The sequence below is a fragment of the Nocardia sp. CA-084685 genome (genome assembly GCF_050955785.1).
Lineage (GTDB): Bacteria > Actinomycetota > Actinomycetes > Mycobacteriales > Mycobacteriaceae > Nocardia.
Genome location: NZ_CP192094.1, coordinates 4,991,922 through 5,107,264, shown reverse-complemented (window position 1 = coordinate 5,107,264; position 115,343 = coordinate 4,991,922). Strand labels below are relative to the sequence as shown.

The following is a 115,343-nucleotide window of genomic DNA, read 5'->3' as shown; positions in this document are numbered from 1 at the left end:
GCCTTGGCGGTCGCGTTGGACCAGGCCGAGCCGGGGGAGACGGTGCTCGTGATCTCCGCGGCCGATGGTTGCGACGCCCTCGTGCTTCGCGCCACTGAGCGCATACTGCAGGCACGACAGCCGATTCCGCTCGCAACGCAACTCGAGCAGGGTGCACCGGTGCCCTACACGACCTACCTGAACTGGCGTGGCCTCCTCGACCGGGAACCGCCGCGTCGCCCGGAACCCGATCGGGTGGCCGCGCCGCCGTCGGCCCGTGCCGCCCGCTGGAAGTTCGCGTTCACCGGCAGTATCTGCGGTTCCTGTGGGCTAATGCATCTGCCGCCGGGCCGAATCTGTAAGCGCTGCGCCGCGATCGACGCCATGACCGAGGTGTCCATGGCTCATCGCGAGGGCACGGTCACGACTTTCACCGTCGACCGGCTCGCCTACTCACCCGCCCCGCCCGTCGTGGAGGCAGTCGTCGACTTCGACGACGGTGGGCGCTACGCACTCGAGGTCGCCGACAGTACAGCGGACCGGCTGGCCGTCGGCTCCCGCGTGCGCACCACCTTCCGCCGCCTGCACAGCGCCGAGGGTGTGCACAACTACTTCTGGAAGGCGCAACTGCTATGAGCAGCAACGGAATCCGCGACAAAGTCGCCATCGTCGCCATGGGCTGCACCCGGTTCGGCGAGCGCTGGGAAAGCTCCGCCGACGACCTACTGGTCGAGGCCATGGCGGACTGTTTCGACGGCAACCCGACACTCGACCGCGCCGATATCGACGCCTATTGGCTCGGCACACTTGGTACCGGGCAGAGCGGCCTGACTGCCAGCAAGCCGCTCGGCCTGCAAAACACACCGGTCACCCGGGTGGAGAACTATTGCGCAAGCGGCTCCGAAGCCTTCCGCAACGCCTGCTACGCCGTCGCGTCGGGCGCCTACGACCGCGTCGTCGCCATCGGTGTGGAAAAGCTCAAGGACTCGGGCTTCTCCGGTCTGCTGCGCGGCGACCCGCCCAGCGATGGCACGGCCTCGGAGCTGTCCTTGACCGCACCGGCCGCCTTCTCGCTGCTGGATCCGGCATATTGCGGCAAGTACGGCGTGGATCCCGCCCTCATGCGAGAGGCGATGACGCACGTTGCCTGGAAGAATCACCACAACGGCGCGCTGAACCCCAAGGCGCAGTTTCGATCCGAGGTCGCGAAGCAGAAGATCGCCGGTGCCCCGCTGGTTGCGGGACGCCTTGGCATCTTCGACTGCTCCGGTGTCTCCGACGGTGCGGCCTGCGCGGTGATCGTCCGAGCCGAGGACGCCCTGAACTACACCGACACACCCCTGTATGTAAAAGGGCTCTCGCTCATTGCCGGACCGGGCCGCGGGGCGGTTGATCCGGACTACGATTTCACGACCTTTCCCGAGGTGGTGGCCAGCGCGAAGGATGCTTACACCCAGGCCGGAATCATCGACCCCCGATCCGAGATCTCCTTCGCCGAGGTCCACGACTGCTTCACGCCCACCGAGCTCGTCCTCATGGAGGATCTCGGCTTCGCCGATCGCGGACAGGCATGGAAAGACAGTGTGGCAGGAGATTTCGACCTGAATGGCCGCCTGCCGGTCAATCCGGATGGCGGCCTCAAATCCTTCGGCCACCCGGTCGGTGCCAGTGGCCTGCGCATGCTTTACGAATGCTGGCTGCAATTCCGCGGCGAGGCAGGTGAACGTCAGATCGCGAATCCGCGGATGGCCCTGACCCACAACCTCGGCGGCCGTCCGGGCGCTTGCGTCTCCTTTGTCTCCGTTGTCGGCACTGAGCTGGGCTGAAGCGGCAACCGAAACCTCCACACCGGCCGGGTTCCGCTGCGTGGGGCTTGACCAAAGTCTATTTCCTAATTTACATTAAATTCGAAAAGGAGGTGCGACGTTGATCTCGTACCAGGTGGTCGACGACATCGCCTACGTCAGGCTGGATCGACCCGAAGCGCGCAATGCCCTCGACAAGGCGGCGGGGGAGGCGCTGCTCGAGGCGGCGACCAGGATCTCCAATGACAACGGGCTACGGGCGGTATTGATCACCGGGAACGGTCCGGTGTTCAGCGTCGGCGGTGACATCGGCGCGTTCTCCGACGGAGCCGCGGACCTGCCGGACACACTCACCGGGATGGCGCTGCTCATGCACGAGGCGATCCGGTTGCTGGCTCGGGTGAGCGTGCCGATCGTCACGGCCGTGCACGGCGCGTGCGCGGGTGGGGCGCTGGGGTTCCTGTATCCGGCCGATATCACGATCGCCGCCATCGGGACGAAGTTCGCCACCGGTTTCGGGCGTATCGGTATTACCGCTGACTCCGGAAACACCTGGTATCTGCCGAAATTCATCGGTATCCGGCGGGCGAGTGAAATGCTGTTCGAAGACCGGGTCATCGACGCCGATACCGCGGTCGACTGGGGTCTGATCAATCGTGTCGTCCCCGCTGACCAGCTCGCGGCCGAAGCCGAGGCGACGGTACGCAGGCTCGCCGCGGGCGCCACCCGCGGCTACGGCGAGATGCGCAGGCTGCTGCACAACTCCTGGAACACCACCCTCGACCACGCGCTGTCGGAGGAGACGGCGGCCCTGCGTCGCATCGCCCACACGGCCGATGCGACCGGCGCCATCGGGAGCTTCCTCGCCAAACAACAGCCGACCTTCACCGGAAAGTGAGATAGACCGTTGTCTGCCTTCATCATCGATACCGACGAGCGGGCGCTGTTGCGCGAAAGTGTCGCCAAACTGGCCGCCAAGTACGGTCAGGAGTACTTTCTGGAGCGTTCCCGCTCAGGAGCCAAGGTCGACGAGCTGTGGCGCGATCTCGGTCAGGCGGGCCTGCTCGGTGTGCATCTGCCCGAGGAGTACGGCGGCGGTGGCGCGGGGCTGTCGGAAATGCTCATCGTCATTGAAGAGCTTGCCGCGCAAGGCTTTCCGCTGCTACTCGCAGTCGTCTCGCCCGCGATCTGTGGTTCGATCCTGGCCGGGCACGGCTCGGAGCGGATGAAGTCCGAATGGCTGCCGGGCCTGGCCGACGGCAGCCGCAAAATGGCCTTCGGCCTGACCGAACCCGACGCCGGTTCCAACAGCCACAACGTCAGCACCACTACGCGCCGCGACGGCGACGGCTGGGTGATCTCCGGCGGCAAGTACTTCATCTCGGCCATCGACGAGTGTGAAGCGATCCTGTTGATCACGCGTGACCCGGAGTTCGTGGGGGCCTCGCGGTCGCCGCTGTCGATGTTCGTCGTGCCCACCGACACACCCGGTCTGACGCTGCAGCCGCTGCCGACCGCGGTGGTTTCGCCCGATCACCAGTTCACCGTGTTCTTCGACGAAGTCCGCGTCGGTCCCGAGGCGTTGATCGGTGAAGCGGGCAATGGGCTGCGCCAGGTGTTCGCCGGACTGAATCCGGAGCGCATTCTCGCCTCTGGCATCAGCACCGGCATCGGCCGCTACGCGGTCTCCAAGGCGGTGTCCTATGCCCAGGACCGCAAGGTGTGGTCGGTGCCGATCGGTGCGCACCAAGGAATTTCGCATCCACTCGCCGAGGCGCACATCGCCGTCGAACTCGCTCGCATGGCGGCGTATCGCGCGGCCGAACTGTTCGATGCCGGTAAGCCCGCAGCCGAAGCCGCCAATATCGCCAAATTCGCCGCGGCCGACGCCTCGCTGAAGGCGCTGGATCAAGCCATCCAGACCCACGGTGGCAACGGCCTGTCCCTCGAATACGGTCTGGCCGAACTCTGGTTCTCCGCGCGCCTGCTCAAGACCGCGCCGGTGAGCCGGGAAATGGTCCTCAACTTCGTCGCGCAGACCAGCCTGAAGCTGCCCGCGTCGTACTGAAATGAACTCTGGAAAGTCAAGGGAGACAACACCAATGCCCGGAGTAACCGATCGTGTCATCGTCGTCACCGGAGCCGGTGGCGGCCTCGGCCGTGAATACGCGCTGCTGCTGGCCAAGGAGGGCGCCCAGGTCGTGGTGAACGACCTCGGCGGTGCTCGGGACGGCTCCGGCTCCGGCACTTCGATGGCCGATGCCGTGGTCCAGGAGATCCGCGACGCGGGCGGTACTGCGGTGGCCAACTACGACAACATCAGCACCGAGGAAGGCGCGGCCAATCTGATCAAGACTGCCGTCGACGAATTCGGCACCGCGCACGGCGTCATCCACAACGCGGGCATCCTGCGGGACGGTTCCTTCGCGAAGATGACCGCCGACAATTGGGAATCGGTGCAGAAGGTACACCTGTGGGGCGGTTACTACGTCACCCGCGCCGCCTGGCCGTATTTCCGCGAGCAGAACCACGGCCGCATCGTCGTCGCTGCGTCCACCAGCGGACTCTTCGGCAACTTCGGCCAGGCCAACTACGGCGCCGCGAAACTCGGTCTCGTCGGTCTGATCAACACCCTCGCGATCGAGGGCGGCCGCAACAACATCCTCGCCAATGCCATCGCGCCGCTGGCCGCCACCCGCATGACCGAGGACATCGCGCCCAAGGAGATGCTCGACAAGCTGCCTCCCGCCCACGTCGCCGGCGTCGTCGGCTACCTGATGAGCGACGAATGCACCGACACCGCAACGGTTATCGTCGCCGGCGGCGGCCAGGTGTACCGGGTGCAGCAGTTCCAGAACAAGGGCGCCGTCTTCGCCACCCCGCCGAGCATCGACGAGGTCGCGGCGCAGTGGAGCCAGATCACCGATATGTCGGGTGCGGAGCCCGGCGCCAACCCGCTCGGCTGAATCGAGGACTGAATATGACCGAAAACAATTGGGACGCACTGGTAATAGGTGCGGGTGCGGGCGGATTGCTCGCAGCCGCACGCTTATCGCACCTGGGCTACAAGACACTTGTCGTCGAGCGACTGGACAAGGTCGGCGGCCGGGCCTCCACCGATGACGTCGATGGCTTTAAAGTGAACAACGGCGCCATCGTCATCGAACTCGGCGGCATCACCGAGGAGACCTTCGACGAGGTCGGCGCGAAATTCGACGTCCGCAAGCCGGAGCCGCCCATCCTGTACCGCATCGGCGGCAAGGATGTCGACGTCACCGGCGGCGGCTGGGGCTTCCTGCTCTCCAAGCTCACCCGCCAAGGCGCGAAACTGGTCCAGGGACTCGGTGCGGCCCGCAACGACGGCGGCATGCCCGAGGATGAGTTGTCCACCGCCGAGTGGGTGGCAAAGTACACGAAAAACGAGTCGGTACACGGCATCTTCCGCAATATGTGCGGTTCGGTGTTCGCGGTCGGCTCCGAGGAACTGCCCGCGCGGGTATTCCTCACCTATTTCACCCGCAAGAGCGCGTTCAAGAAGTTCGGGTACTGCCCCGAGGGCACCATCGGCGTGTGGAAGGCGCTCGCCGAGGTGGTCGAGAGCAACGGCGGGGCGGTCTGGCTCGACAGCGAGGTGACCTCGCTGACGCTGACCGACGGCCGGATCACCGGAGCGGTCATCGCACGTGGTGACGAAACAGTCGAAGTGACAGCGCGTTTCACCGTCAGCGACGTCGGGCCGTTCGCCACCCTGGATCTGGTCGGCCGGGAGAATCTGCCCGCCGACTATGTCACGCAGGTCGACAAGGCCAACCGGCCATGTGCCATGATCTCGGTGAACTTCGCGAGTCAGCGCCCGCTGGTGAAGGCCCCCGGCATGACCAGCTTCGCCACGACTCGCCGGCTCTGCTACGTCGCCAACTTCACCGACATCTGCCCGGAGATGGCTCCGGATGGCTGGCATCTCTACCAGGGAACCGCGGTGCCCAAGCCGGCCGTCGGCGATTTCGACGAGGAAGCCGAAACCCAGTTGCTGCTGGAGGATTTGCGCGATCAGGTCCCCGGCTTCGACGAGGCGCGCATCCTGTCGATCAACGTCACTCGCGAGGGCTGGCCGCCCCAGCGTGCGGTCGCCGGCTATGACCTGCCGCACGTCACACCGATTCCGAATCTGTGGAATGTGGGTGACGCGGTGAAGGAGTACGGCAACGGCGGAACTACCGCGTGCGCGGAAACCGCCAAGATCGTCGTGGACAAGATCCGCGATCAGTTCCCCGTGACGGTGTAACCGTCCACTCGACGTACTCACCGCTATGGGCGGTGCGTACCGGGGTTGCCGCGGTCGGGTGAGGCCAACCGCATCCGACCGCGACGCAACAGATTGGGCCGCGGGCAGCGTAATTCGCATGCCCGCGGCCCAATGTCTGTCCTGCCACCGATTTCGTGGCGTTCGAATTCTTCGGCAAGGTCGAGATCGACACCGCTCGGTCGATATCGGCCCCCTGATTTTCAGCCGATTGGGACCGATGCCTGGTTCAGAACGGTACCCAAATCCCAGAAGTCGCGGTGGGTGGTGATATGTCCGTTCGTGTCGTAGGTGCAGACAGCGATACCAGGGACGCTGAAGTGGGCGCCGGTCGCGTTGACGAGCTCGCCCGATCGTAGACGTAGTGGGCCGGCGCAGGTTCCACTCCAGGCCCATTCGGAGTAGAGACGCCCGTCCGCCGCGAAGGTATCACCGAAGACGATGCTCGAGTCCGGCGCGAACTCGAGCATGTATCGGTGGAACTTGCCGATCCCCCTGTGTCCTTCGTACATCGCACCCATAGCAACATCGGTGTATGTCCCGTCGGGGGCGAAGAACTGCAGAAGCCTCTCGGGATCCGCGGTCCAGGCGCGCGAATAGGCATCGGCGAAGCTCGGCTCTGTGGGATGAGGATTTGTCATGGCTGTCTCCCTAGTGCGGTGAAAAATTGGTCGAGTTCATGCCTGTGCCGCGTTTGAAGTGATAGCTGGCGAGGGCGAAGCCGATTCGCGGTTGGCACGCATGAGCAGATTGCCGCCACAGTGCCCGCGACCATCTGCACAAACGTCAGAATGGGGATTCGGCCTTCCATCCGAAGGAGATGGATGGTGATCAGGGCAACCAGCGGGATCGTGAATGCGATTCCGAACTGGGCGACTACAAGGCCGATCATTCGCAACGTGCCGCCGTCGGAGTAGAAGTCGACCACGTGTCGAGTGCTGTGACGGCCCTGGCGGCAATGGGAGCACGCCGGCGACGAGCCAACCGAGCAGGGTGGCGAGGAGACCAGTCCGGCAAACGAGCACGCGTTGAGGATGCGTTGTTTCGCATCGGTGGGCATAAGGGCTCCTGACGGATGCGGGTTGGGCCTCGAGACGGGCTCGCGAATGGAGCGCTGCACCCTTGTTCAAGTTATTGAATCAAAGATAGATTCAACTGATAGAGCCGTCAACCCTGCTCGGGACAGCTTCGATAGCGAGGTCTACGCCGTTCGATTTTCAGTCGGTCCGAATGTGGTACGAGCCATCACAGCGCCGCTGCGATGGCCTTCCCGACATCAAGATCGTGGCTCGGCCTCGATTGCCGAAAGTATTGGCGTCACGTCCTCATCTTGGACCAACCGCATCAGTCCGAGCTCGGCGCAGCGAGCCGCAGTCCGGGACAACAGCTGCTTGGCCGAGTTGTGCTGGCCCGACGCCCAGAGGCACCTGGCGAGCAGGATTTCGGCCGTGACCAACGCGCGCTGCCTTCCTCGTCCGGCAAGCGACTCGACCAGAGATCTGGCCTCGGTGATGGGCGGCGGTCCGTCATCAGGCGCAGCCAAGGCGCGCCGGATTGCGTTGCTGCGAACAATGTCACGCGTGAGCTCCGCCGTTCCGGAGAGTTCCCCGTCGATTGTGGGCGATGCGGTCGCGAATTCCGGAACTTCCCCGATCCCGAGGCGGATTCGTTCACCCGCGATACTCGCGGTCAACCGCGGGAACGATAGGTCATGCGCCAGCCGCGAACCGGCGTCGAGTCGTGCTTCGGCCTCTGCCGGGTTGTGCTGCGCGGCTTTCGCTTTCGCTCCGGTGACATAGATGGCGATCATGAAGTCCACGGTTCCCCCGGTCGGTGCGGGCTCGAATGCCTCATCGAGCAGCCTTTCGGCTTCGTCGAGTTCATCGCGCTCGTACACCAGCTCGGCGAGCAGGGCTCCGGCCAGCCGGGCAGCCACACCAGGAGTCGAACGTCCTCGCATCGCGACCTGGTGCGCCTTACGCAGGTAGTACTCCGCGGCGGTGATGTCCAACTGCTCGTGCGCCGCGATGCCACTGAGGCAGTACGCGTAGGTTTCGGTGAACGGTCCCTTCGCATTCTCCAGATATCCCGCGGCGCGTTCGCGACAGGCCCTGGCTGCCGCGTAGTCGGAGCGGGCAAGTGCGAGGAACGACGCAGCGACCGCGGCGCCGGCTGGATACCAGGGCTCGAACGCTTCGGGATGCGTCAGGGCGGGAGTAATCAGTTCCGTGACCCCCTCGGTGCGATCGGCGAGCACCGCGGCGACCGCCTCGACCATTCGGCAATGCGCACGCAGGCTCGCCGCGGCGGCCGCGTCGTAGCCCGGAGTGTCCACCATGGCGTAGATGTGATCCAAGGCGGCGCGCGCGGCTGCCTTTTTGCGCAAAGTGACGTTGGCGAGCGCGATCAGAAGCTGGAGACGTGGCCGGGCGGCCGCGGCCGCGCTGGGAACCGTGTCGGTGAGCGCGAGCAGACGTGCCATCTGCCCCTGCTCCAGCAGCGCGATGCCGGCATTCTCCACCAGCTCCGCTGCCCACTGGTCGTCTCCGGCGGCCATGGCATGTGTCACGGCATCGGTGACCATGTCATGTTGGGCGAACCAGCGTGCGGCAGCCCTGTGCAAGACCGGGACGCGTTGGGGCTGCTCGCGTTCCAGGCGTTGCCGCAGAAAGTCCGCGTACAGGCGGTAGTACCGGTACCACTTGCCGTCCTCGTCGAGGCGGCGCAGGAACAGATTGCGTTCCTCGATGTCTTCGAGCAACGCCTGGCCACGGTCACCGCCCGTCAACGCGTTCGCGAGATCGGCACATACGCGCCGAGGGAACGAGGTGGCCATCATGAACTTCACCAGCGCTGGGTCGAGCGCGTCGAGGACGTTCTCGGTGAGGAACTCGCCGATGGCACGATGCCGACCGGACAGCTCGGCGACCAACGCGGCAGGATCCGCACCGTGACGCAACGACAGCGCTGCCAGTTGCAGACCCGCCACCCAGCCCTCGGCGGCGGCCGAAATGCGCGCCGCGTTCTCGGAATCAATATCGACGCCGTCGTATCGCGACAGCAGTGCGTACGTCTCGTCGTCGTTGAAACGCAATGTGGTGGAGTCGATTTCGACGAGCTCACCCCGGACGCGAAGAGTGCCGAGCGGAAGCCCGGACTTGGTGCGACTCGTGATGATCCACTGCAGGTGGTGGCAGCCTTTGTCGAGCAGAAACCGCATCGCGGAGCGCGTCGTGTCGCCGGTAACCTGATGCCAGTCCTCGATGACAATGGCTATCTGCTGTTTGCGCTCGTGGATTTCGTTGATCAACGAGCTGAGCACGAACCGTTCCGCGCCGGTACCTGCCTCTTCGAGAACGAGCCCGAGTTCGGCCCCTAACCCTGGCTCGGCCCGGCTCAGCGCCTGCAGTAGATGCGAGCAGAAGATCACGGGATTGTCATCGTCGATGTCGGCCGCCAACCACCCGACCCGGACACCGTCATGATGTAGCCGCTCGGCCAATTGGGTTGCGACGCTGCTCTTTCCGAAACCGGCCGGTGCGTGTATGAGCGTGAGCCGCTTCCGGGCGGGTAGCTCGGACAGTTCGATCAGGCGTGGTCGACGCACCAAGGTGTCGGGTGGGTACGGCGGCCGGAACCGGGTCGCGGGTGTCGGAAGCGAGGTGCTGCGGTGATTCCGATGTGCCATCGGATCAGACATTGTGGTGGCGATCGGAGGTTTCACCGAGTTGCCAACTCCCGCAGCGAGGCCCATGTCATCGACGGGTAGTCCGAGGCGCCGCTGGAGTGCTCGGAGGGTTTCGCCGAACTCGCGTGCCCCGGTCGGCCTGTCCTGTGGCCGGGTTGCCATTGCTGCGGAGATCAGGACGGCCGCCTCGTGCGGGATTTCGGGCACCGACGGTGGACCTTCTCGCCCGATCCGGACGAACTGTGCCACGACGTCCTCGCCTTCGAGCCGTTCGAAGGCGGCGTGGCCGCTGAGGGCCGTGAACAGTGTGGCGCCCAGGCCATAGATGTCGGATTGCGCCGTGGATGTCCGTCCGGACAACACCTCGGGCGCGGTGAAAGCCGGAGAGCCGGTCACTACACCGGTGTCGGTCTCGAATCCGCCGCTGACATGGGCGATGCCGAAGTCACATAGCTGCGGTTCCCCGTAGTCGGTGACGAGAACATTCCCGGGCTTGACGTCGCGGTGCAGGATACCGTTGTGATGCGCTGTCTCCAGCGCGCCCGCCAGTTTGACACCCAGCTGGAGTCCGTCGGTGAGGGAGAGCGGTCCGCAAGTCCTGAGAATCTCGGCCAGTGATCCGCGCGAGTGGTACGGCATAACGAGATACGGCCGACCGGTCACGGTGACGTCGGCATGGAGCACCGTGACGATATTGGGATGCCCGGACAACTTGCCGAGGGTGCGCTGTTCGCGCAGGAATCTGTCGAGGTCGTCGGGACCGTGGCCGGTCGTGAGCACCTTGACGGCTACCTGTCGTTCCAAGGCCCGTTCGAGGCAGCGGTACACCGTGCCGAAGCCGCCGCGGCCGATCAACTCGGCGCCTTCGAACCCTTCTGCGTCCAGTTCCACTTCGATTCCGGCCGCTGAGCGCCGCTGGGTGCTCGCCGGTTCGTCGACGGTACTCATGAATCGTCCTTGACACGGTCTCCGTTCGTGGATCAAGGATACGGCCGTGGGCAACCGGGTGGCACTCGCCCGCGCGAGGGGCGCCGGCTTCTGTCCACTTGTTGACGGGTGCTGATAATCTAATTTAATCTCAATTAAAGTCGTGTCGAGCGGGAAGGTGAGCGAGTTGTCCCAGGAGAACCTCGTCGTGGTCGGAGCGTCCCTCGCCGGGTTGCGGGCGGTGGAAGCTGCCCGCAAAGCGGGTTTCGATGGCGGCGTCACGCTCATCGGTGCCGAAGAACATTTGCCGTATGATCGGCCGCCGCTGTCGAAGGCGTATCTGGATCAACTGCCCGAAGGCGAGGGGCCCGCGTCGACCATTTTCCGGACCGAAGAAGTCCTGCGTAACGAACTCGGTGTCGAACTCGTACTCGGCACGCCGGCAACAGGTTTGGACACCGAGAGCAAACGCGTCCTGGTCGGCGACCGTGCCGTCGCATACGACGCGCTCGTGATCGCGACCGGTGCCGACGCGCGCACGCTGCCCGGGGCGAAGGGCTTGAGCGGTGTTCACACGCTGCGGACCCTCGATGACGCGATCGCGATCCGACGGGCCCTGGATGCCGGCGCGCGCACCGTGGTCGTGGGCGCTGGTTTCATCGGTTCGGAGGTGGCTGCGGGCGCACGCAAACGCGGACTGGACGTCACTATTCTCGAGGCGCTACCGACCCCGCTGGTCCGGGCGGTGGGCGAGCGTATGGGCGTGGCCTGTGCCGCGCTGCACGAGCGCAACGGCACCCCGTTGCGTTGCGGTGTCGGTGTGACTGGTCTGGAGGGAGATGGTCGCGTCGAGCGCGTACGGCTGAGCGACGGCACGGCGATCGAAGCCGACCTCGTGGTGGTGGGCATCGGCGCGATTCCGGTGACCGGTTGGCTCGAGGGTTCCGGGCTGCGTCTGGACAACGGCGTTGTGTGCGACGAGACGCTGTGGACCGGCGTCGACGGGGTGTACGCCGCGGGCGACGTCGCACGGTGGCGCAACCCGCTGTTCGACCGGCTGATGCGGCTCGAGCACTGGACGAGCGCCGCCGAACAGGGGGCATTCGCCGCCCGCAACGCGCTGGAGCCCGATGCCGCAAAGCCTTACCAGACGGTGCCGTATTTCTGGTCCGATTGGTACGACAGCCGGATCCAGTTCGTGGGTGTGCCGACCGCGGACGAGGTCCAGGTTGTAGATGGGGATCCGGACGCCGACGGGCGCTGGGTCGCGCTGTATCGCGAGGGCGATCGGCTCGCGGGAGCGCTCACCCTCAACGGCCAGAACGTCATCATGAAATACCGCGGCCTGCTCATGGAGAAGGCGAGCTGGGAGGAGGCCCTCACCTTCGCCGCCGCCCGCCGGACCAGCCCGGTTTCGAGTTCGTGACCCGCATAAGGTGCGCGTGGTCTGAACAGGCCTAGTGCCCTTGACAGGATAGGAGGTCCGTGGTATGTCCGGCGGACAGGCGGTGTCTCTCGTACGTCAGCAGCTGCTTCGCGTCGAGATACGGTTCAACTGCATGACGGGGGAGATGCGGCTCGAGTACGCGGCCACGACCGCGGAAGCTCGTCATTTCGCCGCTGCCATGATCCGGCGCGGCTATCGCGTGCTGGTCGACCGGAAGGTGCGCCGAGGGCTGCGGCCATTACCGTGCCGCGACCTCTGGCAGTAAGCCTGAGGCGGGAGCCCGACCGGATGTTCGACTTCGGCCGATCGCGTCGATCTGGGCTAGAATTTAATCTATCTTCCAATATAATGAGTTACGGTCGGCTGACCGCGACGGCGGAAACAATGTGCCGTCGCGGCGCGGTGCAACTCGAACCGTCGGACTCGCGGCCGACGACCTCCAACGAAGTGGGTAGGCAATGAAGGAAGCGCAACGGACTCGCCGGATCGAAGGTCGTGTGGTGGCCATCACCGGTGCGGCACGGGGAATCGGCCTGGCGACCGCGAAGGCGCTCCATCGCCGCGGCGCCAAGGTCGTGATCGGAGATATCGACGGCGACGCTGTCGCGCGGGCGGCGGCCGAGATCGGGCCGGACGTCGAGTCCGTGCGGGTCGACATCACAGACGAGCAGTCGTTCGTCGCATTTCTCGCCAAGGCGCAGGAGTGCTTCGGTCCGCTCGACATTTTGATCAACAACGCCGGCATCATGCCTATCGGCCCCTTCCTCGAGGAGTCGACGTCGCTGTCGAAGCGGGTGCTCGATATCAATGTGGCCGGACCCATGATCGGGATGCGCGCGGCGCTGCCCGGCATGATTTCGCGCGGCCGGGGGCACATCGTCAATGTGGCCTCCATGGCAGGCACCGCACCGATTCCCGGTGGTCTGAGTTACGGTGCCAGCAAGGCGGCGGTGATCTCGATGACGGAGACGGCGCGCGTGGAATTCGCGAAGTCCGGTGTGTCGTTCACCTGTGTCCTGCCGTCGTTTACCAATACCGAGTTGATCGCGGGCACGGCCGGAACGAAGTTCGTGCGCAATCTCGAGCCCGAAGAGGTTGCCGAGGGCATCGTCGGCGCGATCGCGGCGCGCAAGCCAGATGTCTACCTGCCGGGGATTCTCGGGCCGGTGGCACGGCTGCAGCCGGTATTCGGGCGCAGGATCCGCGATTTCATGAACCATATGCTCGACGCCGACAAGACCTTCCTGGCAGTCGACAAGTCGGCTCGCAGTGGCTACGACGCCCGGATCAACAGTGCCCCGAAGTCCACCTCGGCACGAGGGGTGCGCAGCTGAACCTATTGCGGTCGGTCAGTGGAAATAAGGGTGGTCCCCTATGGGGCCACCCTTTTTCGTACTCACCTGATCGCGTCACGCCGGCTGATCGTTCAGGTTGCTGTGTAAAGCGACAACGTGCCATGCAATCGCCGCATACGGTCATAGATTCTAAAGTGTATTAGATTCTGTGGCTGGGGTCTCAAGTCTACGGTTTCGCAGCAAGGGCATTCAATGACGAACGCCATCCGTCCGTTCCAGTCGATTGAGAACAGGTAGATGACGAAAAACTTTCTGAACCTCTTTGATGCCGCGTGGTTCTTCGTGGAAAGGAGTGATGCGCCTGCGCATTTCGGCCCACTGACCATCCTGTCACCGCCGGAGGGAGCGCCCTCGACGTACGTGCGAGATCTGGTCGCGCAGTGGCGGAAGAACGAGACCTTCGCGTCCCCCTTCAACTCCGTGCTGCGCAATAGACCGATCCCGTGCTGGGACAGCGTGCCGGACGAAGATATCGATCTCGACTACCACCTGCGCCACATCGCGCTGCCTTCCCCTGGCGGGGAACGCGAGCTGGGGGTACTCGTCTCACACCTGCACTCGCTGCCGCTGGACCGGCGCCGACCGCTGTGGGAGTGCAACGTGATCGAGGGGCTCGAGCGGGGCCGGTTCGCGATCTACCTCGAGTTCCACCACGGGCAACTCGATGGCGTCGCTGCCGCGCGCCTCATCGGGCGGGTCTTCACAAGCGATCCGGATGCCCAGGGCATGTTGCCGCCGTGGAGTGCGGGTATCCGCGGTAACGCACCCGCTAGGCAGCCCATCGCCACCGAAACCGCCGCGACGGCTGTATCGGCGTGGGGAAGGCTCGGAGCCGTCGGAAGATTATGTCGCGCAGTGGGTTCCACGGCAGTGGCCGTGCGGGCGCTGGCGGATATGGCCGTGGCTGTGCACAAGGATCGGACAGGCGATCTGACTCGGCCGTTCCAGTCCGCGACCACCCTCTTCAACCATCGGATCTGCAGCCAGCGCAGGTTCGCGACCCAGCATTACGAGCTGGCGCGTTTCAAACGGGTGGCAAAGGCAGGCAATGTCACCATCAATGATGTCTTCCTGACGGCGTTCGGCGGAGCGTTGCAGCGGTACCTGGGGGAATTGGACGCGGTGCCGGACGGTCCGATCGTCGGACAGATTCCGGTGAACCTGCGTGAATTGAACTCGGCGTCGATGGGCAATGCGCTGGGCTTCGTCTTCGCGCGGTTGCACACCGACATCGCCGACCCGGTCCTGCGATTGCGCGCAGTACGCCGAGCCACGCTGGCGGCCAAAGGTTTTCACCAGGCGCTGCCGCCGTCCGCGGTCATGCCGTTCACGATGCTGCTGTCGGGCCCGCAGATGGCGCTGCTGCTGCTCGGTCTCGGCGGGTTCGGTCGCCGCGCCGCGAATCTGGTCATTTCGAACGTGCCCGGCCCTGCCGAGCGGCTGTACTTCGACGGCGCGCCGGTAGAGGAGATATACGGCCCGTCGGTGCTGTTTCACGGGCAGGCGCTGAATGTGACCATGTCGAGTTACGCCGGGAAAGCTGTCATCAGTTCACGGCGTGCAGTAGATCGCTGCCGCATGTGCAGCGGCTGGCCGTGTATACGGGCGAGGCGCTGAAGGAGATCGAGCAGGGGCTCGGCATCGAACCTTCGCCCGGTTCGGTCGTATCGGACGAGATTTCCACCTAGCGGTCTCTTCGGGATGCCGAAACGAAAGCGGCCGGTGCGGGCGACGGGGAGTCGCTGGCACCGGCCGCTTCGGTATCTCGGACCTACCGTGTGAGGCCGCCGCGGGCAACGAGCTGCGCCGTAATGACGTTGCGCTGGATCTCGTTCGTGCCCTCGCCCACGATCATCAGGGGCGCATCGCGGAAATACCGCTCGACGTCGTACTCGGTCGAATAGCCGTAGCCACCGTGGATCCGCACCGCGTTGAGCGCGATTTCCATGGCGATTTCGGAGGCGTAGTACTTGGCCATGCCCGCTTCCATATCGCAGCGCTCGCCCGCGTCGAATTTGTGTGCGGCGTGCAGGACCAGCTGTCGTGCGGCGGTGAGCTTGGTGGCCATCTCGGCCAGGTAGGTGCCGATGGCCTGGTGCTGCCAGATCGGGACGCCGAAGCTCTCACGCTGCTGGGCGTAGGCGAAAGCGTCGTCGAAAGCGGCCTGGGCGACGCCGAGGGCACGCGAGGCGACTTGGATGCGGCCCGTTTCCAGCCCCTTCATCATTTGACCGAAGCCCCTGCCCTCGACTCCGCCGAGCACGGCAGCGGCGGGCGCGCGGTAGCCGTCGAAGACGAGCTCACAGCTCTCGACGCCCTTGTAGCCGAGCTTGGGCAGATCGCGCGAAACCGTCAGGCCGGGCCCATGTTCGACGAGCAGGATGCTGATGCCGCGGTGACGGGGTTCGGCGGCCGGATCGGTCTTGCAGAGCAGTGCGATCAACTGCGACCTGCGAGCGTTGCTGATCCACGTCTTAGCGCCGTTGATCGTGTAGCCATCCGCGTCGCGTTTGGCGACGGTGGTCATGGCCTGCAGGTCGGAGCCACCGCCTGGCTCGGTGAGGGCCATGGTGGCCCGGATCTCGCCGGTGGCCATCTTCGGCAGGTATCGCTGCTTCTGTTCTTCGGTGCCGAAGGTGAGGATGAGCTTGGAGACGACCGTGTGGCCGCCCATTGCTCCGGCCAGGCTCATCCAACCGCGGGCCAGCTCCTCGGTGACACCGACGTAGCACGGCATCGAAACCGGTGCTTCGCCATAGGGTTCCGGGATGGCCAGGCCGTAGATGCCGAGCTGTTTCATCTGCTCGATCAGTTTTTCTGGGTACTCGTTGGCGTGTTCGAGGTCGCGAGCGACAGGTCGGACCTCGCGGTCGACCCATTCGCGCACCGTCGCCACTACCTGCTGTTCCTCGGCGGACAGCTCGCTCATGCCGCCGTCTCGCTACCGCTCGACGGCGTCACGAGCGAGTGCTCGGCTGTGCCTATTGTTCGCTCGCTACGCTCGCTCACCATTGACTCCTCGCTGGACTCCGACAACTATCAATATACTTTAACATAGATTAAAAACCATGAAAGGCGGTTGGCTGATGACAGCACGTCCACTGCGGAGGTCGGTCCTCTGCGTACCGGGTGGCGACGAACGCAAGATCCGCAAGGCTTTGGCGTCGGGCGCGGATCAGGTGGTTATCGATCTCGAGGATGCGGTGCCGCCCGCGGATAAGGATCGTGCGCGGGAAACGCTGGGTGCGATCGCCTGGAGTGATCGCGCTGGACTGCCTTCGATTGCGGTGCGGGTCAACGCACCTCGAAGCCGCTGGTGCCACCTGGATATCGACGCTGTCGTCCGGTCCGCGATCCCGGCGAGTTCTATCGTGCTGCCCAAGGTCGAGTCGCCGGGGGATCTCGAGTTCGTCGATCGCTTGCTCGACGGCATCGAGGCCGGTGTCGGCGGTGTCGATCGGCTCGGGGTGGAAGCGCTCATCGAAACCGCCGACGGGCTGAGCCGGATCGAACAGATCGCCTCCGCCTCATCGCGGCTGTCCGCGCTGATCACCGGGTACGCGGACCTCGCCGCATCGCTGGGCCGGGCCGCTGGCGGGGATCCCGCGCTATGGATCGCGGTGCAGGACAGAGTGATTGCCGCCGCGCGCACGAATCGCCTGGATGCAGTGGACGGCCCATATCTCGGCGTGGGACTCGATGACGGCTTCGGCGCGGCAGTGAGCCATGCGGTGCGAATCGGTTTCGACGCCAAGTGGGCTATTCATCCTCGGCAGCTGGACCCGATCAGACTTGCCTTCGAGCCGTCCAGCGAGCAGGTGCAATACGCGCGCCGTGTGGTGGACGCGCTGGCCGCTGCTCACGACGGGGGTCGCGGCGCAGTGGAACTCGATGGTCAGATGATCGACGAAGCGATCGCGGTGGCCGCACGCAGGACCCTGCAGAAGATCGGAGTGTCGCTGTGAACGCGGAAGGACCGCACTTCGAGGAGCTCCAGCCCGGTCAGGTGTTCGACGGCGCACCACCGGTCACGTTGTCGGAGGGACTCGCGGCCGTGCATCAGTCGATAGTCGGCGATCGCCTTCGTCTTTCGCTCGACTATGACCTGTCGGCGGCCGTGACCGGCGCGGCCGGTCTCGCGCACCCGGCACTGGTGTGGGACATAGCGATCGGCCAGTCCACGGTGGTCACCCATCACGTCAAGGCCAACCTGTTCTATCGCGGGCTGGTCTTTCGGCGGATGCCGCACATGGGGGAAACCCTGACCACCACGACGACGGTCGAAGGGCTGCGGCAGAATCGGCGCCGTCCCGATCGGGCACCGACGGGATTGGTCGCCTTGCGAATTCACACCGTCGATCAGCACGGCCGTGATGTCCTCGACTTCTGGCGCTGCGCCATGCTGCCCTTGCGCGAGGATCACGACACCGGGCATGCCGACGACCTGGACGGAATAGGAGCGGGTGCATATCGGAATTGGATTGCAGCAGTGCAGGATTGGGACACGAAGGCGTTGTCGTCGATGCCTGGCTCAGGCAGCCTGATTCCGGAAACCGGGCAGCAGGTGGCGGTGATCGGCGGCGACGTGGTCGATTCGGCTCCGCAGCTCGCCCGGATCAGCCTCAATATCGCCAGGGTGCACCACGACGAATACGCGGCCGGTGGTCGTCGGCTGGTATACGGCGGCCACACCATTGGAATCGCGTTGTCGCAGGCATCGCGCGCGTTCCCGAATCTGGCAACGGTGGTCGGTTGGCATGGGTGCGACCATGTCGGGCCAGTTCACGAAGGCGACACGTTGCGTAGCGTGATCACTGTCGAAGAGGTGACTCCGACCGGTCCCGGTGCTCACCTGGTACACCTTCGATCGGAGGTCTTCGCGGGCAACGGGATCGTCGATCACGAACGGCCGGTTCTAGATTGGCGTTACGTTGCCCTTTTCGCGTGATTTCTCCGTCAACTCGTTCAGCAGTCTGCGCAAGACCCACTCGAGCGCAGCGGGATCCTCGCCGGAGTCCAGCTCTTGGTATCCGGCGAGGAGGTAGAGGCCCCAGCGCGCATGATTCAGTGCTTCGTCCTCATCGTCGATGATCGCCCGCGCGGCCCGCAGCACCACCTCCAAGCGCTGGGCGTCGACCGCTTTCTGGACCGCGCCTACCTCGGGGTCGACCTTGCTCCAGACACGGATCGCGGCCTCGGCGCGATGAGGGAGATCGAGTGCGAACCGCAGTAGTGCTTGCAGCTGGTCGATCGGGTCTTTGCTTTGCTGTGCCAGCTCCACCAGTTGGGTCGTGCGTTCGGTGCGCCAGTGTTCGAGAAGCTGTGAGGTGAAGTCGTGCCAGTTCTCGAAGTAGTGATAGAAGGACCCGGTCGTCACGCGGAGCCGCTTGCACAACGGCGCCTGTTTCAGCGCGCTGTAACCCTGCTCGGACAGTAGCTCGAACGCGGTGTCGAAGTAGTCCTGCTTGATTGCCATGATCTCCGTCTCGGTGGGGCAGGTAGGTCGTCGACCGCTTCAGGCTGCAAGTTTCCCCCGAGGCTTGTGCATAAGTCGACTTATGCTTACGATACTCGCATCACTTGTGAGGCACACCACAAGGCTCACTCCGCCGACGGCCAGTCGAAACCCAATCTGAAGGTTCCGGTGAAGTGTCGAAACAGAAATTTAATCAAAGATATATTCTGAAAAATACAGGGGCGCTGCCCGTGGGAGAGGAACCGACATGGCCTTCAAGGACGCGGACGAGGTGCGTAAGTACATCGGCGGCATCTTCGAGTCGGCATTCGCTGATCCGGAGATCGGTCCGAAGCTGGCGGCCACAGGTGTCGTTCTCGGCTTCGAGTTCTCGGAACCGGACGCTTTCCTGGTCGTCGACGCACCTGCGGGTGCGGTCGAGTTGGGGCAGGAGTATTTCGGAAAATCGACCGCGACCATGCGGATGACGGCCGACACGGGCAACGCCTACTGGCAAGGAAAGGTCAATCTGCCGCTCGCGATGGCGAAGGGCAAGATCAAGATCGGGGGTCATGTCGCGAGCATGCTCAAACTGGCTCCACTGGCCAGCAAGCTCTACCCGGTCTACATCGACAGCCTCGAGCAGGACGGTCGCGCGGACCTTCTGGTCTAGCGGGCAGAGGGCAACAGATCTAGCGAAGAGGTACCGCACAATGTTTCCAGGCGTCCACGCCCTGTCCACCCCGGACAAACCCGCGGTGATCATGGCCGGTTCCGGCGAGACGATCACCTACCGCGAACTGGACGAGAATTCGGCACGGTTCGCTCGCGTGCTGCACGACCTCGGGCTGCGCAAGGGTGATGTCATCGCGCTGCTGTCGGACAACGCGCCCGAATGCTTCGAAATCTACTGGGCGGCCCTGCGTTCCGGCCTGTACGTGACCGCGATCAACTGGCATCTGACGCCGGCGGAGGCGGCCTACATCATCGACGACTCCGACGCGAGGGTGGTTATCGGTTCCGCGGGCGTCGGCGAACTCGCCACCGCGGTGCGGAATCTGGCGCCCCGGGTCGAATATTGGGTGGCATTCGGAGGCGAGGTCGAGGGGTATCGTTCCTACGCGGACTGTCTCGCCGACGCTGGGCCGTATCTCGGGGAGCAGCCGCGTGGCTCGGACATGCTGTACTCGTCCGGTACGACCGGACGTCCCAAGGGCATCAAGCCGCCAATGCTGCCGATCGAGGTCGACCAGCCGGGCGACCCGCTGACCATGGCAGTCGGAAAACTGTTCGGCGTCAACGAATCCGATGTCTACCTGTCGCCCGCTCCGGTCTACCACGCGGCACCGTTGCGTTGGTGTGGCGCCGTCCAGGCTTATGGCGGGACTGTGGTGATGATGGAGAAGTTCGGAGCCGAGGACATGCTCAGGGCCATCGAGCAGTACCGGGTGACGGTCACTCAGGTGGTTCCGACCATGTTCGTACGTTTGCTGCAGCTGCCCGCCGAGGTTCGGTACCGCTACGACCCCTCGAGTCTGCGCCTGGCCGTCCACGCCGCCGCGCCGTGCCCGCCGGATGTCAAGCGCGCGATTATCGAGTGGTTGGGGCCGATTCTGGTCGAGTACTACGGCTCCACCGAGGGCAATGGGCTAACCGTGATCACGAGTCCGGAGTGGGAGAAGAAGCCGGGATCAGTGGGACGCAGCGTTCTCGGACCCGCTCACATCTGTGACGAGAAAGGCCGGGTGCTGCCCCCCGGCGAGGTCGGCACGGTGTACTTCGAGCGCGAGACGCTGCCGTTCACCTACCACAAGGATCCCGAGAAGACCGCGGCCGCACAGCATCCGGAGCATCCGACGTGGACGGCGGTCGGCGACCTCGGGTACGTGGACGAGGATGGTTTCGTCTTCCTGACCGACCGGAAGTCGTTCGTCATCATCTCCGGTGGTGTGAACATCTATCCGCAAGAGGTGGAGAACGTTCTCACCCTGCATCCCGCGATCTTCGATGTGGCCGTGATCGGTGTCCCCGACGCGGAGATGGGCCAGCAGGTCAAGGCGGTCGTCCAAGTGCAGCCGGGTGTCGCGCGGACCGACGAAATAGCCACGGAAATCATCGATTACGCGCGCGAACGGGTGGCGCATTACAAGGCACCCAAGAGTGTGGATTTCGTCGACTCCTTGCCGCGCACCGCGACCGGGAAGCTCGTCAAGCGCGAGCTCGAGAAACTGTACAGCTCAGCGTCCGTGACCCAGAGCTGATGACGCTCAATCATCTTCCAAGGAGTGCTGATATGACAACAGCAATCGAATCAACTCCGCGGGCCCACGATCCGCTGAGCATCTCGCCCCTGTCGTTCTGGTCGAAGACGGCCGCCGAGCGCGACGAGACCTTCCGCGTGTTGCGCGCCGAACGGCCGGTCAGCTGGCACCCGCCGATCGAAGGAGCGCTGATGCCCCCGGAGAACGCGGGCGTGTGGGCGGTCACCAGCCATCGCTTGATCACCGAGGTCAGCAAGAAACCGGACATCTTCTGCTCCGGCCTCGGCGTCCAACTCGAGGAAGTGCCTGCGGACATCCTCGAGGCCGCGTCCTCGTTCCTGGCGCTGGACGCGCCACGGCACCCCGCGCTGCGCAAGCTGATCAGCTCGGCGTTCACCCCCAAGCAGGTGGCCAAGATCCACGATCAGATCAAGAACCAGGCCCGGGTCATCGTCGACGATATGCTCGCGGTCGGTGACGACGAGTTCGACTTCGTGCACCAGGTCTCCAAGCGGCTGCCCATGTGGACCATCTACGAGATGCTCGGCCTGCCCGCGTCGCAACGGGACGAGGCGGCGCATATGGCAGATGCCATGGTCGCCTGGGCGGACGAGGATGTCGCCGCCGGTCGCGCACCGGTCGAACTGCTCAACGATTCCCTCGTCGGACTGCTGATGATGGGAATGGAATTCGCGCAGGAGCGGCGCAAGAACCCGGCTTCGGACCTGATGACGAACCTTGTGCAGGCGGAGGTCGACGGCATCCGGTTGACCGATGACGAGATCGCCTCATTCTTCGTGCTGCTGTCGGTCGCGGGCAACGACACCACCCGGAACACGATCTCGCTCGGCATCAAGACGCTGCAGGATTTGCCGGAACAGAAGGCCCTGCTGCTGGAGGATTTCGACGGCCGAGTCGGTACGGCCACCGAGGAATTGGTGCGCTGGGTGACGCCGGTGATGACCTTCCGCCGGACTGCGACCCAGGACACGGTGCTCGGCGGGCAGGAGATCAAGAAGGGGGAGTGGGTCGCCACGATGTTCTCCTCCGGCAACCGGGACGAGTCCGTCTTTACCGATCCGCACGTTTTCGACATCACTCGCTCGCCGAATCCGCACGTCGGTTTCGGCGGTGGCGGCCCGCACTATTGCATGGGCAACTTCGTCGCGAAGATCCAACTGCGCGAGATCTTCGACCAGCTGTTGCACCGCGCGCCGAATCTTCAGGTAGGTGAACCGTCCTACCTGGTCGGCAATTTCGTCCACGCCGTCAAGCATCTTCCGGCGACGCTGCGATGAGCGCCGAACCGGTCACCGCGGCAGTCGAGCGGATGCGGCGCGGGTTCGCCTCGGGGCGGACCCGCGGCCTGGAGTGGCGCCTCGAGCAGTTGCGAAATTTGGTCAGGCTGCTCGATGAGCAGGAGGACGAGGTCGCGGCGGCGCTCGCCGAGGATCTCGGCCGGAGCAAGCAGGAGGCGTGGTTCGGTGATATCGCCTCCACTCGAGGCGAAGCCGTCTACGCGATCAAGCACCTGCGCGGCTGGATGAAAAAGCAGCGGCAGCCGTTGTCGGTGATCCAGTATCCGGGCTCGGCGTGGATCCAGTACGAACCGCTCGGGGTGGTTCTGATCATCGGGCCGTGGAACTATCCGGTCGTATTGACTCTGGGACCGCTGATCGCGGCGCTGGCCGCGGGCAACTGCGCGGTGATCAAGCCATCGGAGTTGGCCCCGGCGACCTCGGCGCTGTTGGCCGAGCTGGTACCGAAGTACTTCGACACGGACGCGGTCGCGGTCGTCGAGGGCGGCGCCGACGTGACCCAGGAACTGCTGGCCCAGGGATTCGACCACGCGATCTTCACCGGCGGCACCGAGGTCGGCAAGAAGATAATGGCCGCCGCGGCACCGACGCTCACCCCGGTCACATTGGAACTCGGTGGTAAGAGCCCGGTGATCGTCACCGCCGACGCTGATCTCGATGTTGTCGCACGCCGGTTGTCCTGGGTCAAATTCATGAACTCGGGGCAGACGTGTATCGCGCCGGATTATGTCCTCGCCGATCACCGGATTCGGGATCGGTTGGTGGACAAGATCGTCGAGCGGATCGGCGAGTTCGAGCGCGACGGTAGTGCCGACGGTCGGCGCATCGTCAATGAGCGACAGTTCGACCGCCTCGCCGGATACCTCGAGAAGACGCGGGGCACGGTGGCGGTCGGCGGACGGAGCACTCGTTCGTCGTTGTCGATCGAGCCGACCGTGGTCATCGATCCGGATCCGAAGGAGCCGCTGATGCAAGAGGAGATCTTCGGGCCCATCCTGCCGATTTTGTCCTACGAAAGTCTGGACGATGCCATTACTTTCGTGAATGGCCGGTCGAAACCGCTTGCCGCGTACTTCTTCAGCGGATCGGCGGCGGTGCAACAGCACCTCGTCGACGAAATCCCATCCGGTGGTGCGGTGATCAACCACATCGCGATGCATTACCTGGTACCGCAACTCCCCTTCGGCGGTGTCGGTGCGAGTGGTATGGGCGCATATCACGGTCGCTGGGGCTTCGAGGCGCTGAGCCACCGGAAAGCGGTGCTGAAGAAGACGTTCCGCCCAGATCTTCGGCTTATCTATCCGCCGTACACCGATTTCGCGATGAAGATCATGCGCAAGGTCTTCTAGCGCGGTCGGTGTGATGAAAGCTCCTTGCTGTCAGAACAACCCGATGGCAGCAAGGCAGAAGTTCTTGCTGTCGGCCACAGCAAGCGACGCACCCTGCGAACCATCGGCTTCGGCACCGGTTCGCAGGGTGCTTCGGTTATCGACCGGGGCAGACGTATCGGAGAAGATCAATGACTGACGAAGTTGCCGCCGCGACCGAACATTCCGGCCCGCTGGCGGGTGTCCGAGTGGTCGAGCTGGCCGGATTGGGGCCGGGTCCGTTCGCGACCATGATGCTGGCGGATCTCGGTGCCGATGTGGTCCGCATCGATCGGCCTGCGGCTGCCGGTGTGTTTCCCGGCAGGCCGGAGCAGGATCTGCTCAACCGTGGCAAGCGATCGGTGATCCTGGACCTCAAACAACCCGAAGCGGTCGAAGTCGTGCTGCAGTTGCTCGAGCGGGCGGACGTCGTCGTGGAAGGTTACCGGCCCGGAGTCGCCGAGCGCCTGGGGCTGGGACCGGACACCTGCTGGAAGCGGAATCCACGCCTGGTCTACGGACGTATGACCGGATGGGGCCAGACCGGTCCGCTCGCACAGAGCGCCGGGCACGATATCGACTACATCGCGGTGACCGGCGCCCTGCACGCCATCGGTGACGGCCAGGGCCCACCACAGGTTCCGCTCAATCTCGTCGGCGATTTCGGCGGCGGCGGAATGTATCTCGTCGTGGGCATTTTGGCCGCCCTACGGGTGGCGGAGCAGACCGGCCGAGGTCAAGTGGTGGATGCGGCGATCGTGGACGGCACCGCACATCTGCTGACCGGAATCCACGCCTTCCTCAACGCCGGAGCATGGAACGACCGGAGAAGCGCCAATATGCTCGACGGCGGCGCGCCGTTCTATACGACGTTCGAAACCTCCGACGGCCGTCACGTGGCGGTGGGCGCGATCGAAAGCAAGTTCTACTCCGAGTTGCTGGCGCGGCTGGGCATCGACGAAGACCCAGCGCGGCAACATGATCGCCGCGCGTGGCCGGCCATTCGGATCAAGATCGCCGCGGCTTTTGCGACGCGGACCATGGCGCAGTGGTGCGAGGTCTTCGAGGGATCCGACGCTTGTGTCGCTCCCGTCGTCAGCTTGCGCGAAGCTGCGGCACATCCGCATATCGAGGCGCGTGGCTCGATCGTCGATCACGGCGGTGCGCTGCAATCTGCTCCTGCGCCGCGGTTTTCAATGTCGCGGACCGCGCTGGGGAACCCACCGCCGTCGCCGGGCCAGCACACCCGGGCTGTCCTGACGGAGTGGGGAATCGCGGACGTGGACAACCTGATCGAGCGTGGCGTAGCAAGTTGAGCACACCTGAGGCGTGAGCGCGCCGATTACGCAGACCAGGCGGAGCATGGAAGCGTCTGCGAGACAGGTCATTCCGCACTTCCTCGGACGGAGTGATGTTGTCGAGCGGTCCATGGCCGCCGCGATCGGTCAAGGCAGCGTGACGCGCCGGGATTCGAGCCGAGATGGCCGATACAGTCGCCGGATGAACAGCCGATAAGGGCCCCGGACGTTGTGGTCCGGGGCCCTCAGCGTTGTTCACCTCGCGGAGCCGGAGCTAGCCGGTTGCTATCGGGTTCAGCGGGCAATCGCCCGTCCGATGAGTTCCTTCATGATCTCGGTGGTTCCGCCGTAGATGGTTTGGATCCGAGTATCGGTGTACGCCTTGGCGACCGGGTACTCGGTCATGTAGCCGTATCCGCCGTGTAGTTGCAGGCAGCGGTCGATTACACGCTTTTGGAGCTCACTGACGTACCATTTGCCCTTGGCGGCATCGATGGGGTCGAGTTCGCCCGCGTTGTAGGCCAGCACGGATTTGTCGGTGTATGCCTCGGCGAGGTCGACTTCTGTCTGCATTTCGGCCAGTTCGAAGCGGACATGTTGGAAGTCGGCGATCGGCTGACCGAAAGCCCGCCGCTGCTTGCAATATTCGATGGTTTGGTCGAGCATCGCCCGCGTGGTCGCCAGCGCTTTGGCCGTGACACCGAGTCGCTCGCGTGGCAGATGACTCATCAAGTACCGCAGGCCTTTTCCCTCCTCGCCGAGCAGATTCGCGCGTGGGATACGGGCATTCTCGAAGAACAGTTCTGCGGTGTCCTGACCGGGCAGCCCGATCTTTTCGAGTTTGCGTCCGCGTTCGAAGCCGGGAGTATCCCGTTCGACAACGAAGAGACTGAAACCACGCGAGCCCGCATCCGGATCGGTGCGGGCGGCGACCACCACCAGATCGGCCATGATGCCACTGGAGATGAACGTCTTCTGCCCGTTGATAACCCAGTCGTCACCGTCTCGGACCGCACTTGTACGAATTCCGCGCAGATCGCTACCCGCCCCGGGCTCGGTCATGGCGAGGGCGCCGATGATCTCGCCCGCGGCGAAGCCCGGCAGCCAGCGCCGCTTCTGTTCGTCGTCGGTGAGATCGAGCAGGTAGTGCAGGACAAGGTCGTCCTGCAAGCTGATCGTCAGGTTGAACGACAGCGCGTTGACGCGTGACACTTCCTCGCAGACGACCATCCGATACCGATAGTCGTGTACGCCCGAACCGCCGTACTCCTCGGCGATTTCGAGTCCGTACAGGCCAGCGGCCGCGGCTTTCTTGTAGACCTCGCGGTCGATCCAGTGGTCCTCGTCCCATTTATCCTTATTGGGTGCGACCTCCCGTTCGAGGAAAGCGCGAACCGTCTCGCGGTATGCCTCGTGGTCGGCCTCGTATAGACCCCGGCGCATATCAGAGCCTTTCGATGATGGTGACGTTGGCCTGACCGCCGCCCTCGCACATGGTCTGCAGGCCGTAGCGGCCGCCGGTGCGCTCGAGTTCGTGCAGCAGCGAGGTCATCAGGCGGGCGCCCGTGGCGCCGATCGGGTGTCCGAGGGCGATCGCGCCACCGTTGATGTTGACCTTGGCGGGATCCGCCCGGTCTCGGCCAGCCAGGCGAGCACGACCGGCGCGAATGCCTCGTTGATCTCCACCGCGTCGATATCGTCGATGGACAACCCGGCCCGCTTCAGCGCGTGCTGGGTGGCGGGGATCGGGGCGCTGAGCATCATCACCGGATCCGCACCACGCACGGACAAGTGGTGGATACGCGCACGGGGAGTGAATCCGTAGCGCTCGACCGCCGCCTCCGACGCGATCAACAGCGACGCGGCGCCATCGGAGATCTGACTGGCCACGGCGGCGGTGAGCCGTCCGCCCTCTGTCAGGGTCTTCAGCTGTGCCATCTTCTCCAACGACGTGTCGGCGCGTGGTCCTTCGTCGACCGAAACACCGGCGAACTCGGTGATCTCACGTGTGAAGTGACCCGCCTCGATCGCGTGCAACGCGCGGCGGTGGCTCTCGAAAGCGAAGGCCTCGTTGGCTTCCCGGCTCAGGTTCCAGTGCTCGGCCATCATCTCGGCACCGCGGAACTGGGAAATCTCCTCCGTACCGTACCGGGCTTCCCAACCCTCGCAGCCTGTCCACGGATCGGTCGAGCCGAACGGTTCACCGGCCTGAAAAGCGCTCGAGATGGGGAACTGGCTCATCTTCTGCACGCCGCCGGCCACGATGATATCGCTCGTTCCGCTCATCACCGCCTGTGCCGCGAAATGCACGGCCTGCTGGGCCGAACCACACTGGCGGTCGATGGTGACACCGGGAACCGACTCCGGCAGGCCCGCGGCCAGGGCGGCGGTGCGTGCGATATCGCCCGCCTGCGCTCCGATGTTGTCCAGGCAGCCCAGGATCACATCATCGACGTCGGCGGGATCGAATTCATTGCGGCCGACCACCGTCTTGATGACATGCGCGGCCATATCCGCCGGGTGCGACTGAGCGAAGCCGCCGCCTCGCTTGCCGACCGCGGTGCGAACGGCATCGATGATGTACGCCTCGGGCATGGGTTCCTCCTGAACTGAAGTAGCTGAATTTAATATAGACTAAAATTTGAACGGTATCGATCGGGTCTCGTGAGGTCGAACGTGGTCGCGGGGTAGTGGGGGAGTGGCGCGATCTGCGGCGAGGCCGTTGCGCACGATCGACTGTGCGGTCGCGATGAGATTGTCGAGTGAATCGTGGTCGGGATTCCACCACTCCGCTGTCCAGTTGAGTGCCCCGACGACGAGCATGCGCGCTATGCCGATGTCGAGTCCTGGACGCAACGCTCCGGATCCGGCGAGCCGTTCCAGTAGGTTGCGCCAAATCGCGTGATACGCAGCGCTTTCCAGGTGTAGAGACGCGACGATATCGGGAGGTAGCTGACCGGCATTGCGGGTCACGGCAGAGGCGAAGTCGGACAGTTCCAGCTCGATACGCAGGTGTGCCGCCACGGCCGCATCGATCAGATCGATCACCGGAGTCTCCGGCGGAGCCGAGCTGATCGCGTGCTGGACATGTTCGCGCACTCGGCGCTGCCCCTCCCGCATCACCTCGGCGACCAGCTCGTTGCGTGATCGGAAGTAGTAGTAGACGGCGGGTGTGCGCAGTTGAGCATGAGCGGCGATGTCGGCCAGGCGAGTGCCCGCGACACCTCGTCGACTGAGAATGTGGGCGGCCGCGGCGAGGATGCGTTCTCGGGTGGCGTTCATCGGGGATGCGATGGTCATCATCGGCTCCTCGTCTATTGACCGGGTGAGGTAATCTAATTTATCTTCGATTCAAAACTAGCATCAAAGGAGACAATAATGAAGGTCGTGGTCGATCGGAGCAAGTGCACGGGGCTGGGTATCTGCGAGTCCCTCGCTCCGGTGTTCTTCGAAATCGACGACAACGGCGAACTCGTTCAGCTGAAGGAGGACATCACCGACGACGAGCTCGCCGCTGTCGAAGAGGCGGTGCAGGGGTGCCCGACGGAGGCGCTCCGTATCGTAAACTGACCGCTGGGGCTCAGGCGGATTCGGCCTTGGCTGTCGTCTTCCGCGGTGCCCGTCGGCGCCGCGGTGTCGATGTGGACTCGCCGGACGCATCAGCTGTCGCGATTCCTGTGCGAATCAACGATTGTGCCGTACGGATGACGGTTTCCAGCGATCCTCGACGAGGTGTCCACCACTCCGCGGTCCAGTTCAGTGAACCCATGATGAGCATCTGTGTGACGTGCAGGTCCAGCTCGCTGCGGATCTGCCCCTCAGCGGCGGCGTCTTTGATCAGTTTGCGCCAGATCGTGCCGTAGTTCGCGTCTTCCGCGAGTTGACGGGCACGCAGATGCTCGGGTATCTGGCCGCTGTTGCGGATCGCCGCGGTCGCGTAGTCGGAGAGCTCGAGTTCGTGGCGCAGATGAGCATCGATGGCGATCATGATGCGGTCGATCGGCGAGACATCACTGGAAATCTCATCGAGGACGCCCTGTAGATGTTTGACCATCTCCGCGATTCCACTCCACATGACTTCCTCGATGAGTTCTTCACGCGAGGGGAAGTAGTAATAAATCGCGGGAGCCTGGAGTTCGGCGTACTCGGCGACATCGCTCAGCCGGGTCCCGGCGTAGCCCTTGATGCTGAGCACATGAGCAGCGGCGTCCAGAATGCGCTGACGTGTCCTGGCTGATTTGGTCTCCGCGGATTGATCCTCGTCCGTCGCGTTGTGCTGCACCTTTGGTTTTCTAGCCACCGTTCAACTATAGGGCAGCTCTGTCGTGAGCCTTTGGTGACACGGCACACTGCGGAACCAGTTTATCCGATTTGGCCAGATCTCAAATCTATATTATAAGATATTGTGTCGGCCTGTCTGAACCGAAACCGAGCCTGAAGATCCACAGGATGCACTATGGGCGACGCAACGAAGCGTTCGGCGGTGGTTCCTCTCGCAGCGCACCGGGCAGGCACGGGTGAACCCCTACTTCTGATACACGGATTCACCCTCAACTGGCAATCGTGGGGCGGCGTAATCGACGAGCTGAGCGCCGACTTCGATGTGCTCACGCCGACCCTGCCCGGCCACTGGGGAGGTCCCGAGTCCGATCGGCCGCTGACGATCGCCGGGTTCGCGGACTTCCTCGAGCGTCGAATGGACGATGCCGGATGGGCCGACGCGCACGTGGCCGGAACTCGCTCGGTGGCTGGCTGGCCCAGAAGTTGGCTGGCCAGCGCACGCCCCTTCGCAACTATGTCGCTCAGCAGACCTGGATTGATATCGGTGAACGCCGCGCCGGCGGCGATCAGTGCCGCTACCGCCGAGTCGACCCGAGCACATTTATTAATTTAAGATAATATAAAAACTGCTGCTCGCCGACTATATGCTTCGGCGGCCGAACCATGAACGGTGGTAGCCGATGCTTCCAGATGTCCTCTGCTCACGACTTGCACTGCCCGTCGTGGCCGCCCCGATGTTCATTGTCTCAGGTCCGGAACTAGTTGTGGCGCAATGTATCTCGGGCGTCTTGTGATCTTTCCCGGCACTCAATGCGAGACCGGTGAGCATGCTGGACGATTGGCTGGCGGAGATTTCCGAGCGATTGGCCGATCACGACGCGGCAATCGACGGGGTGCCCAAGGCGGCGCCGTTCGCCCTGAACTTGATCGTGCACAAGAGCAATACGCGCATCGAAGATGATCTCGAGCAGTGCGTGCGCCATCAGGTGCCTTTGGTCATCACCTCGCTCGGCGCTCGCGAGGACGTCAATGAAGCCGTGCACTCCTACGGCGGAATGGTGCTGCACGATGTGATCAATGACCGGTTCGCGCGAAAGGCGATCGAGAAGGGCGCCGACGGGCTGGTCGCTGTCGCTGTCGGCGCGGGCGGTCATGCGGGAGCACTGTCCCCGTTCGCGCTTGTGCAGGAGATCCGGCAGTGGTTCGATGGTCCGCCGCTCCTGTCCGGTGCGATCGCGCACGGCAGATCGGTGCTGGCAGCTCAGGCGGCGGGCGCTGATCTCGCGTATGTCGGTTCGGCATTCATCGCGGCCCGGGAAGCGAACGCTGCTCCCGAGTACAAGCAGTGCATCGTCGACAGCGCGGCGTCCGACATCGTGTACTCGAATTACTTCACCGGCGTGCACGGCAACTTCCTTCGAGGCAGTATTTCCGACGCAGGGCTGGAACCCGACAATCTGCCCACTGCTTTCGGACACACGTTCGGCTCGGTTGCCGACGAATCGAGACCGAAGGTATGGAGTCAGATTTGGGGCTCGGGCCAGGGTATCGGCGTGATCGACAAGGTCGAGAGCACTGCGGCGATCGTGGAGCGAATGCGGGGCGAGTACGAACAGGCGGTGGACCCCATCACCGCAGCGGCATGGGTGAACGCTTGACGCGGTGCTTCGGCGGACAGCTGAGGCTGTCCGCCGAACCGGCGATCGAGGATGGGGCCCAGCCGATTACGCGCTGAGAGCATACATGCGCACGTTGCGCCGATCGGTGTAGCTCACCCGGCCGAGCATGGTCAGCACATCGAGGTGCGCGTGGATCTCGGTAACCGCGGACAGTTGGTGGTCGATCGGCAATTCGTCGAGTCGGAGGTCCCGGCGCGTCCATCGCAATGCGCGGGCCACCTCGTAGGCGGTCGACGAGTCTGCCGCCACCTCGTCGCAGATTTCGTCCAACCGACGTTGATGGTGGTGCAGGAGCTGCTCGATGCGGCTGCGGCTGCCGGTGGTCACGGGACCGTGCGACGGCAGCACGGCCGAGTTCGGTAGCCTGTGCACCAGTTCGAGGGAGGAAATGTAGGAGCGCAGCGGATGCGCTTCGGGCGCCCATTCGAAACCGATCGACGGCGTGATGTGCGGAAGAATGTGGTCGCCCGAGAACAGCAATCGGCTGTCGGCGTGATAGAACACGACGTGGCCCCGGGTGTGTCCGGGCGTCGAGATTACCTCGATGTCCCCGTGGCGGAGCCGGATTCGTTCACCGTGTTCGAGCCAGCGGTCCGGCGCCCCGAAGGAAATACCCACCTCGTTTTCGGGTGCTGGGGTGTAGGCGAGTGCCCGGGCGAGTTCTGGGGCGCCGCAGCGGGTGAGCAACTGGGCGTGATTGGGGAAGCGTCCGGCATCGGTCCGGTATCCCATGATGCTGTGGCGTTCTTCCCGGCCGACCAACAGCTCGCAGCCGAGTGTGCTGCGCCAAGCATAGGCCTGGGAGTAGTGATCCCAGTGGTGGTGTGTGGCAAGGCAGGTGACGATATCGTCGAGCCGGTAGCCCAGCTGGCGCAGCGCCTCGATCATGGCGGTTTCGGTCTGCGGACCGTACCAGCCTGGGTCGATGACCACGAGCCCCTCCGTGGTCTCCAGTACGTAAGCGTTGACGGTGCCGAGCCCATCGAGGGGGAGTGGGAGGGGGACGCGGTGGATACCGCGGGCGACCTGGTGAGCGCCGGGTTCGGTCCAATCCTCGGGTTGATCGATAACCAGCGGCATATGCGCCACTCCCTTTTCTCTTCGCGGGGACAATATTTATCTACTCTAGATTAGAAAGTGTGCGCAGTTCGAGTGGTGTGCAACACTTGCGGATAAGCCGACTTATGCTACGCTTCCGATGTGATCCGGGGCGCATATTGTGCTTGCCCATTCGGATCACGCGACATCGGCTCAGACACCTCCCGCGCTTCTGCATCGCGGGAGCGTTTCGGTCATCGAATTTAATCAAACATAGATACGACTTCTGTTCATTTGACCAGGAGTGAAGCGGGAAGGCTCGTTCATGGTGGGCAGTGCTGTGTCCGTCGAGAGGTCGGCACCGGGTCGCTGGGACGGTGCAGCGGCGAAGGTCGCGATCGTGCCGCGTGCCGTGGGGCAGTTCTTCGGAACCACACTGGATACGTTGCGCATGGTCCCGCGGCGTCCGTTCCAGGTTCGCGAATTCATCGAGCAGTCGTGGTTCATCGCGAGCGTGTCGATCGTCCCGACCTTGCTGATCGCGATCCCGTTCTGCGTCATGGTGATCTTCCAGATCAATGTGCTGCTGAACGAAGTCGGTGCCATCGACCTGTCCGGCGCCGGTGCGGGCATGGCGGTCATCCGCGAGATCGGGCCGGTGGCGACGGTTCTGGTGGTGGCGGGGTGTGGCGCCACGGCCATCTGCGCCGACCTCGGATCTCGCACCATCCGCGAGGAGATCGACGCCATGCGGGTACTCGGGATCGACCCGCTGCAGCGGTTGGTGGTGCCGCGAGTGCTCGCCTCCACCCTGGTGGCGGTCTTCCTCAACGGTCTGGTGACCGCGGTCGGCCTGACGGGCGGATATCTATACGCGGTATTCCTACAGGGCGCGACTCCGGGCCAGTTCATCACCGCGATTCCGATCCTCACCGGAATTCCGGATCTGCTGGTCAGTGAGCTGAAGGCTGGCGTATTCGGGTTGCTTGCGGCGCTGGTCGCCTGCCATCTGGGACTGCACGCGAAGGGCGGGCCGAAAGGTGTCGGCGACGCGGTGAATCAAACCGTCGTCTTCAGCTTCGTGCTGCTGTTCCTCGCCAATTCAATCATCACCACCCTGTGGCTGAGCTGAACGGACCATCGAGATGAGTACAACCAGTGAATACGGCGTTTCCGACGCGCTGCGTCGGAAACGATTGGGGCACAGGGTTTTCAGTGCTGCCTCGAGTCCGGTCGACGGGGTCGCCGGGCTCGGTGATCAGCTGTCGTTCCATCTGCACGGCATCGGTTGGGTCCCGCGCACTCTCCGTCGCTATCGGCACGAGACGATTCGGCTGGTGGCCGAGGTCAGTCTGGGCACGGGCGCGCTGGCGGTTATCGGCGGAACGATCGTGATCGTCGGATTCCTCACGGCCGCAGCCGGTTACGAAGTCGGTCAACAGGGCAGCAACTCGCTCGGCCGAGTCGGGATCGAGGCGTTGTCCGGCTTCATCTCCGCCTTTTTCAATACCCGCGAAGCCATTCCCGTTGTGGCCGGTGTCGCGCTCACCGCGACGGTCGGCGCCGGATTCACCGCGCAGCTGGGTGCGATGCGGGTGAGCGAGGAGATCGATGCGCTCGAAGTGATGTCGGTGCCCGCGGTGCCGTACCTGGTCACCACCCGCATTCTCGCTGGGTTGATCGCGATCGTGCCGCTGTATGGGATCGCGCTTTTCATGGGGTACGCCTCCACCCAATTCGTCAGCATCGTACTATCGGGCCAGTCCCAGGGCACCTACTCGCACTACTTCAATGTGTTCCTGGTGCCCAGCGACGTGCTCTGGTCGCTGGTCAAGGTGATCGCCTTCGCGCTGGTGGTCATGTCCGTGCACTGCTACCACGGCTACCACGCCTCCGGTGGACCGGCGGATGTCGGTGTCGCCGTGGGGCGCGCGGTGCGCGCCTCGCTCATTTCGATCATGATCATCGACCTCATCATCGGCATCGCTGTCTACGGCGGCATTCACTCGACGGTGCGGGTGTCCGGATGAAACTCGAAGTCTCCCGCCGCCGCGCACTGACCCTGGGCCTGAGCGCTGTGTTCGCGTTCGTTTTGGCCGTGACGGGTGCAATCGCCTCCTGCAGTGGAACATTCGTCTCGACCACGCGCGTATACCTGTATTCCGATCGAGCCGGTCTGCTGATGGCACCCGGATCGGACGTCAAGGTGCACGGCGTGGTGATCGGTCGGGTCAGCACGATCGACCTCGACAACGACCGGGCAAAGCTCACCCTCGATCTGGATCCGGGTCAGGCTCGACGTCTGCCGGCCAATGTCGGCGCCGAAATCGCACCTACCACACTGTTTGGACGCAAGTTCGTCACACTGCTGCTACCTGAACACCCGACGACCACCACACTGTCGGCCGGGACCGTAATCGACGGCTCGAAGGTGACTGTCGAAGTCAACGATGTCTTCCAGGCGCTGCTCACCGTTCTGAAAACCCTGGAGCCGCAGAAGGTCAACGCGACCCTGACCGCTCTGGGGACCGCATTGGACGGACATGGCGGACGTTTCGGTGACCTCATGGTCGCCCTGGACCGCTACCTCGGGCAGTTCAACGATTCGATTCCGACGCTGCAGCGCGACGTCCCGCTGATCGCCGATAACCTGGACACGCTGGCGGCGGCAACTCCCGACCTGATGACGACGATGCGCAATTTCTCGACCACCAGTTCCATGATCGTCGAGAAGCAGGCGAGCTCGAGCGCTTTCCTGCTCTCGTTCACCAACTTCGGCAATACCGGCAGTTCGGTTCTCGACTCCTCGGCAACCCCCCTCATCGGCGCGGTGCAGGCGTTGGAGCCGACGACCCGTGTACTCGCCGAGCAAGCCCCGTCGTACCCATGCTTCCTGTCCGCGCTCAATGACGCCCGCAAGTATTTCGAGCGTGCGTTCGGCGGTGGGCGGCCGGGCCTGAACGCCTTGGGCACCATCTTGATGGGTGACCCGCCGTACACCTACGCGAAGGATCTTCCCGTGAACGGTGCCGACAATCCGCCGAGCTGCCACGGCTATCCCTTCGGACCCGGTAGTGCGCCGCTCGGCCACACTGATTTCAACACCGGCACAACGGTGTACGGCCCGGTCCGGTCGGCGGAGGACTTCATCGGCAACCCCTTCGCCCCGCTGATCTACGGGCTGACCCGATGACCGCCCGCCACGCCGGAGTGAAGCTGACGATCTTCCTGGCGATCACCTCCATCGTCTCGGCCATGCTCGTCGTGGTCATCGGTGACCTGCGCTTCGTGTCCACCCGCGACTACCACGCCTTGTTCACCTCCGCATCGGGGATGAAGGTCGGCGACGACGTGAAGGTCGCGGGGGTGCCTGTCGGCAAGGTGAAGTCGGTGGACTTCGCGCACGACAAGCTCGCAGAGATCGCGTTCACCGTTGACCGTGACATCGAGGTCCTGCGCAGTTCCACTGTCGCGATCCGGTACAAGAACCTCATCGGCGACCGCTATCTCGAGATGATGGTAGCGCCGGACGGCTCGGGGCAGCGGTCGGAAAACGATCCGATTCCGGTGTCGCAGACCAAACCTGCGCTCGATATCGACAGTTTGGTCAACGGGTTCAAGCCGCTGTTGCAAGGCCTCGATCCCGACGACGCCAACAAGCTGTCCGCCTCCCTGATCGCGGTGCTCAACGGCCAGCAGCAGAGCATCGCCGACTTCATCCGGCAGATGGGGTCGCTGGGCAACACCCTCGCCGACCGCGACCAAGTTATCGGCGAGACGATCCAGAGCTTGGACGTCGCGCTCGGCGCCATCCACGACACCGGCGACAAGTTCGACCATCTGGTCGTCGATCTGCAGTCCTTGATCAGCGGACTAGACAACGACCGCGCCACCATCACGGCGGGCTTGGACCAAATCGATGCGGGTGCAGCCGAAGTCGCGCAACTCCTGGTGGACAACCGGCCCGCCATCGGCGGTGACATCGAGGGGCTGAAGCAGTTGGCGAGCAACCTCAACGCCGACTCGAGCACATTGTCGCTGTTGCTGGCGAAGCTGCCCACGACCTATCCGCTCATCACGCGGGTCGGCAGCTACGGCAGCTTCGTCAACTGGTTCGTATGCGGTCTGGCGATCCGATACCCCGCCATCGGCGGTGGCTACCAGGACACTCCGATGTTCGTCGCTCCCGCCGAAAGGTGCCAAGCCAAATGACGAAGCAGATGCAGCGCAAGCAGCCGAAGACGTTCTCCGAACGCAATCCGGCCCGGCTCGGACTCGTCGGCACCGGGATCGTGATCGCGTTGCTCGCAATTGTTTTCAACTACGACAACATCCCGTGGTGGCCAGGGCGGAGCACGATCGTGGCCGAGTTCGCCGATGCCAGCGGGCTGACTACCGGTGACGCGGTCCAGATCTCGGGCATCAAGGTCGGCAAGGTCGATTCCATCGGGCTCAGCGGCGACCACGTCGATATCACCCTGAAGATCGATACACACGGACAGGCCCTCGGAAGCCGCACTATGGCGTCGATCAAGGTCGAGACAGCGCTCGGTCGGCGGTTCGTCGAATTGCGGCCCGAGGGCGACGGTCGCTCGATAAAGCGAATTCCGTTGCACCACACCACATCCGGATTCGACCTCACCGAAGCACTGAACCAGCTCACCGGCCGCCTGCAGGGCACGGACAAGAAGCAGTTGGCCGATGCGGTCGACAGCCTGTCGAAGGTGATGGACACGCTCCCGGACAACTTGAAGCCCTCGCTCGACGGCGTATCACGGTTGTCGACGACGATCGGCTCCCGTGACAGCGCGTTACGTGATCTGCTCGGGCACGCGAACTCGGTCACCGGTGTTCTCGGCGAGCGCAATCAGAATCTCACCGCGCTGATGACCAATGGCGGATCCTTGTTCGCGGCGCTCAACGACCGAGCACAGGTCATTCGGGCGCTGCTGACGAACGTGAAGACCGTCAGCGACGAACTGCGCGCCTTGGTCAAGGACAACACCGCGACCACCGCGCCGATGCTCGCCGAACTGGACCGGGTCGTGGGTCTGCTCAACACGAATTATGACAACATCAACGCCGCGATTCTCGGGCTGCGCCCGTATGTCGGCCAGCTCGGCGAGGCGGTCGCCAGCGGACCGTTCTTCGGCGCACTGCTGCAGAACATCGCGCCGGCGAACCTCAATGGGCAGCAGCCAGGAAGCCCTGGACAAGGCAGTCACCGATGAAATCCTTGCGCGCGGGTATATCCCGTATTCCGTTGCCCGGCCGGATCCTGGCCGTCCTGATCGCCGTGGCTTTGGTGACCACTGCCGCGACGTGGTGGGTGCCCAACCGTTCGACGGTGCGTATCACCGCATTCTTCACCAACTCGGTGGGGCTCTACCCGGGTGATCGGGTGACGCTGCGCGGTGTTCCGGTGGGCGAGATCGATGACATCACACCGGTCGGCGATCGCGTCCGAATCACAATGCATTTCGACATATCACATCCGGTCGCCGGCGATACCCATGCCGTCATCGTCGCCCCGACCTTGGTGTCTGGTCGATACATCCAGCTCACACCCAAACGCGGCAACGAGCCCGTACTCACCGACGGCGCGGTGATCCCGCTCGAGCGCACCGCAGTACCGATCGAATACGACCAGATCAAGCGTCAAGTCACCGATCTGGCCACCCAGCTCGGGCCCAAGGACGGCGACCCTACCGGGACTCTGACCCGGTTCACCGACGCGACCGCCAAAGCGTTGCAGGGCAATGGGGCAACGCTCAATCAGACACTGGTGAATCTGTCGCAGGCGATGCGGACCCTTGCCGACGGCGGCCCGGATCTGTTCGCGACGGTCCGGAACCTGCAGGCCGTCGTTTCGGCTCTCGCCGCCAACGACAACCAGGTCCAGGCCTTTGCCAACCAGCTTGCCGGGGTATCGAATCTGTTGAACGACAATCGGACTCAGCTGGCTGCGGCCCTGCAGTCCCTCCAGGCGATGCTGCCGCAGATCCGGACGTTCGTCGCCGACAACCGCGACGCGCTGACCAAGAATGTCGGGGACTTGACCCATATCACGCAGTTGCTGGTCGACCGTGAGGACGATCTCGCCCAGATTCTGCATCTCGGGCCGACGGCGATCGACAACTTCTACAACATCTACGATCCGCAGTCGCACTCGTTGACCGGCAATCTGGCGCTACCGGACTTCCCGGATCCGATGTCGCTGATCTGCGCGCTGCTGACCACGGTGAACGCGCCTCGAGAAGAGTGCTCGCGCGCGAGCGCGCACTTCGGGGACCTGTTCGGCGCGGCCGCTCGGGCGGCCATGGGCGGCGCGGCACCCGCTCCGGCGCCCAGTCCGACCGGCGGACTTCCTGGATTGCCGCCCGGATTGCCGGCCATCCCCGGCCTGACCGACATACTCATTCCGGGAGCAGGACGATGACATCCTCCACCATGTTGCGCGCGGGCGGCGTGCTGCTCATGAGCGCGTTACTGACAGCCGGGTGCCGGTTCGACGGCGCCAACTCGATTCCATTGCCGGGCAATGCGATTCATGACGCTGCCTATACCGTGCAGGTCGAGTTGCGTGATACGCAGAATCTGGTGGCGAATTCATTCGTGAAGGCCGACAACGTCACCGTCGGCACGATCACCTCCATCGCGGTGCGTCACAACATCGCGGTGGCCACCCTGAAGCTCGACAAGGGTGTGCGCCTGCCCGCCACCGTGAAAGCGAGATTGGCGCAGACCAGTGTGCTCGGCGCCCAGTATCTCGAACTCACCACGCCCGGTGACGCATCCGGTGGCGAACAACTGCGCGACGGGGACGTGATCCCGCTGTCGGCGAGTTCGGAGTACCCGGCGACCGAGGAGGTGCTCGCCGCCTTGTCGCTCGTGCTCAATGGCAGTGGCCTACAACAGATCCGGACCATCATGTCCGAGCTGAACCAGGGTTTCGCCGGTCACGAGGACGCGATCAATCGATCGTTCAGCCGCCTGGCCACATTCGTCGACGGCCTGGATGCCCAGCGCGACGACATCGTGCGCGCCATTGACAGCCTCGACGCGTTCTCCCAGGAACTCGCCCGGCAGAAGGACACCCTCGGCAGCGGGATCGAGCAGATCCAACCCGCGCTGAGCATCCTCGGCGAGCAGAAGACACAGCTGGTATCGATGCTCGACCGAGTCGGTGCCTTGGGTCAGCGAGCGACGCAGGTGCTGCGGTCCAGCAGCGCCGATCTCACCGCGGAGCTGCACAACCTCGAGCCGGTCGTGAGCCAACTGGCCGCGGCCGGGTCCGATCTCACCGGCTCCCTGCTCGTCGCCGCGACCTTCCCATTCCCGGTCACGGTCGCCGACAAGGCCATCAAGGGCGACTACGTGAATCTGTTCCTCACCCTCGACCTCAGCGTCGAGACCATCCGCGACAAGATCATCGGCAGTATTCCGCTCGGAGACCTGATTCCGATATCCAACCGGGCGGTCGATCCGCTGATCGCGCCGACACAAACAGGTCCCGCCGGCCAGCCCGCGCCCGTGAACGCCGACCAGGACGGAGGCCGGTGATGAAGACCCGCTTGATCAAGGGCCAGCTGATCGTATTCGCGCTGCTCGCGACCGTCAGCCTGGTTTACGGCGCGATCAACTACGTCGGCATCCAACGCGTTACCGGGATCGGAACCTATACGGTGACAGCCGATTTCGCCGATGCCGGTGGGATTTACGAATCCGCGACGGTGACCTACCGAGGCGTCGAGGTCGGCCGGGTCACCGGCGTGGATCTGAACAACGGCACTGTCCGGGTCCGGATGCAGCTGCGCAGCGGCTGGCATATTCCGGCCGCGGCGGCGGCCGCGATCAAGAGCACGTCCGCGATCGGCGAGCAGTACGTCGACCTGATTCCGGCGGACGAGCGAGGCCCCTACCTTGCGGACGGCTCGGCGATTCCCGAGTCACGAACGACCGTGCCCATCCCGACGAGCAAGGTGCTCGATGATACGCAGGCCCTGCTGGCCAGTGTGTCCACCGACTCTCTGCATGTCGCGCTGGACGAAACCTTCCAGGCGGTCAACGGCACTGGTCCAGCACTCGCTTCATTGATCGAGTCCTCGGCGAAGTTCCTCGATCTGGCCCAAGCCGATATCGGGTCGACCATCACCCTGATCAACGACGCGGAACCGTTGCTGCGCACCGGTAACTCTGTGCGCACCGAACTCCGTTCCGCGGTACGGGATCTGGGTTCCTTCACTGATCAGCTCGTGCACAGCGAAGGCGACCTTCGCGGCGTGCTCGACCAGGGGCCCTCCGCCGCGGACACCGTTGCGGGCACACTCACGGACCTGAGCACACCGCTGCCGACCATGCTTGCCGATCTGCAGACGGTTGGTCAGGTGCTGCGTGTCAACGTTCCCGGACTGCGCCAGATCCTGGTGGTCTACCCGGCTCTCGCCGCGGCTGTCGATTACAGCGTGGTGGGCGGAGGATTCCAGACCGACGGCAATCTGCTCGCGCCGGCCGCGGCGCTGGACGTCAAACTCGGCAATACCCTGAACCCGCCACCGTGTACCGAGGGGTACCAGGCAACGCAACGACGCGACCCGTCCGACACCGGCCCGGCCGCGGTCCCGCGCGACAACTACTGCAAGGTCGCCCCAGACGATCCGAAGGCTATTCGCGGTGCCCGCAACACACCTTGCGCCACCGATCCGTCCGTCCGTACCGCGGATGTTGCCAACTGCCCGAAGGGCCTGCCGTCGATCTGGCCGGAAATGCTTGCGCACCCCGGTGATTCGGAGCCGGTGGCGGTACCGAGGCCGGCGGCACCGGCTGCGCCCGCGCATCCCGAGCCCGCCGCCGCACCGCCAACTGCCGCGCCGGCCGCACTGGCCGTGCCGTACGCCGAAGGCGACGGCACCTTCCGAGGCCCCGACGGTCTCACCTATGTCTTCGGGCTGTCGGCCCGTAATGCCGCCTACGGAGAGGAGAACCAGGGATGGCAATCATTGCTGATCAAGTAGAAGCCGATCGAGAAGCTCCGGCGCAAGCCCCGAGTCGGGGGGAACTCGACGCCGGCCGAGCGGAATCGCCTCGGGGGCCATCGAGGCCATGGCTCGCGTGGGTGGTCGTGCTGTCGACTATCGCCGTACTGGTTCTGGCGGGTGTGAGCGTGAAGTTCGGGCTCGATGTCCGCGATAACGCCCGTGCCGACGAGCGCGATCACGCGGCGCTGGCAGCCGCGAATCGCATTGCCGTGCAGCTCGTCACCCTCAATCACTCTTCAGCCAAACAGAACCTCGACGCGATAGCCGCCGACTCGACCGGATCGTTCCGCGACCAGTGGAACAAGATCTCCGGCAATTTCGCCAGCGTGCTGCAGAACGCCAAGGTCGAATCCACCGGTGAGGTCAAGGAATCCGGCCTCGCCGATATCGATGACGCGCACGCCACCGTGCTGACCGCGGTCACCTCCACGGTCAAGAACACCGAAGCCCCTGAGGGACAGCAGCGGGTCTACCGCATGAAGATGACCCTCGACCACTCCGACGGCCGCTGGCTCGTCTCGAACGTGGAGTTCGTCGCATGACCACCGACACCGCAATCGCCGACATCGAGGACCTCGGTGTGGCAGCTACCGCGATCGATGCGGAAAACGACAAGCAGCACGAGGAATCGCCAGCCGGCGGGACGCAGTCGGGCGAGCGAGTCGGGATTCGTCGCCGGATCCATCGGCTGTCGACGTTGAGCCGCCGCTCGGCCATCGCGACCCTCTTGGTACTCGGACTGCTGGTGGGGGCGGGGACGGTGACCACGATCGTCTTCGCCCGGAGCGCGGCGGAGCACGGTGCCACCGTGGCAGCGACGAGCGCCGCGCGCGAGTCTGCGCAATCGCGTATCCCCAAGGTGCTTTCCTACGACTTCAACACCATCGACACCGAATTCCCTGCTGTAGCACAAAATCTCACCGGAAAGTTCCGCGACGACTACGCAAAGCTCGGCACGAGTGTGATCATTCCTGCCGCACACCGCGATTCGATCGTCACGAAGGCCACGATCGTCGGCGCCTCGGTGGTCTTCGCCGACAGCGACAAAGTGACGTTGCTGTTGTTCCTGAATCAGGAGACCACCAGCACCAAGTACCAGGGGCCGCGGCTGGACGGCAGCCGCATCCGGGTAACCATGGCCGATGCTGCGGGGACCTGGCTGATCTCCGACATGACACCCGTCTGACAGTAACCCGGAAAGGAATTCATCATGGGCGTGAAGGTCATGACCGAGGGTGTTACCAAGTCCTTTGGTTCACAGCGAATTTGGCAGGATGTCTCACTGACGCTGCCTTCGGGTGAGGTCAGCGCGCTGCTCGGCCCCTCGGGTACCGGTAAATCCGTCTTTCTGAAGTACTGGCCGGAATCGGACGGATTGAATCGGGCCATGCCAGCGGCGGCGATGTCGACGCGCACGGAACCACCATCAGGCCCATTCTCGGACCCGCGCTCGATGGCACGCTGCCCGGCAACGAAACCATCGCCGATGGGCGGGGCGGATTTGTCAGGGCCGTCGGCTCGATGCAATTCCTGCCGAGCACGTGGGCCGCCTGGGGCAGGGACGGTGACGGTGACGGTTACGCCGATCCGAACAATGTGTTCGACGCGGCCCTGGCCGCAGGGCGATATCTGTGCGCGGGCGGCACGGACCTGCGCGATCCGGACCTGGAGTTACACGCCGTCCTGCGTTACAACAACTCGATGTCCTATGCCTCGGATGTGTTGCGCTGGTCCGCCTTCTACGGGGCAGGTGGCGGTATACCGCTGCCGTCGGCCCTACCGGCTCCACTGCCGTTCCCGCAATCCGACGCCGACCAACCGCAAACGGACGCTACCCAGCCCGCGCCGGACTCCCAGTCGGCCGAGCCGGAAACTCCGTCGGAGCCCGAACCCCCGGTGCAACAGCAGCCGATGATCATCATCCCCGGTCTGCCGCCGATTCCCTGCGGAATCCTGTGCCCGCAACCGGCTGATCAACGCTGACGGACACGGGTGGCCGCTTGACCGGGTAACCCGATATGAACTACGGTTTTAAATCTATATTAGAAGAAATTTGCTGAGAGCTGGGTTCGATGATGAGCGGTGAAAGCGATGGTTCTACGTCTCCGTTGCCGGAGCGCGAACGGGATGCGGCCAGGGAGTTGGCGGCCGACTTGTACAACGCCTTGGCGGCGGGGGATCGGGAGCGATTGGTCGCCCTGCTGCACTCTCGATTCGAAGGACGGACCACCGAGGGGCTCCCATTCGAACTCGGCGGTGTCTATCGCGGGCCCGACGCGATGCGACGGGATTTCTGGGGTCGCGTCGCCAAGCACTACACGGCTCGGGCGGTGCCAACGCAATTCAACTGGCTCGACGATGGGCGCCTCGCGATCACCGGCCGCTATACCGGCAGCGCACGGGTCGGGCACGGCAAACTGGACGCGGAATTCATCCACATTCTGACATTTACGCAGGGCCGGATCAGCGGGCTGATCCAACTCACCGACAGTGAGCGATGGCGTGCGGCCCTGACCCCGGACAGTGGTTTGCGCGCGGTCGAGTTCTCGGTGACGCACGGGATAGCCGTTCTCCGGCTGAACCGGCCGTACCATCGCAATGCGATCGACCAAACGATGGCCGACGATCTGTATGAGGCCGCGCAACGTTGCGCCGCGCGATCGGACCTGCGGGCTCTGGTGATACTGGGCAATGGCCCGACTTTCACTGTTGGGGGAGACATCACGGTCTTCGCCGACACCGAACCGGCGGAGCTGTCGACAACGCTGCGGCGGATGGTGACGCCGTACCACGAAGCCCTTCGGATCTTCGCTGAATTGCCGGCGCCGGTCGTGACCGCCGTCCATGGCTCCGTTGGCGGTGGTGGGCTCGGCATGGTCTACTGCGCCGATGTCGCGCTCGCCGCGGAAGGAACGAAGTTCGCGACGGGATTCTCGGCGCTGGGGCTGTCCGGTGACGGCGGCACCTCGTGGTACCTGCCCCGCCTGGTCGGGATGCGCCGGGCGCAGGCGCTGTATCAGGGCCGCGTCCTCGATGCGCGCGAAGCCCGCGAGTGGGGCTTGATCTCGGATGTCATCGACCCCGAACAGCTCGAGCAGATCGCGCTGAACCGGGCCGAAACCCTCGCGGCCGGACCGACGCGTGCCTACGCGGAAGTCCGTGCCCTGCTCCGGAATTCCGAATCCTCGACACTGTCCGAACAGCTGACCGCCGAAATCGACGCACTGGCTCGCACCGCGGCGACGGTGGACGCAGCCAGGGCGGTGCGCAGCTTCATCACGAAATCCAAGCCCACCTTCGAGGGCAGGTAACGTTGCTGGACACCGAAGCCGGACGGGCAGAACAGATTCGGACCTGGCTATCGGAGCGTGCCGACGTGAACGGTGCGCTGCGGATCGAGCGCATCGGCTTCGGCCAGTCGAACATAACGAGCTTGATCAGCGACGAGTCGGGAGCCGGCTGGGTACTGCGCGAGCCGCCGCCGGGCGGACACGACCCGACCGCGCACAATGTGCTGCGTGAGGCGCGGATCCTGAACGCACTGGCCGACACGGGTATTCCGCTCCCAACGGTGATCGGTATGGACGGACCGGGTGCCCCAGCAGCAGCGGACGGTGATAACGCACGGCGATTATCGACTGTCGAATATGCTCGTCGACTTCGGCCGGATCACCGCGGTACTCGACTGGGAACTGGCGGCTCTGGGTGATCCGCTGGCGGGTCTGGCCTGGCTGCTCGACGACTGGCGCGGTCCCGACGAGCCGCGGATCATCATGCCGAGCCCGACGCGCGCCGGTGGCTTCCCGAACCGGGCGGAACTGATCGAGATGTATTGTGCGGCAACCGGTCTGAATGTGGATTCGATCGACTACTATCGCGCTTTCACGCATTGGCGGGCGGCGACATTGCTGCAAGGCGTTCTGCTACGACGCCGATCGGGAGCCATGGGCGAACACAGTTCGCTCGACCTCGTCGAGCTGGATTCGACCATCGGCTATCTGCTCGAGGAGGCGGCCGTATTGATCCACGGCGGGCGCCCTGGCAGACACCGGAAAAGCCATGGAGATTAACAGTGAAGCCGGAAGACGAGTACACGCATCCGGTCGGGACCGAGCCCAACTTCAATGAATCCATGTACTTCCATTTCCACTCGCCGGGGAATCGGATCAGCGGATTCGTGAGATTGGCCAACCGCCCGAACGAGGGCCGTGGCGAGCGGACGGTATGCCTCTACCTGCCTGATGGGAGCGTGGCCTTCGGATTCGCGCGGCCCGAGGCGACGACGAACGAGAAGATGTCAGGCGCCGGTCTCGAGTTCCACGTCGAAGAGCCGTTCACCACACTCCAGGCCACCTTTCGCGGGGAGGTGAACCTTCTCCATGTCCCCGAAATCCTTTCCGACCCACGCAAACTCGCCAGCACGCCGCTGGTCGAGTGTGTTGTGGGTCTGACCTTCACTCGACTCTGCGAACCCATGCGCAGAACTTCGATGGCGACGGTCCCGCTTTCGCACCGAACCACTACGAGCAGATCATGGCCGTCGCGGGGGCGATCACCGTGGACGGCACCGTGTTCGAGATCGCCGGCGCCGGATTGCGCGATCACTCGTGGGGCCCGCGATCATGGCAAGCGCCATGGTTCTATCGCTGGCTGCACGGATCGAGTCCGCAGTTCGGTTTCATGGGCGCGTTCTTCGACAAGGTCCTCGTCGCCATCCGCGCGGTGGGCGTCTACTTCCCCGATCTGCTCATGACGCACGGGAATACCCGTTGCGCGTCGCCGCCGTTCGTCCCTGGCGTGGAAGTGTCCGTGTCGTTGTCTCCGCACCTGCCGGAGGTGCCGTATCCCAGGGCGATGAGGTGGTGGCCTTCTGCCCGGAATTGGGCGGGTACGCGGAATTCGTTGCCGCCGCTCCCGAGATGGTTACTGTGAAGCCGCCCGAACTCGATTTCGGCGAGGCCGCCGGATCGCCGGCGAACTTCCAGACGGTGCACTTCGCGATGACGTGCCGTACGGACGTCCATCCAGGTCAGAGCGTACTCGTTCTCGGTGCGCCGGCGGCGTCGGCACCGCCGCGATCCAGATCGCAAAGACACTGGGCGCCACCGTGATCGCGGTGGCGCGTCGGCAAGGTGTCGCACAGCAACTCGCCGCGCTCGGCGCTGACCATGTGGTTCCACTCGTGCCGGATGGGCCCAGCGGGTTCGTGACATCACCCACGGGGTAGGGGTGGATCACGTGCTGGATCCGATCGGGGGGCTGCATTCGATGACACGATCCGGGTGCTCGCGAGCGAGGGAAACCTTCTCGTCATCGGATTCGCGTTGGGCGAAGGGATTCCCGCAGTCGAGGTCAATCGGTTAACATATCGGTCGCAGGGGTGGCGTGGGGGAGTACATGCGCTCTCGCCCTTCCGCTTTCGCGGAGTCGATGGCTGCCCTGAGCGACTTGGTCGCGTCAGGATTGCGGCCAAATGTGAGCGTGCGCTACTCGTTGACCGACGCAGGCGCCGCGTTGACCGCGCTCGAACAGGGATCGATCACACCTTGCCACTGGCAATGGAAGCAATGGGTTCCATATGGCTCCTTGTCCGGAGCCGACTGTCCACTGCCGCCAACCACCCGCCAAGCGCTCAGTTCCGGACCTTGCTCATGCGGTAGCCGGGGCAGTATTCATGGGTGCAAATCAATTGACGCAGGGTTGGACGGATCTATGGCGGTCCTGGCCGGTGACGGCCGATCCCACGACAACGGCTCCGATAGGCCCAGACCGCACCGATACCGGTCGTGCCTGGACTATCTGAATCTGGTGCGGTGCAGCAGCCATCGGCCGCCGAATACGGCGATCACCAGGTGGGCGGCCAGACCGATGCCTGCGACGGCGAGTCCGACCATGCTGCCCAGCCACAGGTGCGCGGCGATGCCGAGGATGATCAGTGGTAGTGCGATAACCCGCACCGCACCGACGGCCCGGCCTGTTGGGTGCCTCATCCGACCGTGTCCGGCTTGATGGCGGTGACATAGCGGATCCACGGGTGCAGATCTCCCGAGGTGATCTGCCCGAAGCCCGAGTCGGCGATCATCGGTTCGAGCAGGTGGATCGGATTGTGTTCCATGGCTGGGCCGGTCAGCGCGCCGACGAGATGTCTGCCGATCGGATTCGCCGGTGGCCGGAATTCGCCGATCAGTAGCCGTCCGCCCGGGCGCAGCACCCGTCGCATCTCCCTCAATGCCGTCGCCCGCAGATCCTCGGGCAGGTGGTGCAGCATCAAGCAGTTCGCTACCACGTCGAACGAATCATCCTCGGCGGTCAGCGATTCGGCGACGCCGACGGCGTAGGTGCAGTTCGGTTCGACGGTGATCCGGCGGGCCCGCTCGAGGACCGCCGCGGATGGATCCAGGCCGACCACTGTTGCGGCGACCGAAGCTAGCCGGCGGGTCAAATAGCCTGTGCCGCAACCGATATCGAGGACCCGATCGCCGGGACGGGCGCCGCTCAGCTCGGCGAGGCGGCGGTAGACGCGGCCACGACGTCCGCCGAAGAGCACCGCACCGAAAACGTCATAGCTGCGTCCGTGATCGATGGTGAGTCCGGCGGTGCCGGGGTTGGGATTGTGATGCATCAGATGTCCGAGCCTCATGGCCACTCCTTAACTTAGTGACGACTAAGATGCTCGTAACTTAGTTGCTACTAAGTTAATGTGCAAGAGTCGATACGATGAGGTCATGGCTCGCGCATCCTCGACGCCCGCAGATCCGCGGCGCACCCGCCTCAGTGCCGCCGACCGGCGCGCGTCGATCATCGACGCCGCCACTGTGGTCTTCGCCGAGTCGGGGTTCCAGCGCAGCACCATGGCTCAGATCGCGGCGCGGCTCGGCGTCACCGAGCCGGTGCTGTTTCAGAACTTCGGCTCCAAAACGGGGCTCTACGCCGCTGTCGTGGCACACGCCTCCGGACAGATGTCGGCAATGATGCGCGCCTTTGCCGCCGAAACGGATTCGGTCGCAGGTCTTTTGACGCACCTGCTCAGTCCCGGCCACATCGACGAACTGCACGCCCCGGGTTCACTCGGGGTGATCTTCGCCGACGCGATGACCCTGACCGCCGAACCTGCCGTCGAACAAGCCGTCCGCCAGCACATGAGCGCCCTCGCCGACGCCCTGGCCGAAGTCGTGTTCCGAGGGCAGCGGGCGGGCGAACTCCGTTCCGACCTCGACCCGGACGCGGCCGCCTGGCTGATCCTGTCCTTCCTGGCCGCCCATCGCTTCCGCAGCACGGTCATGCCCGACCGGCAGCGGCTCGAAGACCACATCGCCGCCATGACACTGCGCACATTGGTGGAACCAGGCTCACAGCCGTGACCAGGCAACGCCGGAGGCGGGAACCGGCCACTACGCCTGCGGCCTGAAACCACGGAAACTCAATCGGGAGCTCGTGTCGCGTTAAGCCAGCTATACGCCTGTCTCGAGAAGTGCATCCACGCGACCCGCGATTCGGTGAGCATCCCTTCAAAGACTCACTCCTGCCCGCCGGATTCCCCACGGGCACACCCGAAGACGCCCTCGAAACCGCCTCCGGCCTCTACCTCAACGAACCCGCCACCAAGACTTGACCCCGACGAACCTACGAGTGACACCACTAAGCTCGCGGAATGACTCGAGCGCTCATCCTCGGCGGCACCGGAGTTATCGGTCGGGCGATCGCGCTCCATCTGGCGACCGCAGGTTGGCATGTTCGAGTTACCGGGCGCAACCCTGGCAATATGCCGAGCGAACTCATCGCAGCGGGCGTGCGATTCGTCGCGGTCGACCGCTGCGATCGTCGCCGACTGCACGCCGTCCTCGGAAGCGGGCTCGATCTACTGGTCGACTGCGTCTGCTACACAGGCGGCGATGCGCACGTGCTCGTGGAACTTGCGCACCACGCGACCTCGACTGTCCTGATGTCGAGCAAAGCCGTATACGTCGACGCCGAGGGAAATCACGCCAACTCCGAGATAAAACCAAGGTTTGACGGTCCGCTCCATGAATCAGCATCTGTCATGCCGCCTGGAGACCTCGACGACAACTCCCGAGAAGGCTATGGCGCGAACAAGGTCGCAGCCGAGAATGTCGCACTCGACAGCGGTTTACGGATCAGCGTCCTCAGACCCTCTTTGGTTCATGGCATAGGCGCGCGTCGGCCACGCGAGTGGGTTTTCGTCAAGCGCGTACTCGACCGACGACCGGCTGTGCTGCTGGCGAATCGCGGTGCGGGGGTCATCCATACCACGGCGGCAGCCAATATTGCGGCACTGGTGGAGACCGTCGCCCGGCGGCCCGGGGCCCGTATTTTGAACATCGCTGACCCCGATTACCCCACCGCGGCGGAGATCTCCAGAATGATCACTCACCATCTGGGATATCGATGGGCGGAAGTACCGCTACAGACGGCTGAACACCCGACACTCGGGGCGACGCCGTGGGACACGCCTGACCCGGTCACCCTCGACACCGGTGCCGCGGTCGCCCTCGGTTATCAGCCGGCTGGCAATTACGCGGACACAGTTCGCGCACAAAACGATTGGCTTGTTTCGACCGCGCGAAGCGACGACCCAGCTCAACTCCTGCCGCAGCCCGACGACCGGTATTTCAGCCGATTCTTCAATTATCCAGAAGAAGACCGATACTTCGCCCAACACCTCCGTGCGTTGTCTCAGCTGTAACGCGCAAGATGAACATCCCGAACCCTATCCTGTTACCCGGGCGTACGGACTCCAGCCGATTCACCCAGTGCACCGATCGCACCGCATTACAATCGGGCGCACACCAAATCGGAATGTGGTGTGCGGCAAGGTCAATGGGTGGACCTCGGAGTGGGGAACATCGACGACTGGTATCAGGATCGTGCTCATCGAGGTGATCTCGATCCCCGCTACGACTTCGAGAACGACGACGTACGTGACCCGATTCAATTCGGCGAACTGCCGCAACGTGAATGGGCGATCCAACCGGCTCGACCTCGATGCCGAACACCTACCATGGCGAGCACCAGCCGGCAGGCGTACGTGCGCCGCTGGTTGACGGAGAACCCGAACGGAAGCAACTTGACGTGTAGGGATTCGGCGCACGGATCAGGGTTCACGGCGGTCACCAAGAAGATGGTTTCGGACGTCGCCGAAACATGCATGGTAAGCCAACCGGGCAAAAACTTGTGAAGAAGGCCAAAATGCGGAAGCAGGTGCAGGCGGTTCGCGACTTGCGGCGGAGGCCCACGCTGAGTGTCGTCTCCGCCCCGATGCCGTGTGCGGCTTGCGATTTCGTGCCCGACAACTTGACTGGTCGTTGTCGGTGCGGTTGACGATGCACTGAATAGCGCCAAGTCGCGACCGAGCCGCCCACGCCGGGGGTGTTCACCTACAAGTCGCTGGCAGGTGGTCGGCGTCGGGGTGACGATGATCTCGACGGCGGCTTTGGCCGCGTGGACTGGGCACCCTTCCGATTGCGCCGCGGACGCCATCCGCCGATTCGGCTCAATTCGCTGGAGCCACGCGGAGTTTGGGATCGGCGCCGGGTGAGTGCAGCGGGGTGAGCACGGTGTCCGGGTACACGACTTTCGTGCTGGTCCAACGGAAGTATTGCTCCCGGGTAGCGGAATACCGACGCCAGCTGGCGATCCGGTCATCGCCTCGGTCACCTGATTGCTCCAGGTGATCTGCGGGGCGGGCAGTTGACTGCCATCGGCATTCGACGTCTGGATGACTACTGCTTTGCCGTCTTTGATCTGCTGTCCGACCAGCGCGGCCAGTTCTTCGGGGGTGGCTTTGGGGTTGGCTGCCCCGATCGCGCGCCCGATTTCGTTGTTGTAGAGGTCCATTGCTTCACGTTGCGGCGTATTGCCGCCGGTCTTTTCGTGTGCTGTGGCGTATGTTTGCGCCCAGTCCTCACCGAATTGTTGCGACATGAGAGCGTTCCAGTACATGTGCCGATAGGCATCGCCTTGGCCATCGGCCACGGAGTCCGGATACTCCGCCAAGGCGGCATTCCTGGCCAGATCGGGCAGGGTAAGGGCTTTTGAGACGCGCCGACGCCCTGGCTCTGCAGCAGGTTCTCCATGGCCGAGATCTCTTCGGAGGTCATCAGCGAAGGGCTCACGTTTATGCCGTTATCCTTGAGGATGTCGGCTGGCCACCCGACCGGCCAGAGTCTCGGTAGCCCGGTGGAGACATCGGTTTGATAGTCCTCGAGGATTTTCGCGAGCTGAGGATCGTCCGGTTTGACGACGAGCCCTTGCTTCACCCGGTCGGACAGCTTCTCGATTTCCTTGATGTAGATCTCCGCGCCTTCCTGGTCTGCTCTTTGCACGAGCGTGAAGGCGGCGGAGATGAAGTTGTCCAGACGCCGGGTGACGATTTCCTTCGCAACTACCGCGACATCACCGAACGGGAAGTAGTCGCTATAGGTTTCGGCGTTCGATGTCCGGGATTTGACGTGGCCGTCCTCGGTGACGAACAGGTCCCATCTCGAGTCCTCGGCTTCGGCTTTGCGGGTCCGGATCGCCGAAATATTGGTTTCCAGGGTCGAGACCAGGGAGCTGAGTTTCGACGCCATCTGTTCGATGACGTCGGAGGTCTGAATCGTGTCGGTGCGGTCCTCTTGGCCGCGCCGTCGTGCTGCGTCACCGGCTGAACTGTCGAAGTAGTCGTCGGACTGCTCTATCGCGTTTCCCGCTGCGGTGGCCTCGGTCTCGATGAACTTGTAGGTCTCGTTCATCATGTCGACAACCTGACCGAGATAGCGCAGATCCCAGCCGAGCACCTTGGATATGGTCAGCGAATTGTCATCCGCGATCGCTAGCCCCCCAGTTGCTTGAGTTGGGTAGCCCAGTCGGCATCTGTCTGCTCATAGACACCCGCGGCGGTCTCCACGTTGTCGCAAAAGCTGCTCAGGCGGCGATTGTGGTAAGCCAGCACGGTGTCCAGCGCCTTCAGTGATTCCTCGACTTTGACGGCGAGGTTCGAACCGGCCATCCGCTCGCGAGCCAGATCACGGCTCACCTTCGCGATCGGGGTCTTGGTCGTGATCCTGCCCGCGTTCATGCGCACGGTCGTGGCGAGTGCGCGCATCTTCACGGGGTCGACGTTCATCTGGATTCCTCGAACAGTTGCACGGCTGCGGCTTCGGCGTTGCCCAGTGCGGCACGGTGACGATCGATAATGAGGTCGGCCAGGTGCTGAGGGCCGTTGTCCATCGCATAGTCGGCGATGTAGAGGTCGGTGATCCGACCACCGGCGTCCGTCTCAATGCTCACGCTGCCGTCTCTGGAACGTGCGGAGCCGCGCACCGCCGCGAGTCGCTCATTAATCTGCTGGATCTCGAGCATTCGCTCATCGCTATTCATCGCTGTTCCCCCGTCGAGTGCCGCTTCCCGAGAGCCTACCTAGATCGGGCTTCGGCTACTGCCCGGGGCCTTCACGGTGCCTCGCACGGTCGCGGCAAGGCCCATACGACACTCCGTATTTACTCCGTATTTTCAGCCGAATCCGGCCGAAACCGATGCGGCGCAGCACGATTCAATAGAAGATAGCTATGAGCTATTCATGCTGGTAGAAGTATGTAAGCGAAGAAGATCGCAGAGAGCCGAATCCTGTTGTGCCAGAAGCAGAAGTTCTACCATTGAACTGCCGTCAGCCAGCCTCAAGGGGAGTAACTACGCGGGATGGCCTCGTGCGTTGTCGCACACTTCTCCGAACGAAGCGCCGCTCTTGGTGGCCGCCTGCGATGTGGTGAGTAATGATCGAGCGGTGTCCGGCCCCGGGCGCTGCACCATCGCTGCACCGATTCGAACTGCTCGGTCCGAGTGATGAGATCACGGTGGGAATCTGGATCGAAGTTTGTGGCATCGCCGTTCCAGGTCAGCAGGTATGCCATCGCTGCAGGGTAGGAGAAGCCGGTATCCAGTGACGCCTACTTCCTGATCTGCACTCCCGGCGTCCACGGCTGCGAGAGCTCGAGCGTCACCGTCGCTGCGCGATCCGAATCACCATGGAGCCCAGGGGGCTTGACGCATTGATGCCAGAAGATCGGCTCCAACCCGACGCCGGGTGACAAAGCGGTGGTAACACCTGCGGGCGCGTGTCCTATAGGTGAGCTGAGTCGTCCGGGTGTGAGGACGGCGTCGCTGGGCAGCGGGGTTGCGTTGCCGCATCAAAGCAGGGGATCAGCATTATGCAAGCAGTAGCCTCCGTCCTTGTTCTGGTCTGGATGGGCATGGTCGTCGTCGCCCTCATCGGCCTCCTTCGCGGGCGCCTGCGCTGGGCGCGCATCGGTAGCCGCAAAGCGGCGGGGTGGCTGTTGGCTGCCTCGCTTCCGGTTTTCGTGGTAGCGGGACTGGTTGCGCCGAAACAGGATTCGACACCCGCTCCCACATCGGCAACAGCCTCCAGCGCGGCACCGACCACCACATCAGTGCCGGTTTCAACACCCACCACGACTGCGTCGACATCCGCCACGACGACCGTCGCGCCGACCTCCACCATCGTGGCGGTGCCCTCGCCGGCCACGACCGTCGTTCCGGCGCCGCCGCCCACGCAGGCGGTTGACGCTCTGACCGTTGTCCCCGCACATCCGGTGATGCCGGTCGCGCCCGCGCCTGCCACGCCTTCGGTGGCAGCTCCTGCGAAGTCTGTGACTGCTGGCGCGTTCTGCAGCCCGGCGGGAGCGACCGGTACCAGCAAAACAGGCAAGCACATGGTGTGCGACGTAGCCAGTGACGGGCGATTGCGGTGGCAGCAAGGATGAGCGCAACCGACCTGTCCACGCTGGAGGTTCCGGTCGAGCTGCGCGAGTTCACCGCCGCCGTCGATGCGCCCGCCTACATCCATGCGCATCGAGTTGATATCAATCACCAATGGTGGGCAAGAGAATTCGCCGCGCAGGGTCTTCCCGACCTGTTGCTGGCCTCGCCGATAAACCGTGGTGACCTGTTCGGGCTCGCGGAGCACGCCGTGGCCGATCCCGAGGGCCGCTGCGGTTGCTGTGGAACGCGGTCGCGTGGGGGAGTGGAACCAACGTCCGACACGCCCGCGGCCGCACCACCGCCATGGCGGGTAATTGCGACGGCGCCGGTGAGTTGTTGTGCACCGCAGCGCGTCTGAGCCGCACCCGACCGGGTGAGGCGTACGCGCTGCTGCGACCGGCGAAACGCGATCGGATCTCTAGGGCCGTCGTTCTTCACCAAGTTCCGCTGCTTCGCCGGCGGTGGCGAGCCCGATTACCCCTGCTGCATCCTCGACCAGTGGGTGGCTACTGCCCTGCACCGTGCGGGATGGACCTCACTTCCCACCCACAGACCGTGGTTGGCCTCGGCATACCAGCGCTACAGCGACCTGCTGCGCCGTTGGAAGAATGCCGTCGATGCGCCGCGCTTGGATGTCATCGAACGCTGGATGTTCCACGATGGTGCCGATCCAACGTAGGCCTCGGGTTGTGCCGGTGATTAGCGGTGCGGCACACCGGTGTTCGATTCTCTCTACAACCTCGTGGATTGTGGCGTGTCTGAATGGTTGCGGCACTACAGCCGCCAAGGCGCGCGGTCGACCGGGATGGGGGCGTTCCTTCCTGACCATCAGGCGCGCGGTGCCAAACCCGGCCGCCACGGCCACTGCCCGCGGCACAGTCGGCGGCGTCGTCCTGTCTGGAAGCTGGGATACCGCGACTATGGGTGGCGTGCCACCGTAGTTGGCTTCGTCTCCGAGAGCCCCGACGTCATCCACACTGTGCTTCTTTGATGAAGGCGAAGATGTTCCACCGTACGGGTGGCAAGCCGCAATCGCCGCGGCCGACTAGAGCTCCTTGAGTGCCGCCGCAGTCGCGGAGAGGATGTCATCGGAGAAGTCGACGTCGCTGACGGCTCGCGCCATGGCAATGGCGCCGACCAGCGCGCTGAGCACTAAGCAGGCGCGACGTCGATCGGCAACGGCGTCCGAACTCGGCGTCAACCCGGCGAAAAGCTCGAGATACTGCTCGACTTGATGACCGTAAGCCAGGCGGGTTCGATCATCGGCGCGCGAAATATCTTGAGCCAACCCGGCCACCGCGCATCCAGCCTCGGGATGGGCGCGGTGGGCTTGGCTTAGGTAGTCGTCGACGATCGCCTCGAACGCCTGTCTGCCGCCTTCCTCGGCCGCGCCCATAGTCCGCGCACTTCCCTGGACCAAGGCGCGCTCCACCGCGGCAGCGACCAATTCCTCTCGGGACTTGAAATGTCGGTAGAAGCCACCATGGGTCAGGCCGGCTTCTTGCATCACCTCTGCTACCCCGACGCCGTTGATGCCACTACGACGCATTCGGGTCGCAGCGATGTTGACGATGCGATCGTGGCTTGCCGCCTTGTCGGCCTGCGAACTACCCACGAATAGACCTCCGAGCCTGATCCGACATCAGTCTGATGCCGGCGAACTTAGCATTTACCCTGTGCAGCCGAACGTACGCCATGGCTGTGGCCGTACTCAGGTGAGCCGCTCTGGGTCGTCAATTGGAGTCACCGCCAAGATCGCCGAGGTGATGGCCGAAGCGTGCTTCGAAGTCGGGACCCACTTCGCCTGCTCGACGCCGGATTCGGGCCCCCCTCTGCTGCACAGTGGGCCAGGAGAATGCGTCGAGGAATGCGTCTTGTGTCTGCACCAGATCCTCGGCGGACGGCAGTGTGTTGCGGTTGATCAACCGCTTGGCCTCAGCGAGCGCAGGCTTGTCGAACGACGCGATGCGCCTGGCAAGGTTGTCGACGTAGGCGTCGAGCTCGTCGTCGGGGAACGCGCGGTTCACCCAGCCGTAGTTCTCCGCGGTTGCTGCGTCGAAGTCGTCACTGCCGAGGACGATTTCGAGTGCCCTGGCCCGTCCGACGAGCAGAGGCAGGCGCTCGATGCCGCCACCTCCCGGGAAGACGCCCGCCCCGACTTCGATTTGCGCGAAGATCGCTCGCTCCAGACTGGCGAAACGCATGTCACATGCCAGGGCGATCTCAGACCCCCCGCCGCGTGTGCGACCGCGGATGGACGCGATGGTTATCACCGGGGAGGTGGCCAGCCGTGTCGTGGTGTCGATGAACGTCGGCAGACCAGTCGGCCCGGGCGCCAAGGGGAATTCGGCGAACCGGGAGACGTCGTAGTGATTGATGAAGAAGTCCGGGTCAGCACTGTCGAACACAACGACCCGCAACGTGTCGTCGGACTCGATGAGACCGACGACACGCTGTAGCTCGAGGAGGGTGTCCGTATCCGACAAGTTGATTGGCGGATTGCTGAACGTCACCCTCCAATATCCCGCCGCTGCCTCGGTGATCGTGAACTGGGTCAATGATTCGGTCATCCGAAGGATTCCTTCATTCTCGGGCGCTGCGCACCCCGAAGCGGAGTGCAGCGCAGTTGGCGATCTGCAATCAGGATGATGTGCATCATCTTGATTGTCAATGGACGCCCTTGCGGCGCCGCTCGACCGCCGGGCGTGCGAGTTGGGTAGCGGATTCGGGATCGCTCATCGGTGCAGATGGTGAGGAAGGCTCGCCACTCCGGCGCATCGGCTTCTGTGTTCGTAGGTCCGGTCCACCCGTTCGGGGCTGCCGTCCGCACCAGTAGCGAAATCGGTCGAATCGGCTCGGGCTGATCACGTCGCCGGCATGGGCGGCATGAGGTCCGCCGTTGTCGTCGTTGGGCTGCTCGAGCCTTCGAGATTCGCTATGGCCGCACCCGAATGTGAGTACGTCTCCGGATGTGGCCGCGCCATTGCCCCTGCAAGGGGTTGTGTCGCGGTTGCCCAAGGGATCGTGCCGTGTCGGGCGATGCCCGCCGTAAGTGGTCGGTGTTGCGGCCCATTTGGCGCGATTGACAATCAGGATGATGTACATCATCCTGAGTCTGCCGACGAATCGCGGCCACGTTCAACAGCTGGACAAGCGAGTTGGACTGCGGAGCCAGTGATTTCAACAACTGAGGAGTCCAACATGACCACTGCCACACAATCACTCGGCATCGACGCGGAACGTCTATCGCTTCTTCCGGCGGCTATCAAGTCCGACATCGACGCCGAGAAATACGACGGGGCAGTGGTACTGGTCGCCCGGCGTGGTGAGGTCATTCTCCACGAGGCGATCGGATATGCCGACCGGGCAGCCGGGCGCCCAATGCAACTCGACTCGGTCTTCGTCACGCTGTCCATGTTCAAGACGATGACCAACGCCGCAGTGCTCCAATTCATCGATCGCGGTCAGATCTCCTTCACTACGCAAGTCCGCGAGGTCATTCCCGAATACGCGGCAAACGGCAAGGGCAACACCACCATTGCCGATCTGCTGTTGCACAAGGCGGGGCTGCCCCTGGGCGCGCCTCTTCCACCGGAAGTATTGAGCGACATCCAGGCGACCACTGCTGCTGTGTGCAAGATGGTTCCACAGTCGGTTCCCGGGACGACCATCAGCTATTCGGCGGTGGTCGGACACAGTGTCCTCGCCGAGATCGTGCGCCGAGTGGACGGCGGCAGCCGTACGTTCGGTCGAATCTTGAACGACGACTTGCTCGAACCACTCGGCATGTCCGACACCTCACTCGGTGCTGGGCTGCGGGCAGATCTGGCCGACCGGGCGGTTCCCGTGATCGTCCGTGACCGCGGGTCCGCCCTGTTCGATCCCGCGATGCTGGAGGGTGTCGCTGTCGCTTCGGCGATCGAGGGGGTCGAGATTCCGGCAGGTGGCGCGTTTACTACCGCGACGGACTGGCTCCGATTCGCCGAGGCCTTGCGTCGCGGCGGTGAACTCGACGGTGTCCGCGTGCTGAGTCCGGCAATCCTGCGGCTTGCCACCACAGTGGCGACAGGTGATCTCCCGAACAGTCTGTGGGATTACACCCGCCAACAGCGCGGCTGGCCCGAATTTCCGGCGAACCTGGGACTGGGCTTCTACGTTCGAGGACCCGCAGCCTTCGTCCATGCGTTCGGGCTTCTCTCTTCGCCAGGAACGTTCGGTGGAGTAGGTTCGGGCTCCACGTGCTTTTGGGTCGATCCGGCCCGTGACATCTCCTACGTCTTTCTCTCCGCAGGCCTGATGGAAGACTCGCACAGCTCTGAACGGCACCAGCGTTATGCCGACCTCGTTCAGTCGGCCGTCCTGGACTAGACCCACTGCGGCGAGACTTCCATTTCTCGACGCAGACCTGAAGTGCAATCGATTTCGGCGCTGTTGTGGTGGCGACGTACGACAGCCGCCGCAACCGGTTCCCTCCACACAGTCGTCGATGCATAGATGTCACCCGCTGACGAGAGAAGAAAGACGATGATCAACGCACTCACGATGGACGAGCACCCCTTATTGCTGACCACTTTGGTCGAACGTGCGCAGTTGTTTACCGACGCTGACGTGGTTATGCGCCGGCCAGACGGTCATATCGTGAGGTCCAATCTCGGCGAATGTGCCCGTCGCGCAAGACGTCTTGCGACTTCTCTCGCCGACCTCGGAGTCGCCCCGGGGGACCTGGTGGCCACGCTGCTATGGAATCAAACCGAACATCTCGAGTTGTACTTCGCCGTGCCGGCGATGGGCGCGACCCTGCATACCCTCAATCCACGACTGCACCCAGACGAACTAGCGTTCATCGCTGACGACGCCGGCGACTCGGTACTTGTCGTGGATGAATCGCTATGGGATGTCGCTTCAAGCATTATCAGAACCCACTCCTTCAACCATGTCATCGTTGTCACGTCGGGCGAGCCGGTTCCTGACGGAACGATTGCCTACGAATCCTGCATCGCGACAGCAGAACCAATGGTTTGGCCAGCGGTCGACGAGCGTAGCGCGGCGGTAATGTGCTACACCTCCGGCACAACAGGACGCCCCAAAGGCGTCGTCTACTCGCACCGCGCCCTCGTCCTTCACTCGATGGCCGCAGCGTTGCCGGACGTCGTCGGGATCTCGATGCAAGACACCGTTCTTCCGGTGGTTCCGATGTTCCACGCAAACGCCTGGGGCTTGCCGTATGCAGCCGCACTCGTTGGTGCGTCGATCATCTTTCCCGGACCTCTGCTTGATCCCAAGAACATTCTTGACTTACTGGCGAGCGAGCACGTTACCGTGACCGCTGGCGTTCCCACGGTGTGGATGGACATGCTGGCCGCCCTCGACGCGGATCCGCATCGGTGGGATCTGTCACGACTGAACCGGCTGATCGTTGGGGGAGCTGCCGTTCCACGCTCGATGCTCGAAGGTTACGACAAGCACGGCTTGGAAGTGATTCAAGCGTGGGGGATGACCGAACTGGCGCCCTTGGGAGCGACTTCGCGGCTACCGCGCGAACTCGAGATCGATGACGATCCCGACACTGGTTACGCGTATAGAACTAGGCAGGGCAGGGCTCTTCCGCTGATCGAGATCCGCGCGGTCGACAACGCCGGCGCTGCGATCGATTGGGACGACAGAGCGGTCGGTGAACTCGAAGTACGCGGGCCTTGGGTTGCCCGGGGCTACCACAACGGCAGGGGTGCCGACAGCTTCACCGCTGATGGCTGGTTTCGCACCGGTGATGTCGTACGCATCGATGGACGAGGGAGTATCCGCATCTGCGACCGGGTGAAGGACCTGGTGAAATCCGGAGGTGAATGGATCTCCTCAGTCGACCTGGAAAACCACCTGATGAATCACCCAGCCGTAGCGGAGGCGGCGGTAATTGCGGTCCAAGACCCTCGATGGGGCGAGCGTCCACTTGCGGTCGTGGTGCCCCGAATCGGGCACACCGTCGCACCTGCCGCACTCCGAGAGCATCTCTTGACCGCCTTCGCGAAATGGCAAGTGCCGCAACGATTCGAGTTCGTCTCCGCGATTCCGCGCACGGCTACCGGCAAGTTTCGCAAAACCGCTCTGCGTGAGCAATTCCCAGACTGACCGCACGTCTGTGACGCTGTGGTGCAGCCGAACTGACCGATGGCACTCCTGACCTCGACTCGAGCGGACCAGGCTTCTCCGCTACGTAGAACCGCTTAGCGTACGCCACGGACTCAGGAAGCTGTCGACACCATTCCCAGCCGATACGCCGCTACGGCGCGCTGGCACATCTCGCCACGGTGTTCCGGTGCGGGTGTGCCACCGGATACCGTCGATGAGCTGTCATTTTTCGGCGGGCATCCCGCCTTCTTACCGCAGGGCGGCAACGGTTCCAGCCACCAGTTACAACAAACTCAGCGAGCGCGCCCGCGCCGCCAGCGCGAGCCGTCCGCGAACGAGACCCGCAAGCTGCCCGTGACGCGATGCGCGAACATCTCGACCACGTGCGTCGCGTCCTGCTCGGCAACAACCTATGACTATCGACAGGAACTGGAGGCCCGGTGTTGACCCCGACGAGATGAGTGATTCCAGGCGGTGGGTCCGACCGCCGGTCAGTGGTCGTGGGCGGTCAGTGACCGGTGGACCGGGGCGTTGGTTTTGTCGTTGTGCCAGATCGCGGCGGTGAGCGCAACCAGGCGTTGCAGCATGCGGCCGCAGACACCGGCGACGGTGCGACCGCTGTGGCGTTCGAGGTCGAGCTGGGCCTCGCGGGTCTGGTTGATCGACGCGACTACCTGCCGCAACGGTGATTTCGCCCGGTCTATATGTCGGTCTCCACCCGGGGCGACCGGCGTTACTCTTGAGGTACATCATCGAGAGGTAATAGTGGCGCCTGTCGGCCGTGGCCTGGACGGGATGAATCGGTGTAGTCGATGAGCGACGTCGATCCATTCCCGACGCAACGCGACGTGTCCGGTTCGGTCGTAGCGGAACTCGCGACGGCCGGCTTCGATCACGCCGAGGAGGTCGGCCGTGGCGGTTTCGGCGCTGTCTACCGCTGCACGCAGGGCTCGCTGGACCGCATCGTGGCGGTCAAGGTGCTCACCGCCGATCTCGACGAGGACAATCAGGCGCGCTTCTTTCGTGAACAGCACGCAGCGGGAAGGCTGACCGGGCACCCTAACGTCATCAACGTCCTGCAGGTCGGCACAACCTGTAGCGGTCGTCCCTTCATCGTCATGCCGTACTACCCTCACGGCTCCCTCGACGCGCGGATCCGTCGCAACGGACCGCTCACGCTGCAAGAAGCGCTGCGGCTCGGGGTGAAGATGGCCGGCGCATTGGAAACCGCGCATCGCTTCGGAGTGCTCCATCGTGACGTCAAGCCGGCAAATATCCTCTTCAACGACTACGGCGAGCCAGCGCTGACGGACTTCGGAATCGCCCATATCGAGGGCGGGTTCGTCACCGCTACCGGGATCTTGACCGGTACACCGGCGTTCACTGCTCCAGAGGTGGTGGCTGGCGAGCCACCGAGTCCCGCGACGGATGTCTACGGCCTGGGTGCGACGTTGTTCGCCGCGGTCACCGGTCACGCCGCGTTCGAACGACGCAGCGGCGAGCAGTTGGTGGCCCAGTTCCTCAGGATTACCGCCGAGCCCGTCCCGGCCCCGCGTGATCACGGCATTTCCGAGGATGCCAGCACCATCATCGAAAGTGCCATGTCCAGTGACCCGGTAGGGCGCCCCCCTGCTGCGGAACTGGGAGAACAACTCCAGGCAGTACAACGTCGCCATGGTTTCCCGGTCGATGAGATGGCTCTGTACACGAGATCCGAAGCAGAGCAAGCAGCCGGAATCGCGAAGTCCATCGCTCCAGAGCACGCGTCGCACGCGCGTCGGCCGTCGGAGACGCCTTCGGATTCGGGCCGAACCGGTAGGCTCCCGCTGGAGTTGACCAGTTTCGTCGACCGTCGCGCGGAGCTCATCCAGGCGAAGCACTTGTTGTCGACCTCGCGGTTGGTGACGTTGACCGGGATCGGCGGAGTGGGCAAGACGCGGCTGGCGATCCGGATCGCCACCAATATGCAACGTGGTTTCCCCGACGGCGTCACTTTTGTGGAGTTGGGTGAGCTGCATGACGAGTCGCTGTTGGAAGGTGTCATGGCGGCCGCCCTGGGGTTGCGAGACCGGTCGGCAAGGCCGCTGCACGAGGCGCTAGTCGACTTCCTCACCCCTCGGAAATTATTGCTTGTGCTGGATAATTGCGAGCAGATGGTGGCAGCGATGGCGAAGCTCGCCGAATCCCTGCTTCTCGCGTGTGCTGGTCTGCGGATTCTCGCGACAAGTCGCGAGCCGATCGGCCTGGGCGGGGAAGCGGTACTGCCTATTCCCCCGCTCGCTGTCCCCGATCCCGATCGGCTGCCAGGGCGCCTACCCCGTAGCGACGCGATGACACTGTTCTCCGAACGGGCTGCCGCAGCTGTCGCGGGGTTCGAGCTCACCGAGGACAACAAGGTCACCATCGCCCGAATCTGTCAGCGGCTGGATGGGTTGCCGTTGCCGATCGAGTTGGCGACGGCCCGGTTGCGGGCGATGTCGCCCGAACAGATTCTGCAGCGGTTGACCGATCGGTTCGCATTGCTGACCCGCGGCAGCAGGAGCGCCCCGTCGCGGCAGCAGACGTTGCGTATGTGTATCGACTGGAGCTACGACCTGTGCACCTCGGCCGAACAACGCGTGTGGGCTCGGCTGTCGGTGTTCGCTGGCAGCTTCGAACTCGAGGCCGCGCAATATGTCGGGGGTGATGGCCTTGCGGCAGAGGATTTCCTGGACAAGGTGGCATTCCTCGTCGACAAGTCGATTCTGACACGGCAGGAGTCGGGTCCCGCGGTACGGTTCGGGATGCTCGAGACCGTCCGCGACTACGGCCTCGAGAAGGCTGAGGAGACCGGCGAGTACCGTGAACTTCGCCGCTGCCATCGAGACTGGTATCAGCAGTTCGCGCTGGATGCGGAAGCCGACTGGCTCAGTTCCCGGGAGCTCGAGTGGATAACCAGGTTCGGCCGGGAGCTACCGAATCTGCGGCAGGCGATGGAATTCAGCCTCTCCGACAGTCCCGAAGCCGGAATTCGGATCGCGATTGCTCTCTTCCCCTTCTGGCACTCTCACGGTTCGCTCACTGAGGGGCGGCGCTGGTTGGACCGTTTTCTGGCATGCCAGACGGGGCCGGCTACCGTCGACCGGGCCGCGGCGCTGTGTCTGGGCGTCTATCTGGCCGGAATACAGGGCGACGTCGATGCGATGGCCGCTCCCATGCGCGAGGGGCGAGCACTCACCGAGCAGACGACCGACCTTTTAACCCGCGCACACGTCGATCTCGCCGCCGGACTTCTCTCGCTGTTCCGTGGGAATCCTGCCGACGCACGCCCGCATCTCGAGAAAGCCGTCCAGGGGTACGCCCAGGTGCATGCCGAACGAGGCGTCCCCTTATTCCAGCTCATGGCCGTGGGGGTCTTGGGGTTCACGTACGCGCTGCTCGAGAACACGGAGAAGTCAATCGAATGCTACGAGCGCGCGCTCGTGATTACCGAGGAGCGCGGAGAATCAAGCTTTCGGTCGTACACGCTGTGGGCGCGGGCCATTGTGGTGTGGCGGCAAGGTGATCACACCCGAGCAACTCGACAACTCGGGCAGGCACTGGATGCAGGCCGCAGAGTCCGAGACCGCCTGAACGCGACCCAGTGCCTACAAGCCTTGGCATGGATCGCCGCCGACAGAAACGATGCTCAGCGAGCGGTCGTGTTGACAGCGGCCGCAGAGCAGCTCGGCCAGTCGGTGGGGAGCCCCCTTGTACTCTTCCCGAACCTGCGCGTCTACCAGGACGAATGCGAACGCAAAACCCGACGATTGATGGGTGAGCAGAGCTTCGCGGCGGCTCGCCGACACGGCGCCGCACTCAGTTTCGACGACGCCATCGCCTACGCGCTCGGTGAACGCGTCTCGACAACTCCGACGTCCACCACTGGTGGCAAACCGACCAAACGCGAGGGTGAGGTCGCCGAACTAGTCGCCGAAGGGCTGACCAACCGGGAGATCGCCGCTCGCCTGGTGATCTCGCCGCGCACCGCAGAACGCCATGTCGAGCATCTCCTCACGAAGCTGGGATTGACCTCACGGACACAGATCGCGGCATGGATCGCCGAATCGCGAAACAAGCTTTCCGGCACATGAGCGGACGACCCCGACTTTAATCAGGCACAGCTGAGTCGGCCGGGTTCAAATATGCGTTACGTGGCCGTCAGCGGATCGAAGACGAGACGGCGCACCTAGCGGCCGTCGCTCGGGTCGATTAGGCGAATGATCCGCTAATCGCGAGCGGGCGCGCGCGTCAATAGACGGCGGCTCAGGTCGACTCCGACCTCGCGCAACGACTGCGCCCGACAGGCTGCGATAGTCGCCCTCGCCCCCATACCCGACACCCCTCCACACCTCGCACCTTCGAGGATGTTGCGTGAGCCCCGACCGCCATGCCCTCGTCAGTGGGCGGGCAAACGGACTGGCAGCGCTCTGATCGCGGCCGTTCGAGAAATCACCCACTGCGGGACGGCAAGTACGACGAGGCCACCGAGATCTATTGGCAGCTGCACCCGGCCCGCAAAGTCAAGGCCGGCCTGTTCGGCGCGGTGCACGGCGGCTCCGTGCTGAACCGCCGTGCGTCACTCCGCCTTCGCCGAACGCGTGCACCGCGAACCAGTACGGCTCGCCGGCGACCGCATCCCATTCCAGGTGGGGGCGCGGTCGCCCATCGCGCCGACCGCGAGCAGCCCTACCTCGTCGGAGCGGTTGCGGTGATTCATCGACTCGTGGGGGGCTGCTGACGTTCGATTTGCTCCGCGACGAACTCCAGGAACCGCCGGGCCGCGCGGCCACTCGGACCATGTGTGCGAGTCACTGCACCGTACTGCCGGAAGACAGCGTGGTCGCGAAACGGGATGGTAGGAGTCGTGGGCGGGTGCCCCGGCTGTGCGGCCGGGATGATGGCTACGCCCATTCCCGCCGCCACGAGTGCCCGGAGGGTGGACAGCTCGGTCACCTCGGTTTCGATTCTGGGGCTGAATCCCGCCTCGCGGCAGAGGCGGTCGGTCACCTGACGCAGGCCGTACCCGACTTTGAGCGCTACCATGGGCTCGTCCATCAGGTCGGCGACCGCGATATCGCCGCGGCCCTCGAACGCGTGGCCCGGCGGGACGCCGAGGCCAAGTTCCTCGTGGCCCAGCGGCAGCCAATGCAGATCGTCCGCGGTGGGTTGGGGAGCGACGAAGCCGATATCGATTCGCCCATGGCGGACATCATCGACCACGGCGTCGGATGCACCGCCGCAGAGCTCGAAGGATGTGCGTGGCGCGAGGGCACGATAGCGATCCAGAAGCCGCGGTATCAACCATCCGCCGAATGAATGCAGGAACCCGAGTGAGACCACTCCGCGATCCGGGTCGACGAGGGTGGCGATTCTCTCTTCGCCCTGGTTGATCTCATCGATAGCGCGGACCGCGTGCGCGCGAAAAATCTCGCCGTACTTATTGAGCCGCAGCCGATTCTGGTTACGGTCGAAGAGTTTCACGCCGAGCTTGCGTTCGAGCCGGGCCAAAGCCCGTGAGAGCGTCGGCTGACTGATGTTCAGTTGTTCGGCCGTAGTTGTCATATTTCCGGTTTCTGTCAAAGTAATGAACCATTCGAGTTCACGCAATTGCATGCCCGGGATGATACGTCGAAAAACGTTGCGGCCGAGAGTCGATTTTTTGGGTCGGTAGCTGCCCGAATGTGACTATGCGCCGGACGCATAGTGTCTGCGAAGTTCCTGGTCTTGTACTCCATCCGTCCGATTCCGCATTCTGAAATAGCTGGTCCGTGATGTCGATCACGACAGTTTCTCGCATGATCACCAGGAAAGAGGCACCATGACACAGTCGTCGTTGACCGCCGTCAGGTCCGACATCGGCGCTCCGGACGCGGAGTTGGTTGGCCGCGCGACCAATCTGGTCCCATTGATCCGCGAATACGCCGCGCAGGGCTCCGAGGCTCGCCGAATCGCCCCGGAGGTGGTCAAGGCGATGACCGAGGCCGGCCTGTTCCATCTGCTCGTGGATCGGCGACTCGGCGGGCACGGGGCCAGCATGCGGACGACCGTTGAGGCGGTCGCCGAGGTCGCACGAGGCGACGGTTCCACCGCGTGGATTGCCGCATTGCTCGCCTCCGCCACCGGATTCGCGTCGACCTTCTCCGAAAAGGCCCGGGAGGACATGTTCGGGTCGAATCCGAAGGCGACGTCGTGTGGCATTTTCTCACCGGGTAAGGCGGAGCCGGTCGAGGGCGGTTATCACATCAATGGCCGCTGGCCGTACGCATCCGGTTCCTTCGCGGCCGACTGGGCGACCGTGGGTATTCCTCTCGACGGTGGCAAGGAGGTGGGCCTGGCGCTGATTCCTGCCGAGGCCTTCACCATCGAACCGACCTGGTTCGTCACCGGAATGCGGGGCTCGGGTAGCGACACCATTGTGGTGGAGGACCATTTCGTGCCGGAGCATCGGGTACAGCGCTTCCAAGAAATGGCCGAAGGCCGATACCTCACTCCGCACAAAGACGAGCACATGGCATCGATCGGCTTCACCGCGGTCGCCTCGGCCATTCTCGTAGCGGCACAGATCGGTATGGTTCGGCACGCGCTGGAAATCACCCGAGCCAAATTGCCGGAAAAGCCTGTTGCCTACACGAATTTCCCGCATGCGAAGCTGTCGGCAACCCATCAGATCGCCGTCGCTAAGGCAGCCACGAATTTGCACCTAGCGGAAATGACCTTGAATCGGATTTGCCTCGATATCGACCAGGCGGCCGCCGAACGCCGGCGACTCGACCTGGAAACCCGGGCGCGCATCCGGAATGACACCGGCGTGGTCGCCGAGCTGGCCACGCGAGCGATCGACGAGCTGATGAACGCCAATGGCTCGGGTTCGTTCGCCGAGGTCAATGTGCTGAGCCGAATTTGGCGGGACTCCTCGATCGCGGCCCGGCACGCCTACGTCAGCGCCGACATCGGCAGGGAAGCCTACGGTCGGGTGCTGCTGGGCAACGAAGAGCCCACGACGGTTCTGTAAGGACGGCCATGGATACCACCGTGAAAGCCGTCGACACCGAACCGGCCGCAGCTCCCATCGACTACCGGCGCGTTCTCGGCCATGTCCCGACGAGCGTGGCCGTGGTCACCGCGGCCACCAGGTCCGGGCCGGTCGGTATGACGATCGGCTCGTTCACCTCGGTCTCGCTGGATCCGCCGCTGATCGCCTTCTTCATCGACCGCTCCGCCAGGAGCTGGCCGCGCCTGTACGGCGCGAGTCGCTTCGGCGTCAATATCCTCGGGCACAACCAGAGCGAGGTGTGCCGGACGTTCTCGCGACCGAGTGACGACCGCTTCCACGACGTGGGCTGGAGTGAGTCGGTCAACGGCGTGCCATTGCTCGACGAGGCGATCGTCGCCCTGGAGTGCACGCGATTCAAGGTGGACCTGATCGGTGACCATTACCAAGTAGTCGGCCGGGTCGAGACGCTGGAACTGCGTGCCAGCGAACCACCGCTGATCTTCCTGCGCGGTGGGTTCGTCGACTTGAGCGACGGCTCGGACAAATCCCAGCGGAGCTAGCCGAATTATTCGGCATTGCGCCGCATCTCAGATGAAGGACCCCGAGATGATCAATGTCAAAGTAGATTTCGGCCGTTGCGATGCCAACGGCACCTGCGCCGCACTGATGCCCGATGTCTTCGAGATCGGCGCGGACGGCTCGCTCGCACAATTGAAGACGCGGATCGAGGACGATCGGCAGGAGGAGTTCGACGAGGTCGTGCTGTGCTGCCCGATGGGAGCGATCTCTCGATGACGGAGACACTACTGCCCCGCTTCGATCCGTTCGCTCCGCAGGCCCAGGCGCACGAGGGCGGAGCCCTGCCGGACGGCCCACTGGCGCTCGGTCCATCCGGTTACACAGTGCTGACCTACGATCTCGCGACCACGGTCCTGCGCAATACGCGCTTCAAGAACGCCGCGCTCGAACTGATGGAACAGTTCGGAATCACCGACGGACTGGCTCACGAATTCCGTGCCAATAGCGTCATCATGGCGGAGGGTGCGCGTCACTTCCGGCTGCGCGCGCCGATGGCGCGGTTCATGGGTCCGCACACTGTGCAGGAAATCCGCGGAATTGTTCGCGAGATCGTCGAGGGCATTGTCGCGGATCTCGATACGAGCGCTCCCATCGATTTCCACACCGGGATCGACCAGCGCATTCCCGCGCGGATCTATTGCTATCTCGCCGGCGCACCCGCGGCGGACGAGCCCTTGGTCGCCAGCCTGTCGGAGCGGACGCTCTCACTGCTGCATCGGGACCGCGCCCTCACCCCCGTGATCGTGAACGCCTACGCCGAACTCTTCGCCTATCTGCGTGCTCTCATCGCGCGAAAGCGAGAACAGGCCCTCGGCGACGACATGCTGTCCTTCCTCATCGGCCAGCGGGAAGCGGGCAAGCTGTCGGAGGATGAACTGCTCAACGAGGCCGCCGCCATGCTCGAGGCGAGCTCGGTCAATACCTCGCATCAAACCGGCCTGGTCGTGTGGACACTGCTGCGTGATCGAGAGACCTGGCGGCGACTCATCGAGGATCCCGAACTGATTCCTGCCGCCGTGGTCGAGGCCATCAGGTTGTATCCGCGGCCCGGAATCGTGAGCAAGGTGGCGACCGAAGATATCGAGCTGAACGGAACGATCATTCCGGAAGGCTCCGATGTGCATGTGGCGGTCTGGTCCGCGAACCGCGATCAGGCGCGCTTCGAACGTCCCACCGAATTCCGCCTCGACCGGGAATCCAATTCCCCGCTGACATTCAGCACCGGCAGTCACGGCTGCCTCGGTCAAAGCTTGGCCAGGGTCGAAATGGAAGAAGTGGTCAGGTATCTGGCCGACCAGCACCCCGATGCGCTGGTGGTCGACGACGGCACCGAAATCGGACAGAGTGGCGGCCGCTGGCTCGTCAAGGCGCTCACCGTGAACTTGAATCCGGTGTAAGGGGAACATGGTGATGAATGCCGAGTCTTTGACGGAGCGCCTGGCATCCAATTGGGCGAAAATTCAATTCGACGATATTCCGGGTGAAGTCGTCGCTGGTGTCAAGAAGAATATTCTGGACACCCTGGCCGTGGCGATGGCCGGTGCCCACACCGATGAGGCCCGGCGGGTGCGGACCGCACTCACCGGCGTGCGCGCCGAGTCCGGAAGCCTGGTGTGGGGCACCCCCTTTCGGGTTTCGCCGGCTCATGCCGCGCTCGCGAACGGCACTGCGGCCCATGCGCGCGACTTCGACGACGGAGGTGGGCCGGGCCACGCCGGGTCGACGGTGCTGCCCGCGGCGCTGGCCGTGGCGGAGGCGACGGGCGGAGACGGGCGAATGCTCATCGCGGCGACGATCGCCGGATACGACATCGGCTACCGAGCGTTGCAGGCGATCGGAGGTTTCGCCGCGCATACCGGCCGAGGCTGGCACTCGAGCGGCACCATGGGCAGTTTCGCCGCGGCCGCGGCCGCGGCGAAAACCCTTGACCTGGACGCGGAACGCTTCGCCGACGCGCTCGGAATCGCCGGCTCGTTCACCGGTGGTGTGTGGGCGTTCAAGGACGACGGCGCCATGACCAAACGCATCCACCCCGGCAAAGCAGGGGAGACAGGCGTGGACGCGGCGCTCCTCGCCCAGGCCGGAATTACCGGTCCCCGTAGCGTTTTCGAAGCCGAATGGGGTGGCCTGTATGCCACCTACAACAACGGACAGGGGTTCCCCGAGCAGGCGCTCGCTGACCTGGGCGTGGATTACAACGTGGCGACCGCGTACATCAAGCCCTACGCCTGCTGCCGGGGGTGCCACTCCACGATCGATGCGGTTCTGGCGATGATTCGCACGCGCGACCTGAAACCTGCTGATATACACCACATTTCGATCAAAGCCTCGGAGACCGCGGTGAACATGCTGTCGGTCGACCCGATAGAGACCGTCTTCGATGCCCAGTTCAGCCTCGCCTACGCGATGAGTGTCGCACTGTGCAACGGCAGTGTCGGACTGGACCAGTTCGAGCCGCCCCGCATGAACGACCCACTGGTGGCGGAGACCTTCGCGAAGATCTCGATGCACGTCGACTCCGGCATCGAACTGGAGGACGGACCACGTCTGGACGTGGAGTTCACCAGTGGCGAAACGATCACCCTGTTCGCCGGAAACCCGACTACCGCCAAGGGCTCGGCGCTGAACCCGATGTCCCACGAGGAGGTCGTCGCGAAGGCAGAAGCACTGCTGGCGCCGATCGACCCAGCGATTCCCCGCCGACTCGTGCACGCGGTCGAGAACCTGGAAGACGCTTCCGATCTTTCAGAACTGCTGAGTGCACTCCGAGCAGAAAGATGAGACAACTGCCTTGGTGACTGATCAGAAGTCAGAGACGATCGAGCGAACGGAAATAATCGCGGCCGAGCCGACCGAGTCGCTCGCCGCCATGCTCGACATCGAGATGCCCTGTGCCGCCGGTGATCCGGTGCCGCCGCTGTGGCATTGGGCGTATCTGCTGGAGCGCGGTCGACAACGTGAGCTCGGTCCGGACGGTCATCCGGTCACCGGGATACCGGCCCCTCCCGAGGCCGACCGCCGACGGATGTTCGGGGGTGGACGCGTGACGACCTTCGGCCCCTTGATGATCGGCGAGCCCGCTACCAAAGTGACCTCGGTCAAGAGCTCGCTCGACAAGGACGGCCGAACCGGCCCGTTGACCTTGGTCACTGTCCTCCAGGAGATCTTCCAGGGCGGCGAGCTGGTGATTCGCGAGGAGCAGGACATCGTCTACCGCGCGCCCGGATCCGGCACGCTGCCGCCCGCGCCGGCTGCTCCCGCGCCGCCGAGCGGGCCGAGGCTGGAGCTGGCCGTGGACGAGCGAACGCTGTTCCGGTTCTCCGCATTGACATACAACGCGCACCGCATCCACTACGACCTCGGGTGGACAGCGCAAGAGGGTTACGACGGGCTGCTCATCCACGGGCCCTTGCTCGCGCTCATGATGGGTGAGCATATGCGGCGCGAGGGAATCGACCTGCGCGGCAACACATTCGGATACCGCTTCGTCTCACCCATGACGAAACCGCAGACCTTCACCGTCGTACCCGGCCCCGAAGGGTTGATCCACGGGGCCGAGGCTCGCAGTGCCGCCGGCGCCGTCTGCGCTGTGAGCACGCTGGCGGAGCTCTGAGAGCATGACAGCGGTCTCCGATGTGGTCATCGTGGGTGGTTCCATCGCCGGGTTGCGGGCGGCGGAAACTGTCGTCCGACTTGCGCCCGAGCTGAGCGTGACGGTCGTAAGCGATGAGGCTCACCTGCCCTACGAGCGCCCGCCCCTGTCCAAAGTCGCGTTGCGCGATCCGCTCGAACTGGACGACCTGGTCTACCAGTCGGTCGGCGAGCTCGGTCGGCACGGAGTCGACTTCATGCTCGAAACTTCGGCCCTAGGTCTCGATCTCGCCGCGCGGCGGGTCCGCGTCGCCGAGGGCGAACTGGGGTATCGAGCGCTCGTCATCGCGACCGGCTGTGAGCCGGTGATACCGCCTGTCTTCGCCGGGCTTCCGGAGGTTTATCCGCTGCGTCGTTTCGAGGATGCCCGCGCCCTGCGTGCGGCGGTCGCGGATACCGCGAAGTCGGTGGCGATCGTGGGCGCCGGGTTCATCGGTGGTGAGTTCGCGTCGACGCTCGTCAAGGAGGGCCGTGCGGTCTCGCTCGTCGATATGGCCCCGAAGCCCCTCGGCAGGTTCGGAGCTCCGGTAGCCGACACCTACGCGGCGTTGCATCGAGACGCCGGTGTCGAGCTGTTCCTCGGCAGGGCGGTCATCGATGTCGCCCACATCGCGGAGGGCCGGGAATTGGTTCTCGACGACGGCACCCGAGTTCGCGCGGACGTCATTCTCGTCGGGGCCGGGGTGCGTCCCTCCACGCGATGGCTGGAGGGCTCGGGTCTGACCCTCGACAACGGGATTCTGTGCGATTCCCAGCTGCGGGCATCGGAGGGTGTTTTCGCGGCCGGCGATGCCGTCCGGTGGCCTAATCCACGATTCGACGCGATCATGCGGGTCGAGCACTGGACCAATGCGGCGGAGCAAGGGCGTATCGCCGCCATGAACGCCGTGAATTATATTCGGGAACTCGATGGCGCGGTCTGCGCGAACGTGCCGTATTTCTGGTCCGACCAGCATGGAATTCGCATTCAATTCGCCGGATATCTGACGGGCGATGAGGAATTGCTGGAGAACCGCAATTCCGACGGCTCGCTCTTCCTGTACCGGCGCGGCCAGGCGGTAACCGGCGTGCTGGCCTTCGAGCGGCGGTCCGAGTTCGTCAAAATTCGTGCGGCACTGAGGCGAGAGAATCCCTCACTGCGCCAAGTCGTTCCCGATGTGCCGGATCACGAAGAAGTGCGCATCGGCTGAGTTTTCCCCGGGCTCCGGCCGGTAACGGACGGGCATTCGGGATCTTCACCGTGGAGGATTAATGCGAGAAGAACAGCAAGTGATAGTCGTGGGCGCAGGTCCCGTGGGACTCTTGAATGCGCTGGGTTTGGCGCAGCAAGGTGTCGTCGTCACTGTGCTCGAGCGAGCGTCGACTCTCTCGGACGCGCCGCGGGCGATCGTCTATCACTGGGCAGCGCTGGATGGCCTGGCCCGCTTGGATCTCCTCGACGACGCCGTAGGGGCCGGATTTCTGAAGCAGGACTACGCCTATCGAGTGCACAAGACCGGCGAAATCATCGAGTACGGATTGCAGGCGCTCGAGGGAAAGGTGGAACGTCCCTACAACCTGCACCTGGGGCAGGGTGCCCTGGCGCGCGTGATTCTGCGGCGCCTGGAGACCTTCGACAACGCACGCGTGCGCTGGAACCACGAGGTCACCGCGATCACCCAGGATGACGCCGAAGTCCGGGTCACCGTTCGGTCCGAGCGCGGCGAAGAGGAACTCCGTGCGTCCTGGCTCATCGGCGCCGACGGCGCGGGCTCCAGAATTCGGAGCGAGCTGGATCTCGGCTTCGAGGGGATGACCTGGCCCGAGCGGTTCGTCGCCACCAATGTGCGCTTCGCCGAGGATCTTTCGGGCTGGGCGCAGTCGACGTTCTATGTCGACGACGTCTTCGGCGCGATCATCGCCAAGATCGACGAGTCCGGTGCGCACGGCCTCTGGCGCTACACCTACATGGAGGACGACGCTCTGCCCGCCGAGTCGGCGGCCGAGCGCCTGCCCGAGTTCCTCACCACGGTGTTCGGCGAAAAGATCGCTGGCGCAGCCGAACTCGAGGCGATCTCGCCGTACCGGATGCATCAGCGCAGCGCGGTGGCCTACCGTGCGGGCAGGGTACTGCTCGCCGGTGACGCGGCACATGCGACGAATCCCACCGGTGGGCTCGGGCTGACCATGGGCCTGTTCGACGCGTACCTGTTGAACGAAGCCCTGGGCGCGGTCGTCTCCGGCCGCGCCGACGACGGCATCCTCAACGTCTACTCCGACGAACGCCGCCACGCGTTCGTCGATGCCGCGAGTCCACGAGCCAGCGCCAACAAGCGGCTGCTGTTCCATTCCACCGATCCAGCCCAACTCGATCGTGACCTGGACGTGTTCCGGAAGATGTCCCGCGACCGAGAGTTCGCCGCGCAACGCCTCTACTTCACGAAAACCCTGGAAACACCCTCCCTGATCGCGCACTGAGTGTGGCTGGTTTCGTATCGAACGAAGGAATTCCTATGAACCCCCTCGACGGACTCACCGTCGTATCGCTCGAGCAAGCCGTGGCTGCCCCGTTCGCCACCCGCCAACTGGCGGATCTCGGCGCGCGGGTGATCAAGGTCGAGCGTCCCGACGTCGGCGACTTCGCCCGCGGATACGACGAGACGGTGCGCGGAATGGCCAGCCATTTCGTCTGGCTCAACCGCTCCAAGGAATCGGTCTGCCTCGATCTGAAGTCCAAGCACGGCAACGACAGCATCCAGACCCTGGTCCGCAACGCGGACGTGTTCGTCCAGAACCTCGCTCCCGGCGCGGCGGAACGACTCGGGCTGGGCAGCGACGAATTGCGAAGAGTCAAGCCGGAACTCATTCATGTCTCCATCTCCGGCTACGGTCCCGGTGGACCGTACTCGACGAAGAAGGCATACGACCTGCTCGTGCAGTGCGAGGCGGGCCTGGTCTCCATCACCGGTACCCCGGACGAGCCGGCGAAGGTCGGGATATCCATCGCCGACATCGCCTCCGGAATGTTCGCCTACTCCGGCGTTCTCACGGCGCTGATCCAGCGTGATCGCACGGGTGAGGGCGCCACCATCGAGATCTCGATGCTCGAGGCGCTCTCGGAGTGGATGGGCTATCCGCTGAACTACGCGATGTATGGCGGCACGGCGCCGCAGCGGACGGGTGCGCGGCACGCGTCGATCGCGCCGTACGGCCCGTTCCGGTGCGGAGACGGAAATCAGGTGTTCCTCGGACTGCAGAACGAACGCGAATGGGCGACGTTCTGCGCGGAGATCCTGGACGACCCCGCCATAGCGGCGGATCCCCGGTTCCTTCGAAACTCGTTGCGGGTGAGCCACAGTCGAGAGTTGCAAGCGGAGATCGAGCGCGCATTCTCGGCATGGAGCGCCGAAACGGTCGCGAAGCGGCTCGAGGCGGCAGGCATCGCGAACGCGATCCTGCGGGACATGCACGACCTGGCGGAGCACCCGCAACTCGAGGCGAGGGGGCGGTGGTTCGACTACGAGTCACCCGTCGGTTCGCTGCGGGCACTCGTTCCACCGGCGACATTTGTCGGTACGAAGCCGGTGATGGGCCCCGTGCCAGGGGTCGGTGAGCACACTGAAGCCGTACTCGCCGAGTTCGGAATCGCCTCAGCGGCAGCCGAATTACCGAACTGAGCACCGGCCACCGAACCGAGAAAGGCGGAGGACCCATGAATCGGGAGGAAACCATTCGGGTCGCCAGATCGTTTCTCTTCGTACCCGGTGATCGTCCGGAGCGTTTCGACAAGGCGATCCGGTCCGGGACCGACGTCGTCGTGCTCGATCTGGAGGACGCTGTCGCGGACGAGGACAAGGGCAGCGCCCGAAGGGAGGTAGTCGACTGGCTGTCCCGCGGTGGACCGGCATGTGTGCGAGTGGCCTCCCCAGCGGGTCAACACTTTTGGGACGACGTGGCGGCACTGAAGGGCCTGCCCGGGCTGATCGCCGTGATGGTCCCCAAAGCCGAAAGCCCCGATGAACTGTCGGCCGTCGCCGAGCGGGTCGGGGTACCCGTGATCGCGTTGGTCGAGTCGGCGCTGGGGATTGTCCGTGCACCGTCTCTAGCCACCGCCCCTGGGATTTCGCGAATTGCGTTCGGGCACTTGGACTATGCGCTCGACCTGGGCTGCGACACCGGCCGGACGGCCATGCTCCATGCCCGGTCCGCGCTCGTGCTCGCATCGCGGGCCGCGCGGCTTCCGGGACCGATCGACGGTGTGACCACCGCTCTGGACGATGCCACGGCCCTGGACGAGGATCTCAGGTGTGCGAAGGAGCTCGGCATGACGGGAAAGCTGCTGGTGCATCCACGTCAGGTGGTGGGCACCCACGCGGCGTTTCGGCCCGACGCGGCGGCAGTCCGCTGGGCTCGGCGGGTGGTCGAGTCCGAGGCCGGAGGCAAGGCGGTCCGAATCGAGGGGCAGATGGTCGACGCGCCTGTCGTCGCGCGGGCGCGGGCGATCTTGCGAGATGTGCGTTGAAGAGGCGACCGCGAAAGGAAAACCGCTGTGGACTTCAATGAGACGACCGCGTTGGATGCCGTCGTTGCAAGCTTCGAGGGTACGTCCGACCCGAGACTGAAAGAGATATTGCAGGTGACGACGCGTCACCTCCATGCCCTGGTTCGTGAGTTGCGGCCGACGCAGACCGAGTGGCAGCAGGCCATCGACTTTCTCACGGCTGTCGGTCACACCTGCGATGACACCAGGCAGGAATTCGTTCTCCTCTCCGATGTGTTCGGCGTATCGATGTTGGTCGAGACGATCAATGGTGACGAGCACGGCACCGAGGGCACCGTTCTCGGTCCTTTTCACATGACCGAGTCCCCACGTCGCGAGCTCGGCGACTCGATCGACTTGATGGGCGGTTCGACGCCCTGCTTGGTTACCGGGGCGGTAGTGGACGACGCCGGCTGGCCATTGGCGGGCGCCACCATCGACATCTGGCAATGCAGCGTGGACGGCTTCTACGACGTGCAAGAGCCCGAGAAGCAGCCGCCGGGCAACGGGCGCGGTCTGTTCACGACCGATGAGCAGGGGCGCTTCTGGTTCCGAACGGTAGTGCCCAGTCACTATCCGATTCCCACGGACGGCCCGGTGGGTGATCTGCTCGGTGCGTCCGGACGCCATCCATTCCGTCCAGCGCACATTCACGTAATCGCCGAAGCGGCGGGGTACCGGCCGGTGACGACACACCTGTTCGTCGCGGACAGCGCGTATATCGACAGTGATGCGGTGTTCGCGGTGAAGAAGAGCCTCATTGTCGATTTCACCGAAATCGACGATACCGCGGGGTTCGAGCACTACGGCATGACCGGACCTTTCCGCCATGCGCACTTCGATATTCGACTTGGCCGAGAGGGCGGACCGCAATGACAGGCACCTTCACCTATGACGCGCTGCCCATGCGGGTGGTATTCGGGTCCGGGAGCATCGAGCAGCTCGCGGCCGAAACGGACCGATTGGGGTTGCGGCGCGTGCTCGTCCTGTCGACCCCGCAGCAGCGCGACCTCGCCGACAGAGCGGTCGGGCTGCTCGGTAAATCCGCTGTGGGAGTGTTCGATTCGGCACGGATGCACGTCCCGGTCGAGACTGTCGAGGCAGCCGAGTCGGTGGCGTCCGAACACGAGATCGACGGGTGCGTCGCGGTCGGGGGCGGATCAACGATCGGTTTAGCCAAGGCGCTCGCGCTCGGCAGCGATCTCGGCATCGTGGCGGTGCCGACCACATACGCGGGCTCGGAGATGACCCCCGTTTGGGGAATCACGAAGGGCGACAAGAAGACAACCGGCCGCGATCGCAGGGTCCTGCCGAACAGCGTCGTCTACGACCCCGATCTGACGATCACGCTGCCCGTTCCGGTGTCGTGTACAAGCGGAATCAACGCGATGGCGCACGCCGTGGAGGCGCTCTACGCGCCAGACGGGTCACCGGTGATCGCGGCCATGGCCGAACAGGGAATCCGCGACCTCGCCGATGCACTCCCGGCGCTATCGGCTGCCCCGAACGACGCGCAGGCACGGGCGAAGGCATTGCAGGGCGCCTGGTTGTGCGGTGCCTGTCTCGGGGCGACCACCATGGGCCTGCACCACAAACTGTGCCATGTTCTCGGCGGGTTGCTGGATCTTCCGCACTCGGAAACACATGCGGTCATGCTCCCGTACGTCACCGCCTTCAACCTCCCGGCAGCTCCACGGGCCGCTGACGCCCTCGCCCGCGCCCTACGCGCCGACGGTGCGATCACCGGTCTGCGGGTATTGAGCGCCGATCTCGGTGCGCCGCAAACTCTCCTCGATCTGGGGGTTAGCGAGAATGACCTGACTCGTGTCGCTGACGAGGTCGTCAATCACCCCTACACGAACCCGCGACCGTTCACACGGGAGGAATTGATCGAACTCCTCCACACAGCCTGGAAGGGCCTGCACTGAGTTTCCGGCCCGGCCGAATTCGCGACCGTCAGCCCTGGCCACGGGTGGCCAGGGCTGACGGTCATGTGTGGGTCCCTTACAGGTCGAGTACGAGACGTTCGGTGCGGGCACGGGAAACGCAGATCATCATGCAGTCCCCGACTGCCTGCTCCTCAGGGGACAACACGGCGTCGCGATGTTCCGGTTCGCCGGTCAGCACCGGTGTTTCGCATGTGCCACAGGTGCCGTTTCTGCAGGATGACGGGACCGGGATGCCCGCTCGCTCGATGACATCGAGCAGACTTTCCTCCGCTGGTACGTGCAGTTCCATATCCGATCGCTGCAGCAGCACGTCGAATTCGCGTGCGGGCTCGTCCACGATTCGGGCCTTGAACCGTTCGGTATGCAAGGCGCCGGGGGGCCAGTGCCGACTGGCTTCTTCGATGGCGACGAGCAGCCCCTCCGGGCCGCAACAGTAAATCGCGGTGTCGGTGCGGGGTTCAGCGAGGAGATTGTCGAGATCCAGTTGTGGGCCGCGGTCGTCCGACATGATCGAGACTCGCGGATCGTCGGGAAGACCGTCGATGTAGGCCATCGCCGACCGCGAGCGGCCACAGTAGACGAATCTCCAGTCGGCCCCTGATGTGCGAACCTTGTTCAGCATCGGAATCAGGGGAGTGATGCCGATGCCCCCGGCGATGAACAAATAACACTGGGCGTCGACCAGTCGAAAATTATTGCGCGGAGCCGATATCTGAATGATTTCGCCGGATTCGACGGAATCGTGGATGCAGCGCGACCCGCCTCGACCATCCTGTTCTCGTAATACGGCGATACGGAGTGATTCCCGATCATCCGGGTCGCCGCACAGGGAATACTGGCGCACGAGGCCGTTCGGGAGGTGAATATCGACGTGTGCACCGGGTTCCCACTCCGGTGTGTGGCCGTTTTCGGGCTCGAAAACCAATTCGACTACACCCTCTGCCAGGGCGCGTTTCTCCACCAGCCGAAATGAGAACGATTCCCCAGCTGTCGGCACCGCTTCCGGCGCCGTCATCCAGCTGGGCAATCCCACATTCATCGTAGTCAATTTCCCTCCACCGTACCGGGCGTGAATCGGACGGGGAGCCGACCCATGTGCACATAGTCACCGCCGCTGAACTCGTAATCAGCTTCGGCGATCTCCAGCGACAGGTCGGGCAGCCGCCGAAGGACCTCTTCCAGCAGAACGCGGAGTTCCATGCGCGCCAGCGATGCGCCTGGGCACGTGTGTACGCCGGAGCCGAAGGTCAGGTGACGGTTGCGACCTCGATCCAGACGGAACTCACAGGGATTGGCGAATACCGCGGGATCTCGGTTGGCGGAGGCCCAGCCCAAATAGACGTCACTGCCCTCGCGAATGTCGACGCCGGCGAGCTGCGTATCCGCGGTCGCCCGGCGGAAGAAGCCGAAGAACGGGGGCCGCAGGCGGAGCGACTCCTCGACGGCGATCGGAATCAGTCGCTTGGGATCCGCCGCGATTCGCGCGCGAATATCGTTGTCGCTGAACACATCATGGATCAGACTGCTCATCGCCGAGGTGGTGGTGTGGTGTCCGGCTCCAAGAAACCCGGTGAACAGCGCCACGTAGTCGTCGTCCTCCAGTGACCTGCCCTCGACCTCGATGTTGGAGAGATACGTGAGGTAGTCGTCACGCGGTGTGGTCTTCCTGTCGTGTACCTGGGCAAGGGTGATCTCGGCGAATTCGGCTCGGCGACGGTTGAATTCGGCGGGGTCGCCCTGCGCGCCCAGCATTGCCGCGGCCCGGTTTCGCACTTCCGGGACGAGCTCGTCCTCGATGCCGACGAGCCGGCAGATAGCGTCGGCGGGAATCGTCTCGGCCAACTCCTCGACCAGATCCGCCGTGCCGCGCTCGATGAAGCCATCGATGCGCTTGTTGATGTCTGCCCGGACCAAAGGCTCCAGCACACTGACGATATGGGGTGTCACCGCCTGGTCGAAAAGGACGCGCCATTCCTTGTGTCGCGGTTCATCCATTTCGAGTGCAGCGAACGAGTTGCGCGGCAATATCGGCCGAAGCACCTGGGGTTCGGACGAGAAGAGCTTGTGGTCACTGGTACCCCGTTTGACGACATCATATTCCAGCAGAATATGAAATCCGCCGTGCTCGTCGCTATGTGCGACCGGGCACCGACTGCGAGCTGCATCGAAGAGCTCCAGTGCGCGTTTCGGAGTCGTGGTGTGTGAACTCAGTCCGCCGATCTCCTCGTCGAGCTGAGCTTCCGGAATATCTTGCGAATCAATCATTGATTCCTCCGTAACGCGTGAATCAAGTCACAGGTCGGCCGTTCAATCAAGAATGCGAGGCATCCGCTTTTCTGTAAAGAACAGGAATTTCGGGTAGATGATGCGCGCCGTGCATCGGTTCGCACCCGCCTGTGTGACCGACGGTTTCCGGCGGCACTACGCCGACACCGGCCAAGTGGTCAGCGGCCCACATGTCAGAGCGCCCGCGGACGGCGAGCGTTCGGGTCGCGCGGGAAACGGCGAGACACCAGCGACAAATTTCAGGAAGCGCCGTGCGGCCTGGCCGCTCGGACCATTCCGGCGGACGACCGCTCCATAACGCCGGAAGGCGGTCGGGTCGCTGAGTGCGACGGTACCGATCGCGGCCACGTGTCCCAAGTGGGTGGCGGGCACGATCGCGACGCCCATGCCGGCTGCCACCAAGGCGTGCAGGGTGGAGAGTTCGGTGACCTCGATTTCGATCCGTGGAGTGAACCCTGCCTCCCGGCACAGCCGGTCCATGACCTGCCGCAGGCCGTACCCGGCCTTCAGTGCGATCATCGGCTCGTCCGCCACATCGGCCATCGCGACGTGATCGAGGCCTTCGAACACATGGCCCGCGGGAACCCCCAGACACAGTGCCTCACGTCCGAGCGGTATCCACTCGAGGTCGTCCGCAGCCGGCTCGGGAGCCACGAAGCCGATGTCGATTCGTCCTTGCCGCACGCTGTCGACCACGGAATCACAAGCATCGCCGTGCAATTCGAATGACGTGCTGGACGCCACCCCGCGGTACCGATTGAGCAGGTCGGGGATGAGCCAGCCACCAAAGGAATGCGCGAACCCGAGCGACACCGACCCGCCATCCGGATCGACCAACGCGGCGATCCGCTGTTCCCCACGGTCGATCTCGTTGAGTGCCCGTAACGCGTGGGCTTGGAAGAGTTCGCCGTATTTGTTCAGTCGGAGCCGGTTCTGGTGTCGGTCGAAAAGCTGTACGCCTAGCTTGCGTTCGAGTCGGGCCAACGCTCGGGACAGGGTCGGCTGGCTGATGTTCAGCCGGACCGAGGCCTCCGTGATGTGCTCGGTGTCCGCCAGCGTTGTGAACCACTGGAGTTCGCGCAATTGCATGGTCAACCTACCTCGGGAAGGGACGCCGTCACTGGCGGATACCTACCGGTGGTCCAGCGCTGGAGACCCGATCATCGTGGGACCATCTCTCGACCTGAGCCTCGGGATGGGAACTCCACCTTCCCCCAGGAGCATGTCTGTGACATGCGGGCGAACACCTAAGCGCTACGCAATTGGGGATCTACGTAGCCTGTGACGTGGGACACCGTATCGGGGATGTGCGTCACGGCTTCTTGCCGAAGGCGGTGGCCGCCCACACACCGGCTTCGGTGCGGGAGCCGACGCTGAGCTTGGTCAGAATGTGCTCGACGTGAGCCTCCACCGTGCGCGGGGAGAGCACCAGCTTGCCGGCGATGGCGCGGTTGCTGAGACCCTCCGCCAGCAACGACGCCACCTCCCTTTCTCGGGGCGTCAGCAGCCCGGCCAAGGCCACCCCTTCCGCCTGATCCGCTGCGACGGTGGCGGCCGATCCCAACGCCAGGCGCATCCGTTGCCCGCGGTCGAGTCGGCGCCCGATCTCGTGATGGCGGGTGAACAGGTCCTGCCCGAGACGTTCCTGGGTGGCGGATTTGATCTCTCGATAGCGCGAGCCCAGCAGGCCCGGGACCTCGGTATCGACAATGGACAGCAGTTCCGCGACGACACCCAACAGCTTTGCCGCCTTCTTGGGATCGCCGGTGTCCAGCGCGATTCCGGCCATCAGATTGAGGACGACCGCACTGCCGAAATCGTCGTGGTAGTCCCATCGCAGTGTGAGACTCTGTTCGGCGTACTCCTCGGCGACAGCGAGGTCTTGGCGCGTCCACGCGTCGAATCCCAGCATCCACAGCGAATAGGAGCGGCCCCACGTATCGCCCAGCCGCTCGCTTCGCTCGACAGCTTCGCGGCCGGCTGCCGCGGCTCCCTGATGATCTCCGGACAAGCTCCTGATCAATCCGAGTAGGAACAGGGTCATCAGCAGACCCTCGGCATCCGCGTGCTCGCGGTGCCCGGAGTAGGCCGCTTCGAGAGATGAGCGGCAGCCCTCGAAATCCCCGGCGACCATGGCGGTCAGGCCCGTCCACGTGGCGGCGCGCGCGGCCATGCGCGAATCGCCGAACCTCTGGGCTATCCCGTCGGCTTCGTCGAGAAAGTCTCGGGCAGTGCGCGTTTCGCCGTGCAGTGCCTCGAACCACCCCGCTGCCCACAGCGCGTTGCCACGCTCGACACAGGCGGTCGTGTCATTGGTGAGGGCTTGCTCCAGCCAGCGTCGACCTTCGCGGAGATGGCCGCTCATCCACGAGAAGCGGAGATTCGCGGCGAACTCGAGGGCGTCATGCGAATCCGGGGCCATGTGGAGGAGATCATGGAAAGCCAGCTCGAGGTTGGTGAGATCGGACTCCCACCGCTGGACGATTTCGGGTTGGCCAGGCCCGAAGAAATTCTCGGCGGCTCGGGTCACCCAGGTTCGGTAATACTCCGTGTGGGCGCGGCGGGCGCGTGCGTAATCCTCGCTTTCGCGGGCTTGGCCCCGAGCGAATTCGCGCAGCGTTTCCAGGAACCGGTACCGCATACCGCGCTGTGCCGTCTCGGTCAGGACGATCGACTTGGACACCAAGCCGTCGAGCGCGTCGAGCAGTTTGGTTCCTTCCAGTGGGGGGAGTTCACACACCGCCTCGATCGCGGGAAGATCGGCGCTGCCGCTGAAGACGGCCATTCTCTCCCAGAGCAACTGCTCCGTCGGGGAGCAGAGGTCATAGCTCCACCGCACCAGCGCTTCCAGGGACCGGTGGTGTGCGGCGGCGGTGGAGTCGCCGGAGGTCAGCAGCGCGAACCGGTCGTCGATGTGGGCCAGCAGCTCCTGTACCGACAGCGACCGCAGCCGCACAGCGGCGAGTTCGATGGCGAGCGGCATTCCGTCAAGGTTGGCGCACAGTTTCGCGACCGCCGCCGTGGTGTGCTCGGTGATCTCGAATTGGTCGTTAACTGCCTTGGCGCGGGCTTCCAACATGGCCGCGGCTGGATACTGTCGAAGCTCGTCCACGGTGACGTCGTGATGGCTGGGCGGGATCGCCAGCGGGCGGACGACGATCACACGTTCGCCCCTGATTCCCAATGGCTCTCTGCTGGTTGTCAAAACCCGTAGCTCGGCGGACGCGGCGAGGAGCGCGGACAGCAGTCGCCGGCATCCGGGCAGGACATGCTCGCAATTGTCCAGTATCAACAGCATCGAGCGTTCGGCTACGTGCCGGCAGAGCTGTTCTTCGGCATCCACGGTGGCCAGGGCGCTCAGCCCGAGCTGGGTCACCACGGCCTCGGCGACGGTGTCCGAACTGCGTTGCGCGCCTAGCTCGACGAACCAGGTGCCGTCCCGGAATGCCCGGTCGAGTGTGGCGGACAACGCCGCGGACAACGTGGTCTTGCCCACGCCACCGGGTCCGGTGAGTGTCACGAGGCGGGTAGCGGAAAACAATTCACGTGCGCTCGCCAGCTCGCGCTGGCGCCCGAACAATTCGGCTGGTGGTGGCGCCAGTGCGCGAGCCCGAGATACTTGCTTGCTCATCCCGGCCATTGTGCTCCAGCGCCAAACCGGTCGTCATGGATTTCTCCGGTCGGGCGAACCAGCGGGCCGCGGCATGTCAGTTCCAGGCCACCGGCAGCGCGGTGAGCCCGCGGAACACCCAGCCGAACCATGCCTCGTCACGACGCGAATCCACGTGCAGCCCAGGGAGTTCCGCGTACAGTATCGGTACCGCGATCTCCCCGATGCCGATGCGCGCGGCCCAGTGACCGGCGCACAGGTGCACACCTCCGCCGAAGGCCAGGTGCGGATGCCGCGGGCGGGTGATGTCGAATTCGTCGGCACTCTCGAAAACCGTGGTGTCGCGATTGGCTGCGGCGACGAGAATGCCAACCATCGTGCGCGCAGGCAACCGTACGTCCTCGAGCACGGTCTCGCGTGTCGTCTCCCGTGGGTAGTAGCCGATCGGTGACAACCACCGGACCGTCTCGTCGAACACGGCGGGCCACAAGGCCGGATCGGCCAGCACGTGGTCGCGCTGCTCGGGATGGCGGTCCAGCGCCCACACCGTGCTCGTGATCGCGTGCTGCGGTTCATTCATACCGCCGGAGATGACGAGGTCGACATTGGCGGCGATCTGCGTCATCGGCATACCCGCATTGGCGAACGCGGAGATGATGCTGCGGTCTGGGTGCGCCCGGTAGTAGGGGACGAGCTCCTCGAGCCTGGCGTCGACCTCCGCGCGGGCATCGTCGCAGCGCCGCCAGGTTTCCGGATCGTCGAAGATATTGCCGATTCCCTCGACGAAGGTGTTCGACCAGCGGCGCATCACCTCGACCTCGACGTCCTGGAAGCCGAGCAGGTCGATCAGGTTCTGCGCGGCGACCGGCGCGGCATAGTCGCGATTGAGGTCGGCACGGTCGGGACCCTGCTCGCGCATGAGGGCGAGATGAGTCCGGGCATTGCGTTCGAAGATGGGGGCCCAGTGCGCACGCATGATTCCCGGCCGCAAGGTCGGATTGACGGGTTGCCGTTCGCGCGCATGGTCGGGATCGTCCTTGTTCACCATCGGCTGCGAGCCCACTGCCCTGGCCATCTGCGCGGTGGCTCCGGTGGTGACATTCGCGCTGAAGGTCTCTTGGTTCGCTTCGACGGCGCGGCACGCCTCGTGGGAGGTCACCAGGTACTGGTTCAGCGCGGGGACCCAAGCCACGGGCGATTCGTCGAGCAGACGCCGGTAGGTGGGGTAGGGGTCGGTCAGCATCGCGGCGGGATCGACCCAGTCGGCGGTGGGGACCGCGGAAGTCGACTTCGTTGTCATGAAGAGCTCCTCGAGGAAAGGGCGGATTCTCGATGAGGTGCCACGGAGGCCTGCGCGAAGGCCTCGAGACTGAACGCTGGATCGCTCAGCTGGCGGATAGCCGGTGAGCGGCCGGCCGTGAGCAAGCGGCGCGCCGCGACGTGGTCGGCGGGGCGATTGAGTGATTCGACCGCGGCGAGACGGCCTTGCCGATAGCAGCAGACCGAGAACCGGTCGGTGCTGGGATCGCCGATGACGATGTGTGCGTCCTCGGGCCGGCGCACCCCGGCGATCTGCAACTTCAGCCCACCCTGGTGGCTCCAGAACCAGGGCAGCTCGGTGTAGCCATCGGTGTCGCCGAGTATCGCCGAGGCCACGTGGCGGGCTTGATCTGTGGCGTTCTGGATTGACTCCACCCGCATTCGGACACCGGCGTAGACATTCGGATGGTTGGCGCAGTCCCCGATGGCGTAAATCGCGGAATCGGGGGTGCGCAGGTTCTCGTCGACCACGATCCCGTCAGACACGGGAAGGCCGGCGTCGGCCGCGAGTTCGTCCCAGGGCACGACTCCGATGCCGACCAGGACGATATCGGCGCGGTACCGCTCACCGGTGGTACCGACCGCGCCGATCACGTGATCGTCGGTGCCGATGAATCGCGCGACCGCCTCGCCGAGCCGGATATCGACGCCGGCCTCGCGGTGTGCGGCAGTGAGGTGGTTCGCCATTGCCGGGGACAACGCTCGTCGCATCGGGCGGTCTCCGGATTCGAGGACGGTGACCGCGAGCCCGTGTTCGCGGGCTGCCGCCGCGACCTCTAGGCCGATGAATCCGGCGCCGACGATCAGGATCGACCGGCTCCGGCTCAGTGCGGAGTGCAGTATCTCGGCTTCGGCGAGCGTACGCAGCGCGCGAATACCTGCTAGGTCCGCTCCGGGGACGGTGATCGTGCGATTGGCTGCCCCTGTGGCGAGAATGACTGTGTCGTAAGGTAATTCACCGCCCTCAGAGAGCCGCACGGTCCGCGATAGGCGGTCCAGTTCGGTCGCGGTGACACCGGTGCGCAGATCGATCCGGCGGTCGGTGAAGTATTTCGGCGTCCGCAACGGCATCGCCGTTGGTTCCTCCGAGGCGGAGAGGAATTCCTTCGACAGCGGTGGGCGATGGTAGGGGTGCCCAGGCTCGTCGCCTACAACCGTCAAAGGCCCGGCGTGGCCACGCGCTCGCAGCGCGTCGGCGACCTCGACTCCGGCGTGTCCGGCGCCGATGACGACCACACGCTGAACGGCAGGATCAGACCTGGGATCCCGGGACATCGACCTCCACCTCCTCGAGATCGGTGCCGATCAGCAGTTGGCACCCCAGACGGCTGCGCTGACCGTCACGCGGGCTGGCGGTGCACCGGAGCATCTCCTCCTCGTCCTCGCCGATGGGCGGCAGTCTGTCCACGTAGGGCTCGCGCACGAGGACATGGCAGGTCGCGCACATCGCCTGCCCGCCACACTCACCGACTATGCCGGTGACGCCGTTGTGTACGGCCGCGTGCATCACGCTGACGCCGGCTTGGGTCTCGACGATGTCGGTATCGCCTCCGACGTGGTGAAAGATGATCTTGTGCAATGGAACTCTCCTGGTCGGCCGACAAGCTCGGTTTGCGTGAATGCGAGTGCTCGCTACGAGGCCGCGCCGATCTCGTCGTAGCGCCGGGTCTTCACGCGCTCCATCACGGTGCGCAGCGATTCGGGCTCACGGCCGGTGATCAGCTTCACGTGGTGCGACAGCAACGCCTGGTATCCCTCGGCCACCGCGACTTCGGCGGAAACCAGTTCATCGCTGGCCCACATATGCCCGTCGGGGCTGGGCGGCATGCTCGGGTCATAGGTGCGGGGAATGCCGACGGAGTCGAAGAACGCCAGACGCTCGTCGGACGTCACTCGCTCGTACTTGATGGGAACACCGAAGACCTCCGAGCCGAGTCGCGCGATATTCTCGAAATTGAACAGCTCCGGGCCGGTGATTTCATACACGGCTCCCGCATGCCGGCCGGGTTCCACTAGGCATGCGGCAGCGCAGTCGGCCACATCGCTTTTCGCCACCGGCGCCAGGTATCCATCTCCGGTGGCCTGGGCCATCACTCCGGCTTGCGCGGCGGGCGCGACCAGTATTTGGCTGACGATTTCGGAGTAGAGGGAACTGCGCAGAATGGTGTGCGCAATGCCGGAGTCGCGGAGGTCGATCTCGGTTTGACAGTGGTCCTTCGCCGACAGCGCCGGATTGGTGGGGTGCACGCCGCCCACCGAGGTGTACACAATGTGGCGGATGCCCGCCCGCTGTGCTGCGTTGATGGCATTGAGATGTTCGGGAACTCGCCGTCCGAGGTTGAGCCCACTGATCAAGAACAGGACGTCTCCGCCGCGGTAAGCGGCGTCCAGTAAATCAGGTTCCTGGTAGTCGCCGCGTCGGACGTGGATCCCTTCCGTCTCGCGCTGTGCGAGCTTGTCCGGGGTGCGGGTCACGAGCGTCAACTCGTGGCGTGGGTTCGCGTTCGAGAGCAGAGCGGTGACCCGCCGCCCCAGGTCGCCCGAGGCTCCGCTGATAACAATCCGACTCATTGAGTTTCTCCTGTCGATTTTTGGTCCGGGCTCACGTAGTGAACGATCCGAGGCGGTGCGATGTAGTGGGCTGCAATCGCTTTCGCGATCACGTCCGATTGAGGTGTGGCGGGAATGTCTCGGTGGGTCCTCGAGTCGCTCCCAGCCGACATGAAGCACGTAGGTATCGAGGTGATCGACATTGCGGATCAGTTCGGCGAAAACGCATCCCGGCGACTGCAGCAGCAGGTGCCGGACTCTGGCGAAAACCGTTGTGAGCCGTGGCCCGTCGCCGGACCGGACACGGAGTTCGGTGTGCTCGTAGATCATGAGGTCACATCCAGGTCCGCTCGTTTGGGTGTTGCCGACCCACGATGCCGTGATCGAGATCACGCAGTGGGCGGAAGTCAGAATGCGGATTCGCCATGGGGCGTGTAAAGGTCAAGAAGTTCAGGTCGACGATGCGCTGACCGCATAAGAAGCGTGCTCGGTGCGTGAATTCCTTTATCCCGCCGCGCTTACGCACTCGGCCTCGGCTGTCGTCATGAAATTGGCAGATCATGCATGCGATGCATGGTCTGACTGAAATTCCTGGCCTTTACGTGTCATTGATGCGATACGCATGCTTGCTACGACGGAATTCGCCGCGCCACGCAAATTCACCCCATCGCCTCTGATGACAAATCCAGGAGGACCACATGTCCCTCATTGCCGAGCGACACACCGACCTCGACCGCACGCGGTTCTTCATCGACGGGGAGTGGGCCGAGCCTCGGAGCAGCCGCACCTACCGCGTGGTCGAGGCGGCGACCGGGGAGGGGCTCGGTATCGCCGCGCTGGGTGGTGAGGACGATATCGACGCCGCGGTCCGGTCTGCTCGCACCGCTCTCGATCACGGGCCCTGGGGTCGCGCGTCGGCGGCCGAGCGTGCGGCGGCGATGCGGCGGTTCGCCGCTGCGCTGGAGCGTCGCGCCGATCACACCTCCACCTTGGTGACGCGTGAGAACGGTATGCCCATTCAGTTCTCGCAGCAGGTGAACGGTGGCCTGCCGGCCGTGCTGCTGCGGATCTATGCGGAGGTGGTCGAGACGCTTCCACTGGAGGAGGTGCGGCCGAGTCCGAAGGGGTCGACGATCCTGCGGCGGGAGCCGGTTGGTGTGGTGGGGGCGATTACGCCGTGGAATTTTCCGCAGGCGTTGGCGATGTTCAAGGTGGCGCCCGCGCTTGCCGCGGGGTGCACGGTGGTGTTGAAGCCATCGCCGGAGACGGCGTTGGATGCGTATGTACTGGCGGAAGCGGGGCTCGAGGCCGGGCTGCCGGCGGGGGTGCTGAATATCGTTGCCGGTGACCGTGATTCGGGAGCGGCGCTCGTCTCCCATCCCCTGGTCGACAAGATCGCGTTCACGGGCTCCACCGCGGCCGGAAGAATCATCGGTGCCGAGTGCGGGCGGTTGCTCCGGCGCCACACCCTGGAACTGGGCGGGAAGTCCGCGGCGATCTTCCTCGACGATGGGGACATCGACACCTTGCTCGCGGGTCTCGGTGGCGCTTCGTTCCTCAACAACAGCCAGACGTGCACGACGCAGTCGCGGATTCTCGTGGCACGTTCGAGGTACGACGAGGTCATCGACGCGGTGGCCGGTTACGCGTCCGCCATGAATATCGGAAATCCGCTCGATCCGGCTGTGACTTTGGGGCCGATGGCGACCAGCGCACAGTTGGACCGGGTTATGGGCTACATCGACATCGCGAAGAAATCGGATGCCCGGCTGGTCACGGGCGGTGGCCGTCCGACCGGTCTCGATCGGGGCTGGTTCGTCGAGCCGACCGTATTCGCCGATGTGGACAACAACGATTTACTCGCTCGTGAAGAGGTTTTCGGTCCGGTGATCGCCCTGCTGCCGTTCGACACCGATGAGGAGGCGGTACGGATCGCCAACGACAGCGACTATGGGCTCGCGGGTTCGGTGTGGAGCGCGGACGAGGATCGTGCGCTCGAAATCGCCGGGCGGGTGCGCACCGGCACGATCGGCCTCAACTATTACGAGCTCGACCTGGGCGCGCCGTTCGGCGGCATGAAGTCCTCGGGCGTCGGCCGTGAGCTCGGGCCGGAGGGAATCGACGCGTACCTCGAATACAAGGCTGTATACGCATCGAAGAAATACCTGTCGGCCTGATCAGTGTGAATGCCGGAAAGGATATGAATATGAGTGATCCCGTTGCCGTGGTGCGTGCCTATTTCGACGCCGTCGCGGCCGGTGACCCGAGTGCCGTGGGAGCGCTTTTCGCGCCGGACGCGGAATTGCACAATGCGGCGGGCACGCTTCGGGGCGCGGAAGCGATTACGAGGATGTACGAGGGCGGTCTCCGGCCCGGCGCCATGAAGCCCAGCCCCGGACCCCTGGTGGTCGACGGCGAACGGGTCGCCGTCGAGATCGATTTGAACGCCGACGGGAAGCTTATGAAGCTCGGGGACTTCTTCACGGTTCGCGAGGGAAAAATTCATCGCCTCGCGATCTACAGCCTCAATCCGGTAAACCCGAAGTTCTTCGACGCTGCTGAAGAGAATTCGTGAGGAGAATAATGAAGATTGCAGTCTTTGGACCTGCTCGCAGGGTCGGTGTCGTCCATGAAGGATCCATCGTCGATATCAACGGTGCGTATGCAAAGTATTTGGCCGAGACGTCCGATACCGCGCGGCCACAGGCCCGTGCCGCGGCGGAGGTCCCGGCTTCGCTGAACGACTTCATCGAGGAAGGCGACCGGGCTCTCGACGGCGCGAGAAACGCTCTGGAGCATCTGTTCTCCAAGGCGTACGACGATCGCGGGGTGGCGGGAGAGCGACTTCGCTACGAGACGGACGAAGTCATCCTGCACGCGCCAGTGGAGGGCCGGTCGCGGATCTTCGCCGCGCTGGCCAACTTCGCCGACCACATGGACAGCGCCGCACAGAATTCCAGCTCCGAGGATCAGGCCGAGACGCTCCAGCGGCTCACGTCGGGCGGTCCGAAGTTCTTCCTGAAGGACTCGCGGGCGGTGTCCGCCGACGGGCAGCCCCTACGCTATCCGAGGCGAACCCAGCGGCTGGACTACGAGGCCGAAGTAGCGGCCGTGATCGGCAAACGTGGCCGTGACATCCCCGGCGGTGAATTCCGTTCATACATCTGGGGTTACACCTTGCACAACGACTGGTCCGTGCGCGACAACGTCTCCTTCGGCCCGGACTTCCTGTATTCGAAGAACTTCGACACCTCGGCGACCGTCGGGCCCTGGATCGTCGTGGACGAGGACATCGACCCGCAGAACATCCCGCTCGAATGCCGTGTCAACGGCGGGGTCAGACAGTACGGCAACACCGGCTCCATGGTGCACAGCTTCGCCGCATTGGGCGAATACCTGTCCGCCGACACGACTTTGTGGCCCGGCGATCTGATCAGTAGCGGTACTCCGAAGGGCACGGCCGTCGATTCCAGTAAGCAACTGCCCGATGGAACGCTCCCGGACACACTTTTTGTGAAGCCGGGTGACGTCGTGGAGATCTCCTCCAGCCTCATCGGATCCATCCGCAACAAGATCGTCGCGCCCACCGAATGAAGGAAGTCATGGCCACAGGTCAATTCCCGGTCGGCGGGGTTCTCTACGATCGCCCGTTCAAGATCCGCCGACTCAATCATTTCGGCATCAGCGTGGATGACACCGGCCGCGCGCTCGCCTTCTATCGAGATGTGCTCGGATTCTCCGTCTCCGACAAGATCGATCTGAAGATCGTCGAGCCAGGGGAGTGGATGGACGGTGTTCCGGACACACACATCTATTTCCTCCGCCACAACAGCGACCATCACACCTTCGTGTTGATGCCGCGTCCGTGGATCGACCAGACCGCCTCCGCGCCGCGTTCCGATATCACCATCAACCAAATCACCTGGCAGGTCGGCAGTCTGCGGGAGGTGGTCGAAGCCCGGGTGTGGCTCGAGTCGACCGGAACCAAGATCAGCCGGTACGGCCGCGATCCCGGATCCAATTGGCACACCTACTTTCCCGAGCCCACCGGGCACGTCAACGAACTCGAGTACGGCATCGAGCAGGTGGGCTGGGACGGGTTGAGCAAACCGGAAGCGATGTGGCCCTGGGGGATTGGGCACCCACCGCTGCCGACCAGTTCCGAGAGCACCGAGATGGCGGTGGCCGCGGCCAAGGGCATCGACTTGAACTCCGGTCACCGGTGGGTCGACGAATTGCCGAAAACTCATGATGTGGGCGGGGTGCTGCTGTCGCGGCCGTTCAAGGCCGTTCGGATCGGACCTGTCAGCATCTTCGTTGAGGATGTCGCGGCGTCCGAGCGCTACTACATCGAAACACTCGGTCTCGTGCCGAGCGAGGAGGTCACCGTCCTCGGCCACCGCGTGGTCTTTCTGCGAGCCAACACCGAACACCACAGCATCGGCCTGTTCCCATTGGAACTCCGTGCAGCCCTGGGGCTCAGCGAAAACACCACCTTGCTCTCGTTCGGTGTACAGGTTGGCTCCTACGAGCAGTTGCGTGCGGCGCGGACCCACCTGCTCGAGCGCGGCGTCACGCTGCTGGAACTCCCGCCCGAGATCCACCCCGGTATCGATTACGTCATTCACGCCGTCGACCCCGAGGGACATGTGATGCAGCTGTACTACTACATGGAACAGATCGGCTGGGACGGCAAGCCTCGGCCGGCGGATCAGCGCCGCTGGGTTGAGCCCGGTGTCTGGCCCGAGACCCTGCCCGCGTTGCCCGATACGTATACGGGCGAAACCTTCTGGGGGCCACTGGGATGACCGACAGTATTGTGAACGAAAGAAGCGCGGTCGTCACCGGGGGAGCCCAGGGTTTGGGCGCCGCCATCGCATCGCACCTCGCCCGGGACCGGTTCGCGGTCGCGCTCCTGGACATGCAGGAGGATGCCCTGCGGCACGCGAAGAAGAGTATCGAGACCCGGTTCCGTGACGCCCGAGTTTTCGCCGCCGCCGTCGATCTGTCCCGGCCGGAGGACGTCGAGCGAGTGTTTCAGGAGATCGACGCCGAGTTCGGCAGGATCGATGTGCTGGTGAATACTGCGGGAGGGAGCGGGACTGTCGCGGTGCGCGAGATCGAGGACGTGTCGCCGGAGGTATGGAACACCGTCCTCGGTAATAATCTGACGAGCACATTCCTGTGCGCTAAATACGCCGTTCCGATCATGCGGCGCAAGGGCTTCGGCCGTATTGTCAACTTCTCCTCGGCCGTGGCGAATGGCCTGGCCGGTCCGTCGGGGACGGTGGGTGCGCTCCTGCCGTACGCCGCCTCGAAGGCCGCCGTCAATGGCTTCACCAAACAACTCGCCAAGGATCTGGGCGGCAGCGGCATCACGGTGAATGCGATCTCCCCGGGGCTGATCCTGCCGGACGAGGGTCGAGTGCGGACGACGTTCGACGCGCTACCCGCAGCGGCCCGAGCGGCCACCGCTGCGGCGATCCCCCTCGGACGCACCGGCACGACAGACGAAATCGCCTCTGCCGTAGCGTATTTGGTTTCCGATGAGGCCGGATTCACCTCGGGCGCCGTGCTGAGCGTCGACGGCGCCGCTTCCTGATTTCACCAGTCGCCGCCGTGCGGCGAGCGACGTCGCGAGAATGGAATTGACAATGCTCCCTTACCCGTTGGTCCTGCTCCCCGCACTCGGCGCGGATTCCCGGTTGTGGGAACCAGTCGTCGAGCGTCTCGGGGATGTGGTCGAATCCACCGTGGTGGCGCATGTCGGAGACTCCGTCGAGTCCATCGCCGACAATGTGCTCGCGCAGGCACCGGATCGGTTCTATCTGGCGGGACTGTCCATGGGCGGTTATGTCGCACTCGACATCGCGCTCCGGCGCACCGGTCGGCTCGTGGGGCTGGCGCTATTGAACACCTCGGCACGCGCGGCCTCGCCCGAACGGCTGACCAGCGGGGTTGGGATGATCGAGCTGGCGGAGTCCGGACGTTACGACATCGCGGTCGAACGATTGGCGAGTGCTGTCGCGCCGCCGGGGCGAGACGACGTGGTCGCACTCGCCGCCGCCATGGCTCGTGATCTCGGCGTGGCCGCGTTCCGCGACCAACAACGCGCAGCTCTCGACCGGCACGACCGTCGGCACGTGCTGGCGTGGATCGACACTCCCACGGTGGTGGTGTGCGGTACGGCCGATGGCGTGACGCCGCTCGAGCACAGCGCCGAACTCGCGGAGGGGATTCCCGACGCGGAGTTGGCCACCATCGAAGGCTGCGGGCATTTCTCGGCCCTCGAAGAGCCGGCGCGGATCGCGGAGATTCTCCGCACACAACTACTGCTGGTCGATGCATCCGCCGCGCGGTAGCACCGGATTGGTTGATGTCGAGCTCGAGCGGTCCGGGCGAATGATCGCCGCGTTCCCAGACCGGCGGTGCGTGGGATCCATCAGCCCCTGCGGACATGCTGGGTGACGATCTGCGATGGTTCACGACCCTGGCTGAATTGGAGCGGGTGGGCGAGGCCGCCGAACGATTGCAGATGGCCCAGCCCACGCTCTCGCGGATGCTCGCCCGGTTGGAATGGCGCCTCGGTCAGCGATTGTTCGACCGTCACGGCAAGCGCATCAGTCTCAATGACCGCGGTCGTGTCTTCTACTAGCATGGCCGCCGCGCCAGGGCCGAACTCGACGCCGCCGAACGGGCACTGGCGGGGCTGCGCGACTCCGCGTGTGGGGTGGTGCACCTAGCCTATGGGTCCTCTTTCGGTAGTTAGCCTGTGCCGCAACTGATTTCACAATTCAGGCGACGTGCCGGCCATGTCCGCGTCACCCTGTACCAGGGCGAGTCCAAGGCGGTCGCGGCGCGAGTGCTCGACGGTACCGCGGAACTGGCGATCGTCTCGCAGGGTCCGCCGGTCACCGGGCTCTGCTGGCGGCGCTTGTCGCGGCACCGGTACGCGCTGGCGACGCCCGTGAACCATCGGTCAGCGGGTCGGCGGCGGATCCGGCTGCGCGATGTCGCCGATGCCGAATTCATCGCTCCGCCTTCAGGGTTCGATGCGCGTCGGGTATTCGACGAGCTGTGCTCGGCGGCGGGCATCCAGGTTCGCGTCACGTACGAGGCTGCGGAATTGGATACGGTGACCGCGCTGGTCGCCGAGGGGCTCGGACTCGCGGTGGTGCCGATGCCGGAAGCGGTTCCCGGAGGCGCCTTTCCACGTGGTGTCGGGGGTCGAGTTCCCGCGCGAAAAAACTCGACCTATAATCCGCAGAGTAGCCGAGTCGGTCTCCGAGCAAGGGCCGCTGCACCGTCATCGTCATGGCGCGGTGCGTTCGGTCGGCCTCGAATCGATACAGCCACCTGCAGGTCGCCTGCCCCGCTCCGACCGGTTCGGTCAGCGCGGTATGCGCCATGAGTGGACGCTACTGCCAGCCAAAGCTTGTGCCGGCAAGGGCTGGCAGGTACCGAAATAAACCGTGATCGGCGCGGCGGCAGAGCTGGGCAATCGGAATCGGTCACCGAACCGTGGTTCCGTTACCCGCCTATGACCGAACCGGTCGGCGTGTGATCGCTTACGGGATGCAGTCGTAGCCGTTGACGTAGGCCGGAGCATTCGCGATGTTGCCGGAGATGGTGACGAACTCGATGGGTTTGCCGTCGAGGCCAATGAGCGCTGGAGGTTGCTTTCCGCAGTTGTAAGTGATCGGTGTCGGGCTGCGTTGGGTGATCTGCCAGGGACCTCTCATCGTGTTGTCCACAGGTACAACGCCACAATGACCGGACGCAGGTCACGCCGCTTTTCTGTGACGATGTACTCGTAGCGGGCCGGTTTGGTCGAATACTGAACGCGTTCGAGCAGTCCGTCATCACTCAACGCCCGCAGCCGTAGGGTCAGCATATTCGGTGCGATCCCCAGATTGGCCTCGAACTCATCGAACCGCGTGAACCCGTCGAGGGCATCAACGCATGATCTGCACGCTGGTGAGGTATCGGCTCGTTGCCGATAGTGGCGGCGAAGATCGCACTGGCGTAGTGCGTTTCGGCTTCGGCTCAGTGGTGGGCTCGCGATGTGCCAGGACAGCGATCCGTATCCAGCCATTCGCACGGCAATCATCGCGTGACGGCTCGGAATCAAAGACACCACACCGATGCAGACCAGCCGCAGCACCGTGACCGGCGTGAGCCTCACGCACCGCGCATGGCTGCCGTGTTGCAGAACCAAGAGCTTGCTGCAGCTGCGTGCCGGGCTGATGGGGGACGCGGTTCAGCCTCGAGCGGGCGAGTGCCGCACGCTCCGCACCACGATCGCGCCGTAATCGCGGCTTGGCGGGTCCGGATAGTAGTTGGGGACGATGTGGTTTCGGTCGGGCACCAGATAGTTGTGCCCTCGGTACATCTCCAAGAAGGGATCGACCAGGCAGCCGCCGAGTGTGCGTAACACGTAGTCGGGGGCGTCGATCTCGCCGAATCGGCGGCAGTATGCGTCGTAGCCGGGGATCTTTGCTCCGGTGAGGACATAATCCAGTCCGTAGCGCTCGGCCAGCTCGACCGGGGTTTCCATCATCACCGCGTATGCTGTGCCGCCGCGTGCGGTGCGCTTCAGTGAGCCGGAAGCCAGATAGATGGCGTTCGCGGTGTCCAGATCGATGACCGGATAGTAACCGTGACCGGTCACCGTGTCCCAATCACTGAGTTCGGAAATGCGGTCCGCCTCATACCGCATGGGGAAGCCCATCAAGGTGCCGACGACCTCGCCGTGCTGTTCGAAGATCCAGAACCCCTCGGGATACGCACGAAGGCGAGCTGTCATCTGGTCACGGCTCGCTCGCTGAGATTCCTCCCAGTCTTGCTCGACGGCCATGATCTCGTCCAGGTCGTCCAACGTCGCCTGCCGCACCAGGATCGTCATCGAATCCCCCAGGTCACGGGAAGTTGCTCCAGGCCGTGCACGAATACGCCATCCTTCCATCGCAATGTATCGGGATCGACCGCGAACTCCAGTCGGGGGAAGCGCCGCACCACGGCGCTGATCGCGACCGTCGCCTCCAGTCTTGCCAGTGCGGCCCCGAGGCAGAAGTGCGGTCCGAGGCCGAACCCCAAGTGCCGGTTCGGTGTTCGGGTGATGTCGAACCGTTCGGGTTCGGGAAACTGCGCGTCATCATGATGTGCCGACAGCAGCGACGCGACGACCAATTCCTCGGCCGGAATGACCGTGCCCCGGAACTCGACATCGGTCAGCGAAAAGGCTCCGGTGCTGTTCTTCACCGGAGGGCAGTATCGCACCACCTCCTCGATCGCCGGTTCGATGAGCGCTGGTGTGGCACGCAGCCGCATCAGTTCCGCGGGATTCCGTAGCAGCGCCCACGCCGCGTTGCCGATGAGGTTTCCCGTCGTTTCGAAACCCGCGGCGATGAGCAAGAAGATCATGCTCATCAGTTCCACCGGCGACAGCCGGTCACGATGAGTCTGCGTCTCGATCAACGCACTGGTGAGGTCGTCGCGGCGCTGTCGGCGGCGTATCTCGAGGAATTCCTCGAGATACTGCTGGAACTCGATCGCCATGGTGCGCAGCGCGTCGAAATCTCCCTCCGACGGCGGAGCGATCAGGATCCTGGTCCACTCCCGGAACCGCTCCTGGTCTTCGATCGGTATCCCGATCAGCTCGGCTAGGACGGTGATCGGCAGCCGGAAGGCCAGTGCATCGAGCAGGTCCACCGAGTCCTGCTGTTCGGCCTGGTCCAGCAGCCTGTCGGTGGCTGCGGCGACGTATGGACGGAGCTCGATGATCCGGTGCGGAGTGAACGCCTTGGCGACCAGGGCACGCAATCTTGTGTGCTCCGGGGGATCGGCGTAGAGCATGTGCTTGTCCAGCTGGTCGAATTCGGTCACCCGGAAGTACCTGGATCGCGCCGCGTCGGACAGCTTCCGCTTGTCCTTGCTGAAACGATTGTCGCGGAGCAGTTCGACGACGTCGGCGTAGCGGGTCACACGCCATTCGGGTGCTTGCTGGTGCGGGTTGAACAGGCGGATGATCGGCGCCTCGGACCGCATCCGCGCGAGTGTCGGCAGGGGATCGACACGCATCTGTTCACCCCACAGGTCGAACCGGTTCACTCGGGCCGCTCCAGCACTTGTCCGACCCGGCGCCAGGTGGGTCTGTCACTGATCTCTCGCCACCAGCGCGCAAGGTTCGGTCGCGCGTCGATCAGGTCTGCACCGTTGGAGGCGACGAGATACTGCAAGTAGGGCAGCCAGGTCACCTCGGCGAGCGAGAATTCGGGTCCGGCGAGGAATTGCTGCCTGGCCAGCGTGGCGTCCGCGACGTCGAACGCGGTTGCCAGCTCACCGCGCGCCGCAGCGATGGCGTTCCGATCTGGTGGTGGCGGAAGGAATTTCGCGCCCGGGCTGCGGCGGATGATCTCGTACACAGGGCCGGCGCGGACGAGGTCCCACACCGGTCCGCTGACGTAGCTCTGCTCGATGCTGATCCACTGTTCCATCAGCCCGCGCAGCCTGAGGTCGTCCGGTGTCAGTGCCGGGCCCGGCAACCGATGGTCCAGATAGCGGATGATAGCCCGCGATTCGTACAGCAGGAACCCATCGTCCTCCAGTACCGGAATCTCACCGAACGGCTGGAGTTTCCGGTGCTCCGGCGACTTGTCCTGCCCTTGGAGAACACTCACCTCGACCAGCTCGGCGTGCTGATTCTTCTCGGCCAGGACCATCAGTACTTTGTGGGTGCAGGCGCTGGTGGCCGCCCCGTATACCTTCATTATGTTTCGTCCTTTGTGTACTCCGTGAGCACTTTCAACAGATACTGGGTGACCGCCCTCGGGGTCTGATGATCGAAGGCGAGCGTCGACGGCAGCGCGAGTCCGGTTCGCGCCGCGAGTTCGTGTCGCAGCTGCACGGCCATCAGGGAATCCATGCCGAGTGCCATGAACTTGCCGTCCACCGGGATGTCCGAGGGCGAAGGTAGCTGGAGTAGGGCCGCTGTGTCCCGGCGTACTGCTGCCTCGATCGCGGCCTCCCGATCGCCGTTCGGCAACCCGATCAGTTCATCGACCCAGTGCGCCGGCGCGACGGCCACCTGTTCGCTGGGCGGTGCCGGTGTGTCGAGCCAATGACGTTTGCGCTGCCATGGATAGCGCGGCAACGTTGCGACCCGGCGCCGAGCCGGGTACAGGCGGGCGAAGTCCACTGGATAGCCCGCGGTGTAGAGCTCGGCAATCGAGTTGAGCAGGCTGCGTTGTTCCGGGCGTTCCCTGCGCAGCGTCGGGATTGCAGCTGTTGTGTCGAGACAGTTCGCGATATGGCCGGAGAGCACGGAATGCGGCGCTATCTCGAGGAAGATCTGCTGCCTATCGCGGGCTGCGGCGCGCACAGCGTCAGTGAATCGGACCGGCTGCCGGACGTTGTTCGCCCAATAGTCGCCGGTCAATTCACTTCCGGCGATCCGGTCTCCGCGCACCGTGCTGTACATGGGGCACGTTGTGGGGCCGCACTCTACCGCGGCGAGTTCCTTCGCGAGCTTTGTGGCCATCGGGGCCATGGAAGGTGAGTGGAATGCGTAGCCGCCCGGCAACCAGCGGCAGTGGACGTCTCGCCGCTGGAGCGGGTTGAGCACGGTGTGCAACTCGTCCACCGAGCCGGACAGTACGACGGACCGGTCGTCGTTGATCGCTGCTACCACGACCGAAGTGTTCGATCCGGCAATAACGTTCGCGATCTCATCCGGCCCCAGCGCGACGGCAACCATCGCCCCCGAACCGTCGGCCGGCGCCATGAGGCGTCCTCTCGATACCACGATCCTGATGGCTTCCGCCAGGCTCAGCGCACCCGCGACATGCGCGGCGGCGATCTCACCAACACTGTGCCCGATGACTGCGTCGGGCCGAATGCCCCACGACGCGAGCAGCGCCGACAGCGCAATCTGGCATGCGAACAGCGCGGGTTGGGCGATCTCCGTGCGGTGTAACCTCGATTCGCCTTCTGGCGCAGCCAGTTCGGCGAGCAACGACAACGATGTGTGCTCCGCGACCAATCGGTCGCATTCTTCGAGTGCGGCGCGGAAAACCGGTTCAGTACCCTGCAGCTCGCGACCCATACCGATCCACTGCGCCCCCTGCCCGGAGAAGACGTAGGTGATCGTGGGTGCCATGGCTCGCGCCCGCGTGGCACCGGCGCGCACGAATGCGTGCAGCTGCTCGGCCAGTTCGGCACCGGAGGCACCAACTACTGCGGTCCGCCATTCGTGATGATCACGCCGGGCTCCCGCCGTATAGGCGACATCGCACGGATCATCTTCCCGCTCGAGGACATTCGCGTGTGCGATAGCCAACTCGATCAGTGCCGTCGGGCTGCGCGCCGACAGCGGGAGCAGGACCGGTCCGCCCCGCGGCGGCAGCTGCTCGACCGTGGGCGCCTCGGCGACGACGACGTGCGCGTTGGTGCCGCTCATACCGAACGAACTCACACCCGCGATCCGCGGCTTCTCGCCCTCCGGCCACGCGGTGGTCTTCGTCGGGATGACGAAAGGTGTTCCGGTCAGGGAAATCCTCGGATTGAGCGTGCTGAAGTGCAGGTTGCGGGGGATTTCCGCGTACTGCAAGGCCAGTACCGCCTTGATCAGTCCGGCGATGCCCGCGGCGGCCTCGAGATGGCCGATGTTGGTCTTGACCGCACCCAGTACGCAACCGTCACTGTTGGCGTCCCCCTCGCCGAAAACCTCGGCCAGTGCCTCGATCTCAACCGGGTCTCCGAGTGCGGTGCCGGTTCCATGGGTCTCCACATACCCGATATCGACGGGGCGCACCTGGGCATCGGCGAACGCTTGGCGCAGCAGGTCCCGCTGCGCCAGTGGATTGGGTGCGGTCAGCCCGGCCGAGCGACCGTCGGAGTTCATTGCCGACCCCTGCAGGACTGCCAGTACTCGATCGCCGTCGGCCAGTGCATCGGAGAGCCTCTTCAGCACAACGATTCCGCAGCCCTCGCCGCGGACGAACCCGTTCGCACGGGCGTCGAAGCTACGGCACCGGCCATCCGGCGACAGCGCTTGTAGATCGCTGATCATCTCGGTCACCGCTTCGTCCAGAACGAGATTCACCCCACCGGCCAGGGCGAGGGAGCTTTCCCCGGTCCGCAGGCTCCGGATCGCAAGATGTACCGCGACCAGCGATGATGAGCACGCGGTGTCCACCGCGAGACTCGGCCCACGCAGCCCGAGCAGGTACGACAACCGACCCGCGCCGAAACTGTGGGCCGTTCCGGTGCCGGTATAGCCGCTCATTGCGCCGGAGCGCGCGCTGAGCAGCAGGTAGTCGTTGCTGCTCATCCCTACGAAGACGCCGGTTCGGCTGCCGGCCAGCCGCTCGGTCGCCACTCCGGCGTCTTCCAGCGCCTCCCAGGCGACCTCGAGCAGCAGCCGATGCTGTGGATCCAGCGCGTCGGCTTCCCGCGGGGCGATCCCGAAGAATGCCCCGTCGAATCCGTCCACCGAGGGCAGGAAAGCGCCGGTTGCTCCAGCGTCACCGGTGGCACGGTCGGGTCGTTGGGACACTGTGTCGACACCGTCGGAGAGCAGTGTCCAGAATGCTTCGGGGTCGTCGGCGCCACCCGGGAAACGGCAGCCCATGCCGATTACCGCAATAGCTTCGGTGTGCTGTCGCCGCAGCCGCACGACCTCGGCTTCCATCGTGCGCAGCGCGGAAGCGGCTTTCACGAGCTGTGTGCGATAGCGTTGCTCGTCGGCGATGTTCACGTCAACTCCCCCTCTTCGAGCCGGTTTATCGAATCGTCGATCTGCGCCAGCAGATCGTCCATGTCCAGATCTCCGAGTTCATCTAGTTGGCCGGTGGTCGCCTGCGGCTCGGCCATGTCGAGCGCGTCGAGTAGCTGTCCGGTCAGCGCGAGCACGGTCGGCGCGCTGTACAGCAGCGTCGCCGACAGTCGTACGCCTAGTGCGGATTCGAGCCGATTCCGTAGTTCGAGCGCCATCAGCGAGTCGACGCCCATGGTGGTCAGCGGCGCTTTCCGGTCGATCAGAGCTGGGTCGAGGTGCAGGACCTGGCTGAGTTGTCCGGTCACGACGGTGTCGATCAAACTCGGGCGTTCGGCAGCGGCGGCCACGCGCAGCCGGTCCGCGAACTCGGTCGGCCGTCCACTGGTGTTCCCGCGGTTGTCGTCGTCGAGTTCGGCGTACAGCGACGCACCGGCCAGAGACGGGTAGAACGCGAGCCATTGCCGCAGATCGAGATTCGCCGCCACGACGTGGCTGGCGCTGCCGCCCAGCAGGCGACCCAGGATGTCCACACCTTGCGCAGGGGTGATGGTGCCGACCCCCCGGTGCGCGAGTCGCTGCCCTTCCGACTCGCGCTTCGCCATGATTCCGTCCTGCGAGTACAGCCCCCAGTCCACGCACAATGCCGTTCTGCCACTGCATTCCCGATGCCGCGCGAGGCCGCCCAGAAATGCGTTGGCGGCCGCGTAGCTCGCCTGTCCCGGTGAGCCGAGCACAGCCGACGCTGAGGAGTACATGACGAAGAAGTCCAGTTCCCGGTCCCCGGTCAGTTCGTGCAGGTTCCACGCGCCGCGGACCTTGGGTGCCAGGACCCGATCGAATCGTTCGGCATCCAGTCCCAGAATGGTCCGATCGTCGAGCACCATGGCCGTGTGCAGCACTCCGCGCAGTGGTGGCATCCGGTCGTCGATATCGGCGAGCACCCTGGCGACGTCCGCGCGCCGGGCGACGTCCGCGCGCGCCACCACCACCTCGACACCATCGCGCCTGAGCTCGGCGATCCTCGCCTGTGCGTCCGGACCCGGTTCGTGTCGTCCGGCCAGCACGAGGTGCTGCGCCCCCCGGGTTGCCAGCCAGCGTGCCAGGCCGATACCGAGCCCGCCGAGCCCACCGCTGATCAGGTATGTCCCGCCGGTCAGCGCCGGCTCGGCATTCCCGTAGTCGAACCGGGTCCGTACCAGCCTGGCGAGCTTCCGTCCTTCCTCGCGCAGCGCGATTTCGTCTTCGCGATCTGATGCGACGAGTTCGGGAAGGAGTTCCGCGGCGCAACGAGTGAGCGTCCACTCCGAGTCGAGGTCCACCCGGGTGCATTCCAGTTCCGGATGCTCGACGCTCAATGTCCTTGCCAGTCCCCACAGCGGAGCTTGGGACACCGCAACCGGTTCGCGGCCTACCTGTTGCGCTCCTCGGGTGACCAGCCACAAGCGGGGATGGTCCCGCAGGCTCAGGCGAGCGAGCGCGCGGACCAGGCGCACCGTGCTGAGCCCGGTGGTGTGCTGATCCTTGGTCAGGGTATCGGCGGTGACGTATTCGGTGTCGGTGGTATTCAGGCTCCACAGGTGGACCACACCGGCACAGCCTGGTTCGCCCTGGGCGACGTTGTCCAGCAGTGCGTTCCAGGCTTCGTCGTCGGCAACGTCGATGTCGTCCTTGCCGACCAGGACGCAGGTGCTGCCGCGTTGTTCGAGCAGTGCGGCCAGGGCGCTGCCGACACCGGAGGAATCGGCGAGCACCAGCCAGGTACCGGCAGCCCCGTCGCGCCGATCCGGCGCTACGAGACGTTCCCCCGCGGCCCAATCCACCCGGTAGAGCCAGTCGCGGTACGGATCCGGTTCGGCGAGCTCGGCCACCGTGAGCCCATCGACCTCGATCAGCACGGTGCCGTCCTCGTCGAGCACCAGCAGATCACCACAGTGTTCGGTGGACCTTGCGCGCGCGTGTACCCACACCCGTCGACCGATCGGCCCGTGCACTCGAAGCCGCTCGATCCGCGCCGGAACGATTCCTCCGGTCGGCAGCCGGTCGAGCAGTAGACCGCCGAGGACCTGGAAGCAGGCGTCCAGCAGGGCCGGGTGGCAGACGTACCCCGTGGACGACTCCGCAAGCTCGATCGCCGCGATGCTCTCACCCGCACCGGTCCAGATTCGTTGCACGCCACGAAAGGCCGGGCCGTAGTCGATGGTTCGCCCGGCATATCGCGCATAGTGCTCGTCCGCGGTGACCTCGGTGCGACAGCGGTCCCGCACCGACGTCAGCGGCTCGGCCGTAGGTGGTCCATCGTCGGCACGGCTGATCGTCCCATGTGCACAGCGCACCCACGGCTCGGAATTGTCTGCGCGGGCGTAGACCTGGAAGCCGTCGGCGTCCTCGATGAATTGGAAATGGCCGGAGCCGTCGCTGCCGAGAATTGTCATACGTTCGAATTCGAGATCATTCAGAACCGATGATCGCCCGGAGGCGTACAGCGCCATCTCCACATAGCCCGACGCCGGGAACACGACCACACCGTCGACGGTGTGGTCGGCCAGATAGGGCAGATCCAGTTCCCGCTCCCAGATCCGAGTCCCCGGCGAGGTCGCGGGGCTGACCGGCTCGCCGAGAAACGGGTGTCCGCGTTGCTCTGGGTGGACCGGAGTCCGGTCCACCCAGTAACGCTCGCGCCGCCACGGATAAGCGGGTAGCGGTACGCAGCGCCCGCCGCCGGGGCGCAGCGCGGGCCAGTCGACCCGGCTGCCCCGGACATACAGCGCGGCAAGCGATCCGAGGAATATCTCGCGTTCGTCGTGTCCGCGACGACCTGACGCGACGACCGTACCGCCGTCCTCTTCTATAGAAGTCAGCAGGATCGGGTGCGGACTCAACTCGACGAATACCGTCGGGCCCGCCGCAATCTGTTCGCGGACCGCCTCGGAGAACAGCACGGGTTCTCGGAGATTGCGGACCCAGTAGGCGGCATCCAGTTCGGCGCCGCCGCAGAAACTTCCGAGCACGGTGGACCACATCGGCACCGCGGCGGCCTTCGGTTCCAGTACACCCAGTTCACGGCCGAGCTCATCGGTGATTGCGTCGACTTGCGGGCTGTGCGCGGCGACCTCGACCTTGATTCGACGGCAGAACACCCCGGCATCGGTCAGCTGGGCCACGATCTCGTCCAGCGCGTCCGGAGCACCAGACAGCACAGTCGAACGCGCGCTGTTGCTCGCCGCGATCGACACCCGGTCCGCCCACTCCGAAAGCGCCGCGTTCGCCTCCTCGAACGGCAGCTCCACCTGCGCCATCGCGCCGCGTCCGGTCAGTGTGCGCAGTAACCGGCTGCGGCGGACGATGATTCGCGCCGCGTCCGTCAGGGAGAGCGCGCCGGCCACGTGCGCGGCGGCCACCTCGCCCATGCTGTGGCCGATGACCGCGTCGGGCTCGATGCCCTTCGATCGCCACAACGCTGCCAAGCCGACCTCCATCGCGAACAGCACAGGCTGGACGATGTCGATCCGGTTCAGCAGGGACTCGGACGGATCGGCGGTCAGTTCAGCAATGACCGACCATTGCGCTTCGTCGCGGATCGCGTCGTCGCACGCCTCGACAGCCGAGCGGAACACCGGCTCACTGTCGAACAGCGCGCGGCCCATACCGAGCCACTGCGAGCCCTGCCCGGGAAAGACGAACACGGTCCGGTGCCGTTGGGCAGGTTCGGTACCCGACACCAGCTGCGGTTGTCCGTCTGCGGACACCACCAGTGCGGCACGGTGTTCGTGATGGTGTCTACGGACGGCTGCGGTGTAGGCGATATCGGCGATCTCGGCCCGCCTGTCGGCCAGCGTCGTCCGGAACGCTGCGACAAGTTCGATCAGCCCCTGTGCGTCGCGCGCGGAAATCGGTACCAGGGCGGACCATGAGGTGGGCGCAGCTACGGGAGGTTCGACTCGCTCCGGCGGATCGGCGACGATGACGTGCGCGTTCGTCCCGCTGATACCGAACGAGCTGACTCCCGCCATCCGCGTCACACCGTCGCGTCTCGGCCACGGGACCGGTTCCCTCGGCAGCACCAGTGCGGTTCCGTCGAGGTCGATCCGGGGATTCAGCGTGTGCAAATGCAGGTTCGCCGGAATACGCTCCCAGCGCAACGCGAGCACGGCCTTGATCAACCCGATCACCCCGGCAGCCGCCTCGAGATGACCGATGTTGGTCTTCACCGCACCGAGCACGCAGTGTGAGCCGTCATCCCTCGGCTTTCCGATCACATCGATGAGCGCATCCACTTCGATCGGATCACCCAGGGGCGTTCCGGTGCCGTGTGTTTCGACATAGCCGATATCCGCCGCGTCGGCGCGCGCGTTGCGCAATGCCTGACGTAGCAACGCTTTCTGGGCGGACACGTTCGGCGCGGTCAGCCCGGATGAACGGCCGTCGGAGTTCACCGCGGACCCACGGATCACGGCGAGCACCGGATCGCCATCTGCCACCGCGACGGACAGACGTTTGAGGACCAGCATCCCGCATCCCTCACCGCGGACGTAGCCATCGGCCAACGCGTCGAAGGTCTTGCACCGCCCGTGGTCGGACAGTGCGCGAGAGCTGGCCATCATGTCGGTCATATCTCTGGCGAGCATCACGTTGACACCACCGGCCAGCGCCATCGTGCTCTCGCCGGATCGCAGGCTCTGCACCGCGAGATGCACCGCGACCAGCGACGATGAACACGCCGTGTCCACCACCATGCTCGGCCCCTGCAACCCGAGCACATACGACAGCCGACCGGCGGGGAACGAGTGCCCGTTGCCGGTCACGGTGTAGATATCGCGCTTGCCGACGCTGAGCCGGTCGTAATCGGTGACGACGACGCCGGCGAACACACCGGTTCGCGAGCCGTTCAACCGCTCCGGCAGGGCCTGTCCCGCCTGTTCCAGCGCCTCCCAGGTCACTTCCAGCAGCAGGCGTTGCTGGGGGTCCATCGCCTCGGCTTCGCGAGGCGATATACCGAAGAAGGCCGGGTCGAATCGGTCCACACCGGACAGGAAGCCGCCCCAGCGGCTCGCGGTGGCGCCGTCGTCGGCTGCCCACCGGTCCGGGGGCACGTCGCTGATCGCGTCGACGCCACCGTCGATCAACCGCCAGAACTCGTCCGGGCTGGTGCCGCCGCCGGGCACCCGGCAACTCATGCCGATGACGGCGATCGGCTCGGTCTTCGCCAGCAGTTCGCGGTCCAACCGTGCCTGCAGCGTTCGGATGGCCGTCAGAGCCTGCTTCACCGACGCCTGCTCAGTCATTGCCCAGTTCCTGTTCGACGAGCCGGATACTGTCCAGCAGCATGGCCTCGGCTTCGGCGTCCGAGAGTAGATCGAGGTCCGCCATCAGGGATGGCTCGTCCTCCGATTCCGATTCCGAATCCGATTGCCGCGCCGAGGGTTGCGTCACCGCGAGTTCATCCGCGATGAACTCCGCGAGCGCGGCGACGGTGGAGTAGGTGAACAGCAGCGCGACCGACAACCGGATGCCGAGCGTGGACTCCAGCCGGTTGCGTAGCTCCACCGCCATGATCGACCCCATGCCCATGCTTTGGAACGTCGCCCTCCGGCTCAGGTTCACTGGATCTCGTTGCAGCGTCAGGGAAATTTGGTGCGTCAGGTGCTTCTCGAGCAGCGCGCCTCGTTCGGAGACACTGGCCGCGGCCAGCCTGGCGGCGAATGCGGTAGGTCTGTCCGGGGCCCTGGTTTCGACCGCATCAAAAAAGGGCGTGCCGGCCGCTCCGGGGTACGACTCGAACCAGTGTCGGAGGTTCGGATCCATGACTGCGAGCCGACCGAGATTCGAGCCGATACCACGATCCAACGCCCGCTCGAGACTCCTCGCGGACGCTTCGGCGATGCCTTGTGCCGCTGTATCTGCCCGCGCGACATGCAAGCTCAGTGCGGGCAGGCCAAGGGCACGGCGGTGGTGGGCGATGGCATCGAGCCGAGCACTGTCCGGTGCGTCACCTGGGCGACCGAATAATGCGGCGACCGAGGAACAGAGGATAAAGAAATCGAGCCTGCGATCGAGTGTGTGCTGGTGCCACCGCCATGCGCTGTCACCATTCCCCGTGTGGATCAGCCCGCGCAACGGGCCTGCGGCGGTTTCGATCTCGGCGATCAGGGAGCTCATCTCATGGTCGCCGATGTCGTATGTGTCGACGGTCAGCACTCGGGCCCCCGGGACGTCGATCGGCCCGATGGCAGCGGCCCGGCCCAGGATCACGATGTTGCGCGCGCCGCAGTCGGTCATCCACTGGGCATACGGCTCGGCTGATTCCGTGGCACCGCAGACAATCAGATATGTGCCGTCTGACTGCAACTGCGCCGCCCGCTCAGCGGTCTCGGGCACCCGAACCAGCCTGGCGACGAACCGGCCGTGGGGACGCAGGGCCACATCGGTATCCCGGTCGTCGCTGAGCAATTCTGTTGCCAGTGTGGCTACTTCATCGGGCGTCGGCCGCGCCGTGAGGTCCACTCGCGTGACGGACAGCGTAGGACAGTCGAGCCCTATCGCCCTGCCGAGTCCCCACAGGGACGCTTGGTCGACGCTGACCGGAGTGGTATCCGCGCCGACTGCCTGTGCGGCACGGGTCAGCAGCCACAGTCGTGGCCGATCCCGCCATCCCATTCCGGTCAGCGCCTCGGCCAGCGCACTCGCGCTGGAGGCGCCGAGACTGCCGATGTGCACCACTCCAGCAGGTGGTTGTCCGGGAAGAACGGTGCGCAGCGACTCGGTTGTGGCAGAGCTGAGTGCCCGGTCGGTCTTCAGATCGCAGGGAATGTTTCGCGCACGCAACGCCTCCGCGAGTTCGGTGCCGAGGGCGTCCTCACCCGCGAACACGATCCACGGCCCGATCCGCTCTCGCAATGATTCTCGGTGCGGGACTTCGCGCCATTCCACGGTATAGAGGCAATCCGCAGCCGGATCCGGATCGGTGCGCGCCAGCGAGCTCAGACGCACGTCCTCGACTTCCACCAGCACCCGGCCGTCGTCATCGAGCAGGTAGAGGTCACCACCCGGACCGGCCGATCGGCCGTGCGCCCAGACCGGGCCGGTCGGCGCCCGATACACCCGCAACCGGCCGATCTCGGTCACCACATAACTGCCTGACGAACCGTTGCACAGGGCGATCAGCGCCTGCAGACCGGCATCGAGCACCCGGGGATGGACGCGGTAATCGGCACGGCGAGACGGTGTCGGCGGGATGACCCTCGCCAGCACCTCGTCCTGGCCGAACCATAACTCGGAGACCCCACTCAGGTGCTCGCCGAAATCCAGTCCCGCCCTGGCCAGTGCCCGATAGTGCTCGGCGCCGTCTCGGCGCGTCGTGCAGCGCTTCCGGATCGAATCCGGCTGTTCGTGCACGTGCGGCGTACCGGTGTCGGGGCCGACGGTGGCCACCGCATGCCGCACCCAGTCCGGACCACGGCGGCTGAACATCTGGAAGAGTTCGTCCCGGGTGCTGATCACCGTCTGGGTCGTGGGCGCCACCGCGGCGGTCAACTCCAGCAAGCGTTCGAACGTCAGCCGAGTAACGGCGATATCCGTGGTCTCATAGGCCTCCGCGGCCGCAGCCAACGCCATTTCGGCGAAGGTGGCCGCGGAGAGCACAACGCTCCCGCCCACCGTGAGGTCGGCCAGATACGGCAGGTGTGCCGGGTCCAGAGCGCGGTGCCAGTACCGAGTTCCGTGCTCGACCGCCGAGACCAGACCGGGACCCAGCAGCGGGTGACCTTCGGCAGTGCGGGACAGGACAGCGCGCCCGTCCGCCGCGAGCCAGTACCGCTTTCGCTGCCACGGATACGCGGGCAGCGACACGACTCGACCAGTACCCAGGAGCCGATCGAAGTCCGGCGCGCAACCGGCCGCATACAGCGGGCCGGCGGCGCGCCGCAGCGACGACAGGTCGTCCTCGTCCCTGCGCAATGAACCGAAGACGTAACCATCGATGCCGCGGGCGGCAAAACATCGCTGGATATTTTCCATCAGGACCGGATGCGGGCCGATCTCCAGGAAAACTCGGTACCCGTCGGAGATCGCCGCGTCCATCGCATCCGCAAACCGTACGGTTTGCCGGACGTTTCGCCTCCAGTAGTCCGAGTCGAATCGCTGATCGGCAGCGAGCTTCCCGGAAACTGTGCTGTAGACGGGCAACTGGTTCGACTCGGGCGCAAGTGCGCCGAGTGCCTGGGACAAGTCATCCGCAGCCGGATCCATCTGCGCGCTGTGGAAGGCGTAACCGACCCGGAGTTCACGGAAAGCGACGCCGTCGCGACGCAGTCGTCCGAGCAAGTCCGCCAGTGCCGAGTCACTGCCCGAGACGACCGTCGAATACGGATCGTTGACCGCCGCGATCGCCACGTCCCCCCGGTATTCCCGCAGCATGCCGCGCAACCGCTCGGCGGGCAGTTCGACCGAAGCCATGCCGCCCGCCCCGGGCACCACCGCGGCGTGCATCGACCGGCTGCGGTGATATACCACCTCGACCGATTCGGCGAGAGACAGTGCCCCGGCCACATACGCTGCGGTGACCTCGCCGACACTGTGGCCGATAACAGCGTCCGGCACGAGTCCCCATGCCTGCCACAGCCGAATGACCCCCACCTGGATTGCGAACAGCGCGGGTTGCGCGACCGCGGTGAGGTGCAGGCGGCTGTGTTCCGCCGATGCGGTGATCTCGTCGGTCAGCGACCAACGGGTCAGTGGCCGCAGCAATTCGTCGCATTCCTCGACGGCGGCGCGGAAGACCGGTTCGGTCAACAGATTCCGGCCCATTCCGATCCATTGCGAACCCTGACCGGAGCACACGAACACTATCCGGCGCCGCTCGCCATGCTCCACGGTGCCCATCCACGTGTTGCTCGGCATGCTGCCCCCGACTGTGGCGCGCAAGGAGTCGGCCAGCTCATTCGGCGACGCACCCGTCACAGCGAGACGGTGTTCGTGATGGTCCCGCCTGGCGGCCGCCGTATAACACAGGTCACCCAGGGCGGTTCCATCGTCGCTGATGAGCTTGCGCGCCATGTCGTTCGCCGATGCGAACAGGGAATCACGCGATCGAGCGGAAAGCACCAGCAACTCCGTCCGGCCGTGGTCCGGCACAGGGGGCCGGGCGGCGCCTCGGACGTAGAGCGCACCGAGCGAATCGATCAGCGTCGAGCAGTCGCGGTCGCCTCGTCGCAATGTCGGCAGCGCCCGGCCACCGTTCCGCTCGACCACCGGGGCGAGAATCGGATGGGGGTCTACGTCGATGAAGATGTGACTGTCGTCGGCAAGCAAGCATTGCATCGTGTTTCGGAATCGCCACGGCTCGCGTTCGGTGCGCACCCAGTGCTCGGCGACCAACTGCGTGCCCTCCATCCGCTCACCGGTGACCGAGGAATAGAACGGTATTCGGGTCTCGCCCGGCCGCACATTCGCGAGCGCGTCCCGCAAACCGGGCAGTATCGGATCCACATAGGGACTGTGCGAGGCGTAGTCGACCCTGATCAGAGCCGACCCGATCGATCGCCCGGCGAGTTCGTGCCGCATTGCCTCGATGGTCTCTCGGTTACCCGAGACCACAGTGGATTCCGGTCCGGCCTCGCCCGCGACCCACACCCGGCCCCCGTGTCGGGACACCAGTTCGTTCGTGTCCGCAACGGACAGATCTAGTAGGGCCATAGCGCCGTGACCGGAGAGATTGCCCGCCAACGTGGCGCGCCGACACATGATCAACACAGCGTCGTCGAGGCTGAGCGCACCGGCGACGTGCGCGGCGGCCACCTCACCCATGCTCATCCCGGCGACGGCATCGGGCTCGACTCCCCTTGATCGCCACAGCTCGGTCAGCGCGACCTGCATCGCGAAAATTGCGGGTTGGGCGAGCTCGGTGCGCTCGATCCAGCTCTGGTCGGCCGAGGTCAACAACTGGGTGAGGGACCAGTCGACGTGCCGGCGCAGCGCGGTCTCACACCGCTTGATCGCTGACTGGAATGCGGGCTCACGTAGCAGCCACGCGCCCATTCCGGTCCACTGTGAGCCCTGCCCGCCGAACAGGAATGTGATTCTCGGCGGGTCCTTTTCGACTGTTCCGGTGCTGATTCCGGCTCCGGTGTAGCCGCTGTAGAACTTCTCGCTGGCAGCCGCGAGATCATCGGGGTCGCGCACCGACAGCGCGAGCCGGTGCGAGCCTTCCCCTTTCGCCGAGGGGGAAGCACACAACCGGGCCAGCGATGCCCGGTCCCGAACGGTCGCCAGGTCGCGCACGGCGACACGAAGGCCGTCCTCGCTGTCCGCGGCGAGCGGCAGCAGGTGGATCGGAGGGTTTTCGCCGCTTTCCAGGATCACGTGACAGTTCGTCCCGCCGAACCCGAATGCACTCACCCCGGCGAGGAGGCGGCCTCCGACGTCGCCTCGCCACTTCTCCGGCCGCGAAAGTATCCGCAAGCCCCATTCCTCGAAGGGGATGTGCGGACTGGCTTGCGCGAACTGGCCGGAGGGCGGCAGCGTGCGGTGCCGCATCGCCAGCAGCACCTTGATCAGCCCGGCTATCCCGGCCGCCGGTTCGAGATGCCCGATCGCGCTCTTGACCGAACCGATCGGCAGCAGCCGGTCAGGCGTCCGCTCCGCGCCGAGCACAGTGGCCAGCGCGCTCGCCTCGATCGGATCACCGAGCGCCGTTCCCGTCCCGTGCGCTTCCACGTACCCGACCTCGGACGGCGCGACGCCCGCTCGCTGATACGCGCTGCGCAGCAAGGACTCCTGGGCCAGCAAGCTCGGCGCGGTCAGGCCATTGGTGAACCCATCGTGATTTACTGCGCTGCCCTTGATGACACCGTGAATCGGATTGCCGTCGGCCAACGCCCGGTCCAATGGCTTCAGCACGATCATCCCGGCGCCCTCGCCACGGCCGTACCCATCGGCGCGCGCATCGAACGCCTTGGAACGCCCGTCCGGTGCCAGCGCCCCGAGCCGTGCCAGCGCATGCACCGTATCCTGCGCCAGCATCAGACTCACACCACCGGCCAGCGCGAGGTCGCACTCGCCCGCCCGCAGGCTCTGCGCCGCGAGGTGCACGGCGACCAGTGACGATGAGCACGCGGTGTTCACCAGCAGGCTCGGTCCGCGTGCACCCAGCGTGTACGACAATCGGGCGGGAATGATGCTCGGATCGCCTCCGGCCAACGTGTGTTCGGTGACCAGATCCGGGTCGGCGCGAATTGCCGCCCCGTACTCGCTCCACATCGCGCCGACGAACACACCGGTCTGGCTGCCGCCAAGACCGCCTACCGGAATACCCGCGTCATCAAGGGCTTCCTGCATCAATTCGAGCATCAGCCTTTGCTGCGGATCGATGTGTGGAGCCTCGCGCGCAGAGATGCCGAAGAACTCGGGATCGAACTTGTCTATCCCATCGATGAATCCGCCGCGTGGGGGACCGTCCCCGGCCCACCGCCCGTCCGGGGGTTCGGTGAGCGCGTCCGAACCGGTGCTGAGCAGTCGCCAGTACGCCGCCGCGTCCGGAGCTCCGGGGAAGCGGCAGGCGAGACCGACGATAGCGATCGGCTGTGGCTCCGAATCCGGTGTCTCATACTGTTGCAGGGACTCCGACCTGGTCCCGGTCAGCCAGCGTGCCAAGGCATTCGGTGTCGGATGCGCCCACAGCTGGGTCGGCGACACCGGTTGGCCGGTTGCCGCACTCAGCTCACCGGCAAGCATGGTCAAAGTCCGCGAATCGAGCCCGTAGCGGGTGAACGGCTCGCGTCCGTCGATCGCGGCGGGGTTCACCTGGCTCAGCTCGCCCATTCTGGCAATGAGCCAGTCCCGCACGTCCTCCATAGACCGGGACCGCATGGGCCGCCCACCTCCAACACGCAAAACCCTCATCAGTGCGTGGCCGTGTCCTGCGCCGTCGGCACGCGCACGGATCATACCCTGGGTATATACCGAACAGTCTTCTTTGCGTGTGGGTCCCACTGACCGCTCAGGTGTCGAAGCGTCCGCAACGTTCAGGGCGGATTCATATGACAACCCTCGAAGCCGTGACAGGTGACGTATTGCCTCTGCCCGCGCGGTTCCCGGCAGTGAGAAAGCGGTGAAGACAACATCGGCGTTCTGGGGCAACACTTCTCGACCTGCCAGTGGATCCGAGCGATTACGGCTCGGCAACGGCATCGATAACTCGGCCACTGATCGAATCCGGCGTCCGCGCTACCGCCGCTGCCGACTCGGTGATGCGAAATATCTTGCGGTGCACCATATCTGACCTCCACTGACACCCCTGCTGGCGACTTCGAGATGCGCGGACCACGGCTTGGTCACTGGCAGACCGAATGGTGCACCAAGCCGCCATCGCAGCCTCGATTGCCATCGGTTGCGGCTATTGCCTTGCAACAGTGAACATCTCAGTGCTATGAATTGGGTTGCTGGCGGCGTGCTGGCGCCGGGGTCGACTTCGAGTCGGCGAACCTTTCGACCCGCACCCCGTTGCCCGCGATCGCTTCGCATGGCGCTGAGCGACCTTGCGGATAGAGCATTCTCACATCGAAATGTTCCCAACAATGGCAAGAATGGTCGAGCTTCCCATCAGGCAGCGAAGGTGGTGCCCCGCTTCGTCAGTGTCTTGATCTTGTGCATCACCGACGCCAACGCGTTCTTGGACGGGATGGTGAGCACGACACGACGGCCGCCGCCTCGGGTCTTCACCTGGATGTGGAAGCCGAGGAATATGAATCCGTCGTTGATGTGAGTCTTCTCGTCCGAGAGGGTCATCTTCAATCGCTCGGCCAACAGGAGCGAGATCTGCGACTTCAGGTCTTCTGCTTCGGATTCCGTGCCGTGCACCAGCACGACGAAATTATCGGGATAGCGAATCAGCCGGTAGTTCGGTCGGCCCGTCCGGCGGCTATGCTGCCGCCGCCAAGGCGGACTCATCTGTTCGTCCCAGATCCGAGCGAAATGCCGATCCAGCACGGACAGATAGACATTGGCCAATAACGGCGAGGTCAGCCCGTGATTGCCGAACGTGGCCTTGCATGGGATGGAATATTCCGCCGGAGCTCGATACGACCACAGTTCCTTGGTTCCGGCGCTGGACTGTCGGCGGCGTCGGTCACCCGGCTCACTGCGTCGTGGCAGGACGAGGCCTGCGGGTTCGCTCAGCGCGACCTGTCGGGCACCGACTACGTGGATCTGTGGGTGGAGGGCATCCACACCAAAGTCCGGCTCGGGCAGCAGAAGCTATGCCTGCTGGTGATGCTGGGCGTGCGCGCTGACGGCCGCAAGGAACTCGTCGCCCTCACCGACGGCTACCGCGAATCGGGCGAGTCCTGGGCGGATCTGCTGCGGGAGGGCCGCCGCGGCTTGAACGCGCGTTCGACAGAAGGAATGGATGCTTGGCTGGGTCTGACCCTACCTCTGCCGTCGTCATTCGTGAACATCTTCGAAAGGGTGTAAGTGGCGACACGCCACCAGGATTCGCGAGCAACCACCACAGTTCGCGGACAGACCATAGTCGAGTCCGAGCCGGTACTACCTGTTCTGCGATAGGAAGGTCACCAGCAAGGACTGTGCAGGCTGGTCGCTGTGTGTCTGCCGCAGAACGGATCCGAGAGCCAGACAGGTCCTCAGCGTGTGAGTCTGGTCAACGATATGGAGGCCAACCGCGATTGACGACAATTGGCGTCAGCCGGGTAGTTCGCCGAGCAGCCAGCTGCCGACACTTTCAGGATTCTCGTCGAAGTAATAGTCGTGGATGGCTTGTAGCAGATCGTCAGTGGTGACTAAGCCGTCGCCGTCGGTGTCGAGCCTGCGGTGGATTTCGCGTGCATCGTCGGCAGGCAGGCGCATGAGTGCCCCTGTCCAGCGGGCGTGCTCCTCGGCGCTCAGTTTGCCGTCGCCGTCGAAGTCGGCGATCGCCATGATCGCTGCGAGGAA

The 115,343-nt window shown here is 64.4% G+C and carries 95 protein-coding genes and 8 pseudogenes (2 of these 103 cut by a window edge); 66 read left to right on the top strand and 37 right to left on the bottom strand.

All coding sequences use genetic code 11. The features are described from left to right. The 6 genes from ACQP2U_RS22900 to ACQP2U_RS22875 form a co-directional block, all read left to right on the top strand. A protein-coding gene (locus tag ACQP2U_RS22900) for an OB-fold domain-containing protein (RefSeq protein ID WP_433709359.1) crosses the window boundary here: on the top strand, window positions 1-615 show its end. 750 nt of this gene lie to the left of the window's left edge; only the last 615 of its 1,365 coding nucleotides appear in the window; its start codon lies beyond the left edge, outside the window; it ends in the stop codon at window positions 613-615. Further along, window positions 612-1,805 carry an acetyl-CoA acetyltransferase gene (locus tag ACQP2U_RS22895; RefSeq protein WP_433709358.1) on the top strand — a complete coding sequence of 398 codons (1,194 nt, stop codon included), beginning with the start codon at window positions 612-614 and terminating at the stop codon, window positions 1,803-1,805. The genes ACQP2U_RS22900 and ACQP2U_RS22895 overlap by 4 nt, the downstream gene beginning before the upstream one ends. 100 nt (window positions 1,806-1,905) lie before the next feature. Then, on the top strand, window positions 1,906-2,682 hold the full coding sequence (locus ACQP2U_RS22890) for an enoyl-CoA hydratase/isomerase family protein (RefSeq protein WP_433709357.1): 777 nt from the start codon (window positions 1,906-1,908) through the stop codon (window positions 2,680-2,682). Between the two features lie 9 nt (window positions 2,683-2,691). Next, the gene (locus tag ACQP2U_RS22885) at window positions 2,692-3,852 is read left to right on the top strand and encodes an acyl-CoA dehydrogenase family protein (RefSeq protein ID WP_433709356.1); all 1,161 of its coding nucleotides are present in this window, start codon (window positions 2,692-2,694) and stop codon (window positions 3,850-3,852) included. Between the two features lie 34 nt (window positions 3,853-3,886). Then, window positions 3,887-4,750 (top strand): SDR family oxidoreductase, encoded by an 864-nt coding sequence (locus tag ACQP2U_RS22880; protein WP_433709355.1) that lies wholly within the window; start codon window positions 3,887-3,889, stop codon window positions 4,748-4,750. A 14-nt stretch (window positions 4,751-4,764) separates the two neighbouring features. Continuing rightward, window positions 4,765-6,069: a phytoene desaturase family protein gene (locus ACQP2U_RS22875; protein ID WP_433709354.1), complete on the top strand. Its 1,305-nt coding sequence runs from the start codon at window positions 4,765-4,767 to the stop codon at window positions 6,067-6,069. Between the two features lie 221 nt (window positions 6,070-6,290). On the opposite strand, the gene ACQP2U_RS22870 is transcribed toward ACQP2U_RS22875, so the two are convergent. After that, complete coding sequence (locus ACQP2U_RS22870) at window positions 6,291-6,728, bottom strand: nuclear transport factor 2 family protein (RefSeq protein WP_433709353.1); 438 nt, start codon at window positions 6,726-6,728, stop codon at window positions 6,291-6,293. 635 nt (window positions 6,729-7,363) lie between these two features. Further along, entirely contained in the window at window positions 7,364-10,723 is a 3,360-nt protein-coding gene (locus tag ACQP2U_RS22865) for a protein kinase domain-containing protein (RefSeq protein WP_433709352.1), read from the bottom strand. A gap of 166 nt (window positions 10,724-10,889) precedes the next feature. Between ACQP2U_RS22865 and ACQP2U_RS22860 the strand changes: the two genes are divergently transcribed. The 4 genes from ACQP2U_RS22860 (at window position 10,890) to ACQP2U_RS22845 (ending at window position 15,121) form a co-directional block, all read left to right on the top strand. After that, window positions 10,890-12,128, top strand: coding sequence for an NAD(P)/FAD-dependent oxidoreductase (locus ACQP2U_RS22860; RefSeq protein ID WP_433716559.1), 1,239 nt, complete (start codon window positions 10,890-10,892; stop codon window positions 12,126-12,128). 133 nt (window positions 12,129-12,261) lie between these two features. Further along, entirely contained in the window at window positions 12,262-12,414 is a 153-nt protein-coding gene (locus ACQP2U_RS22855; protein WP_433709351.1) for a hypothetical protein, read from the top strand. A gap of 193 nt (window positions 12,415-12,607) precedes the next feature. Then, complete coding sequence (locus tag ACQP2U_RS22850; protein ID WP_433709350.1) at window positions 12,608-13,483, top strand: SDR family oxidoreductase; 876 nt, start codon at window positions 12,608-12,610, stop codon at window positions 13,481-13,483. A gap of 258 nt (window positions 13,484-13,741) precedes the next feature. Continuing rightward, complete coding sequence (locus tag ACQP2U_RS22845) at window positions 13,742-15,121, top strand: wax ester/triacylglycerol synthase family O-acyltransferase (RefSeq protein WP_433709349.1); 1,380 nt, start codon at window positions 13,742-13,744, stop codon at window positions 15,119-15,121. A gap of 154 nt (window positions 15,122-15,275) precedes the next feature. On the opposite strand, the gene ACQP2U_RS22840 is transcribed toward ACQP2U_RS22845, so the two are convergent. Beyond that, on the bottom strand, window positions 15,276-16,433 hold the full coding sequence (locus ACQP2U_RS22840) for an acyl-CoA dehydrogenase family protein (protein ID WP_433709348.1): 1,158 nt from the start codon (window positions 16,431-16,433) through the stop codon (window positions 15,276-15,278). 157 nt (window positions 16,434-16,590) lie between these two features. Here ACQP2U_RS22840 and ACQP2U_RS22835 point away from each other — a divergent pair, with 157 nt between their 5' ends. Both ACQP2U_RS22835 and ACQP2U_RS22830 read left to right on the top strand, forming a co-directional pair. Beyond that, complete coding sequence (locus tag ACQP2U_RS22835; protein ID WP_433709347.1) at window positions 16,591-17,469, top strand: HpcH/HpaI aldolase/citrate lyase family protein; 879 nt, start codon at window positions 16,591-16,593, stop codon at window positions 17,467-17,469. Continuing rightward, window positions 17,466-18,452: a MaoC family dehydratase gene (locus ACQP2U_RS22830; protein ID WP_433709346.1), complete on the top strand. Its 987-nt coding sequence runs from the start codon at window positions 17,466-17,468 to the stop codon at window positions 18,450-18,452. Before ACQP2U_RS22835 ends, ACQP2U_RS22830 begins: the two co-directional genes overlap by 4 nt. On the opposite strand, the gene ACQP2U_RS22825 is transcribed toward ACQP2U_RS22830, so the two are convergent. Then, complete coding sequence (locus ACQP2U_RS22825; RefSeq protein ID WP_433709345.1) at window positions 18,420-18,980, bottom strand: TetR/AcrR family transcriptional regulator; 561 nt, start codon at window positions 18,978-18,980, stop codon at window positions 18,420-18,422. The genes ACQP2U_RS22830 and ACQP2U_RS22825 overlap by 33 nt on opposite strands. Window positions 18,981-19,227: 247 nt before the next feature. Between ACQP2U_RS22825 and ACQP2U_RS22820 the strand changes: the two genes are divergently transcribed. From ACQP2U_RS22820 to ACQP2U_RS22800, 5 genes are all read left to right on the top strand, one after another. Continuing rightward, complete coding sequence (locus ACQP2U_RS22820) at window positions 19,228-19,632, top strand: SCP2 sterol-binding domain-containing protein (protein WP_433709344.1); 405 nt, start codon at window positions 19,228-19,230, stop codon at window positions 19,630-19,632. A 40-nt stretch (window positions 19,633-19,672) separates the two neighbouring features. After that, the gene (locus ACQP2U_RS22815) at window positions 19,673-21,220 is read left to right on the top strand and encodes an acyl-CoA synthetase (protein WP_433709343.1); all 1,548 of its coding nucleotides are present in this window, start codon (window positions 19,673-19,675) and stop codon (window positions 21,218-21,220) included. 32 nt (window positions 21,221-21,252) lie between these two features. Continuing rightward, complete coding sequence (locus ACQP2U_RS22810) at window positions 21,253-22,518, top strand: cytochrome P450 (RefSeq protein ID WP_433709342.1); 1,266 nt, start codon at window positions 21,253-21,255, stop codon at window positions 22,516-22,518. After that, a complete protein-coding gene (locus ACQP2U_RS22805; RefSeq protein WP_433709341.1) occupies window positions 22,515-23,888 on the top strand; it encodes an aldehyde dehydrogenase family protein in 1,374 nt (457 codons plus the stop codon). The genes ACQP2U_RS22810 and ACQP2U_RS22805 overlap by 4 nt, the downstream gene beginning before the upstream one ends. A 170-nt stretch (window positions 23,889-24,058) precedes the next feature. Beyond that, entirely contained in the window at window positions 24,059-25,222 is a 1,164-nt protein-coding gene (locus tag ACQP2U_RS22800; RefSeq protein ID WP_433709340.1) for a CaiB/BaiF CoA transferase family protein, read from the top strand. A 276-nt stretch (window positions 25,223-25,498) separates the two neighbouring features. On the opposite strand, the gene ACQP2U_RS22795 is transcribed toward ACQP2U_RS22800, so the two are convergent. From ACQP2U_RS22795 to ACQP2U_RS22785, 3 genes and pseudogenes are all read right to left on the bottom strand, one after another. Then, window positions 25,499-26,647 (bottom strand): acyl-CoA dehydrogenase family protein, encoded by a 1,149-nt coding sequence (locus tag ACQP2U_RS22795; protein ID WP_433709339.1) that lies wholly within the window; start codon window positions 26,645-26,647, stop codon window positions 25,499-25,501. Between the two features lies 1 nt (window position 26,648). Further along, window positions 26,649-27,799: pseudogene (locus ACQP2U_RS22790) on the bottom strand (acetyl-CoA C-acetyltransferase). 39 nt (window positions 27,800-27,838) lie between these two features. After that, window positions 27,839-28,507, bottom strand: coding sequence for a TetR/AcrR family transcriptional regulator (locus ACQP2U_RS22785; RefSeq protein ID WP_433709338.1), 669 nt, complete (start codon window positions 28,505-28,507; stop codon window positions 27,839-27,841). 75 nt (window positions 28,508-28,582) lie between these two features. Here ACQP2U_RS22785 and ACQP2U_RS22780 point away from each other — a divergent pair, with 75 nt between their 5' ends. Then, window positions 28,583-28,774: a ferredoxin gene (locus ACQP2U_RS22780; protein ID WP_433709337.1), complete on the top strand. Its 192-nt coding sequence runs from the start codon at window positions 28,583-28,585 to the stop codon at window positions 28,772-28,774. A 10-nt stretch (window positions 28,775-28,784) separates the two neighbouring features. Here ACQP2U_RS22780 and ACQP2U_RS22775 read toward each other — a convergent pair whose 3' ends face one another. Then, complete coding sequence (locus ACQP2U_RS22775; protein ID WP_433709336.1) at window positions 28,785-29,504, bottom strand: TetR/AcrR family transcriptional regulator; 720 nt, start codon at window positions 29,502-29,504, stop codon at window positions 28,785-28,787. A gap of 156 nt (window positions 29,505-29,660) precedes the next feature. On the opposite strand from ACQP2U_RS22775, the gene ACQP2U_RS22770 reads away from it, so the two are divergent. Next, the gene (locus ACQP2U_RS22770; RefSeq protein ID WP_433709335.1) at window positions 29,661-30,098 is read left to right on the top strand and encodes an alpha/beta fold hydrolase; all 438 of its coding nucleotides are present in this window, start codon (window positions 29,661-29,663) and stop codon (window positions 30,096-30,098) included. A gap of 67 nt (window positions 30,099-30,165) precedes the next feature. Next, window positions 30,166-31,143, top strand: a pseudogene (locus tag ACQP2U_RS22765) (NAD(P)H-dependent flavin oxidoreductase). Window positions 31,144-31,209: 66 nt separating this feature from the next. Here the strand turns inward: ACQP2U_RS22765 and ACQP2U_RS22760 are convergent. Next, window positions 31,210-32,244 carry an MBL fold metallo-hydrolase gene (locus ACQP2U_RS22760; protein ID WP_433709334.1) on the bottom strand — a complete coding sequence of 345 codons (1,035 nt, stop codon included), beginning with the start codon at window positions 32,242-32,244 and terminating at the stop codon, window positions 31,210-31,212. Between the two features lie 409 nt (window positions 32,245-32,653). Between ACQP2U_RS22760 and ACQP2U_RS22755 the strand changes: the two genes are divergently transcribed. The 17 genes and pseudogenes from ACQP2U_RS22755 (at window position 32,654) to ACQP2U_RS22675 (ending at window position 46,467) form a co-directional block, all read left to right on the top strand. Further along, entirely contained in the window at window positions 32,654-33,334 is a 681-nt protein-coding gene (locus tag ACQP2U_RS22755) for an MlaE family ABC transporter permease (RefSeq protein ID WP_433716558.1), read from the top strand. Window positions 33,335-33,347: 13 nt separating this feature from the next. Further along, on the top strand, window positions 33,348-34,232 hold the full coding sequence (locus ACQP2U_RS22750; RefSeq protein WP_433709333.1) for an ABC transporter permease: 885 nt from the start codon (window positions 33,348-33,350) through the stop codon (window positions 34,230-34,232). Next, window positions 34,229-35,395: an MCE family protein gene (locus ACQP2U_RS22745; RefSeq protein WP_433709332.1), complete on the top strand. Its 1,167-nt coding sequence runs from the start codon at window positions 34,229-34,231 to the stop codon at window positions 35,393-35,395. Before ACQP2U_RS22750 ends, ACQP2U_RS22745 begins: the two co-directional genes overlap by 4 nt. Then, the gene (locus ACQP2U_RS22740; RefSeq protein WP_433709331.1) at window positions 35,392-36,414 is read left to right on the top strand and encodes an MCE family protein; all 1,023 of its coding nucleotides are present in this window, start codon (window positions 35,392-35,394) and stop codon (window positions 36,412-36,414) included. The genes ACQP2U_RS22745 and ACQP2U_RS22740 overlap by 4 nt, the downstream gene beginning before the upstream one ends. Beyond that, the gene (locus ACQP2U_RS22735; protein WP_433709330.1) at window positions 36,411-37,433 is read left to right on the top strand and encodes an MCE family protein; all 1,023 of its coding nucleotides are present in this window, start codon (window positions 36,411-36,413) and stop codon (window positions 37,431-37,433) included. Before ACQP2U_RS22740 ends, ACQP2U_RS22735 begins: the two co-directional genes overlap by 4 nt. After that, entirely contained in the window at window positions 37,430-38,641 is a 1,212-nt protein-coding gene (locus ACQP2U_RS22730) for an MCE family protein (protein ID WP_433709329.1), read from the top strand. Before ACQP2U_RS22735 ends, ACQP2U_RS22730 begins: the two co-directional genes overlap by 4 nt. Beyond that, complete coding sequence (locus ACQP2U_RS22725) at window positions 38,638-39,765, top strand: MCE family protein (RefSeq protein WP_433709328.1); 1,128 nt, start codon at window positions 38,638-38,640, stop codon at window positions 39,763-39,765. The genes ACQP2U_RS22730 and ACQP2U_RS22725 overlap by 4 nt, the downstream gene beginning before the upstream one ends. Continuing rightward, window positions 39,765-41,216, top strand: coding sequence for an MCE family protein (locus tag ACQP2U_RS22720; protein ID WP_433709327.1), 1,452 nt, complete (start codon window positions 39,765-39,767; stop codon window positions 41,214-41,216). Before ACQP2U_RS22725 ends, ACQP2U_RS22720 begins: the two co-directional genes overlap by 1 nt. Window positions 41,217-41,317: 101 nt before the next feature. Beyond that, window positions 41,318-41,782, top strand: a complete 465-nt coding sequence (locus tag ACQP2U_RS22715) for a hypothetical protein (protein WP_433709326.1) — start codon at window positions 41,318-41,320, stop codon at window positions 41,780-41,782. Continuing rightward, a complete protein-coding gene (locus ACQP2U_RS22710; protein ID WP_433709325.1) occupies window positions 41,779-42,426 on the top strand; it encodes a hypothetical protein in 648 nt (215 codons plus the stop codon). The genes ACQP2U_RS22715 and ACQP2U_RS22710 overlap by 4 nt, the downstream gene beginning before the upstream one ends. 24 nt (window positions 42,427-42,450) lie before the next feature. After that, window positions 42,451-42,594: pseudogene (locus ACQP2U_RS22705) on the top strand (ATP-binding cassette domain-containing protein); the annotation flags it as partial. Window positions 42,595-42,761: 167 nt separating this feature from the next. Next, window positions 42,762-43,223 carry a lytic transglycosylase domain-containing protein gene (locus tag ACQP2U_RS22700; protein WP_433709324.1) on the top strand — a complete coding sequence of 154 codons (462 nt, stop codon included), beginning with the start codon at window positions 42,762-42,764 and terminating at the stop codon, window positions 43,221-43,223. Between the two features lie 89 nt (window positions 43,224-43,312). Next, a complete protein-coding gene (locus ACQP2U_RS22695) occupies window positions 43,313-44,551 on the top strand; it encodes an enoyl-CoA hydratase-related protein (RefSeq protein ID WP_433709323.1) in 1,239 nt (412 codons plus the stop codon). Between the two features lie 65 nt (window positions 44,552-44,616). Beyond that, window positions 44,617-44,949, top strand: coding sequence for a phosphotransferase (locus ACQP2U_RS22690; RefSeq protein ID WP_433716557.1), 333 nt, complete (start codon window positions 44,617-44,619; stop codon window positions 44,947-44,949). After that, the gene (locus ACQP2U_RS22685) at window positions 44,834-45,310 is read left to right on the top strand and encodes a phosphotransferase (protein WP_433709322.1); all 477 of its coding nucleotides are present in this window, start codon (window positions 44,834-44,836) and stop codon (window positions 45,308-45,310) included. The genes ACQP2U_RS22690 and ACQP2U_RS22685 overlap by 116 nt, the downstream gene beginning before the upstream one ends. Before the next feature lie 463 nt (window positions 45,311-45,773). Then, window positions 45,774-46,172: a hypothetical protein gene (locus ACQP2U_RS22680; protein WP_433709321.1), complete on the top strand. Its 399-nt coding sequence runs from the start codon at window positions 45,774-45,776 to the stop codon at window positions 46,170-46,172. A 73-nt stretch (window positions 46,173-46,245) separates the two neighbouring features. Continuing rightward, window positions 46,246-46,467, top strand: a complete 222-nt coding sequence (locus ACQP2U_RS22675; protein ID WP_433709320.1) for a zinc-binding dehydrogenase — start codon at window positions 46,246-46,248, stop codon at window positions 46,465-46,467. A 568-nt stretch (window positions 46,468-47,035) separates the two neighbouring features. Here ACQP2U_RS22675 and ACQP2U_RS22670 read toward each other — a convergent pair. Further along, window positions 47,036-47,230: a hypothetical protein gene (locus ACQP2U_RS22670; RefSeq protein ID WP_433709319.1), complete on the bottom strand. Its 195-nt coding sequence runs from the start codon at window positions 47,228-47,230 to the stop codon at window positions 47,036-47,038. Then, window positions 47,227-47,880 (bottom strand): class I SAM-dependent methyltransferase, encoded by a 654-nt coding sequence (locus ACQP2U_RS22665; RefSeq protein WP_433709318.1) that lies wholly within the window; start codon window positions 47,878-47,880, stop codon window positions 47,227-47,229. The genes ACQP2U_RS22670 and ACQP2U_RS22665 overlap by 4 nt, the downstream gene beginning before the upstream one ends. An 85-nt stretch (window positions 47,881-47,965) precedes the next feature. Here ACQP2U_RS22665 and ACQP2U_RS22660 point away from each other — a divergent pair, with 85 nt between their 5' ends. From ACQP2U_RS22660 to ACQP2U_RS22645, 4 genes are all read left to right on the top strand, one after another. Beyond that, window positions 47,966-48,601, top strand: a complete 636-nt coding sequence (locus ACQP2U_RS22660; protein ID WP_433709317.1) for a TetR/AcrR family transcriptional regulator — start codon at window positions 47,966-47,968, stop codon at window positions 48,599-48,601. Window positions 48,602-48,711: 110 nt separating this feature from the next. Then, complete coding sequence (locus ACQP2U_RS22655; RefSeq protein WP_433709316.1) at window positions 48,712-48,852, top strand: hypothetical protein; 141 nt, start codon at window positions 48,712-48,714, stop codon at window positions 48,850-48,852. Window positions 48,853-48,891: 39 nt separating this feature from the next. Continuing rightward, on the top strand, window positions 48,892-49,944 hold the full coding sequence (locus tag ACQP2U_RS22650; RefSeq protein ID WP_433709315.1) for an NAD-dependent epimerase/dehydratase family protein: 1,053 nt from the start codon (window positions 48,892-48,894) through the stop codon (window positions 49,942-49,944). Between the two features lie 138 nt (window positions 49,945-50,082). Further along, window positions 50,083-50,436, top strand: coding sequence for a hypothetical protein (locus ACQP2U_RS22645; RefSeq protein ID WP_433716805.1), 354 nt, complete (start codon window positions 50,083-50,085; stop codon window positions 50,434-50,436). A gap of 611 nt (window positions 50,437-51,047) precedes the next feature. Here the strand turns inward: ACQP2U_RS22645 and ACQP2U_RS22640 are convergent. The 3 genes and pseudogenes from ACQP2U_RS22640 to ACQP2U_RS22630 all read right to left on the bottom strand — a co-directional run. Further along, a pseudogene (locus ACQP2U_RS22640) lies at window positions 51,048-51,233 on the bottom strand (DUF6973 domain-containing protein); the annotation flags it as partial. An 838-nt stretch (window positions 51,234-52,071) separates the two neighbouring features. Next, a complete protein-coding gene (locus tag ACQP2U_RS22635; RefSeq protein ID WP_433709314.1) occupies window positions 52,072-52,365 on the bottom strand; it encodes a type VII secretion target in 294 nt (97 codons plus the stop codon). Then, the gene (locus ACQP2U_RS22630; RefSeq protein ID WP_433709313.1) at window positions 52,362-52,601 is read right to left on the bottom strand and encodes a YbaB/EbfC family nucleoid-associated protein; all 240 of its coding nucleotides are present in this window, start codon (window positions 52,599-52,601) and stop codon (window positions 52,362-52,364) included. Before ACQP2U_RS22630 ends, ACQP2U_RS22635 begins: the two co-directional genes overlap by 4 nt. A gap of 1,650 nt (window positions 52,602-54,251) precedes the next feature. Here ACQP2U_RS22630 and ACQP2U_RS22625 point away from each other — a divergent pair. Beyond that, a pseudogene (locus tag ACQP2U_RS22625) lies at window positions 54,252-54,696 on the top strand (hypothetical protein). Window positions 54,697-55,062: 366 nt separating this feature from the next. On the opposite strand, the gene ACQP2U_RS22620 reads toward ACQP2U_RS22625, so the two are convergent. Then, the gene (locus tag ACQP2U_RS22620; protein ID WP_433709312.1) at window positions 55,063-55,632 is read right to left on the bottom strand and encodes a TetR/AcrR family transcriptional regulator; all 570 of its coding nucleotides are present in this window, start codon (window positions 55,630-55,632) and stop codon (window positions 55,063-55,065) included. A gap of 118 nt (window positions 55,633-55,750) precedes the next feature. Then, a complete protein-coding gene (locus ACQP2U_RS22615; RefSeq protein ID WP_433709311.1) occupies window positions 55,751-56,587 on the bottom strand; it encodes an enoyl-CoA hydratase/isomerase family protein in 837 nt (278 codons plus the stop codon). 631 nt (window positions 56,588-57,218) lie between these two features. On the opposite strand from ACQP2U_RS22615, the gene ACQP2U_RS22610 reads away from it, so the two are divergent. Both ACQP2U_RS22610 and ACQP2U_RS22605 read left to right on the top strand, forming a co-directional pair. Then, window positions 57,219-58,385 (top strand): serine hydrolase domain-containing protein, encoded by a 1,167-nt coding sequence (locus ACQP2U_RS22610; protein ID WP_433709310.1) that lies wholly within the window; start codon window positions 57,219-57,221, stop codon window positions 58,383-58,385. Between the two features lie 156 nt (window positions 58,386-58,541). After that, complete coding sequence (locus tag ACQP2U_RS22605; protein ID WP_433709309.1) at window positions 58,542-60,143, top strand: long-chain-fatty-acid--CoA ligase; 1,602 nt, start codon at window positions 58,542-58,544, stop codon at window positions 60,141-60,143. Window positions 60,144-60,634: 491 nt separating this feature from the next. Here ACQP2U_RS22605 and ACQP2U_RS22600 read toward each other — a convergent pair. Continuing rightward, window positions 60,635-60,829 (bottom strand): annotated as a pseudogene (locus ACQP2U_RS22600) (IS982 family transposase); the annotation flags it as partial. 126 nt (window positions 60,830-60,955) lie between these two features. Here ACQP2U_RS22600 and ACQP2U_RS22595 point away from each other — a divergent pair. Next, a complete protein-coding gene (locus ACQP2U_RS22595; RefSeq protein ID WP_433709308.1) occupies window positions 60,956-64,255 on the top strand; it encodes a protein kinase domain-containing protein in 3,300 nt (1,099 codons plus the stop codon). A 622-nt stretch (window positions 64,256-64,877) separates the two neighbouring features. Here the strand turns inward: ACQP2U_RS22595 and ACQP2U_RS22590 are convergent. Beyond that, a complete protein-coding gene (locus tag ACQP2U_RS22590) occupies window positions 64,878-65,777 on the bottom strand; it encodes a LysR family transcriptional regulator (protein WP_433709307.1) in 900 nt (299 codons plus the stop codon). 205 nt (window positions 65,778-65,982) lie between these two features. Here ACQP2U_RS22590 and ACQP2U_RS22585 point away from each other — a divergent pair, with 205 nt between their 5' ends. From ACQP2U_RS22585 to ACQP2U_RS22530, 12 genes are all read left to right on the top strand, one after another. Continuing rightward, entirely contained in the window at window positions 65,983-67,176 is a 1,194-nt protein-coding gene (locus ACQP2U_RS22585; RefSeq protein WP_433709306.1) for an acyl-CoA dehydrogenase family protein, read from the top strand. A gap of 8 nt (window positions 67,177-67,184) precedes the next feature. Beyond that, a complete protein-coding gene (locus tag ACQP2U_RS22580; RefSeq protein WP_433709305.1) occupies window positions 67,185-67,718 on the top strand; it encodes a flavin reductase family protein in 534 nt (177 codons plus the stop codon). 46 nt (window positions 67,719-67,764) lie between these two features. After that, window positions 67,765-67,953, top strand: a complete 189-nt coding sequence (locus ACQP2U_RS22575) for a ferredoxin (RefSeq protein ID WP_364357716.1) — start codon at window positions 67,765-67,767, stop codon at window positions 67,951-67,953. Further along, entirely contained in the window at window positions 67,950-69,134 is a 1,185-nt protein-coding gene (locus ACQP2U_RS22570; RefSeq protein WP_433709304.1) for a cytochrome P450, read from the top strand. The genes ACQP2U_RS22575 and ACQP2U_RS22570 overlap by 4 nt, the downstream gene beginning before the upstream one ends. 13 nt (window positions 69,135-69,147) lie before the next feature. Then, window positions 69,148-70,518 (top strand): MmgE/PrpD family protein, encoded by a 1,371-nt coding sequence (locus tag ACQP2U_RS22565; protein ID WP_433709303.1) that lies wholly within the window; start codon window positions 69,148-69,150, stop codon window positions 70,516-70,518. A 13-nt stretch (window positions 70,519-70,531) separates the two neighbouring features. Continuing rightward, window positions 70,532-71,350, top strand: coding sequence for a mesaconyl-C4 CoA hydratase (locus ACQP2U_RS22560; RefSeq protein ID WP_433709302.1), 819 nt, complete (start codon window positions 70,532-70,534; stop codon window positions 71,348-71,350). A 4-nt stretch (window positions 71,351-71,354) separates the two neighbouring features. Further along, window positions 71,355-72,578 (top strand): NAD(P)/FAD-dependent oxidoreductase, encoded by a 1,224-nt coding sequence (locus ACQP2U_RS22555; protein ID WP_433709301.1) that lies wholly within the window; start codon window positions 71,355-71,357, stop codon window positions 72,576-72,578. A 61-nt stretch (window positions 72,579-72,639) separates the two neighbouring features. Beyond that, on the top strand, window positions 72,640-73,845 hold the full coding sequence (locus ACQP2U_RS22550; protein WP_433709300.1) for an FAD-dependent monooxygenase: 1,206 nt from the start codon (window positions 72,640-72,642) through the stop codon (window positions 73,843-73,845). Between the two features lie 35 nt (window positions 73,846-73,880). Beyond that, entirely contained in the window at window positions 73,881-75,044 is a 1,164-nt protein-coding gene (locus tag ACQP2U_RS22545; RefSeq protein ID WP_433709299.1) for a CaiB/BaiF CoA transferase family protein, read from the top strand. A gap of 35 nt (window positions 75,045-75,079) precedes the next feature. Continuing rightward, window positions 75,080-75,889 carry an HpcH/HpaI aldolase/citrate lyase family protein gene (locus ACQP2U_RS22540; RefSeq protein ID WP_433709298.1) on the top strand — a complete coding sequence of 270 codons (810 nt, stop codon included), beginning with the start codon at window positions 75,080-75,082 and terminating at the stop codon, window positions 75,887-75,889. A gap of 27 nt (window positions 75,890-75,916) precedes the next feature. Then, window positions 75,917-76,783, top strand: a complete 867-nt coding sequence (locus ACQP2U_RS22535; RefSeq protein WP_433709297.1) for a dioxygenase — start codon at window positions 75,917-75,919, stop codon at window positions 76,781-76,783. Further along, window positions 76,780-77,835: a maleylacetate reductase gene (locus ACQP2U_RS22530; RefSeq protein ID WP_433709296.1), complete on the top strand. Its 1,056-nt coding sequence runs from the start codon at window positions 76,780-76,782 to the stop codon at window positions 77,833-77,835. The genes ACQP2U_RS22535 and ACQP2U_RS22530 overlap by 4 nt, the downstream gene beginning before the upstream one ends. Before the next feature lie 76 nt (window positions 77,836-77,911). Here the strand turns inward: ACQP2U_RS22530 and ACQP2U_RS22525 are convergent, their stop codons facing one another. From ACQP2U_RS22525 to ACQP2U_RS22485, 9 genes and pseudogenes are all read right to left on the bottom strand, one after another. Continuing rightward, a complete protein-coding gene (locus tag ACQP2U_RS22525) occupies window positions 77,912-78,895 on the bottom strand; it encodes a PDR/VanB family oxidoreductase (protein WP_433716556.1) in 984 nt (327 codons plus the stop codon). Between the two features lie 5 nt (window positions 78,896-78,900). Then, window positions 78,901-80,121 (bottom strand): cytochrome P450, encoded by a 1,221-nt coding sequence (locus tag ACQP2U_RS22520; protein ID WP_433709295.1) that lies wholly within the window; start codon window positions 80,119-80,121, stop codon window positions 78,901-78,903. Window positions 80,122-80,277: 156 nt separating this feature from the next. Beyond that, complete coding sequence (locus ACQP2U_RS22515) at window positions 80,278-81,231, bottom strand: LysR family transcriptional regulator (protein ID WP_433709294.1); 954 nt, start codon at window positions 81,229-81,231, stop codon at window positions 80,278-80,280. A gap of 223 nt (window positions 81,232-81,454) precedes the next feature. Further along, window positions 81,455-83,773 carry an ATP-binding protein gene (locus ACQP2U_RS22510; protein WP_433709293.1) on the bottom strand — a complete coding sequence of 773 codons (2,319 nt, stop codon included), beginning with the start codon at window positions 83,771-83,773 and terminating at the stop codon, window positions 81,455-81,457. A 76-nt stretch (window positions 83,774-83,849) separates the two neighbouring features. Further along, window positions 83,850-85,052: a cytochrome P450 gene (locus ACQP2U_RS22505; RefSeq protein ID WP_433709292.1), complete on the bottom strand. Its 1,203-nt coding sequence runs from the start codon at window positions 85,050-85,052 to the stop codon at window positions 83,850-83,852. Then, window positions 85,049-86,347: an NAD(P)/FAD-dependent oxidoreductase gene (locus tag ACQP2U_RS22500; RefSeq protein WP_433709291.1), complete on the bottom strand. Its 1,299-nt coding sequence runs from the start codon at window positions 86,345-86,347 to the stop codon at window positions 85,049-85,051. The genes ACQP2U_RS22505 and ACQP2U_RS22500 overlap by 4 nt, the downstream gene beginning before the upstream one ends. Next, the gene (locus ACQP2U_RS22495) at window positions 86,325-86,651 is read right to left on the bottom strand and encodes a 2Fe-2S iron-sulfur cluster-binding protein (RefSeq protein ID WP_433709290.1); all 327 of its coding nucleotides are present in this window, start codon (window positions 86,649-86,651) and stop codon (window positions 86,325-86,327) included. The genes ACQP2U_RS22500 and ACQP2U_RS22495 overlap by 23 nt, the downstream gene beginning before the upstream one ends. Before the next feature lie 53 nt (window positions 86,652-86,704). Next, the gene (locus tag ACQP2U_RS22490; RefSeq protein ID WP_433716555.1) at window positions 86,705-87,643 is read right to left on the bottom strand and encodes an SDR family oxidoreductase; all 939 of its coding nucleotides are present in this window, start codon (window positions 87,641-87,643) and stop codon (window positions 86,705-86,707) included. Between the two features lie 117 nt (window positions 87,644-87,760). Then, a pseudogene (locus ACQP2U_RS22485) lies at window positions 87,761-87,952 on the bottom strand (antibiotic biosynthesis monooxygenase family protein); the annotation flags it as partial. Window positions 87,953-88,320: 368 nt separating this feature from the next. On the opposite strand from ACQP2U_RS22485, the gene ACQP2U_RS22480 reads away from it, so the two are divergent. The 8 genes from ACQP2U_RS22480 (at window position 88,321) to ACQP2U_RS22445 (ending at window position 95,033) form a co-directional block, all read left to right on the top strand. Beyond that, window positions 88,321-89,799 (top strand): aldehyde dehydrogenase, encoded by a 1,479-nt coding sequence (locus ACQP2U_RS22480; RefSeq protein WP_433709289.1) that lies wholly within the window; start codon window positions 88,321-88,323, stop codon window positions 89,797-89,799. A 29-nt stretch (window positions 89,800-89,828) separates the two neighbouring features. Then, window positions 89,829-90,197 (top strand): nuclear transport factor 2 family protein, encoded by a 369-nt coding sequence (locus tag ACQP2U_RS22475; protein ID WP_433709288.1) that lies wholly within the window; start codon window positions 89,829-89,831, stop codon window positions 90,195-90,197. Window positions 90,198-90,205: 8 nt separating this feature from the next. Next, on the top strand, window positions 90,206-91,216 hold the full coding sequence (locus tag ACQP2U_RS22470; protein WP_433709287.1) for a fumarylacetoacetate hydrolase family protein: 1,011 nt from the start codon (window positions 90,206-90,208) through the stop codon (window positions 91,214-91,216). A gap of 8 nt (window positions 91,217-91,224) precedes the next feature. Then, window positions 91,225-92,430, top strand: a complete 1,206-nt coding sequence (locus ACQP2U_RS22465) for a VOC family protein (RefSeq protein WP_433709286.1) — start codon at window positions 91,225-91,227, stop codon at window positions 92,428-92,430. 11 nt (window positions 92,431-92,441) lie between these two features. Then, the gene (locus ACQP2U_RS22460) at window positions 92,442-93,224 is read left to right on the top strand and encodes an SDR family NAD(P)-dependent oxidoreductase (RefSeq protein WP_433709285.1); all 783 of its coding nucleotides are present in this window, start codon (window positions 92,442-92,444) and stop codon (window positions 93,222-93,224) included. Window positions 93,225-93,276: 52 nt separating this feature from the next. Then, window positions 93,277-93,984, top strand: a complete 708-nt coding sequence (locus ACQP2U_RS22455; protein ID WP_433709284.1) for an alpha/beta fold hydrolase — start codon at window positions 93,277-93,279, stop codon at window positions 93,982-93,984. Between the two features lie 95 nt (window positions 93,985-94,079). Next, window positions 94,080-94,277, top strand: a complete 198-nt coding sequence (locus ACQP2U_RS22450) for a LysR family transcriptional regulator (protein ID WP_433709283.1) — start codon at window positions 94,080-94,082, stop codon at window positions 94,275-94,277. A gap of 117 nt (window positions 94,278-94,394) precedes the next feature. Beyond that, complete coding sequence (locus tag ACQP2U_RS22445; RefSeq protein ID WP_433709282.1) at window positions 94,395-95,033, top strand: LysR substrate-binding domain-containing protein; 639 nt, start codon at window positions 94,395-94,397, stop codon at window positions 95,031-95,033. Window positions 95,034-95,190: 157 nt separating this feature from the next. Here ACQP2U_RS22445 and ACQP2U_RS22440 read toward each other — a convergent pair whose 3' ends face one another. The 9 genes from ACQP2U_RS22440 to ACQP2U_RS22400 form a co-directional block, all read right to left on the bottom strand. Continuing rightward, the gene (locus tag ACQP2U_RS22440) at window positions 95,191-95,364 is read right to left on the bottom strand and encodes a hypothetical protein (RefSeq protein ID WP_433709281.1); all 174 of its coding nucleotides are present in this window, start codon (window positions 95,362-95,364) and stop codon (window positions 95,191-95,193) included. Further along, window positions 95,361-95,717 carry a winged helix-turn-helix transcriptional regulator gene (locus ACQP2U_RS22435; RefSeq protein ID WP_433716554.1) on the bottom strand — a complete coding sequence of 119 codons (357 nt, stop codon included), beginning with the start codon at window positions 95,715-95,717 and terminating at the stop codon, window positions 95,361-95,363. Before ACQP2U_RS22435 ends, ACQP2U_RS22440 begins: the two co-directional genes overlap by 4 nt. Window positions 95,718-95,882: 165 nt before the next feature. Beyond that, entirely contained in the window at window positions 95,883-96,527 is a 645-nt protein-coding gene (locus ACQP2U_RS22430; RefSeq protein WP_433709280.1) for a hypothetical protein, read from the bottom strand. Then, window positions 96,524-97,732, bottom strand: a complete 1,209-nt coding sequence (locus ACQP2U_RS22425) for a cytochrome P450 family protein (RefSeq protein WP_433709279.1) — start codon at window positions 97,730-97,732, stop codon at window positions 96,524-96,526. Before ACQP2U_RS22425 ends, ACQP2U_RS22430 begins: the two co-directional genes overlap by 4 nt. After that, the gene (locus ACQP2U_RS22420; RefSeq protein ID WP_433709278.1) at window positions 97,729-98,391 is read right to left on the bottom strand and encodes a glutathione S-transferase family protein; all 663 of its coding nucleotides are present in this window, start codon (window positions 98,389-98,391) and stop codon (window positions 97,729-97,731) included. The genes ACQP2U_RS22425 and ACQP2U_RS22420 overlap by 4 nt, the downstream gene beginning before the upstream one ends. Beyond that, window positions 98,391-101,378, bottom strand: a complete 2,988-nt coding sequence (locus ACQP2U_RS22415; protein WP_433709277.1) for a type I polyketide synthase — start codon at window positions 101,376-101,378, stop codon at window positions 98,391-98,393. Before ACQP2U_RS22415 ends, ACQP2U_RS22420 begins: the two co-directional genes overlap by 1 nt. After that, window positions 101,375-106,681: a type I polyketide synthase gene (locus ACQP2U_RS22410; RefSeq protein ID WP_433709276.1), complete on the bottom strand. Its 5,307-nt coding sequence runs from the start codon at window positions 106,679-106,681 to the stop codon at window positions 101,375-101,377. Before ACQP2U_RS22410 ends, ACQP2U_RS22415 begins: the two co-directional genes overlap by 4 nt. Next, complete coding sequence (locus tag ACQP2U_RS22405; protein ID WP_433709275.1) at window positions 106,674-113,261, bottom strand: acyltransferase domain-containing protein; 6,588 nt, start codon at window positions 113,259-113,261, stop codon at window positions 106,674-106,676. Before ACQP2U_RS22405 ends, ACQP2U_RS22410 begins: the two co-directional genes overlap by 8 nt. A 732-nt stretch (window positions 113,262-113,993) precedes the next feature. Continuing rightward, the gene (locus tag ACQP2U_RS22400; RefSeq protein WP_433709274.1) at window positions 113,994-114,401 is read right to left on the bottom strand and encodes a hypothetical protein; all 408 of its coding nucleotides are present in this window, start codon (window positions 114,399-114,401) and stop codon (window positions 113,994-113,996) included. 78 nt (window positions 114,402-114,479) lie between these two features. Here ACQP2U_RS22400 and ACQP2U_RS22395 point away from each other — a divergent pair. Further along, window positions 114,480-114,812 (top strand): annotated as a pseudogene (locus ACQP2U_RS22395) (transposase); the annotation flags it as partial. A 279-nt stretch (window positions 114,813-115,091) separates the two neighbouring features. Here the strand turns inward: ACQP2U_RS22395 and ACQP2U_RS22390 are convergent. Then, window positions 115,092-115,343 carry the 3' portion of an EF-hand domain-containing protein gene (locus ACQP2U_RS22390; RefSeq protein ID WP_433709273.1) on the bottom strand. 438 nt of this gene lie beyond the right edge of the window, so only the last 252 of its 690 coding nucleotides appear in the window; its start codon lies off the right edge, out of view; its stop codon occupies window positions 115,092-115,094.

Excerpts from the sequence above, each read along its gene's own strand:
- ACQP2U_RS22740 (WP_433709331.1), top strand. The coding sequence starts at position 35,392 with ATGACCGCCCGCCACGCCGGAGTGAAGCTGACGATCTTCCTGGCGATC.
- ACQP2U_RS22510 (WP_433709293.1), bottom strand. The coding sequence starts at position 83,773 with ATGAGCAAGCAAGTATCTCGGGCTCGCGCACTGGCGCCACCACCAGCC.
- ACQP2U_RS22555 (WP_433709301.1), top strand. The coding sequence starts at position 71,355 with ATGACAGCGGTCTCCGATGTGGTCATCGTGGGTGGTTCCATCGCCGGG.
- ACQP2U_RS22465 (WP_433709286.1), top strand. The coding sequence starts at position 91,225 with ATGGCCACAGGTCAATTCCCGGTCGGCGGGGTTCTCTACGATCGCCCG.
- ACQP2U_RS22515 (WP_433709294.1), bottom strand. The coding sequence starts at position 81,231 with ATGCAATTGCGCGAACTCCAGTGGTTCACAACGCTGGCGGACACCGAG.
- ACQP2U_RS22595 (WP_433709308.1), top strand. The coding sequence starts at position 60,956 with ATGAGCGACGTCGATCCATTCCCGACGCAACGCGACGTGTCCGGTTCG.
- ACQP2U_RS22745 (WP_433709332.1), top strand. The coding sequence starts at position 34,229 with ATGAAACTCGAAGTCTCCCGCCGCCGCGCACTGACCCTGGGCCTGAGC.
- ACQP2U_RS22680 (WP_433709321.1), top strand. The coding sequence starts at position 45,774 with ATGGCCGTCGCGGGGGCGATCACCGTGGACGGCACCGTGTTCGAGATC.
- ACQP2U_RS22545 (WP_433709299.1), top strand. The coding sequence starts at position 73,881 with ATGAACCCCCTCGACGGACTCACCGTCGTATCGCTCGAGCAAGCCGTG.
- ACQP2U_RS22565 (WP_433709303.1), top strand. The coding sequence starts at position 69,148 with ATGAATGCCGAGTCTTTGACGGAGCGCCTGGCATCCAATTGGGCGAAA.
- ACQP2U_RS22670 (WP_433709319.1), bottom strand. The coding sequence starts at position 47,230 with ATGAGGCACCCAACAGGCCGGGCCGTCGGTGCGGTGCGGGTTATCGCA.
- ACQP2U_RS22470 (WP_433709287.1), top strand. The coding sequence starts at position 90,206 with ATGAAGATTGCAGTCTTTGGACCTGCTCGCAGGGTCGGTGTCGTCCAT.
- ACQP2U_RS22780 (WP_433709337.1), top strand. The coding sequence starts at position 28,583 with ATGAAGGTCGTGGTCGATCGGAGCAAGTGCACGGGGCTGGGTATCTGC.
- ACQP2U_RS22610 (WP_433709310.1), top strand. The coding sequence starts at position 57,219 with ATGACCACTGCCACACAATCACTCGGCATCGACGCGGAACGTCTATCG.
- ACQP2U_RS22475 (WP_433709288.1), top strand. The coding sequence starts at position 89,829 with ATGAGTGATCCCGTTGCCGTGGTGCGTGCCTATTTCGACGCCGTCGCG.
- ACQP2U_RS22570 (WP_433709304.1), top strand. The coding sequence starts at position 67,950 with ATGACGGAGACACTACTGCCCCGCTTCGATCCGTTCGCTCCGCAGGCC.
- ACQP2U_RS22630 (WP_433709313.1), bottom strand. The coding sequence starts at position 52,601 with ATGCTCGAGATCCAGCAGATTAATGAGCGACTCGCGGCGGTGCGCGGC.
- ACQP2U_RS22605 (WP_433709309.1), top strand. The coding sequence starts at position 58,542 with ATGATCAACGCACTCACGATGGACGAGCACCCCTTATTGCTGACCACT.
- ACQP2U_RS22770 (WP_433709335.1), top strand. The coding sequence starts at position 29,661 with ATGGGCGACGCAACGAAGCGTTCGGCGGTGGTTCCTCTCGCAGCGCAC.
- ACQP2U_RS22490 (WP_433716555.1), bottom strand. The coding sequence starts at position 87,643 with ATGAGTCGGATTGTTATCAGCGGAGCCTCGGGCGACCTGGGGCGGCGG.
- ACQP2U_RS22635 (WP_433709314.1), bottom strand. The coding sequence starts at position 52,365 with ATGAACGTCGACCCCGTGAAGATGCGCGCACTCGCCACGACCGTGCGC.
- ACQP2U_RS22865 (WP_433709352.1), bottom strand. The coding sequence starts at position 10,723 with ATGAGTACCGTCGACGAACCGGCGAGCACCCAGCGGCGCTCAGCGGCC.
- ACQP2U_RS22710 (WP_433709325.1), top strand. The coding sequence starts at position 41,779 with ATGACCACCGACACCGCAATCGCCGACATCGAGGACCTCGGTGTGGCA.
- ACQP2U_RS22575 (WP_364357716.1), top strand. The coding sequence starts at position 67,765 with ATGATCAATGTCAAAGTAGATTTCGGCCGTTGCGATGCCAACGGCACC.
- ACQP2U_RS22410 (WP_433709276.1), bottom strand. The coding sequence starts at position 106,681 with ATGACTGAGCAGGCGTCGGTGAAGCAGGCTCTGACGGCCATCCGAACG.
- ACQP2U_RS22660 (WP_433709317.1), top strand. The coding sequence starts at position 47,966 with ATGGCTCGCGCATCCTCGACGCCCGCAGATCCGCGGCGCACCCGCCTC.
- ACQP2U_RS22875 (WP_433709354.1), top strand. The coding sequence starts at position 4,765 with ATGACCGAAAACAATTGGGACGCACTGGTAATAGGTGCGGGTGCGGGC.
- ACQP2U_RS22840 (WP_433709348.1), bottom strand. The coding sequence starts at position 16,433 with ATGAGCGAGCTGTCCGCCGAGGAACAGCAGGTAGTGGCGACGGTGCGC.
- ACQP2U_RS22530 (WP_433709296.1), top strand. The coding sequence starts at position 76,780 with ATGACAGGCACCTTCACCTATGACGCGCTGCCCATGCGGGTGGTATTC.
- ACQP2U_RS22725 (WP_433709328.1), top strand. The coding sequence starts at position 38,638 with ATGACATCCTCCACCATGTTGCGCGCGGGCGGCGTGCTGCTCATGAGC.
- ACQP2U_RS22750 (WP_433709333.1), top strand. The coding sequence starts at position 33,348 with ATGAGTACAACCAGTGAATACGGCGTTTCCGACGCGCTGCGTCGGAAA.
- ACQP2U_RS22815 (WP_433709343.1), top strand. The coding sequence starts at position 19,673 with ATGTTTCCAGGCGTCCACGCCCTGTCCACCCCGGACAAACCCGCGGTG.
- ACQP2U_RS22420 (WP_433709278.1), bottom strand. The coding sequence starts at position 98,391 with ATGAAGGTATACGGGGCGGCCACCAGCGCCTGCACCCACAAAGTACTG.
- ACQP2U_RS22760 (WP_433709334.1), bottom strand. The coding sequence starts at position 32,244 with ATGCCGCTGGTTATCGATCAACCCGAGGATTGGACCGAACCCGGCGCT.
- ACQP2U_RS22855 (WP_433709351.1), top strand. The coding sequence starts at position 12,262 with ATGACGGGGGAGATGCGGCTCGAGTACGCGGCCACGACCGCGGAAGCT.
- ACQP2U_RS22590 (WP_433709307.1), bottom strand. The coding sequence starts at position 65,777 with ATGCAATTGCGTGAACTCGAATGGTTCATTACTTTGACAGAAACCGGA.
- ACQP2U_RS22435 (WP_433716554.1), bottom strand. The coding sequence starts at position 95,717 with ATGGCTGGATACGGATCGCTGTCCTGGCACATCGCGAGCCCACCACTG.
- ACQP2U_RS22480 (WP_433709289.1), top strand. The coding sequence starts at position 88,321 with ATGTCCCTCATTGCCGAGCGACACACCGACCTCGACCGCACGCGGTTC.
- ACQP2U_RS22455 (WP_433709284.1), top strand. The coding sequence starts at position 93,277 with ATGCTCCCTTACCCGTTGGTCCTGCTCCCCGCACTCGGCGCGGATTCC.
- ACQP2U_RS22735 (WP_433709330.1), top strand. The coding sequence starts at position 36,411 with ATGACGAAGCAGATGCAGCGCAAGCAGCCGAAGACGTTCTCCGAACGC.
- ACQP2U_RS22870 (WP_433709353.1), bottom strand. The coding sequence starts at position 6,728 with ATGACAAATCCTCATCCCACAGAGCCGAGCTTCGCCGATGCCTATTCG.
- ACQP2U_RS22895 (WP_433709358.1), top strand. The coding sequence starts at position 612 with ATGAGCAGCAACGGAATCCGCGACAAAGTCGCCATCGTCGCCATGGGC.
- ACQP2U_RS22665 (WP_433709318.1), bottom strand. The coding sequence starts at position 47,880 with ATGAGGCTCGGACATCTGATGCATCACAATCCCAACCCCGGCACCGCC.
- ACQP2U_RS22785 (WP_433709338.1), bottom strand. The coding sequence starts at position 28,507 with ATGATGACCATCGCATCCCCGATGAACGCCACCCGAGAACGCATCCTC.
- ACQP2U_RS22650 (WP_433709315.1), top strand. The coding sequence starts at position 48,892 with ATGACTCGAGCGCTCATCCTCGGCGGCACCGGAGTTATCGGTCGGGCG.
- ACQP2U_RS22550 (WP_433709300.1), top strand. The coding sequence starts at position 72,640 with ATGCGAGAAGAACAGCAAGTGATAGTCGTGGGCGCAGGTCCCGTGGGA.
- ACQP2U_RS22505 (WP_433709292.1), bottom strand. The coding sequence starts at position 85,052 with ATGACAACGAAGTCGACTTCCGCGGTCCCCACCGCCGACTGGGTCGAT.
- ACQP2U_RS22800 (WP_433709340.1), top strand. The coding sequence starts at position 24,059 with ATGACTGACGAAGTTGCCGCCGCGACCGAACATTCCGGCCCGCTGGCG.
- ACQP2U_RS22695 (WP_433709323.1), top strand. The coding sequence starts at position 43,313 with ATGATGAGCGGTGAAAGCGATGGTTCTACGTCTCCGTTGCCGGAGCGC.
- ACQP2U_RS22440 (WP_433709281.1), bottom strand. The coding sequence starts at position 95,364 with ATGAGAGGTCCCTGGCAGATCACCCAACGCAGCCCGACACCGATCACT.
- ACQP2U_RS22500 (WP_433709291.1), bottom strand. The coding sequence starts at position 86,347 with ATGTCCCGGGATCCCAGGTCTGATCCTGCCGTTCAGCGTGTGGTCGTC.
- ACQP2U_RS22525 (WP_433716556.1), bottom strand. The coding sequence starts at position 78,895 with ATGAATGTGGGATTGCCCAGCTGGATGACGGCGCCGGAAGCGGTGCCG.
- ACQP2U_RS22700 (WP_433709324.1), top strand. The coding sequence starts at position 42,762 with ATGCAATTCCTGCCGAGCACGTGGGCCGCCTGGGGCAGGGACGGTGAC.
- ACQP2U_RS22810 (WP_433709342.1), top strand. The coding sequence starts at position 21,253 with ATGACAACAGCAATCGAATCAACTCCGCGGGCCCACGATCCGCTGAGC.
- ACQP2U_RS22580 (WP_433709305.1), top strand. The coding sequence starts at position 67,185 with ATGGATACCACCGTGAAAGCCGTCGACACCGAACCGGCCGCAGCTCCC.
- ACQP2U_RS22805 (WP_433709341.1), top strand. The coding sequence starts at position 22,515 with ATGAGCGCCGAACCGGTCACCGCGGCAGTCGAGCGGATGCGGCGCGGG.
- ACQP2U_RS22585 (WP_433709306.1), top strand. The coding sequence starts at position 65,983 with ATGACACAGTCGTCGTTGACCGCCGTCAGGTCCGACATCGGCGCTCCG.
- ACQP2U_RS22850 (WP_433709350.1), top strand. The coding sequence starts at position 12,608 with ATGAAGGAAGCGCAACGGACTCGCCGGATCGAAGGTCGTGTGGTGGCC.
- ACQP2U_RS22540 (WP_433709298.1), top strand. The coding sequence starts at position 75,080 with ATGAATCGGGAGGAAACCATTCGGGTCGCCAGATCGTTTCTCTTCGTA.
- ACQP2U_RS22730 (WP_433709329.1), top strand. The coding sequence starts at position 37,430 with ATGAAATCCTTGCGCGCGGGTATATCCCGTATTCCGTTGCCCGGCCGG.
- ACQP2U_RS22450 (WP_433709283.1), top strand. The coding sequence starts at position 94,080 with ATGCTGGGTGACGATCTGCGATGGTTCACGACCCTGGCTGAATTGGAG.
- ACQP2U_RS22720 (WP_433709327.1), top strand. The coding sequence starts at position 39,765 with ATGAAGACCCGCTTGATCAAGGGCCAGCTGATCGTATTCGCGCTGCTC.
- ACQP2U_RS22615 (WP_433709311.1), bottom strand. The coding sequence starts at position 56,587 with ATGACCGAATCATTGACCCAGTTCACGATCACCGAGGCAGCGGCGGGA.
- ACQP2U_RS22820 (WP_433709344.1), top strand. The coding sequence starts at position 19,228 with ATGGCCTTCAAGGACGCGGACGAGGTGCGTAAGTACATCGGCGGCATC.
- ACQP2U_RS22835 (WP_433709347.1), top strand. The coding sequence starts at position 16,591 with ATGACAGCACGTCCACTGCGGAGGTCGGTCCTCTGCGTACCGGGTGGC.
- ACQP2U_RS22755 (WP_433716558.1), top strand. The coding sequence starts at position 32,654 with ATGGTCCCGCGGCGTCCGTTCCAGGTTCGCGAATTCATCGAGCAGTCG.
- ACQP2U_RS22880 (WP_433709355.1), top strand. The coding sequence starts at position 3,887 with ATGCCCGGAGTAACCGATCGTGTCATCGTCGTCACCGGAGCCGGTGGC.
- ACQP2U_RS22430 (WP_433709280.1), bottom strand. The coding sequence starts at position 96,527 with ATGACGATCCTGGTGCGGCAGGCGACGTTGGACGACCTGGACGAGATC.
- ACQP2U_RS22795 (WP_433709339.1), bottom strand. The coding sequence starts at position 26,647 with ATGCGCCGGGGTCTATACGAGGCCGACCACGAGGCATACCGCGAGACG.
- ACQP2U_RS22825 (WP_433709345.1), bottom strand. The coding sequence starts at position 18,980 with ATGGCAATCAAGCAGGACTACTTCGACACCGCGTTCGAGCTACTGTCC.
- ACQP2U_RS22405 (WP_433709275.1), bottom strand. The coding sequence starts at position 113,261 with ATGCGGTCCCGGTCTATGGAGGACGTGCGGGACTGGCTCATTGCCAGA.
- ACQP2U_RS22845 (WP_433709349.1), top strand. The coding sequence starts at position 13,742 with ATGACGAAAAACTTTCTGAACCTCTTTGATGCCGCGTGGTTCTTCGTG.
- ACQP2U_RS22520 (WP_433709295.1), bottom strand. The coding sequence starts at position 80,121 with ATGATTGATTCGCAAGATATTCCGGAAGCTCAGCTCGACGAGGAGATC.